We start from the raw sequence: 112,098 nt of genomic DNA on the forward strand, positions 1-112,098 counted from the left end.
GCCGCTGAATAATCGCCTCGGCGTTTTCGCCAGCGGATGGGACGGCCGCACGCTCACGAAAAGCGGCCCCGGCACGCTGATCGTCTCGGCGCCCGCCGGCTACTCGGGCAGCACGCTCATCAACGGCGGCACGCTGCGGGCTGGCGTCGGCAACGCAATCACGAGCAGCGGCGACGTGCAGATCGCGCGAGGCGCGACGTTCGACCTCAACAATCTGCCGCAGCTCGTCTCCAACCTTTCGGGCGCGGGCAACGTCACGCTCGGCAGCGCGACGCTCAGGCAAAACAGCACCGCCGATACCCGCTTCGATGGCCAGATCAGCGGCACGGGCGGACTCATCAAACTCGGCCCGGGCGCGTTCACGCTGGGCGGCGCGAACAGCTATACAGGCGATACGGTGATCGGCGCGGGCACGCTGGTCGCGGCGGCGAGCAACGCGCTCGGCGCGGGCAATGTCACGAACAACGCGACGTTGCAACTCGATATGGCGGGCGCGGGCGCGTTGCCGAACGTGTTGGGCGGACTGGGCGCGCTGGTCAAGACCGGCGCGGGGCTGGCGTTACTGAGTGGCACCGGGTCGTCGCAAGGGTCGGTCGCCGTCAATGCGGGCACGCTTGCGTTTGCCCAGAACGGCGCGTTCGCAACGACCGGCGATTTCACGACGGCCGCGGGCGCGGTCACGCTGCTGTCGTCGCAATCGCAATTGTCCGTGGGCAACAACTTCGCGATGAACGGCACGCTCGCCAACGTGGCGGGCGGCGCGTCGACCGCCATCACCGCGAGCACGGCTACGATCGCACCCGGCGCGTCCTTCGATCTCGCGGGATTCAAGGCGCCAGCGAATGCGACGCCGCAACAGTTGGCATCATCGGTGATTCCGGAGATCCGCACGACGAACGGCCTGAGCGGCACGTTCGATACGCTGAAAATCGGCGGCTCGCCATCCACCAACGTCGATTTCGCGACGGTGACGGCGGCCTACGGCCCGAACAGCTTCGATGTTGGCGTCGGCCTGACGTGGTACGCCGCTTACAGCACGACGCCCGAAAAGGCGAACGGCCTGTTCACGCTGCCCGATGCCGGCGATTCGTTCAATCTCGAAGCCCCGCTCGCCGACCAGGCCGCCAACCCCGCGACGAACTGGGACGGCAAGACGCTCACCAAGGCGGGCGCAGGGAGGCTGACGCTCTCACAGGTCAACACGTACACCGGCGCCACGCTCGTCAATGGCGGCACGCTCCAGGCGGGCGCGGCGAACGTGATCGCGGCGAGTTCGCAAGTCGCGCTGGCATTGGGTACGACCTTCGATCTGAACGGCTTCGATCAGCAGGCGAACAGCCTTTCCGGCGCGGGCAACGTCACGCTCGGCGGCGCGACGCTCACCGCGAACAACAACACCGATACGACCCTGAGCGGCGTCATCAGCGGCAATGGCAATTTGACCAAGACCGGCGCGAACACCCTGACGCTGAGCGGCGACAACACGTATCCCGGCGCGACGACCATCGAGGCGGGCACGCTGCGGCTGGGCGCGGGCGGCGCGTCGGGCGGCGTTGCGGGCAATATCGTCGATAACGGCACGCTCGTCTTCGATCGCAGCAACACGTACAACTACGGCGGCGCGATCAGCGGTAGCGGCAGCGTCGTGCAGCAAGGCAGCGGCAGCGTCGTACTGCAGGGCGTTCACACCTACGCCGGCACGACGCAGGTCAACGCCGGATCGCTCGTGCTCGCCAACGGCGCACAGCTCGCCAACACGCCGCAAGTGAACGTCGCGTCCGGCGCGACGTTCGGCGGGTACGGCGGCGTCGGCGGCTCAGTGGTCAACAACGGCGTGCTCGCGGTCGCTGACGCCGCGCCCGGCTTCACCAACGGTCCTGCGGGACAGTTCGTCATCGGCGGATCGTTGACGAACGCCGGCCAGATCCGCATGGCGAGCGTCACGCCCGCGAGCACGCTGACGGTCAACGGCAATTACACGGGCAACGGCGGACAACTCGCACTTTCCAGCGCGCTCGCCACGGACGATTCGCCGACCGACCGTCTCGTCGTGAAAGGCAACACGGCGGGCCAGACATCGGTCAGGGTCAGCAACGCGAACGGATCGGGCGGACTCACGAACAACGGCATCCAGATCGTTCAGGTCGATGGCCAGTCCGACGGCGTCTTCACGCTGAACGGCCGCGTGATCGCGGGGCTGAACGAATACACGCTCGCGAAGGGCGGCGTGAATACGCCCGACGACGGCGACTGGTACTTGCGCACGAGCGCGTTGCTGCCGCCCGAGCCCGGCGCGTATCTCGGCAATCAGGCAGCCGCGCAGAGCATGTTCGTGCAGACATATCACGATCGCGCGGGCTTTCCCGATCAGTTCTCCGCCAACGGCGCGGCATCGAACGATTCGACAGCGTGGGTCCGCGTGCGCGGCGGGCATACGGACAGCAACGCGCTCGGCGGGCGCATCGACGAATCGACGGATTCGGCGATGTTTCAGGCCGGCATCGATGTCTATCGTCGCGTGGTCGACAATCAGCGCTTTCAGGTCGGGCTGATGGCGGGCTATGGTTCATCGCGCACGGATGCCAGCGCGCAGAACAACAGCGCAACCGCGCGCGGCAATGTCAACGGTGCGAGCGGCGGCGTGTACGCGACGTGGCACGGCAACGCGGCGAGCGCCGCCGGACCGTACGTCGATACCTGGCTGCAGTACGCGCATTTCAACAACTCGATCGATAGTCAGGGTCTTCCCGGCGACACGTATTCGAGCCACATGTGGGCGTATTCCGTCGAAGGCGGATGGGCGCTGCCGGTCGCGAACACGTCCATCGGGCCGGTGTTCGCGGAGCCGCAGCTTCAGTTGGTTTACTCAAACTATTCGCAGGACGATCACTTTGCGAACGGCGTCGGCACGACGGTTCACAGCGAAAACGGCACGAATCTGACGACGCGCCTCGGCGTGCGCCTTTTCACGACGCCCGTCCCGGAAAAGTCACGCGCGTGGCTGCCCTTCGTCGAAGTGAACTGGCTGCACGATACGGGCGGCAACGCGGTTTCGTTGAACAACGTCGTCGCGTCGCAGGACGGGCCGAACAATCGCTACGAGATCAAGGTCGGCGCGCAGGGACAGCTCGGCAAACAATGGCGCGCGTGGGCCAACTTCGGCTATCAGGGTGGCAACGGCGGGTATCACAACTACGAAGGTCTGGTCGGCGCGCGCTACGTGTGGTGACGTTTCAACGCGTACCCGGCGACATACGCTCCGCGATCGCGCGCGACGCGTCCTTCAGCGGCTCGACGTAGGTTTCGAGCGGCGTCGCGCTCTTTCTGAACAGCGGAATGCTGATGCTCACGCAGCCGAGCGTCACGCCATTCGCGCCGACGATCGCGCTGCCGTAGCAGAAAATCTGCGCCTCGTTTTCCTCGCGGTCTTCCGAATAGCCGCGCGCGTGGGTTGCGTCGAGTTCGGCGTCGAGCGCGGCGCGATCGGTGATCGTGTTCGGTGTGAAGCGTTCGAACTTCAGGCCATGCAGCAATGCATCGCGTTCGGCGGGCGATTGCGTCGACAGATACGCCTTGCCGACGGAACTCGAATACAGCGTCACGCGCGTGCCGATGCGCGACGCCATGCGAACCGCATGCGGGCTTTCGAGCTTCTCGATGTACACCATCTCGGAGCCGCTGCGCACTGCCAGATGCACCGTCTCCTGCGTCGCGTCGCGCAGCGCCTGCAACGCGTCGGTGGCCGCGATGCGCAAATCGGAGCGCTCCCAGCTGCGGCTCGCGAGCGACATCAGCCGCGGGCCGGGCGCGTAACATCCGCCGCGCACGCTTTCGACGACCAGGCCTTCCGCGATTAGCGCGCCGACGATGCGATAGACCGTCGGACGCGGATAACCGCTCGCCGTGGTGAGACGCGCGATGGTCGGCGGTTCGCCGGCATCGGCAATGAGTTGCAGCACCGCCATGAACTTCGAGAAGGCGGCGGTGCCGGTGGCCTTGGCGGCGTCGAGGGAAGCGGTGTCTGAGGGCATGATGCGGGAATCATGCCACGAGATAGCCGCCATCGACGGGTACGATCGCGCCCGTCATGAACGACGCCGCCGGTGACGCGAGAAACGCCGTCACGCGCGCGACGTCTTCCGGCAAGCCCCAGCGCTTCATCGGCGTGCGGTCGAGGATCGCTTGCGAGCGGCCGTCGTCGTTCTGCAGCGCTTGCGTGAGCGGCGTCGCGATCCAGCCGGGCGCAACGGCATTCACGCGGATGCCCTCGCCGGCATAGGCGATCGCCAGCGATTTCGTCAGTTGCGCGACGCCGCCCTTGCTCGCGCTGTACGCGGGCACGAGTCCGCCGCCGAAGAACGTCAGCATCGACGCCGTGTTGATGATCGAACCCTTGCTGCGCGCGAGCAGTGGACGCGCGGCGGCGCACATGCGCATCGTGCCGTTGAGATTCACCGCGATCACGCGCTCGAATGTTTCGATGTCGTGCTCGTCGCCGCGCCGGATCATGCCCGCGCAGTTGACGAGCACGTCGAGCGAATCGATACGCGCAAAGAGCGCGGCGACGCTGGCGGCATCGGCGACATCGAGTTCGACGACTTCGATGCCGGGCGCGTCGGTCGGCGCTAGGCCGGCGGCGATCACGCGCGCGCCGAGCGCCGCGAATTGCTGCGCGATGCCCGCGCCGATGCCCTGCGTGCCGCCGGTCACGACGACGGTCTTGCCCTTGAAGAGATCAGCTTGAAAAGTCATATCGGTGCGATTCATACGGCGGGAACGGGTTCGGTCTGGCGCTCCGCGTCCTCGATCGGCGCGCGCACGACGAACATGTAGACGAGCGCAGCAGCGAACGCGACGCCCGCGCTGATCAGGAACGCGTTCACGAACGAATGCGTCTTGTCGACGACGAGGCCCGTGATGAACGGCGCAAACGAGCCGCCGAAGTAGCCGCCGAAGTTCTGGATACTGCCGAGCGACGCGACCATGTGGCGCGGCGCGGCAACGGAAACGAGCGCCCACGCGGCGCCGCTCGCCATGTTGACGAAGAACATCGCCGCCGACAGATAGGCGATCGCGAGCGTCAGGTTCGGCGTGAACGCGGCGGGCACGGTGAACAGCGCCGCGCCGATGAGTCCCGAGCAGATCGGCCACTTGCGGCTGCGGATCGGGGCGACGCCGCGCGCCATCAAACCATCGGCGATGAAGCCCGACGAGAGCATGCCGAGCGTGCCCGCGAGATACGGAATCGTCACGACCCAGCCGGTCTTCGCGATCGTCAGATGACGCTCGTGTTCGAGATACGCGGGCAGCCACGTGAGATACAGCCACACCATGTAGATCACGCCCATGAAGCCGAAGATCATGCCCCACGTCGTCGCCTTGCCGAAAAGGCCGCGCCATTCCGCGAACGTCATGTTGCGTTCCTTGCGCTGCGCCGGTTCGCCCTCGGTCAGATGCGCGAGTTCTTGCGATTCGAGCTTCACGTCCTTCCGGTTGCGATAGACGATGTACCAGCCGATCGACACCGCAATCCCGAGCGCGCCCATGATGATGAACATGTTGCGCCAGCCGAAGGACAGCAGGAGCACGGTGAGGATGGGCGGCGCGAGCGCGGGTCCGATGGTCGATGACGTGACGAAGATGCCCGTCGGCTTGCCGCGTTCGCGTTGCGCGAACCATTCGGACACGACCTTTGCGCCCGCCGGAAATTGCGGCGCCTCGCCGATGCCGAGCGCGATGCGCGCCGCGAGAAACTGATGCAGATTCGTGACGAGCCCGCCGAACAACTGCGCGACCGACCACACGAACATGCCGAGGCCGAGCATGATGCGCGCGCCAAAGCGGTCGAGCATCACGCCGATGGGCAACTGCGAGAACGCGTACGCGAACGAGAACGCGGAGAGCAGCAGGCCCATCTGCGAGGCGGAGAGGCCGAGCTCCTGCGTGACGGAGTGATTCGCGATCGAGAGCGTGCTGCGATCGAGATAATTCACGATGCCCGCGAGCGTCAGAAAAGTGAGCGCGACCCACTGAATGCGCTTCAGGCGCGGTGATTTTTCCAGCATGTTGTCTCCTCCGAATGCTCTGTCGAGTCTGTTAGAGGGTTGAGTTTGGGTGGATGCTAGCGAATGAATTGATCGACGAAGTCGGCACCGAGTCCGACCGATTCGTAATGCTTGCGGCACATGTCGACTTTGGTGAAGACGTCTTCGTAGCCGGTGTAGTTGCCGTACGGGTCGCAATAGAACATCACGCCGTTCACCTGGAAGTACGTGATCATTTCCTCGACGTCTTCGGGAACATAGAGCGTGTGCGTTTCGCCGGGCGGCTCGAAGACATAGCTGCCTTCGGTCGCTTCCCAGTCATGTTCGAGATAGCGCCAGCGGCCTTTGAGCACCATGCCGTGGACCGCCTGCGGATGACGATGACGCGACAGCACGCCGGATTTGCGCACGCGCAGGAGGTTCATCCAGTAGCCGGTCGACACGTTCAGACACAGCGGACGGAACCAGACGTTTTCGGCCTGCGGCACCCATTCGCGCTCGTCGGCGGGAATCGCGCTCGGCACGACGATTTCCTTTTGCGCTTCTTTAGGGAAGGGAAGTTGATACGGCGTCATGGCATCCGCCGCGGGTTTCGGCGCGGTCATCGCGTCTCCTTGTCCATATTGTGGATTCGTGAATCAAATTATGGACAGATATTCTTCCTCGTTCCGCGAATTGTCAAGATTCTTCAACGGATGATGAATTCGTGCAGATACCGCCTTTTCGACGGACGAAAAAAAAGGCGGACCGGCAGGTCCGCCTTAGATCACGCGATGAAGCCGAGCGATTAGCGCGCCATCATCAGCATGTGCACGTTATGCATCACCCAAACCGTGCCGACGATAAGAATCAGCGACATGAGAATGGTGTAGGCAAACGAGATCGCATGCCAGCGCTGTCCCTTCGACGAATTGACGTGCAGGAAGAACACCACATGCACGATCACCTGCACCGCGGCCAGCACGGCGAGCGCGACGATCGCGCTTTCGCCCTTGAACGCGCCCGAGGTCGCGGCCCAGAACGACGCCACAGTTAGCACGACAGCCAGCACGAAGCCGATGAGATAACCGCGCACGGTGACGTGCGGGAAATCGCTTGTTTCGGTATGAGCATGTGCCATCAGACGACGCTCCCAAGGTAGACGAAGGAAAACACGCAAATCCAGACGATGTCGAGGAAGTGCCAGAAAAGGCTCAGGCAAGCGAGACGGCGCAATTCGCGTTCGTTCATTTGCGGATTGCGTGCGATCTGCACGGCCAACACGACCAGCCAGATCATGCCGATGGACACGTGCAAACCGTGCGTGCCGACGAGCGTGAAGAACGCCGACCAGAATGCGCTGCGTTGCGGACCCGCGCCTTCAGCGATCAGATGCGCGAACTCCTGCATTTCCAGAAAGAGGAAGCCCGCACCCAGCAGGAACGTGACGAACAGCCACGCGAGCACCGCGCCCGACTTGCGGCGCGTCGCCGAGATCATCGCGAGACCGAAGGTCAGGCTGCTCGTGAGAAGCAGGCCCGTTTCGTACGCGACGTCCTTCAGGTTGAAGAGATCCTTGGGCGTCGGGCCGCCTGCGGTCTGCATCGCGAACATCGCGAAGGTTGCAAAGAGCGACGCGAACAGCACGCAGTCGGTCATCAGATAGGCCCAGAAGCCGAACACCGAATGCGACTGGTGCTCGTGCTCATGGCCATGCGCGTGTTGCGCGGATAGCGTCGATTGCGACATTACATTGCCTCCAGTTCGAGTTCGCGAGCCGAGCCGGCCTTCGCAGGCGTCTTCGGCGGACGATTGCGCTCTTCGGTCGACTTCACGGTCGCGGCCGGGATGATGAAGCCGGCGTTATCGCGGAAGCTGTAACCGATAGCCGTCGCGAAGATGCCGACCATGCTTGCAGCAGCGAGCCACCAGATGTGCCAGATAGCCGCGAAACCGAAGGCCAGCGCGAACAGGCCGATGACCAGACCCGCGCTCGTATTCGACGGCATGTGGATGTCGCGGTACGGACGCGTATCGATGCGGCCGTGTTCCTTGGCATCGGCGAAGTCGTCGAGTTCGCGCACAGCGGGAATATTCGCGAAGTTATAGACCGGCGGCGGCGAGCTGATGGACCACTCGAGCGTGCGCGCACCCCACGGATCGCCGGTGACATCGCGATACGCAGGCTGATTGCGGCGGATGATACTGACCACGATCTGCGCGACCTGGAACACGACGCCCAGCGCGATGATGCCCACGCCCACGGCAGCGGCGATGAAGAACGGCTGCCACGACGGGTCGTCGTAGTGATTCAGGCGGCGCGTCGCACCCATGAAGCCGAGGATGTAGATCGGCACGAACGCGACGAAGAAGCCCACGAACCAGCACACGAACGCACTCTTGCCGAGCTTTTCGTCGAGCTTGAAGCCGAACACCTTCGGCCACCAGTACGAAATGCCGGCGAAGTAACCGAACACCACGCCGCCGATGATCGCGTTATGGAAGTGCGCGATCAGGAACAGGCTGTTGTGAAGCACGAAGTCCGCGCCGGGAATCGCGAGCATCACGCCCGTCATGCCGCCCAGCGTGAAGGTGATGACGAAGCCGATGGTCCAGAGGATTTGCGAAGTCATCTGCACGCGGCCTCGGTACATCGTGAAGAGCCAGTTGAAGATCTTCACGCCGGTCGGGATGGAAATGACCATCGTCATAATGCCGAAGAAGGCATTGACGTTAGCGCCCGAGCCCATCGTGAAGAAGTGGTGCAGCCACACGAGGAACGACAGCACCATGATGCAGCACGTGGCCCAGACCATCGTCTTGTAGCCGAACAACGGCTTTTTCGAGAACGTCGCGACCACTTCCGAGTAAATGCCGAAGGCGGGCAGAACCAGGATGTAGACCTCAGGATGACCCCAGGCCCAGATCAGGTTCAGGTAGACCATCGGGTTGCCGCCGCCGTCGTTCGTGAAGAAGTGCATGCCGAGGTAACGGTCCAGCGCAAGCAGCGCGAGCGCGACGGTCAGGATCGGGAACGTCGCCATGATCAGCACGTTCGAGCAGAACGCCGTCCACGTGAAGACCGGCATCTTCATCCACGTCATGCCGGGCGCGCGCATCTTCACGATCGTCACGAAGAAGTTCACCGCGGTGAGCAGCGTGCCGACGCCGGACAACTGCAACGCCCAGATGTAGTAGTCGACCCCGACGCCCGGATTGAACTGCGTCTCGGAGAGCGGCGGATACGCGAGCCAGCCCGTCGTCGAGAACTCGCCGATGAACAGCGACAGGTTGATCAGAATGGCGGCGACGGCCGTCATCCAGAACGACAGCGAGTTGATGAACGGGAACGCCACGTCACGCGCGCCGATCTGCAAGGGCACGACGAGGTTGAAGAACGCGACCAGCAGCGCCATGGCCATGAAGAAGATCATGATCGTGCCGTGGGCCGTGAAGATCTGGTCGAAGTGATGCGGCGGCAGATAGCCGGGCCCATCGAGCGCGATGGCCTGTTGCACGCGCATCATGACGGCGTCGGCGAAGCCGCGCACGAGCATCAGCCCGGCGACGACCAGATACATGACGCCGATGCGCTTGTGATCGACCGAAGTCAGATACTCGCGCCAGAGCCAGCCCCATTTGCCGAGTTTAGTGATAAGGCCGACCGTACCGAGCGCGAGGACCGCCATGAAGACGGTCGCCCCCATGATGATTGGCTCGTGGTACGGGATCGCCTCAAGCGTTAGTTTGCCGAACATGGCTTACCCCTTGGTTACACAATTTGCGCCTACGACCGAGTTGCCGTAGTTGTACTTCGCGACGATGTTGTTGAAGAGCTTCGGATCGACGGTCGAGAAGTAGCGCACCGCGACCTTTTCGCTCGGACGCGCGACGCCGGCGTAGACGTCCATGCTCAGATTCTCGGGCGCGTTCTTGACCTGCTTCAGCCACGCGTCGAAGTCTTCGTTGGACATGGCCAGTGCACGGAACTTCATGTCGGAGAAGCCCTTGCCGCTGTAGTTCGCCGAGATGCCTGCGTAGTCGCCTGCGTGATCGGCCATCAGGTGCAGCTTCGTCTGCATGCCCGCCATCGCGTAGATCTGGCTGCCGAGTTGCGGGATGAAGAACGAATTCATCACCGAATCGGACGTGATGCGGAAGTTCACCGGCGTGCCGACCGGGAACGCGAGCTGGTTCACCGACGCGACGCCAAGATCCGGATAGATGAACAGCCACTTCCAGTCGAGCGCCACGACTTCGACGTTGATCGGCTTGACTTCGGATTGCAGCGGCTTGTACGGATCGAGCTCGTGCGTGGTTTTCCACGTGAGGATGCCGAGGTACAGGATGATGGCTGCGGGAATCGCCCAGACCACGACTTCGATGGCCGTGGAATGCGCCCATTTCGGCGCATACGTGGCCTTCGTGTTGGACGCGCGATAGCGCCATGCGATGAACAGGGTGAGCAGGATCACCGGGACTACGACGAGAAGCATGGCGTAAGTCGCGGTGGCGATCAGCGACGATTCCGCTGCGCCAATCACGCCTTTCGAGTCCAACACCTCCAGCTTGCATCCCGAAAGACAAAGACTGGCTATCAACCCCGATAACAATGGCACTGCTAAACGTTGGGTATTTTCATTCATTGCATTCGCTGGTTTCGATGATCGAAGCGTCCCGGGAAGAACGCCGTTGCACGGCTTTGCGCCGCGTCAAGATCATGCCACGCGCGATTTTTCGCGATGACGCGAATGGTTGAAATTTTGTTTCAGATCAAGTTGATGCGACGGAGTGTCGCGCGAAGGCGGAACTTTTTGCCTACTCCGAAAGGAGCAGGCGAGTCTACAACGAAGGGATGGAATTGCGAGTGTGATAAAGCGACGTCAAAGCGTGTTCGAGCCGCGCGATGGATCGCCGCGATAACTTCGCCGGGTTCGATCGTCTCACGTGGTGGAGCCGAGCCGCGTGCCTAGGTGAAGCCACGGCTCAGGAGCCTTCTCCGGTTCTTATCGCTAAAGCCCGGCGAGAGGCCGGGATTCCCGAATGGCATTCGATCGCTCGATTTCATCGCGCCGTCGCTGGTTCGCATCGGCAACGGCTTCGCGGTTCGAAGCGCTCCATGCGGACATGGTCGCCTGCATCACGTCGATCGGACTCCCCTTGGTGTCCATCGCAGCCAGGACGCAACCCAGAAGGTAGGTCAGCACGAACAGGAAGATGCAAGACCGGCGCGTCATGAGTTGCGGTGCATAGGCGGCAATGGCAGGAGCATTGCCTTGGTGAGCGGGAGGCGGGGGGACGCTGCCCGCTTGTGTGAGAGTCGAGACATGGGAGCGGCAGTCTACGACGGAGTATGGAAACCGGAATCGGTCGATAATTCGACTTGGGCCGAACCACGCCGGACAATGCCCAGCGCAGCGGCTGCCCCGTATGACAGATCAATGATTCTGTTGCGTGAAACCGGACCGCGATCGTTGATTCGGACGAGGACGGACGGGCTCCCTCCCGGAAGCGTGACGCGGATCCACGATCCGAGCGGTAGCGTGCGATGTGCCGCTGTCATGGCATACATGTCGAAGCGCTCGCCGCTGGCGGTGCGTCGACCGTGAAACGTTCGCCCGTACCAGGATGCAATCCCGGCTTGATGGTACGCGCGCGCGGTCGGTGTCTCGTCCGGCCGGTCGGATGAAGTGATTTCGGTCGAAACGCAATCGTCGTTTGCGGATTGAACCGGAAGGCTCGATGCGCTCGCCGGTTGGTTTGTCGAAGCGCCCTCATTGCCTTGCTCCGACAGAGAGGCTGCACATCCGGCGATCAACAGGATGCAGGCGAAGGCGCTGAGGATGCGCGGCTGAAGCATGTTCATTCGGTGCATATCGCTTTGTTCGAGAGCAAGTAACCTGACCTGACGTTCGACGGATCACGAAGCGCAGTCGGAAAGGTAGGGCAGGGGATCGACTGGCTGACGATCCCGTCTCACCTCGAAAAGCAGCGATGGCTGACCATTCGTTTGAGCGCCCATCGTCGCGATGGCTTGCCCCTTCGTTACGTCGGCCCCTTCCTTGGTCAGAACGTTTTGGATATGGCCATAGGCAGTCAGGTAGCGACTGTCATGTTTCAGTATTACGAGGCTGCCGTAGCCCGCGATCTCGTTACCCGCATACACCACGCGTCCTCCTTTCGCCGCACGGATCGTGTCTCCCGCTGCGCCACCGATGACAACGCCCCGGACCCCGTCCACACCGAAGCGCTTCAGGATTGGGCCCTTTATCGGCCAGGACAAGGAATCGGATCGGCAGCGTGTTGCGTTCACACTCCGCTGCGTGGAATCGTCCGAGCCGGCAACCGATGCCGATGGCGGACCGACCCGCAGCAGTTGGCCGTTCGTCAGTGGAGTGCTGGCGGAAAGCCCGTTCCAGGCGGCAATCGCGTTCGGGTCGCGACCGTAGGCGGCTGCGATCGAAGCGAGGGTGTCCGCGCCTGTGACGCGGTAGAAGCCGGCAGGTGCCGCCGGGGCAGCGGCAGCGTCGGTTTGCGAAGCTGGCTTGGTCGCGGTCTGCTCGAGCGTTCGACTGGCGCATCCGCCAAGAACGAAGCTGAAGACGACGGCAAGACATGCTGCGCACGACAGGCGGCGCGATTGGACAGAGCTAATCATTTGGACTTCTTTGAGCTTCGGTGCCGGCAAAAAGGCGAAGTGGCGCACTTTTGCCATGCCGCGCTGGTGGTGTTGATCGGAGTGTTTGGCGGATGCGACGCCGGCAAAAGCCAGCGGCGGCGGAAGCAGCGAGTTCGAATCTGCTGAACATCGCTCTATCTCAAATTGCACGAGGCGAAGCGGCAATTCGTCATTGCGGATAACGGTGTTTTGCGTCCGGCGTTGACCGTTACACCGTCGGTTGACACTCTTTGACGATGCGGTGGTTAAAAAAAGGCGCGCTCGCCGGGCGCCACGCTTGGAACTGACATTCGACGCGATGAAAGCAGCCATATCGCGTTCCACGCGGCTCGGCCCGAGCGGTTGCGGCAAGACGACGCTGCGCTCCATTGCCGGGCTGGAACGTCCGGTCGGCGGATCGATTTCGGTGAACGGCGTGACCGTTTTCTCGGCGCGCGACGAGACCTTCGTACCGCCGAATCGCCGCAAGTCCGGCATGGTGTTCGAACCGCTCTCGAACCTCGACGCAAAGCTACGCGACAGGATGCGTTTCGAGCTTCGGCACGACCGATTTCATGATCGGCGGAGAGATCGTGCTCGTGCGTGTGCATCCATCGCACAAAACGCCGGTCCGGGAGACCATCCATTTTTCGATCGATCCGGCGAGTTGCATCGCGCTGGCATCGCAGAACGCGTGACGCGACAGGCACTACTCCGTCCGGACTACGCCGCATGAGCTAGCGGCACAGCGCCGCCGCATCCGCACGGCGGATAGGCGTCTCGCGCGACGCTCCTTACCCTTGTCGGGAAAGTTACAACGACAAGGAAAGGACGATGAGCGTCGTCGACTCAACCCTCGCTACAAAAGCATCGACCGACACGCGCGCCTGGCGCGTGCTCGGCGCAAGCACCTTCGCATTCACGATCTGCTTCGCCATCTGGATGGTCTTCGCCATTCTCGGCATCCCTCTCAAAAAGCAGCTTCATCTCACCGATACCGAGTTCGGCCTCATCGCCGCGACGCCGGTGCTCACGGGTTCGTTGCTGCGCGTGCCGCTCGGCATCTGGACCGACCGTTTCGGCGGCCGCATCGTCTTTTTCTGCACGATGGCGGTCACTATCGTGCCGATCTGGCTGATCGGCTATGCCACCGAACTGTGGCAATTCCTCGTGCTCGGCTTGTTCGTCGGCGTCGCGGGCGCGTCGTTTTCAGTCGGCACGCCGTATGTCGCGCGCTGGTTCCCGAAGTCGCGTCAAGGCCTCGCGATGGGCATCTTCGGCGCGGGCAATTCGGGTGCGGCGCTGACCAAGTTCGTCGCGCCCGTGCTGATTCTCGCGGCGGGCACATGGACGATCGTGCCGAAGGTCTATTCCGTCGCGATGCTCTTCACCGCGATCGTCTTCTGGTTCGTGTCGGCATCCAATCCCGCGCATCGCAGCGCCAGCACGCAGAGTTTCGCCGCGCAGATGACCGTGCTGAAAGACCGGCGCGTGCTCCGTTACGCGCAGTACTACTCGGTCGTGTTCGGCGGCTACGTCGGCCTCGCATTGTGGATGCCGCAGTACTACGTGAATCAGTACGGCTTCGGCATCGAACAGGCCGCGTTTCTCGCCGCTTGCTTCTCGTTGCCGGGCGGCGTGCTGCGCGCGCTCGGCGGCTGGATGTCGGACCGCTTCGGCGCGTATCGCACGACCTGGATCGTCATGTGGGTCGCGCTCGCGTGCTTCTTCCTGCTGAGCTATCCGGTGACGGATTTCGTCGTCCACGCGAAAGACGGCCCGCGCACGTTCCACATCGAAATGGGACCGGTCGCCTATACGGTGCTCATGTTTGTCGTCGGCGTTGCGATGGCGGTCGGCAAGGCGTCGGTGTTCAAGTTCGTGTCGGACGAGTTCTCGACGAACATCGGCGCCGTGTCGGGCATCGTCGGCCTCGCGGGCGGACTTGCCGGCTTCCTGTTGCCGATTCTCTTTGGTTTGCTCGTCGACCTCACCGGCGTGCGTACCACCTGTTTCATGCTGATGTTCGGCGCGACCGCGGTCAGTCTCATCTGCATGCACTTCACGTTTCAACCCAAGCACTAACCATGTCTTCACGCTATCTGCTCACTCGCTGGGATCCCGAGAACGCCGCCTTCTGGCGCGCAACGGGCGAATCGGTCGCCCGCCGCAACCTCTGGATCTCGATTCCCGCGCTCGCGCTGGCGTTCGCCGTGTGGTCGCTATGGAGCGTCGTCGTTGTCAATCTCGATAAGGGTGGTTTTCACTTCACGAAGGACCAGTTGTTCTGGCTCACCGCGTTGCCTCCGCTTTCTGGCGCGACGCTGCGCATCTTCTACTCGTTTCTCGTGCCGATATTCGGCGGACGCCGCTTTACAGCGTTCTCCACCGCGAGTCTTCTGATTCCAGCGCTCGGCATGGGCTTGGCGCTGCGCGATCCGTCGACGGGCTATCCGACGCTGCTCGTTCTGGCGTTGCTGTGCGGCCTCGGCGGCGCGAATTTCAGTTCGTCGATGGCGAACATCAGCTTCTTTTTCCCGAAGGCGAAGAAGGGTTTCGCGACGGGCATGAACGCGGGCATCGGCAATCTGGGCGTGTCGATCGTTCAGTTCGTGACGCCGCTCGTGATCTCGGCGAGCGTGTTCGGCGCATTCGCGGGCGCAGGCCAGTCCTACGACGTGAACGGCGTCGAGCACAGCATCTGGCTGCAGAATGCGGGCTTCATCTGGGTGCCGTTCATCGTCATCTCGGCGCTCGCGGCCTGGTTCGGGATGAACGACATCGCCGATGCAAAAGCCTCGTTCGCCGAACAGGCCGTCATATTCCGGCGCAAGCACAACTGGCTCATGTGCCTGTTGTACATCGGCACGTTCGGTTCGTTCATCGGCTTTTCGGCGGGCCTCGCGTTGCTGACGAAGGCTGAGTTCCCATCGGTCAATCCCACTGCTTACGCGTTCCTCGGGCCGCTCGCTGGCGCGCTCACGCGGCCGGTCGGCGGCTGGATCTCGGATCGCCTCGGCGGCGCGCGCGTGACGCTGTGGACCTTCATCGCGATGATCGCGGCGGTGTTCGGCGTGATGGCGTTTCTGCCGCACGACGGCGCGAGCGGCAACTTCGCCGGCTTCCTCGCGATGTTCATCGCACTGTTCGCGCTGACGGGCATCGGCAACGGCTCGACCTTCCGCATGATCCCCGTGATCTTTCTGACGCAGAAGCAGCGCGAAGCCGAAGGCGACTCCGACTCGGCGAAAAAGCAGGCGCTGCACGAAGCGGGAAAGGAATCGGCGGCGGTGCTCGGCTTTGCCGGTGCAATCGGCGCGTACGGCGGCTTCTTCATTCCGCGCAGCTTTGGCACGTCGATGAGCATGACCGGCTCGCCCGACACCGCGCTCTGGTGCTTCATCGCCTTCTATGCGCTGTGCGCGGCGGTGACGTGGTTCTGCTACGCACGCCGCAATGCGGACATGCCTTGCTGAACCCTCCGGCACGCGGGGCGCGTAGTCGGGCCTCAAGTTCGTCCGCGTGCGCGGAGATAGACCTAGTCCGAAAGGAGTACGCGCACTAGTCCGTCTGATGCGCGTCGACGCCTCCTTTCGGGGAATGGGCGCGCGGCGATCGCGTCCCTACACTCGAATCAACGTATTCATGGCGGCGCATGGCCGCCACGCCCGGAGAAACGGATGAGTCACTTTCTGGATCGGCTGAAGTTCATGTCGCGCATCAAGTCCACGTTCTCGAATGGACATGGCGCGGTCGTGAACGAAGACCGCAAATGGGAAAACGGCTATCGCAGCCGCTGGCAGCACGACAAGATCGTGCGCTCCACGCATGGCGTGAACTGCACGGGCTCGTGCTCGTGGAAGGTCTACGTGAAGAACGGCTTGATCACGTGGGAAACGCAGCAGACGGATTATCCGCGCACGCGCCCCGATTTGCCGAATCACGAACCGCGCGGGTGTCCGCGCGGCGCGTCGTATAGCTGGTACGTGTATTCCGCGCAGCGCGTGAAGCATCCGATGGTTCGCGGCCGTCTCATCGAAATGTGGCGCGAAGCGCGCAAGACGCTCGATCCGGTCGCGGCGTGGGCGTCCATTTGCGAAGACCCCGTGAAGGCAAAGCGCTACAAGAGCGTGCGCGGCCTCGGCGGTTTCGTGCGCGCCGACTGGGACACCGCGAGCGAGATCATCGCGGCGGCGAATGCGTACACCATTGGCAAGTACGGGCCTGACCGCGTGATCGGTTTCTCGCCGATTCCAGCGATGTCGATGGTTTCCTATGCGGCCGGCGCGCGCTATCTGAGCCTGATCGGCGGCGCATGCCTGTCGTTCTACGACTGGTACTGTGATCTGCCGCCCGCATCGCCGCAAATCTGGGGCGAGCAGACCGACGTGCCCGAATCCGCCGACTGGTACAACTCCACGTACCTGATGGTTTGGGGCTCGAACGTGCCGCAGACGCGCACGCCCGACGCGCACTTCTACACCGAAGTGCGCTACAAGGGCACGAAGACGGTCGCGGTGTCGTCGGATTACGGCGAAATGGTGAAGTTCGGCGACATCTGGCTCGCGCCGAAGCAGGGCACGGACGCCGCGCTCGCCATGGCGATGGGCCACGTCGTGCTGAAGGAATTCCACGCGAGCGGCAAGTCAGCGTACTTCCGTGACTACGTGAAGCGCTATACCGACATGCCGATGCTCGTCGTGCTGCGCGAACACGAAGGCACGCTCGTGCCCGATCATTTCCTGCGCGCATCGCAACTGCAGAACGATCTCGACGAAGCGAACAATCCGCAATGGAAGACGCTCGTCATCGACGAGACGAGCGGCAAGATCGTCGCGCCGAACGGCACGATCGGGTTCCGCTGGGGCGAGGCGAATCACAACGACGGCGCGAAAGTCGGCCGTTGGAACCTCGAACAGAAGGACGGCGGTTCGGGTCGCGACATCGATCCGTGCCTGTCGCTGATCGACGCTCATGACGAGATTGCAGAGGTGAGCTTCCCATACTTCGGCGCGGAGCATGACGCACTGCTCGCGCGTCGCGTGCCGGTGAAGCGCATCACGCTCGCAGACGGCACGGGCGCGCGCGTTGCGACCGTGTACGACTTGCAGATGGCGAACTACGGCGTGGATCAGGGCCTCGGTGGCGCGAACGTTGCGACGTCCTATGACGACGACACCCCGTACACGCCCGCATGGCAGGAAAAGCACACGACCGTGCCACGCCATCTCGTGATCCAGGTGGCGCGTGAGTTCGCCGACAATGCGGACCGTACGCAAGGCAAGAGCATGGTGATCGTCGGCGCAGCGCTGAATCACTGGTATCACAACGACATGATTTATCGCGGCATCATCAACCTTCTGATGATGTGCGGCTGTGTCGGCAAGAGCGGTGGCGGCTGGGCGCATTACGTCGGCCAGGAAAAGCTCCGTCCGCAATTCGGCTGGGCGCCGCTCGCGTTCGCACTCGACTGGTCGCGTCCGCCGCGCCAGATGAACGGCACGTCGTTCTTCTATAACCATACGAGCCAATGGCGTCACGAGAAAGTCGCCGTCGACGAAATTCTCGGGCCGACCGCCGACAAGTCGCGTTACGAGAATCTCTCGATGCTTGACATGAACGCGAAGTCCGAGCGCATGGGCTGGTTGCCCTCGGCGCCGCAACTCGGTGCGAATCCGCTCGATATCGTCGACGCCGCGAAGCGCGCGGGTCGCGATCCGATTGAATACACGGTGGAGCAACTCAAGTCGGGCAAGCTCGATTTCGCATGCGACGACCCCGACAATCCGGCGAACTTCCCGCGCAACATGTTCGTGTGGCGCTCGAATATTCTGGGCAGCTCCGGCAAGGGACACGAATACTTCCTGAAGTATCTTCTCGGCACGCAGAACGCGCTCTTCGGCGATGAGGCCGACGCGATCAAACCCGGCGAAGTGAACGTGCGCGACGCGGCGGAAGGCAAACTCGATCTGCTGACCGTGCTCGATTTCCGTATGAGCACGACTTGCCTCTATGGCGACATCGTGCTGCCGAGCGCGACGTTCTATGAGAAGAACGACCTCAACACGTCGGACATGCATCCGTTCATCCATCCGTTGTCAGAAGCGGTGCAACCGTTATGGGAAAGCAAGAGCGACTGGGAAATTTATAAGACCATCGCGAAGAAGTTTGCGGAAATCGGCGGAAAGCATCTCGGCACGCGCACGGACCTCGTCTGCACGCCGCTCATGCACGACACGCCGGGCGAACTTGGCCAGGCGTTCGAGCCGAAGGACTGGCGTCGCGGCGAATGTGACCTGATCCCGGGCAAGACCGCGCCCTCGATGACGGTCGTCGAGCGCGACTACACCGCGATCTACGAGAAGTTCACGTCGGTCGGTCCGCTGCTGGAGAAACTAGGGAACGGCGGCAAGGGCATCAACTGGAATACGGCGTACGAAGTCGAAGAGCTCGGGAATCTATCCGGTCAGAGCAAGGGACGTCCGCGTCTTGAGACGGCCATCGACGCCGCCGAGATGATTCTCACGTTTGCGCCTGAAACGAACGGCCACGTCGCGGTGAAGGCGTGGGAAGCGCTCTCGAAGATCACGGGACGCGATCATTCGCACCTCGCGCTCGGTCGCGAGCACGACAAGATCCGTTTCCGCGACGTTCAGGCGCAACCGCGCAAGATCATTTCCGCGCCCACATGGTCCGGGCTCGAGTCGGAAGAAGTCAGCTACAACGCGGGCTACACGAACGTTCACGAACTGATTCCATGGCGCACGCTCACGGGGCGTCAGCAGTTCTATCAGGATCACCGCTGGATGCTCGATTTCGGCGAGGGCTCGTGCGTCTACAAGCCCGCGATCGACACGAAAACCATTGCGCCGATGCTCGGTGCAAAGCCTAACGGCGAGCACGAACTGGTGCTGAACTGGATCACGCCGCACCAGAAATGGGGCATTCACTCGACGTACACGGACAACCTGCGCATGCTCACGCTGTCGCGCGGTGGCCCGCATGTGTGGGTCTCGGAAGCGGAAGCAAAGGAAGCCGGTCTCAGGGACAACGACTGGGTCGAAGTGTTCAACGTGAACGGCACGCTGACGGCGCGCGTCGTCGTCAGTCAGCGGGTGCCGCGCGGAATGTGCCTCATGTATCACGCGCAGGAAAAGATCATCAATGTGCCGGGCGCGGAGACGAGCGGCATGCGCGGCGGTATCCATAACTCGGTCACGCGCACAGTGCTCAAGCCGACGCACATGATCGGCGGATATGCGCAACAGGCTTACGGTTTCAACTATTACGGCACCGTGGGCAGCAACCGCGACGAATACGTGATCGTGCGCAAGATGAAGAAAGTCGACTGGCTCGAAGGCCCGCTGAAGGAAGGAGCAGCATCATGAAGATCCGCGCCCAGGTGGCGATGGTCCTGAATCTGGACAAGTGCATCGGCTGCCATACGTGTTCGGTGACGTGCAAGAACGTGTGGACATCGCGCGATGGCGTCGAGTACGCGTCGTTCAACAACGTCGAGACGAAGCCGGGCATCGGCTATCCGAAGCAGTGGGAGAACCAGGAGAAGTGGAACGGCGGCTGGATTCGCAAAAGCGACGGACGCATCGAGCCGCGCCAAGGGCCCAAGCTGAAAGTGCTCGCGAATCTTTTCGCGAATCCGAATCTGCCTGCCATCGACGACTACTACGAGCCGTTCACATACGACTACGAGCGCCTGCAGAACGCGCCGCTTTCGGAAACGCCGCCCACGGCGCGCCCGGTGTCCGCGATCACGGGCAGGAAGATGGACAAGATCCATTGGGGTCCGAACTGGGAAGACGATCTCGGTGGCGAATTCGATTCGCGCGGACGCGACGCGCTCTTCGAAAACGTGCAGAAGGAGATGTACTCGACATTCGAGAACACCTTCATGATGTATCTGCCGCGACTGTGCGAGCACTGCCTGAATCCGGCATGCGTGGCGTCGTGCCCGTCGGGCTCGGTGTACAAGCGCGAAGACGATGGCATCGTGCTCGTCGATCAGGACAAGTGCCGCGGATGGCGCATGTGCGTGTCCGGTTGCCCGTACAAGAAGATGTATTTCAACTGGAAGTCGGGCAAGGCCGAGAAGTGCGTGTTCTGTTATCCGCGTATCGAAGCGGGTGAGCCGACGGTGTGCTCGGAAACCTGCGTAGGCCGTATCCGCTATCTCGGCGTGATGCTGTACGACGCGGACCGCATTGCCGAGGCTGCGTCGGTCGAAGCGACGACGGATCTCTATCAGTCGCAACTCGATCTGTTCCTCGATCCGCACGACCCGCAAGTTCAGGCGGAAGCGCTCCGTCAGGGCATCGCGCAAAGCTGGCTCGACGCGGCGAAGCGCTCGCCGGTGTATCGCATGGCGTGCGAGTGGAAGGTCGCGTTCCCGTTGCATCCGGAATACCGCACGCTGCCTATGGTCTGGTACGTGCCGCCGCTCTCGCCGATCCAGTCGGCCGCGGATGCCGGTCACATGGGCATGAACGGCGTGATCCCGGACGTGAAGAGCTTGCGCATTCCCATGCGCTATCTCGCGAACCTGCTCACCGCCGGCGATGAGGCGCCGATCGTCTCCGCGCTGAACCGCATGCTCGCGATGCGCGCGTTCAAGCGTGCGCAGAACGTGAACAACGTGAACGATGACGCCGTGCTGAACGATGTCGGCCTCACCGCGTCGCAAGTGGAAGAGATGTATCAATTGATGGCGATCGCCAACTACGAAGACCGTTTCGTCGTGCCGTCGTCGCACAAGGAAATGGCGCAGGACAGCTTTGACGAAAAGGGCAGTTGCGGTTTCTCGTTCGGCAATTGCGGATCATCGGGGGTATCGGACGGATCGCTTTTCGGATCGCGAACGCACGGCGAAGTAAGTTACGCGGCGTTGCCGAAGTCGCGCAAGAAGGCACTGCAGGAAGGCTGACCGAGGATCACACATGTCGCTCTATTCCATACTTTCCGCGCTGCTCGATTATCCCGAGCCCGCGCTTCTTGACGCGCTGCCAGAAATCGAAGCCGCGTTGCACGACTGGCCGCAGGCCCAAACGCGCCTTGCACCGCTCATCGCGTCGCTGAAGCGTCCGCTGATCGAAGTGCAACTTACATACGTGGCCACGTTCGACCGCAATCCGTCGCATTCGCTGCATCTGTTCGAACACGTTCATGGCGAAAGCCGCGATCGCGGTCAGGCGATGGTCGATCTGCTCGACGAGTATCGCGGTCTCGGCCTCGATATCGAATCGAACGAATTGCCCGACTATGTGCCGCTTTTTCTCGAAGCGCTGGGCGCGATCGAGCCGGCCCGCGCGCAGTCGCTGCTCAATGACGCCATTCATGTGCTCGATGCCATCGGTGAACGTCTCGCGCGCAACGAGAGCCCGTATGCCACGGTTTTCGCGGTGTTGCGCGAGCTCGCGACGGTCGACCCGCGTCCGCTCGCGCAGCCGCCCGTGCGCGACATGGACGAAATGCTCGAAACCTTCGGTCCGGGCGCGGACGGCGTCGAGCCGCTGCTCGCACCGCACATGCGCCAGGATACGCAGACCATTCGCTTTCATCCGCGCGGCGCAATGACTGCCGGCGCGGCCGCTCTTGCCGCAAAGGACGCACGATGAACATGCTCAACTCCTTCTTTTTCGGTATCTATCCGTATATCGCCGCCAGCATCTTTCTCTTCGGCAGCTTCGTGCGTTTCGAACGCGAGCAATATTCGTGGAAGGCGGATAGCACCCAACTCGTCGATCGCGGCAATCTCAGACTTGGCAACATCTTGTTTCACGTCGGGATTCTCGGGCTGTTCTTCGGGCATCTCGTCGGCCTGCTCACGCCGGTCGCCGTATGGGACGCGCTCGGCGTCGAGCATAGCGTCAAGCAGGTATTCGCAATGATCGCTGGGGGTGTAATGGGCACGTTATGCCTCGCAGGATTGCTGATCTTGCTGCATCGACGCTTGACTAGCGCGCGCCTGTCCGCCGTGACGAAAGTCGGCGACCGCGTGTTGTTGCTGTGGATCTTGATCACGCTGCTCCTGGGTCTATCGACGATTGGCGTATCGGCCGGTCACATGGACGGCTCGATGATGGTGCGGCTCATGACCTGGGCCCAGCACATCTTCACGTTCAGAGCCGATGCCGCGCACTATGTCGCAGATGCGCCGCTGCTCTTCCGTATACATTTGTTCATGGGCATGAGTCTCTTCGTGATATTCCCGTTCACGCGTCTCGTGCATGTGTGGAGCGGCTTCGCTTCGCTCGGCTATCTTGGGCGGGCCTGGCAATTGGTCCGCAGCCGCTGATTCCCTTGATCGAGAAGCATGTTCCTGTCGTCGTTTCGCGAACGTCTGACCACACGCATCGTCACGCTGTCGATGGTGTCGCTGGTTCTCGTGCTCGCGATGATCGGCGGGACACTCTGGCTCTCATGGCAACTGCAGGGTGCAGGCGCCGCGATCAACGACGCAGGCAGCCTGCGCATGCGCGCGAACGCAGTCGCAATTGCGCTATTGAAGGGTGAAAAGGCGCCATCGCCGTTGCTGCAACTGCAGATCGAGCAGATGAACGCAACGCTCGACCGCCTGCGTAAAGGCGATCCAGCGCGCCCGCTCTTCCTTCCAGACGATGTCGATGTGCGCCGACAGTTCGATCACGTCGCGAACGCGTGGCATTCGCGACTCGAACCCGATGTTCGCGAGGGCATGGCGAGCGCAGACCCACAGGCGGTGGCGCGCTATCTGCTGCAATTGCGCACTTTCGTCACTGGCGCCGACGACCTCGTCGGCTTGATCGAGCGGGAGAACGCACGCAAGACCGCGTGGCTGCGCACGTCGCAGATGGCGCTTGCGGCGATGGCGTGTATCGGCACCGCGGCGATCGTCTATTTGCTCTTCTTGTGGATCGTCGTGCCCGTTCAGCGCTTGCAGGACGGGCTTGCGCGCATCGAGGCACGCGAGTTCGATGCGCGTCTGCCCGTCGAAACGCAGGACGAGTTCGGACATCTTGCCGCGGGCTTCAATCGCATGGCCGCGGAATTGCAGACGCTCTATCGCGCCCTTGCGGGCCGGGTCGAAGCGAAGACCGCCGAGCTGGCCGCGCAGAACCGCGAACTGACGGCCCTTTATGAAATGGCGGCGTTCGTGAATCAGCCGAATGACGTCGATGCGCTGTGCCGAGGCTTTCTTGCACGCCTCATGCGTCAATTCGACGCGGACGGCGCGGCGGTTCGTCTCTTCACCGAAGATGGTCAAGTGCGTCTGATCGGCTCGGAAGGATTGCCGGCCGCGCTGCTTCAGGACGAAAGTTGCTTCGCCGCAGACGCCTGCGCATGCGCGCAGCGTTCATGCCAACGCGCGGGTTTCGCGAGCGTCGCGGCGTTCAGCATCGTTTCGCAAGGCGAGAAGCTCGGCGCGTTCTCGCTGCACTTCGGCGGCGAGCGGACTATTCCCGCAACCGAAGCGCACTTGCTCGAAACACTCGGCACGCACTTCGGCACAGCGCTCAAGAACCGACGGCTTGCGGCATTGGCGCGGCAGCTTGCGGTGTCGGAGGAGCGAAATCTCGTTGCGCAGGGCTTGCATGACAGCATCGCGCAAAGCCTGAACTTCATGAAGATGCAGGTACATCTTCTGGATGCGGCCACGCGCGAAGAACGCATGGACGAAATCCGCGAAATCGTGCCTATGCTTACGGGCGGATTGGCGGAAAGCTACGACGACGTTCGGGAACTCCTGATGAATTTCCGCACTAGGCTCGGCACCGGCGATCTGAGGCGGGCGGTAAACGAATCCGTCGAACGCTTTGGCATGCAAACGGGCATTGCGCCATCGCTCGATTATCGGGAGGAAGGCGGCTTGCCTTTGCCGCCGGATCAGCAGTTGCAAGTGCTTTTCATTTTGCAGGAGGCGCTGTCGAACATTCGCAAACACGCGGAAGCTCAGCGCGTTTTCGTGACGATCGTCAATGGTCGTGACTTTAGCCTCCTTGTCGAAGATGATGGTCAGGGCTACGATCCAAAGGAGATGGCCGTCCTTGGCGAGACGCATGTCGGCTTTCATATCATGCGCGAGCGCGCGCAAAGGCTCGGCGCAATTCTGCGGCTGACCGGAGCGCCAGCATGCGGGGCGCGCGTCGAACTCGTCTTGCCCGCCCCGGCGCGTCAGGCTGTCTGAATATGGTCACGCGCGCTCGCTTCGAGAGCTGCTTCGAGTTGTGTCATGACCATCCGCATTCTGTTGATCGACGACCACGCGTTATTTCGCTCAGGCGTTCACGCGCTCCTGCAACGGCAGTCAGACTTCGAAGTCGTCGGCGAAGCGTCCGACGGGCTCGAAGGTCTCAAGCGCGCCAAGCAATTTCGCCCGGACGTGATTTTGCTCGATCTCAACATGCCCGGACTATCCGGCCTCGAAACGCTCAAGTTGCTCGTGCAGGACGTACCGGAAACGGCGGTCGTCATGCTGACCGTATCCGAAGATCTCGACGAACTTTCATTGGCATTGCGCGATGGCGCGTGCGGCTATCTGCTCAAGAGCATCGAAACGGAGACGCTCGCAAGCGCGATCCGCAAGGCGGCGGGGGGCCAGCCCGTCATCGCGGACGACATGACGGCGAAGCTCATCGCAAGCATGCGTGCACCGAAGGCAGCGCCGGTTCCCGCTCCAGCGGTCGCCGCCGATCCACTCACTACGCGCGAGCGCGACATCATGCGCGAACTGTCGCACGGTGCAAGCAACAAGGAAATCGCGCGCTCGCTGATGCTCGCGGAAAGCACGGTGAAGATCCACGTGCGCAACATTTTGCGCAAGCTCAATCTCACGAGCCGCGTGCAGGTCGCGATCTACGCGGTCGGGCACGATGCGGTGCAGGCAACGGAAGCCGTTTGAACGGTCGTCGCGCTGCATCGAAGCTCGGATCACATCAAGCTGTACACCATGAATTCACATCAAACTGATTTGCCCATGACCTCTCACGATCATTCTTTCGCGCCGCTCACGATTCGCGGCCGCAATGTGCTGCCGATCGTGCAGGGCGGCATGGGCGTCGGCATTTCCGCGCATCGGCTCGCGGGCAGCGTCGCGCGAGAAGGCGCGGTCGGCACCATCGCGAGCATCGACTTGCGTCATCATCACGAAGACTTGCTCGCCATGTGCCGCGAAGACCACTCGCGGCCGACGCTCGAGCGCGCCAACCTCATCGCGCTCGCGCGCGAGATCAAGTCGGCGCGCGAGTTGTCGCAAGGACGCGGCATGATCGCCGTGAACGTGATGAAAGCCGTGAGCGCGCACGCCGATTACGTGCGCGTGGCGTGCGAAGAGGGCGCCGATGCCATCGTGATGGGCGCGGGCCTGCCGCTCGACTTGCCCGATCTCACGCAAGGTTGCGATATCGCGCTCATTCCGATTCTCTCCGATAGCCGCGGCGTCACGCTCGTCCTCAAGAAATGGATGAAGAAAGGCCGCTTGCCCGACGCCATCGTGATCGAGCATCCCGGACACGCGGGTGGCCATCTCGGCGTCGCGGACGTCGCCGATATGAACGACGAGCGCTTCGGCTTCGAGCGCGTTCTGAAGGAACTCGATGCATCGTTTGCGGCGCTCGGACTCAAGCGCGAAGATGTGCCGGTGATCGTCGCGGGCGGCATCAACAGCCATGAAGCCGTGCGCAAGTGGCTCACGGCCGGCGCCAACGGCGTGCAGGTCGGCACGCCGTTCGCCGTCACCGAGGAAGGCGACGCGCATCCGGAGTTCAAGCGCGTGCTGGTCGAGGCGGAGCCCGAAGATATCGTCGAGTTCATCAGCGTGACCGGCCTGCCCGCGCGCGCCGTCAAGACGCCGTGGCTCATGCGCTATCTGCGCAACGAAGAACGCATTCGAACGAAAATCGGCGCGCGCAAACAGACGTGTCCGTCGGCGCTCGAATGCCTGAGCGCGTGCGGCTTGCGCGATGGCATCGAGAAATTCGGGCATTTCTGCATCGATACGCGGCTTGCCGCGGCATTGCGGGGCGACGTCGGCAATGGACTGTTCTTCCGCGGGCGCGAAAAACTGCCGTTCGGCGCAGCGATCCGCAACGTGCGCGATCTGATCGAACTCCTGTTGACGGGCGCGACAAAATCGTCCCCGGCGGCGTGCTGAGAAGCGGAAACATCGTGTTTCGCTGCGAGCCGTGACCGATCGTCCCGTTCCTATTGGCTCGGAACGGGGCCGATCTTAGGCTTGATGCCGATTGGCTCGCACGCCGCAATCCACGGAGTACCGCACGATGTCGAAGCGCTTTCCCCTGAACCCAAAGCATCCCGAGCGCAATTGCTGGGGCTGCGATCACTATTGCGCGACGGACGCCATGCGTTGCGGAAACGGTTCGAGCCGGACGCAGCATCCGGCCGAGTTGCTTGGCGAAGACTGGTACGAGCAAGGCGATTGGGGCCTCGAAATCGCCGACAACGCCAAGTCGATTCAACCGTCCGTCGCCAAAGCGCGCTGAATCGCGACTTCAGCGCACGATTTCGCCGATCGTCAGTTCAATCACGCCCGCATCTTTCGTCGATACCCGTCCGCTCGATCCGCTCAGATCGCCGGGCGATGGCCGCGCTTTCCCGGACGCCGACACGCGCGCAGCGATGTCGATGCGCTCGAAATCCGAGAGGCGGCGGTTCGGCGTCATCGACATTGAATCGTTGAGATAAACCGTCGCAGGAAGCTGGTTCGCGCTCAGGCGCTGGACCGCGATCGGCATGCGTGAGCCATCGTCGGCGAGCGCGTAGACGAAGACCGTATCCGTTGGACGGACGCGCGACGCGAACTCAGGGCTCAACTGCACGCGGACTTCGATCGACGCCGAACCGGTGCCGTCCGCGATCGCCCGCACTTCGTCGATATTCTTCTGCGCCTGCTGCGCGACCTGCGGCGCGAGATCCGGCACCTGCCTCAAACGCTCCCAGTATCCGATGGCTTGCGTGTATTCGCGCCGGTCGAATGCCGCTGATGCAGCCAGCGCCAGCGCCTTCGGCTGCGTCGCGTCGAGCGCGAGCGCCGAGTGGATGACCTTCAGCGCCGCGTCGTTGAGATCGCCGCCGTTCGCGCTCGCGATGGCATCGGCGTAATCGGCAAGCAATTCGGCATCGCGCGGATTCAGCGCAACCGCCCGCCGATACGCCTGCGCGGCATCGTCGGCGCGCGTCAGCACCATGTACGAACGCGCGAGCATCGTCCAGCCTTGGGCGTCGTCGGGATTGCGCCGCAACCGCGCGGCCAGAAGACTGACGGCCGCTTCCATCGACCGGGGCGTGTCCGCGTGTTCGCTCACCGATGAACCCGCCGCCGCTTGAATCGCGAGCGCCGCCGGATCGCCGACACGCATGTAAAGCGTCAGCGCGGACGCCGGCACGAGCGCGATCAGCAAGCCGGCGAGCGCGGCTTGCGTCGTTCGCTGATTCGCGACGCGCGCGCGCAACAGCGGCGGCACGACGCATGCGAGCGCGGCGAAGAGCATCGCGGCAACGATCAGCCAGAACGGGATCATCGGCTCATGCTCCTTTTTCTTCGGGTCTGATGCGCGCGCCGGATATGCAGCGCCATCGCAACCGCGCCCGCCGCGAGCACGGCGAACGGCCCGAACCACAGCGCCCACGTGACGGGCTTCACGGGCGGCCGATACAGCACGAAGTCGCCGTATCGGCGCACCATGTACGCCTGAATCTGCTCGTCGCTCGCGCCTTGCCCGACTTGCTCGCGAATGCGCGCGCGCAGATCGGCGGCGAGATCGGCGGTCGAATCGGCGAGGCTCTGGTTCTGGCACACCACGCAGCGGAAATGCTCCGCGAGATGGCGCGCGCGTTCGTCATCGGGCGATTGCTGCGCCTGAGCGCACCCGATGCACGCAGCGATCATCCACGCAAGCCGCCTAATCACGCGCGTTCTCCTTTTGCAGCTTGCCGACGAGCGGACCAATCACGCCATCGATCGACGCGCGCGTGAGCGGTCCCGCCTGCCGATAGCGCACGACGCCCGCGCGATCGATCACGAACGTCTCCGGCACGCCGTACACGCCATAGTCGATGCCGGTGCGCCCGTCGCGATCGACGAACGACGTCACGTACGGATTGCCCGCCGCCTTCAGCCATTGCAGCGCGGGCGCACGTTCGTCGCGGTAGTTCAGGCCGTACACCGGCGCCGCGCCGCTCGCCGCGAAATCCATCAGGACAGCATGCTCATCGCGGCACGCTTCGCACCACGACGCCCACACGTTCAGAATCCACACCTGTCCGCGCAGCGCGTGCGACGACATCGTCCGGTTCGCGGCATCGAGACGCGGCAGATCGAACTCCGGCGCGGGTTTGCCGATGAGCGCGGAAGGCAGGCGACGCGGATCGTGGCGCAAACCGGCCGCGAGCACCGCGACGAGCAGACCGAACACGGCGAGCGGAATCAGAAAGCGCTTCATCGTCCTGTCTCGCCGATGCTTCGCGGCGGTTCCACGGCAATCGCAACGGCGGCGGCTCGCTGCGGCGCGCGCAGCTTTGCGTAACGCCGATCCGCCGCCGCGAGCAGGCCGCCGAGCGCCATCAACACGCAGCCGCCCCAGATCCAGCGCACGAACGGCTTGATCTGGATGCGCACGGTCCACGCGCCGCCGCCCGCCGGCTGATCGAGCGCGACGTACAGATCGCGCAGCACGCCGCGATCGATGGCGGCTTCGGTCGTCGGCGTGTTGGAGACGAGGAATTCGCGTTTCTCCGGATGCAGTGTCGCGATAGCTTTGCCGTCGCGCGTCACCGCGATCGTCGCACGCGTCGCGCGATAGTTCGGTCCGTCGATCGCGCGCACGTCGTCGAGCCGGAAGCGATATCCGCCCGCATCGACGCTCTCGCCGGGCGCGAGCCGCGCGTCGCGTTCGACGGGAAAGCCCTTCACCATCGTCACGCCGACGACGAACACGCCGACGCCCGCGTGTGCGAGCCACATGCCGACGGTCGCGAGCCGCACGCGCTGCCGTCCCTTGATGATGCGCTCGATCACGCTCGTCGCGATCGTCGCGAACGTCCACGCGGCGAGCAGCAAGCCGAGGCTCACGAACGGACGCGACACGCCGGGCACGAACGCGCTCGCCACGCTCACGAGCGCGGCCCAGCGCAGCCGCACGGCAAGCTGCGGCAGACGCGCGGCCTTCCAGCGCGCGAGCGGCCCGACGCCCATCAGAAAGATCGCGGGTGTCATCAGCGGGACGAACACGCTGTCGAAGTACGGCGCGCCGACGGAAATCTTGTCGAGATCGAGCGCGTCGAGGACCATCGGATAGAGCGTGCCGAGCATCACCGATGCAGCGGCGACGAGCATCAGCAGATTGTTCGACAGCAGCAACGCCTCGCGAGATACGGGCTCGAAACCGACCGCCGACACGGCTCGCGGCGCGCGCCACGCGAACAGCGCGAGACCGCCGCCCGAAAACAGCGCGAGCAACGCGAGGATGAACACGCCGCGCGCCGGATCGGACGCGAAGCCGTGCACCGATGTCACGACGCCCGAGCGCACGAGAAACGTGCCGAGCAACGAGAGCGAGAACGCGCAGATCGCGAGCAGCGCGCTCCACGCGCGAAACGCGCCGCGCTTGGCGGTCGCGGCGAGCGAATGGATCAGCGCGGTGCCGACGAGCCACGGCATGAACGACGCGTTTTCGACCGGATCCCAGAACCACCATCCGCCCCAGCCGAGTTCGTAGTATGCCCACGCGCTGCCGAGCATGATGCCGAGCGTCAGGAACGTCCATGAGGCGAGCGTCCACGCGCGCGAGGCGCGCGCCCAGGCGGAGTCGAGCTTGCCATCGAGCAGCGCGGCGATGGCGAACGCGAACGCCACCGAAAAGCCGACGTAGCCCATGTACAGCAGCGGCGGATGAATCACCATGCCGGGATCCTGCAACAGCGGATTGAGATCGCGGCCGTTCATCGCGGGCGGCATGATGCGCGTGAACGGATTCGACGTCAGCAGCATGAAAAGCAGAAAGCCCGCGTCGATCCAGCTCATCACGCCGAGCACGCGCGCCGCGAACGGCAACGGCAGGCGCTTGCCGAAGCACACGACCGCGCTCATCCAGAGTGTGAGCAGCAGCGCCCACAGCAGCAGCGAGCCTTCGTGACCGCCCCAGACCGCGGTGAACCGATAAATGGCCGGCAGCGCCGAGTTCGAATTGCCGACGACGTAGATCACGGAAAAATCGTCGTCGAGAAACGACGCCGCGAGACAGCCGAACGCGATCGCGACGAAGCCGAATTGCCCGCACGCGGCGGGCGCGGCGACGCGCATCCATCCTTCGATGGCAAGTCGCGCGCCGAGCATCGGCACGATGCCCGCGACGAGCGCGAGCAGCATCGCGAGGATGAGCGCGAAATGGCCGATCTCGGGGATCATCGGCGCGCTCCCGCGTTCCCGTCCGCCGATGCGCGCGCTTCACGCAGCGCGCGTTCGAGTGGCGGCGGCGTGTACTTTTCGTCGTGCTTGGCCAGGACTTCGTCGGCGTGAAAACGTCCGTCGGCGCCGAGCGTGCCTTGCGCGACGACGCCGCTGCCTTCGCGAAAGAGATCGGGCAGCGCGCCCGTGTAGACGACAGGAATCGACGCGCGCCCGTCCGTGACGACGAAGCTCACCGTGCGGCTGTCGGCGTGCTTCAAGAGCGATCCGCGTTCGACGAGTCCGCCGAGCCGGAAGCGCTGCGTGCGCGTTTCCTCGTGCGACGCGATCTCGCTCGGGCTGACGAAGAACATCACGTTGGCGCGGAACGCGTTGAGCACGAACGCGCACGCGAGCGCGGCGCTCGCGAGGCCGAGCGCGATGAACGCGAAGCGGCGATGGCGCGCTTTCATCGGCGCAGCGCGCGGTGGACGAGCCACGCTTCCGCGCCCATCAGCAGAAAAGTGATCGCGAACGCGGCGCAAAGCAGCGGATTTGCGGCGAGCATCGTCGGGACGGATGCGAGCGTGTTCATGCGGCACGCTCCTCGATTCGCGAAGGACGCTCGTCGCTCGCGCGCACGCGTTCGGCCGCGCGCAGGATGACGCGCGCGCGCGCCAACGCCACGGCGATCGCATACGACCAGAATCCCGCCGTCATCAGGACGATGCCCCAAGCCATCGACGTTTCCATCGCGACGCCGCTGCCGAATCCGAGCGACGGTCCTTGATGCAGCGTGTACCACCATTGCACGGAAAAATAGATGATCGGGACATTCACGACGCCGATCAGCGCGAGCACCGAGCACGCGCGATCGGCGCGGCGGGTGCCGTCGATGGCCGCGTGCAGCGCGAGATAGCCGACGTACAGGAAGAACAGGATCAACTCCGACGTGAGCCGCGCGTCCCAGACCCACCATGTGCCCCACGTCGGCTTGCCCCACAACGCGCCCGAAATCAGCGCGATCGCCGTGAACGACGCGCCGGTCGGGGCGAGCGCGCGGGCCATCATCGCGCAAAGGCGCGCGTTCATCGCGAGATGCAGCGCGCTGTACGCGGCCATCACGAGGTAGATGAGCATCGACATCCACGCGGCGGGCACATGCACGAACATGATGCGGTAGATGTCGCGTTGCAGCGCATCGGCGGGCGCGACGCCGAGGCCGATCACGAGTCCCATCGCGATGAACACGACCGACGCGAACGCGAACCACGGCGTCGCGCGCGCGGCGAAGCGTTCGAAGTTGCGGGCGGACGCGTAGCGGAACCAGTTCATAGGCGCTATTCCATCGATATGCGCAGGGCCGCCGCGCTCGCGAACGGACACAGCCATAGCGCGATGCACAACGCCGCCGCGAGCAGCGAGAAATTCGCGTTCGCCCATGCGGCGCTCGCGGCGGGATCGGCCGCGCCGACGCCGAATACGAGCACCGGCACGTAGAGCGGAAGAATCAGCAATGCGAGCACGACGCTGCCGCCGCGCACGCCGAGCGTGAGCGCCGCGCCCATCGAACCGATCAGCGAAAGCAGCGGCGTGCCGATCAGGAGCGACGCCATCAGCATGAGGATCGTGCGCGCATCGAGCCCGTATTCGAGCGCGACGACGGGCGCGAGCACGACGAGCGCGAGACCGGTCGTGATCCAGTGCGCGGCGATCTTGCCGAGCACGATGCCCGCGAGCGGCTGCGGCGAAAGCAGCATCTGTTCGAGCGCGCCACTCGCGAAATCGTTGCTGAAGAGCTGGCCAGCCGAAAGCAGCGCCGCGAACAGCGCCGTGACCCACAGCACGCCCGGCGCGATTGCGTGCAGCAGCTTCGGATCGGGACCGACGCCGAGCGGAAACAGACTCGACGCCAGCACGAAGAACAGCAGCACGGAAAGCGTCACGGTGCGCGAGCGCCAGTTCAAGAGCAGCTCGCGCCGGATCACCCGAAGCGTCAGCGCGATCATGCCGCGCTCCGTTCGAGATGCAGATGACGTGCGCGCGCGGCATCGACGGCAAGCGGGCGATGCGTCGTCGCGACGAGCGCGCCGCCTTCGCGCAGATGATCGTCGATGCATGCGGCGAACCAGAGCGCGCCCGCGTCATCGACGGCTTCGGTGGGTTCGTCGAGCAGCCACAGCGGCTTGGCCGCGAGCATGAGCCGCGCGAGCGCCACGCGCCGCCGCTGACCTTCCGACAGCCGGTTCAGGCGCGCGTGCATCAGCGGCTGCAAACCGGCGCGCTCGAGCACGTCGCGCTCGTTCGCGCGCAAGGCGTTCGCGCCGAGCAACGCCGCGAAGCGCAGGTTTTCCGCGACCGTCAGTTCGCCGTTGAAGCCGTCGGCGTGGCCGAGATACGCGAGGTCGCGTCTGAAGCGCGCCGGATCGTCGCGCACGTTCACGCCGCGCCACGACACCTTCCCCGCGGCGGGCGGCAACAGACCCGCGAGCGCGGCGATCAGCGAGCTCTTGCCGCTGCCGTTCGCGCCGTGGATGAGCAACGCCGCGCCGCCATCGACGCACAGATTCACGCCGGCGACGATCGTGCGGCTGCCGCGCATCACGTCGAGTTGCCGGGCGCTGAGCATGAATGTTTCCTCTCTTGGCGTTGTTTACTGCTTCTTTCTGTCGTCGATTTCCTGCGCCTTCGCCATGTTCGGCAGTTCATGCGCGATGCCCTTGTGGCAATCGATGCACGTCTTCTCGCCAGTCTCCAGAAAGCGCTGATGCGCCTGCTGCGCGCGCGGGCTTTGCCGCGTGAAGTCCATGTACTGGAATGAGTGGCAATTGCGGCATTCGAGCGAGTCGTTCGCCTTGAAGCGCGCCCATTCGTGCTCGGCCAGTTCGAGCCGCTTGTCGAGGAACTTTTCGCGCGTGTTCACCGCGCCGAAAATCTTCGCCCACACTTCCTTCGACGCCTGCATCTTTCGGGCGATCTTGTCGGTCCAGTTGTGGGGAACATGGCAGTCCGAGCACTTCGCGTGCACGCCCGTGCGGTTGCTGAAGTGGATCGTGTTCTTCAGTTCGGCGTAGGTGTTGTCGCGCATCTCGTGACAGCCGGTGCAGAAGACTTCGGTGTTGGTCAGCTCCATCGCCGTGTTGAAGGCGCCCCAGAACACCACGCCGGCGACGAAGCCGCCCAGCGTCAGAAAGCCGAGGCTGTAATAGAGGCTCGGCCGGCGAATGGTGATCCAGTAGCGCTTGATCAGTGCCCACATGATGGTCGCTTGTTTATCGTCTATCGCTTCTTGGTTTTGTCCGGCTGCTGCCTGACGTCTTCGACGGCGACGAACGTATTGCCGACGAGCGGTTTCGTATCGGCCTGCGGGACGTGGCATTGCGTGCAGAAGTAGCGTCGCGGCGACAGATGCCCGGACACGCCGCCCTCGCGATCCATGTAATGCGACACCGCCACCGGCACCGCGCCGCTTTCCTCGGCGCGGCTGCGCGCGTGACACCCGAGACAGCGGTTGGCGTTCTTGTCGAGCTGATAGTTGTCGATCTTGTGCGGGATCGTCGGCGGCTGCTGTGCGTAGTTGAGTCCGCGTATCACGCCCTTGTTTTCGGTCGGCGCGATGAGCGGGGCTTTCGGTTCCTCATCGAGCGGCGCCGTGCCGCGCAGCGAATCGTGGAACGGCAGACTGGGCACCGTGGGCTGCGCGATCGCGAGCACGGCCAGCGCAAGAAGCGATGCAATGCCGATGGCTGTCAACGTACGCATGGCGTCGGCTCCCGGACCCTAGACCCGCACGATCTTGACCGCGCACTTCTTGTAGTCGGTCTGAAACGAGATCGGATCGGTGGCGTCGAGCGTCACCTTGTTGATGAGCTGGCTTGAATCGAACCACGGCACGAAGACGAGCCCGCGCGGCGGCTTGTCGCGGCCGCGCGTCTCGACGCGCGTACGCATCTCGCCGCGCCGCGATATCACGCGCACCTCGACGCCGCGTCGCAGGCCAAGCGCTTTGGCGTCGTCGGGATGCATGAAGCACACCGCGTTCGGAAACGCGCGATACAGCTCGGGCACGCGGCGCGTCATCGATCCCGAATGCCAGTGCTCCAGCACGCGGCCCGTCGCGAGCCAGAACGGATAGTCCTTGTCCGGCGATTCGGCGGGCGGCTCGTAAGGCAGCGCGTAGATCACCGCGCGGCCGTCCGGATTGCCGTAGAACTGCCAGTCGGCGCCGGCCTTCACATACGGATCGGAACCCTCCTTGTAACGCCAGCGCGTTTCCTTGGCATCGACGACCGGCCAGCGGATGCCGCGCGCCTGGTGATACATGTCGAACGGCGCGAGATCGTGGCCGTGGCCGCGTCCGAAGCTCGCGTATTCCTCGAACAATCCTTTCTGGATATAGAAGCCGAACGCCGCAGCCTCGTTGTTGCGATATTTCGGATCGACTTGCGAAGCGGGAAACTTGTCGACCTGGCCGTTGCGATACAGGATGTCGTAGAGCGTCTTGCCCTTGTATTCGGGCTTTTTCGCGAGCAGTTCGGCGGGCCAGACTTCCTCGACCTTGAAGCGCTTGGAGAATTCCACGATCTGCCAGAGATCCGAATGCGCGCCGCCTGGCGCCTGTACGAGCTGATGCCAGAACTGCGTGCGCCGTTCCGCGTTGCCGTAGGCGCCTTCCTTCTCGACCCACATCGCGGATGGCAGGATCAGATCGGCGGCGACGGCCGTGACCGTCGGATACACATCCGACACGACGACGAAATTCGAATCCTTGCGATACCCCGGCAGCGCTTCGTTGTTGATATTCGCGGCAGCCTGCATGTTGTTGTTGACCATCACCCAATAAGCGTTGATCTTGCCGTCCTTGAGCATGCGGTTTTGCAGCACGGCATGAAAGCCCGGCTTGTCGGGGATGGTGCCCGCGGGCAGCTTCCAGATATGCTCCGCTTCCTCGCGATGCTTCGGGTTGGTCACGACCATATCGGCGGGCAGCCGATGCGAGAACGTGCCGACTTCGCGCGCCGTGCCGCACGCGGACGGCTGGCCCGTCAGCGAGAACGGGCTGTTGCCCGGCGTCGATATTTTTCCCGTCAGCAGATGCAGGTTGTAGACCATGTTGTTGGCCCAGGTTCCGCGCGTGTGCTGATTGAAGCCCATCGTCCAGAAGGACACGACTTTCGTCTTCGGGTCCGCGTACAACTGCGCGAGCTGGTCGAGCTTGTTCTTCGGCACGCCGGAAATTTTCGTCACGTAGGCAGCGTCGTAGCGCGAGACGAACTGCGCGAATTCGTCGAAGGTGATCGGCTGCGAGCCGTTCGGATCGCCCGCGTTCTTCGCCGCCTTTTGCAGCGGATGGTCGGGCCGCAGCCCGTAACCGATGTCCGCGTTGCCCTTCTTGAAGTTCGTGTGCTTGTCGACGAAATCGCGGTTCACCTTGCCGTTCTTGATGATGTAGTTCGCGATGTAATTCATGATCGCGAGATCGGATTGCGGCGTGAAGACGATGGTTTGATCGGCGAGATCGAACGAACGATGCTCGAACGTCGACAGCGTGACGACGCGCACGTCCTGATTCGAAAGCCGCCGCGCCGTCACGCGCGACCACAGCACCGGATGCATCTCGGCCATATTGGAGCCCCACAGCACGAAGGCGTCGGTGGCTTCGATGTCGTCGTAGCAGCCCATCGGCTCGTCCATGCCGAAGGTCCGCATGAAGCCCGTCACGGCCGATGCCATGCAATGCCGCGCGTTCGGATCGATATTGTTGCTGCGAAATCCCGCCTTCATCAGCTTGACGCCTGCGTAGCCTTCCCAGACGGTCCATTGCCCCGAACCGAACATGCCGACGGCCGTCGGCCCTTTCTCCTTCAGCACGCGCTTGAACTGCTCGGCCATCACGTTGAACGCGACATCCCACGACACGGGCAGGAATTCGCCGTTCTTGTCGTATTTGCCGTCTTTCATCCGCATGAGCGGCGTCGTCAGACGGTCCTGGCCGTACATGATCTTCGAGAGGAAGTAGCCCTTCACGCAGTTGAGTCCGCGGTTGACTTCCGCCTGCGGGTCGGCCTGTGTCGCGACGACCTGATTGGCCTTCACGCCGACGAGCACGCCGCATCCCGTTCCGCAGAAGCGGCAGGGCGCTTTCGACCAGGCGATGTCGTCGCTCTGCGCGACGGCGTGCATGTCGGGCAGCGTGATGCCCGCGGATGCGGCCGCCGTGGTGGCGGCCGTCTGCTTAATGAACGCGCGACGAGTCAGTTTCATCGTCGATGTCCTCGGTGAGCGGATCGGCGGCTTCGTGATGCTGATAGACGAGCGCGGTGCTGATGACATCGGGAATGGATTGCACCGCCTGCAATTGTTCGGCGACGCAAGCGGAGCGATCGCTTTCGAGCGTGAGAACGATCTTGCCGTCGGCGCTCGATCCGTGAACTTGCGCGCCAGGCAAAGCCGCGAGCGCGCGCGTAATTCGTTGCAGCGCTTCTATACGGCCGAATACAACGACGCCGGCTATGTGAAACTCGCAAGACTCGTCGGTCTTGTCGGCGTAACGATCGTTGATATCGACGAGTTTGAGCTCCATTTAATTCAAATAGTCGCGACGCTCGTTAATGATGTGGCGGTCCGCCGATCAGCATCTGATAGAACCAGACCGCGAATCCGTAAGTGGCGATGATCATGACCGTGAGCACGGGAACCATGACGACGGTCAGAAACAGAAAGCTGCGCAACTCTTCGGATTTGCGTATTTCGTCTTTCTCATCCATGGGGCGCGTCAGATCTCGGTTGGCGAAGTGGGGTGGCCAGCGCGAAAGATGGATCCATTGTTGGTTTAAGAAATGCATCTTTTCAAGTTGAAAATCGCACGGCGTCGAGGGCGGGTTTTGCAACTGTCGATAAATTTCCATCGCGCCAAATGTGGCGCAATTCGAATTAATCGCCGTGCATCGTTTCGCGCGCTCGAACGAATCGCAATGACGTTAATGCTCCTTTTCACGCGCGCGATATGGCTTTCATCTTGTTCTGAATGTCGCTTTATGCGCGGCTTTCTAGAATCCGGTCACTTCTTCGATTACGGACATCCACGCATCATGCCGATCAAGCTCGAATTCGCCACGCCCGAAGGCCGCATCTCGCTTTCAATCGACGATGCCCAGTTCATGGCTTACGACGCCGGTGAACTCGCAATGCATTCGACGCGCGATTTCGTCGAACGCATGGAATCGATGGGGCTCGGCGAACTCGCGCAAACCTATGCGCGTCTTCAGGCACAGACCGAAGTCTCGGTGATGGAACTGCGCGAAGCGCGCGAAGACGCCGAAGCGTGGCTCGGGAAGAAAGAAGAAAGCAGCGTGATCGCGGAACAGATCATGCCGCGGGTCGAAGCGCTGCGTGAAACGATTGCGCGCACGCAGGCCGACTTGCGCGAGAACATCGAGCGGCTGGCGGCGCTCTCCGCAGCGTGCGATTGCGCGCTGCATCAGGTTCCGGGCTATCAGCCGCCCGCGCGCAGTCAGAGATGATCCGCTAAAGATTCGGATCGCGAATCGAATACGCGTTGCGCGCTGGAAGTCTCGCCCCGATACGCCTTCATGCCGAAGCGCTGCAGGATAAAGCTCTCGACGACGAGACGCATATCCGCTTCCAGCGGCCGCGTGCCCCAGCGGCTGTTTCCCGCCACCGACGCCACCGTGAACCACGATTGCGGCGGAAACAATTCGACGCGCAGCATGCCGCGCTCGAAGATCCTGAGCCGCCCCGTATCGATATGAAACTCGGCGCTGACCGCGCCGCCCGGCATGCCGATGCTGGCCGTAATGGCTTTCGCTTTCATCGTTCTGGTCTCTCGAAATGCTTCCGCCGCGAGGTCGATCCTCACGGCGCCGATTGTCAAATTCTCCGGCGACGCGCCTGGCGCGCGGTCGTTTCGGCAGATAATCCCCGATAGGCATACAGTACTGACGTTGCGCGTCTCCGCCTAACTACCGGCGCGATCGGCAAGTCGCTCGCAACGCGTGGCGGAGCATGATGGCGAACGTTCGCTGCCGCACACAAAGACCATCCAGCACGTCTGATTCAATAGCCGCGCTTCTCCGGCAGGAGCAAGCGCCGGTCCTGTTCACAGATGCAAATCAAAGAGGGAAGCAAACCATGCTGAAAGCGTATTCCTATGCAGCATCCGCAGCCGACAAGCCGCTCGGTCCGCTCGAAATTCAACGCCGCGATGTCGGTCCGAACGATGTCCGCATCGACATTCTGTTCTGCGGCGTCTGTCATTCCGACCTGCATATGGCGCGCAACGAATGGGGCGGCACGAACTATCCGGTCGTGCCGGGCCATGAGATCGTCGGTCGCGTCGCGGCAGTCGGTTCCGACGTGTCGAAGTTCAAGGTCGGGCAACTGGCGGGCGTCGGCTGCATGGTCGATTCATGCCGCGTCTGCAATGCGTGCAAGGAAGGACTCGAACAATATTGCGAGAGCCCGGAAAGCTTTACGCAAACCTACAACTCGCCGGATAAGAAGTCGGGCGGCGTGACCTTCGGCGGCTATTCGACGAACATCGTCGTCGACGAGGCGTTCGTGCTGAGCATCCCCGAGAACCTCGAACTCGCGGCCGTTGCACCGTTGCTGTGCGCGGGCATCACCACGTACTCGCCGCTGCGCCACTGGAACGTGCAGAAGGGGCACAAGGTGGGCATCGTCGGTCTCGGCGGTCTCGGTCACATGGGCGTGAAGATCGCCGCCGCAATGGGCGCGCATGTCGTGCTCTTCACCACGTCGCCGGGCAAGATCGAGGATGCGAAGCGTCTGGGCGCGCATGAAGTCGTCGTGTCGAAAGATCCGGATCAGATGGCCGCGCACGCGAACAGCTTCGATTTCATCTTGAACACGGTCGCCGCGTCGCACGATCTCGATCAGTTCATGTCGCTGCTCAAGCGTGACGGCACCATGACGCTCGTCGGCGCGCCGGAGCATCCGCATCCGTCGCCTTCGGTGATGAACATGATCTTCAAGCGCCGCTCGCTCGCGGGCTCGCTGATCGGCGGCATCGCGGAAACGCAGGAAATGCTCGATTTCTGCGGCAAGCACGGCATCACGTCCGACATCGAGATGATTCGCATGGACGAAGTCAACAAGGCTTACGAGCGCATGTTGAAGAGCGACGTGAAGTATCGCTTCGTGATCGACATGGCGACGATGGAAAAGTAAGCCTGTGTATCAGCGGGGCGATGTCATCGCCTCGCGCATGCTTTCGACGAAGCGTTCCGTCACTGCCGGCAGCGTCCTGCCGCGCTTCTTCACGATGGCGATCGGCCGCACGAACGCCGGATGGTCGATCGGTTTCGCGACGAGCCCCGGTTCCGCGCGCACCTCGCGCGCGGTTTCCGGCAAAATCGTCACGCCGAGGCCGCCGCGCACCATCGCGACGGCGGTCATCATGTAAGTCGGCTCGCACGCTATCTCGAGCGTTTCGCGCGTCTCGCTGAGCGCGGCGTCGACGACCGCGCGCACGCTCGTGCCTGGCGCGGTGAGCACGAGCGGCGAACGCGCGAGCTCGTCGAGCGCGATGCGGCGTTTCTTCGCGAGCGCATGCGCCTTCGGACACACCGCGACGAGCCGGTCCACGCCCGCATGCAGCACTTCAAGCAACGGATCGGCCACATCGCCGCCGGTCAGCCCGATATCGGCTTCCTCGCTGCGCACGAGCGCATTCACGGTGCTCGCCACGACGTCGCGAATCTGAAATGCGACGCGCGGCACCTCGCGCTTCATGCCGATGATCAACTCAGGCAACACGCTCGCCGCGAACGTCGGCAGGCACGCGATGCGGATCGTGCCGCTTTCGCCGATGCCCATCGCGCGGGCATCGCGCAGCACGTTCTCCATGTCGCGCAACGACTTGCGCAGGAGCGGCAGCAGTTCCCGTCCGGTCGGCGTCAGCGCGACGTTGCGGCTGTTGCGGTCGAAAAGCCGCGCGCCGACGGCTTCCTCCAAGCGGCGTATCTGCACGGTCAGCGCGGGTTGCGACAAATGCAGGCGTTCGGCGGCGCGCGTGAAACTGCCCGCCTCGGCCACGGCGACGAGCGCGCGGATATCGCGAAGATTCAGATCCATTATGGTCCGTGATAGCTGCGATCAAATCATTTCAATTGTGTAATTGCCGCTCCGAACTTACTCTGGACCGCATCAAAAGACAATATTCGGAGACACGTTCATGCTGCCGATGCTCGGCCTCGCCACCATCGTCGTCCTGCTCGGGGCGATCCTTTCCAAACGGATGTCGCCGCTCGTCGCGCTCATCATCGTGCCGATCGTGGCGTCGCTGATCGGCGGCTTCGGGCTTTCGACGAGCAGGTTCGTCATCGACGGATTGAAGAGCCTCGCGCCGGTCGTCGGCATGTTCGTGTTCGCGATCCTTTACTTCGGCACGATCACGGACGCGGGCACGCTCGATCCGATCATCGATCGCATCCTGCGCGCGGTCGGCACGAAACCGACGCGCATCGTGATGGGCACGACGCTGCTCGCGCTGCTGATTCATCTGGACGGCTCGGGCGCCGTCTGCTTTCTCGTCACGATTCCCGCGATGCTGCCGCTCTACGATCGCCTGAACATGGACAAGCGCGTGCTCGCCGCGGCCGTTTCGATGGCGGCGGGCATCAACTTTCTGCCGTGGACCGGGCCGATGATCCGCGCATCGGCGTCGCTGCATCTGCCGATTTCATCGCTGTTCAATCCGCTGATTCCGGTGCAGGCCGTCGGGCTCGTGTTCGTGTTCGGCATGGCGTGGTGGCTCGGCCGCCGCGAGGAAAAGCGTCTCGGCTATTCGAGCGCGAACGGCGCGATTCCGCTTCCGAAGCGCGAACTGACGCCCGAAGAACAGTCGCTGCGCCGCCCGAAGAATTTCTGGTTCAACATCGTGCTGACGGTCGTCGTGCTCGGCACGATGGTCGCGATGGGCGAAAAGATTCCGCCCGCCATCATGTTCATGGTCGGGCTGTGCATTGCGCTGATGGTGAATTATCCGAACGTCGACATGCAGCGAAAGCGCATCGACGCGCACGCTCGCGCCGCGTTGATGATGGCCGGCATTCTGCTCGCGGCCGGCGTGTTCACCGGCATCATGCAGGGCAGCGGCATGTTGAAGGCGATGGCGCAGGCGGCGGTCGGTTTCGTGCCGCCCGCTTTTGCCGGCCACATTCCGGTCGTGCTCGGCCTGCTGTCGATGCCGCTCTCGATGCTCTTCGATCCCGATTCGTTCTATTTCGGCGTGTTGCCGGTGATCGCCGAAGTGGCGTCGCAACTCGGCGTGCCGGCGGTGCATGTCGGCCAGGCGGCGCTCCTCGGTCAGATGACGACCGGCTTTCCCGTGAGCCCGCTCACGCCCGCGACGTTTCTCGTCGTCGGCTTGTGCGGCATCGATCTCGCGGATCATCAGAAGTTCACGTTCCCGCTGCTGTTCGGCGCGTCGGTCGTCATGACGATCGCGTGCGTCGTGCTGGGCGTGTTCCCGCTGTAAAGGAAAAGCACCATGAAAGACATCATCAGAATCGGCGCGGGCGCGGGTTATTCGGGCGATCGCATCGAACCTGCCGTCGAACTCGCGGAGCACGGCGCGCTCGACTATCTCGTGTTCGAATGCCTTGCCGAACGCACGATCGCGATCGCGCAGCAGTCGCGCCGCAACGATCCCGAACTCGGTTACGACCCGTTGCTCGAAACGCGCATGCGCGCCGTGCTGCCCGTCGCGGCGAAAAATGGCGTGCGGATCATCTCGAACATGGGCGCGGCGAATCCGCGTGCGGCGGCGAAGAAGACCGCGAGGATCGCGCGCGAGCTCGGCCTTGACGGATTGAAAATCGCAGCCGTCACCGGCGACGACGTGCTCGATGTCGTTTTGCGTTCGCGCCTGCGCTTCGAGGAATCCGGCGACGATGTGAGCGCGTACGCGGACCGCATCGTGTCGGCGAATGCGTATCTCGGCGCGGCGCCGATCGTCGCTGCGCTCGCGGCCGGCGCGGACATCGTGCTGACCGGCCGCGTTGCGGATCCGTCGCTATTCACCGCGCCGCTCATCCACGAATTCGGCTGGAAGATGGACGACTGGACGACGCTCGGACAGGCGACCGTCGTCGGCCATTTGCTCGAATGCGCGGGTCAGGTGACGGGCGGCTATTTCGCCGATCCCGGTTACAAGGACGTGAACGATCTCGCGCGTCTCGGCTTCCCGATCGGCGAAGTGAGCGCGGATGGTTCTGTCATCGTGACGAAGGTGCCGCACGCAGGCGGCTGCGTGACCGAAGCGACGTGCAAGGAACAACTGCTCTATGAGATTCACGATCCGGCGCGTTATTTTCAGCCGGACGTCGTCGCGGATTTCACGCAAGTTCGCGTCGCGCAGGAAGCGCGCGACCGCGTGCGCGTGACCGGCGGACGCGGCCACGCGCGCACGGATACGCTGAAGACATCGGTCGCTTATGTCGATGGCTATATCGGCGAAGGTCAGATTTCCTACGGCGGTCCGGGCGCGGTCGCACGCGCGCGGCTCGCGCTCGATATCGCGCGCGAACGGCTGTCGATCATGTGCATCGATACGAGCGAACTGCGCTTCGACCTCATCGGCGTCAATTCGCTTTACGGCGACGCGCTTGCAGCGAACGCCGAAGAGCCGTATGAAGTGCGCGTGCGCGTCGCGGGACGCACGTCGAGCGCGAAGGAGGCGGCGCGCATCGGCAACGAGATCGAAACGCTCTATACCAACGGCCCGGCGGGCGGCGGCGGCGTGACGAAGGCGACGCGGGAAGTCATCGCGGTGCAGTCCGTGCTGCTCGCGCGCGAACACGTGAAGCCCGTTTTCGAATTCGTGGAGGCAAGCGATGAAACTGCGTGAACTCGCGCACGGCCGCACCGGCGACAAAGGCAACACGTTGAACGTGTCGGTGATCTGCTTCGACGCGAAGCACTACGCGCATCTGCGCGCGCAACTGACGCCCGAGCGCGTGAAAGCGCATCTCGCCGATGTCGTGAAGGGCGATGTCGTGCGTTACGAACTGCCGCTCTTGCACGCGTTCAATTTCGTTTTGCGCGATGCGCTCGGCGGCGGCGTCACGCGTTCGCTCGCGCTCGACGCGCACGGCAAGTCGATGAGCTCGGCTTTGCTCGATATCGAAATCGATGCGGTTTCCAGCCCAACGCCTATCTGACCGATACCGTGTCGATCTTGCGCGCGGAATCCGCGGGCAACACCGACGTCAACACGTTCGCCGGCACATGCTGCGCCTCTTCCTGCGAGACCGCGCCGACGAACTTCCAGCCCGACGGCATTTTCACGAACGTGAAGCCGGTGGGTTGATCGACGAACACCGAATACGGCGCAGGCGATGCAGCCGTTTCCGTGGCTTGCGCAAACGACACCAGCGGGCTTGCCAGCAGCAAAGCGGCTGCGAGCGCGGACAAAGTCGATTTCATGGCGACACTCCTGAGATGGTTCCGATGTTTATGTGACGATCGATACAGATATTTAAGCATCGGCGCGCGACAGCGTCCAGTTATTTTGTTACGATCGACACATAATTCAGAATTTCGATGGACGCACTAATCGCCGGCATCGAAAAGGAGCGAGACATGTCGTCGGAAATGCACGAGACGCAGCACAGGGCGCGCGGCCGGCCGCGCGCATTCGACCGCGAAGCGGCGTTGCGAAACGCGATGGAACTGTTCTGGGCGAAAGGCTACGACACCTGTTCGATGGCCGATCTCGTCGAAGCAATGGGCATCAATTCGCCGAGCCTTTATGCCGCGTTCGGCAGCAAGGAAGATCTGTATCGGGAGGCGGTCGAGCTGTACACGGAAGCCGAAGGCGGCGCGGCGCTCAGGCAGTTGCAGGCGCACGAATCCGTGCGCGACGGCCTGCGCGCGATGTTCCGCGCGAGCGTCGAATTGTTCACCGGCAGGAAGACTCCGCGTGGCTGCATGATCTTTCTGGGCGCGATGTCCGTCGGCGGCGAGCACGCGCAATTGCGCGCCGAGATGCAGAAGCGCCGGCGCAAGGTCGCGTCGATCGTCGCGGCGCGGCTCGCGCAGGGCGTCGAAAATGGCGAGCTCGACGCTCGCACCGATGTTCAGGCGCTCGCCGCGCTGTGCATGACATTGTTCGCGGGTCTGTCGATTCAGGCGCAGGACGGCGTGCGGCGTGCGGCGCTTTTCGCGGCGGTCGATCAGTTCATCGCGACGCTGCCGCTGCGCGCGAAGCGCTGAGCGAAACGTTCGCAGCCGTCACAATCGACGACGAAACAAAGTGTCCTTGCGCTTGCCCGCGCGCCGATGACGGGACCAAAATCCCCGACACCCGGCATTTTGGAGCATCGCCATGACGACTCACGTCATCAGTTTTTTTGCCGACGACACCGCGCGCGCGTCGTTCGAAAATCATCGCCGCTATTGCGCGCGTCTTGCTTATCCGCACGAGTATGTCGATACGGCCGCGATCGGCTGGGCACATCTGCGAATGCTGTTGAAGTATCAAGTGTTGTTGCGCAAGCTGCGCGCGTGTGCCGAGGGCGATCTCGTGTTGCTGATCACGCAGGATTGCCTGCTGTTACGCGACATTCCGTGCGAGACGCTCATGCGCGGGGAAAACCGCGATTGGATCGTCTCGTATCGTGACGAGGACCCCGGCGACGTCATGGCGGCGTTTCAGCTTTGGCGCAACACGGCGGCCGCGCGCGAGCAGGTTCAACGCATCTGCGAGGGTGCCAGGTTCGGCAGGGCGCTCGCGAGCGAAGCGCAGTTGCTGAGTGCGCTAGGACCTCGGCCGTTCACTGAGGCGATCGAAGGCCATCATCCCGTTGTGCTCGCGGCGCTGAACGTGTCGCCGATATGGGCGGAATGGCCCGCGTTCTCTCTTGCGCTCGCCGATATGCCCGATGCGCCGAAGAATCAGCCGGTCTTCGCCGACTTGCGCGATCTGTTCGCGGAGCACATCAACGAGTGTCAGGCGCGCGGCCTGCCGTATCTCGCCTTGCCGCAGCCGGAAGCCGATGAAACACGCTACGAAGCGTCGAACCGAAGCGCGTCCATCGCGCTCGCGATGCTTCATACGCCGAATATCCGCGAATACGGCGCGATCGCCGAGCGCAACGTGCGCCGCTATTGCGAGCGTCACGGCTACGCGCTGCATCTCTATCGCGACGTGCCGGCCGAAGCGGGCGCGGGCGCGAGCGGCAACTGGATCAAGCCCTGGGTGTTGCTGCGCCATTTGCCGGAACACGAATGGGTCTTCTGGATCGATGCCGACGTGCTCGTCGCCGATCAGAGCCGGCGGCTCGAACCGCTATGCGAGAAGCGGGATCGCGTGCTCGCGACGGACGTAAGCTGGCAGTTCAACTCGGGCATCATGGGTTTTCGCAACACGCCGCAAAATCTCGACGTGCTGACGGAAATCGAGCAGAGCATCGGCGCGATCGCGGATAAATCGTCGACCTATGCAAGCGGCGGCGACCAGGACGTGTTCATCAAGGTGCTCGCACGGCATGGCCTTGCCGACTCGCGCCATCTGCTCGATTGCGCGACCATCAACACGCCGTATCAGCTTCAGTCGCGCGACAGCTTCATGGTGCATTACATGCATATGTGGCCGTCGCTGCGCGCGCTCATCATGCATCACGGCGACCTGACGAGCCAGATGCGCGGCGCGCGCCGTCCCTGACTGTCTATTCCTTGACTTTCCAAAGCTTTACGCGCAAGCATGAGCGATCGCGCGAGCCGCCGCGCGTGCATCGATTTTTTAGGTAGTCCCTACTTACACATCGTTCCGATGATGCCGCGCCCGTCCACGCCTCGGCAGCATATCCGCCTTTGCACGGCGAGCGACGGCGTGCGCATCGCGTACGCGACGTGCGGCTCTGGCCCGCCGCTCATCAAGGCGGCGAACTGGCTCAGTCATCTGGAGCTCGATTTCACGAGCCCGGTCTGGAACCATCTGATGCTCGAACTGTGCGGCCGTCACACGCTGATTCGCTACGATCAGCGCGGCTGCGGTCTCTCCGATCGCGACGTCGGCGAAATTTCCTTCGACGCCTGGCTGCGCGATCTCGAAACCGTCGCCGATGCGAGCGGCCTCGAACGCTTTCCGCTGCTGGGAATTTCGCAGGGCGCGTCGATTGCCATCGCGTATGCGGTCGCGCATCCGGAGCGGGTCACGCATCTCGTGCTGCATGGCGGGTACGCGCGCGGCCGTTTGAAACGCTCGTGCGATCCGGCGTTGCACGAGGAAGCCGAAATGCTCGTGAAGCTCGCCGAACTCGGTTGGGGCAAGCAGAATCCGGCGTTTCGCCAGTTCTTCACGACGCAGTTCATTCCCGGCGGCACGCCGGAGCAGCATCACTGGTTCAACGAACTCGAACGTCTGACGACCACGCCGCGCAACGCCGCGCGCATCATGCGCGTGTTCAACGAGATCGACGTGGTGGCGCTGCTGCCGCGCGTGCAATGTCCGACGCTCGTGCTGCACGCGAGCGGCGATGCGCGCGTGCCGTTCGACGAAAGCCGCCTGCTCGCCGGGCAGATTGCCGGCGCGCGCTTCGTGCCGCTCGATAGCGAAAATCACATCACGCTCGAATCCGAGCCTGCGTGGCAACGCTGGCGCGAGGAAGTGCGGGGGTTTCTGCCGTCATCGAACGTGAGCGATCCGGCGTTCTCCGCGCTGACGCCGCGTGAGCGCGATATCGTCGAATTGCTCGCGGGCGGGCGCGACAACGCGCAGATCGCCGCGCGACTCGCGTTGAGCGAGAAGACCGTGCGCAATCACATCACCAGCATTTTCGCGAAGCTCGAAGTCGAAAACCGCGCGCAGGCCATCGTGCTCGCGCGCCGCGCGGGCTTCGACGCGCCCGCCGCCTGAGCGCTTCGGGACCTGCGTCCCCCTTCATTGCCGCCAAATGCCGTGTCCCGGTGCGCAGCCGGGACATGCGCCTCATGTGCGAGAGCGGGCCGTTGCAGAGAATGATTCGCAGAACGGTGACGCGGCGCACAACCCTACGCAGACCTGTTCGACGCAGCGCGCGGATTGCAGGGCGCGCATTCATCAGAGTCATCGACGCAGAGTCGTTCCGGAGTTCGCACATGGAAGCCGTTCAGCACGAGTCTCAATCCAGGAAAATCACCCCGCAGCAACGTTATGCGAAGTGCATCGAAGTGTCCCGCCGCATCCGCTGGGACATCGATCGCGACGTATTGCGCGGCCGTCATTTCGATCCCGCGCACAAGTTCATGCCCGACGGACTATCCGAAGTGCATCGTCTGCCGTTCCTCGACGCGCGCGAACGCCGTCTGATGTCGCAGGTTCAGGGCCGCACGTACGCCAACATGTTCGGCATGATCGAGCGTTTCGTCGGCGCGAAGATGCTGGAGGTCGGCCGCGATCATGCGCTCGGCGATCAGACCGCGCTCGAAGCGATCGTGCGGTTCACCGACGAAGAGCTGAAGCATCAGGAATTGTTTCGCCGCGTGGAAGCGCTCGCCGCGCAAACGCTGCCGCCGGGCTATCGCTTCATCGCGCAGGCCGACGAGGTTGCCGCGTTCGTGCTCGGCAAATCGACGTGGTCGATTCTCGCGCTGACGTGTTGCGTCGAAATCGTCACGCAGGTGCATTACCGGCAGAGCATGGAAAGCGACGCGAGCTTGTCGCCGCTATTCAAGGACATCTTCCTGTTCCACTGGAAGGAGGAGTCGCAGCACGCGATCATCGACGAACTCGAGTGGATGCGCGAAGACGCGCGGCTCGACGACGACGCGCGCGATGCCGCGATCGGCGATCTGATCGAGCTAGTCGCGGCCATCGACGGGATGATGCAGGCGCAAGCCGCCGCCGACGCGCATTACTTCGTATCGCAACTCGACCGCGCGCTTTCCGCCGACGAAGAGGCGCGCGTGCATGCGGGACTGGTCGATGCGTATCGGTGGCAGTACATCATCTCGGGCGTGGACGAACCGCGCTTCGGCGAAATCCTGATGAGCCTCATCAGCGAGGCGCAGGGCGAACGCATGGGCGCTGCGCTCGCGCCTATCCGACGCCGCGCGCTCGCAAGCGAACTCGATACGCTCGCGTGACGCGTGTCGCATGAAGCGCGAGAAGGCCGGGTGTTCGCGCCCGGCCTTCTCATTTTTAGAACGTTATCCGTAAGACAAATGGTTTGCTGCTCTGCAAAACGCTGAATTGCCGTGAAAATCTAGTCGTTACCGATGTACTGAAGCCGTTTTTTTTCGGGCAACATAAGGCAAAGCAGGTAGTCGTCGCTCGCTGTCCCAAACTGATAACTAGATTGGACCATCATGCTCGCCGAACCGTTGCCGCAAACGACAGACATCGAAAAATTCGCGGAAGATCATGAGCGCTTCGCGCGACACACGCCATCCGAAATATCGATCGTTCTGCGAACGCTCGTGCAGCGGGGCGACATGCTCACCGTGACGAGCGGGCGCGGACAGATCGTTACGCAACTGCTGAAAACCGACGCGCGCGAAGCGTGCATCGTGTTCGACTGGGGCGGCGTCGAGGCGGACAATCGTGTGCTGCTCGAAGCGCGGCAGTTGTATTTCAAGGGTGCGCCGGACGGCGTGCGCGTCGAATTCACGACGCTCGCCGCGCGCGCCGTGACCCACGAAGGACGTCAGGCGTTCGAAGTGCCGTTCCCCGAGAAGCTCTATCAGTTCCAGCGTCGCGAATACTTCCGCGTGCCGACGCCGGTTCTCGAACCCTTCTACGCGAAAGGTGCATTCGCCGACGGCGAAGCGTTCCGCCACGAAGTGCACGACCTGTCGCTCGGTGGCATCGCGCTGCGCATGGACACGCCGCGTCTCGCGGAAACGGAGCGCGGCACCGTGTTCCGCGATGTCGTGCTTCATCTCGGTCCGGGCGCGGCCTTGCCCGTCGATCTCGAACTCGTGTCGCCGCGCTCCGTGACGACGCCGCGCGGCGATGTGCGTTACGTCGTCGGCTTTCGCTTCGTGCGGCTTTCGGCCGCCGCGGAGAACGTGCTGCAGCGGCTCATCACGCGCATGGAAGCGAAACGGCGCAGCCTGTCGGCCTGAAGGCGCGGAAAGGGCGCGCAACGCGTGGAGTAAAATGCGTGCCTCTTTCCACTCACGACGACGCATGTTGCGCAAGGCCTGGCGCGGAGAAGAACGCTTCTGGAAAGTCTGGTGGCTGTTGGGCGTGCCGATCCACCTCGCGTGGTGGTTCGTCTATCTCGACCTCTGGACGAGCGGCGTCACTCCCGAAACATTTCTGCTGATCACCGTCTGGTTCTGGCCCGGCATGCTCGGCGTATTCGCCGTGTGCTCGGCGCTGTATCTGCTGTGGTGCACGCTCGCGTGGCGCTGCGCGGGCAATGTCGATCGGCGCGTATGGACGATCGTCGCGCGCGTGCTGATCGGCGTCGGGATCGGCTCGTTTCTCACCGAATGCACGCTGATTCTCACCGCACCGTTCGTCTGATCGGACCGTCATTGCGCGCACGCGCGCCGGCTTAGCGTGCACAATGTCCGGGCTTGCAGCACGCCAACGAACGACGGACAACGACGCGCATGCTCAACGAATTCGCCAAGACGGTCCTTGTGATCGTCGCCGGATTGTTCCCGATCATCAATCCTCCCGCGACGGCGCTCGTCGTGCTGAGCATGCTGCCGCATATCGGCGACGCCGATCGCGCCGAGCTCGCGCGGCGCATCTGCATCAACAGTTTCGTGATCTTGCTGGCGTCGCTTTTGATCGGCGCTTATGTGCTGACGTTTTTCGGGATCTCGATTCCGGTGTTGCGCGTGGCGGGCGGTTTCGTCGTCGCGATGGCGGGCTGGAGCCTGCTTCAGACGCCCGATGACGACGACGGCGCCGAACCCGCGCCCACGCCGCGCGGCGGCGCGTCGCTGCGTGCGAAGGCGTTCTATCCGCTGACGCTGCCGATCACCGTCGGGCCGGGTGCGATCGCGGTCGCCATCGCGCTCGGCACGGGCTCGCCGCGTCATGGGCTGCAGCCGGTGCATCTCGCCGGCGTGGGCGTCGGGCTTGTCGTTCTGTGCGCGAGCATCTATGTGTGCGTGCGATTCGCGGGGCATTTGGAGCGCCTGCTTGGCGCCGTCGGAACGCAGATTGCCATGCGCCTTTTCGCGTTCATCATCTTTTGTATCGGCGTGCAGATTCTCTGGCTCGGTTTGTCGGAACTGATCGCATCGGTTCAGCTCAACGTCAAGTAGAGCGGGAGACGGGGTTTTGATGGCGGATCGCAGGAACTTCGCAGGCACCGTTGGTATGGGCTTTTTGCTGATGATGGTTTTTATGGTTCTTCGCCGGATCCCGTGTTGGTGTCGGTCTATTGGCGTTGCCCCTGTCCTAATGCACCGACACGAAAACGGGATCCGGCGAAAGAAAAGGCCGACACGATCACGGGACCTATCGCAAAAAACATCAAAAAGGCAAGAGATTCCACTTAACAATGGCGCGGACGTCGCGCTCAAACCCGAGCACACTCATCGCGGCGGTATCCATCGCGAGATGCGCCCCAAGAGCCGGCGATCCCGTCGCCCACTGCGCCCCGAACACGCGCGAAAAATGCGCGTGCGAAAAAAGTGCGATGTTCATCGCATTCGTCGCGAGCAGCTTGTCGATCAGCGCCTGCGCGCGCGTGCCGACATCCGCGAGATTTTCGCCCTCCGGAATCGGCGATGACCATACCGACCAGTCCGGCGCCTCTTCACGGATTTCCGGCGTGGTGCGGCCTTCGTAGATGCCGTAATTCCACTCGTGAAGCTCGGACTCCACCGTCGCGCGATCGCCCAGACCCGCGAGCCGGCAGGTTTCGATCGCGCGGCCCATCGGGCTCGTCAAAACTAAGTCGAAAGACTGCGACGCGAGCACCGGCGCGAGCGCCCGCGCCTGTCTGCGTCCTTCGTCGGTGAGCGGAATGTCGGTCGTGCCGGTGTGCTGGCCCGACTTGCTCCACTCGGTCTCACCATGCCGGATCAGCCAAATATGCATGCCGCCTTTCATGTTCATGTCGTTCACCCGATGTCTGATGAATGCTCTCGCCGCGCCCCGCGCAACACAGGTTCGGATTCTGCACCGATCGCCGAAGCCGCGCCGCGAAGCTGCCCACTCAGTCCACCTCGCGCGTCGCGAACGCCTTCAGCAGATGATGCGCGATCGCGAAGGGCTTCGGCGCGGAAAGTCCCTGTTCGTGCGTGCCGTCGAGCATCGCGCGGATCTCCTCGCGCGTGAACCAGCGCGCATCTTCGAGCTCGTTCCTGTCGATGGTGATATCGGTCGTGACGGCGCGCGCGAAGCATCCGATCATCAACGATGAAGGAAACGGCCACGGCTGCGACGCGAAATAGCGCACGTCCGTGCAGCGGATGCCCGCTTCCTCCAGCACTTCGCGATACACCGCGTGCTCGAAAGTCTCGCCCGGCTCGACGAAGCCCGCAAGCGACGAATACATCCCCGGCAGAAATTGCGGCTGACGGCCGAGCAGGCAGCGTTCGCCATCCGTGACGAGCATGATGACCACGGGGTCGACACGCGGAAAATGCTGCGCCTTGCAGTTCGGACAGATGCGCCGCCAGCCCGCGCCCGCCGAATCGGTCGGATGGCCGCAGTTCGCGCAGAAGCGATGCCGGCGATGCCAGTCGAGCATCGATCGCGCTTCGCCGAGCGCGCTGACGAGCGGCGGCGACACGAGACCCTGCATCGCGATGGGGCGCAGTTCGACCGCTTCGACATCGGCGAGGCTCGGCGTTTCTGCATCGAAGGAATGGGCGAACAGCGCGCGGCGGTCGGCGTCGCGGCCGAGAAGAACCGTCTGCGCGGGCGCGCCGAGCGCCGCGATTTCCTGCGCGACGAAAAGGGGATCGTGACCGTCCGCGCGCTTGAACAGCGGCACGTTGTTCACGAACAGCAGAAAGCGCGTGGCGGGATCGTCGCGCAGGCCGGCGACGTAGGTTTCATCGTCGCGCTTCTCCGATACGCGATCGAGCGGATCGAGTGTAAAACCGATGGCATGAGGCGGCGTGGGCATAGTATTTTTCGTGTGTGGCGGCGCGCGGAAGCGGCGCGACGCGTGACGGGAAGATGCAAGGCCAACCGGGAATCGTAACGAACTTGGCGCGTCCTTGCTGGAGGACGCACGGAGACGTCGATGATCACGCTCTATTCGTATCCTCAGTTGTTCGGCCTCGAAGACAACAATCCGTTCGGATTGAAGGTGTTCGCGTTCCTGAAGCTCGCGGCCCTGCCATTCGAGCATCGTCACGTGCTGGACACGAGCGCCGCGCCGCGCGGGCAGTTGCCGTATCTCGTCGACGGCGATGAAACCATCGGCGACAGCGATGCGATCATCGCGCATCTGAAGAGCAAGCACGCGATCGAACTGGACGACGCGCTGGGCGCCGCGCAGCGCGATCTCGATCTGCTGGTCCGCCGCACGCTCGACGATCTTTACTGGGTGATGTCGTACTCGCGCTGGCGCGACGACCGCTACTGGCCGCAGTTTCGCGATGCGCTCCTGACGCAGCATCCGGACATCGGCGCCGACGCGCTCGAAGGCGCGCGCAAATACAACTTCGAACGCTATCGATATCAGGGCATCGGCAGATACGAGCCGGACGCCGTGTATGCGCGCGGCATCGCGAGTCTCCAGGCAATAGCGAATCTGCTCGGCGACGGTCCGTTCATGTTCGGCGACGCGCCCGCGAGCATCGATGCCGCGCTGTACGGGTTCGTCGCGAACATCTGGTTCTACGACATCGATACGCCGCTCAAACGATTCGTCGCCACGCGCGGCAAGCTCGTCGAACATTGCGGCGCGGTGCGCGAACGCATGGGCCAGGGAGCGGTGGCGTGACATTTACGAAGCGGATCGTCGACAAGGAGACGTCATGGACTGCGCTGAGATCTACACCGACGCCGACGGGCACTCGGCATTCAGGACCATTCGCGTGTTCGAAACCGTCGCCGTGCCGTTCAACGGCATTTCGGTGACGCTATCGCCGCCGCAGCCGTGCGAGAGCGTGCTGGTGCATGAGTTCGACGAAGGCTATTTTCTCGATCGTCATAATCCGCCGTCGCGCCAGTATGTCGTCGTCCTCGAAGGCGAGCTTGAAATCGCGGTGCAGGACGGGGACATCGCGCGGCGCTTCGCGGAAGGCTCGGTGTTCGTCGCAGGCGATCTGAAAGGCTCGGGGCATTCGACGCGCGCGGTTCGCTCGGGTCGCGCCCTCGTCATCAACCTGCAAGGATGAAACGATGCTGCTCGATAAAAAACTGGCGGTCGTGACCGGCGCAAGCTCGGGCATCGGGTTCGCCACCGCGCAACGGTTCGTGTCGGAGGGCGCCCGCGTCGTGATCAGCGGACGCAACCAAGAGAAGCTGCGTCAGGCCGCGCAAACGCTCGGCGAGAATGCGCTGTGCGTCGTGGCCGACGCCGCCAGTCCGGCCGACATGCAGCGTCTCTATAAAGCCGCAGTCGAGCATTTTCAGCGCGAGATCGACGTTCTGGTCGCCAACGCCGGCATTTCCCGGCAGACGCCCGTGCGCGAAACCTCGCTGGAACAATTCACCGATGTCTTGAACATCAACGTCGGCGGCGTGTATGCGACGGTGCGCGAAGCGCTGCCTTCGCTCGCGCGGCCGGCATCGATCGTTCTCGTGGCATCGCTCGCGGCCAATCAGGGCACGAAAAATTTCTCCGCATATTGCGCGTCGAAGGCGGCTGTCGTTTCTCTGGCCAAAAGCTTCGCCGCCGAATTCGTCGAGCTCGGCATACGCGTCAACAGTATTTCGCCGGGCGTCGCGAACACGCCGATCTTCGACAGCTTGGGCATGTCGGAGACGCAATTGCTGGAGTGGGCGAAAGTCATCCCGATGAAGCGCCCGGCCGACCCCGCCGAGATCGCATCGGCGATCCTTTTCCTTGCGACGGATGCATCGCAATACATGACCGGCGCCGATCTTGCCGTCGATGGCGGCATGTCGGGGATCAGTCCGTTTTGATCGCCGCCGACGCCAACGGCTCGCTCGGCGGCTCGATGCGCCGCACGCTGACGCTGACGTCCATCCCGGCGAAGTCCTCGGCGGCGCCGAACCACGATCCAGACACCGGCGCCGCCTGTTCGGGCTTGCGCGTGTACGCGACGCGGATCAGATCGGTGCCGCCGACGAGCGAGTTCGTCGGATCGTAGGGCACCCAGCCCGCGCCCGGCAAAAAGACGTGCAGCCACGCGTGCGTCGCGCCCGCGCCGACGACGAGCGGCTCGTCGCGGCTCTCGATCTGTCGCGCGCCCTGCTGCAGCCCCGTGTTGCGGACGGCCGGCGCAGCGGGCGTGTCGAGCGCCTGATCGTACAAATACCCGGACACGAAGCGCGCGGCCAGTCCGAGTCCGCGCACGACTTCCATCATCAGCAGCGCGAAATCGCGACAGGTGCCGCTGCGCCGATTCAGTGTCTCCGACGGACGCTGCGTGCCCATCGCGTCGCGCGACTGATACTGAAAGTCGCTGCGAATGGCGGCGTTGATGTTCCCCAGAATGTCGCGCGTGTGCGTGACGCCGCGCCGGGGCAGAAACTGCGCGACCCAGTCGCGCAGCATCGGCTGATCGTCGGGATACTGCGGCGGCAGGAAAGACGCCAGATCGAGCCGGTCCTCGTCGGCGTACTGAAACGGATAATTCTCGGCTTCGGGCGCGACCGGCAACTCCAGATTCCTGATGCCGAAATGCTCGATGACGAAACGCGCGCGCAGTTCGAGCGTGTCGGCGGGCACGCGCGGCTCGACGACCGCGACCGAATTGGAAAACACGTCGTGCATCCAGTACTGCGTGCTGTGCGGAGCGGCCGCGAGCGTCGCCGACAGCACGCGGATATCGTGCGCGGCGCGCGGCCGGAACATCACGCGATGCGGCGAGAATTCCACCGGCGTGTTGTAGCGATAGGTCGTGACGTGCTCGACTTCGAGAAAGACGGACATGTGCCACCTCCGGGCCAGCGCTGCACGATCGGGTCGACCCGACAATCATGCCACTGGCGCGCCGCCTTGAACATCAACGCGTCACGAGCACGAACGGAGCGACGCCGCCATACGCCGAACCGCTGCTGAACGATCGCAGGCCGAGATCGACGTCTCTGTATTTTCCGTCCGCGCGCTGCCTCAACTGATTGACGGACCAGACGCCGTCTTGCTCCAGAAGAATGGATTTCGTTTTCGGTTCGTATTGGAGATACGCCATCGACTTCGACGAACTCAGCGCGGTCGTCTTGCTTCTGCTCGTCACGTCGTAGAGGATGACCGAGCTCGGGCTGTTGGCATTGTCATCGGCGAAGAGAATTTGCTGATTGTTGATCGCCGCGATGAACTTCGGATTCTTCTCCGGCAGATCGGTCAGCACGCGCGTGAAGCCGCTCTCCAGGTCCATCTCCGTGAGATTGCCCTGTGCGTTCGGCGACGCGAATCCGACGAAATACGCTTTCTTCGCATCCGGCGTGACGGTGAACTCATCGCGCGGCGCCGCCGGCGCCGAACCGGCCGGATAGCCGCCCCTGATGAAGCCGCTCGCCGATTCGATGCGCAGCACCTCCAGCCTCGTTCCCCGCTCGTTCGCGAGCGCGAAGATGTGCTCGCTGTCATTGGCGGCCGTCGCGATCTTGATGACGCTGAATTCTTTCGGCAGCACGAGCATTCTGACGAGCGTTCCCGAATCCGTATCGACGACGTGGATGATATTTTTGTTCCACAGATAGACCTGATTTCCGGTCAACGCGGGCTGAAAACCATAGCCGGTGAACGTCGTCAACATCGGACCGATGGGCGTGACGCGCACGACCTTGTTGCTCGCGGTGTCGATGGTGGCGAGATCGACGGACGTCGAATTTCGCTCCATCAGCACGTGCAGCCGCTTGCCGTCGGCGCTTGCGAACATCTGATCGACGCGCTGATAGTCGCCGCCCAGCGAAAGATCGATCGACGCCTTCACAGCGCGCGAAGGAAACTCGTAGGCGGTAATCCGCGCCGGCGCCTGCGCACGCGTCAGCGTGTACACCGTCTGAGTGGAAGGCGGCGGCCCATAGTATTTCTGCACCATGTCGATGTCGGTGGCGCTCAGCTTGCCGTCACCGTTCCATTCGGGCTTGCAGTAATTCATGATCGAAGCGACATCCCACGCGCCGATCGTCGTGTCGCCGTTCGTGCCCTGCGCGGGCTCGTTGCAGGTCGAAGGCGTGTCGGGCCGGTTCTGCTCGTGCGCGAAGCCCAGCGCGTGACCGAATTCGTGCGCGGCGATGCGGCGTATGCAGTATTCTTCGCGTCCCTGGCAACTTTGACTCCAGTTCCTGAACGTGAAGTTGAGCGCCATTCCGCCGACCGCGTTGTTCAGCATCGCGCCGAGGCCGAAAGTATGCGGCCCGCTCTGCGCGCTGTCATCGACGCTGATTCGGATCCCGAAGTAATTGGGGTCATTCGTGCATTGCTGCCAGCCTGTGAAACGCACGCCCGAATGCTGTTCCCAGGTCTCCTGAACTGCGAGGCGGCTCCAGTTTCGTGCCGACGCGAAGCGCGCGAAATCCGCGTTGTTCATGTCCCAGCACACGCCGATGGGAACGCGGCTCCAGATGACGGTCGACAACGCGTAGCCCTTGGTCGTCGATTCGGTCTGTGAAGCCGGCTGTCCTGCGATGCTTTTCGTGCTCTGGCCTGAGACATCGGAGCCGGCGTCGCCGCCGCATGCACTGATCAATACTCCTGATGAAATAGCCAGGACCATCCCTCGTATCCTTCTCATTTTGTTCTCCATGTATAGAGACCACGTCAACGCATGGCGGAAGGAAATCTGTTCTCAGCGTGTCGCGCCGCTGAAATACTTATTAGGATTGTTTCCGAGAGATTCTGCCTTTCAGCAGCAGTACGTCAATAATTAATTTTCCTTATTGCCGGATAGGGAACCCTTACTGGATCAGGAGTCCAGCCGATTCCAAGTTCGCCGCGACGCCAGGCCCGTGCGGCTCAGCGTCCTTTCCACGGCACGAGCCGCTGCTCCAGCGCGCGCATGCCGAAGTCGAAAATCCACGCGATCGCGCCGATCAGCACGATGCCCATCACCACCACGTCGGTGCGCAGAAAGCTCGACGCGTTGAGCACCATCTGGCCCAGGCCGGCGGTCGCGGCGACCATTTCGGCGGCGACGAGCGTGGTCCAGCCGAAGCCCACGGCGATGCGCAGGCCCGTCAGTATTTCGGGCAGCGCGGCGGGCAGCACGACGAACCGCACGACTTGCCCGAAGTTCGCGCCGAGCGACCACGCGGCGTTCACCTGCTCGGCAGTCGCGCTCCTGACGCCGGCGCGCGCGGCCATCGCGATCGGCGCGAAGCAGGCGAGCCAGATGACGACGATCTTCGCGGTTTCATCGATACCAAAGTAGATGACGACGAGCGGTAGATACGCGAGCGGCGGCAGCGGCCGATAGAACTCGAGCGGCGGATCGAGCACGCCGCGCGCGATGCGGCTCACGCCCATCAGAATTCCGACCGGCACCGCCGTGACAACCGCGAGCGCGAACGCGCCGAACACGCGGATCACGCTCCACAAGAGATGCTCCGAGAGCGGCAATCCGCCCTGAAGCCGTCCGTGCAACGCGTCGATGAACGCCTGCCAGACCGCCTCGGGCGAAGGCAGAAAGAGCGGCGGCAGCCAGTGGAAATGCGTGGCCGCCCACCACAATGCCGCGAGCGTCGCGACGCACAGCGCGCTGGGCAGCGCGGTCGGCCCCGCGCCCGGCATCCCGCGATAGCGCGCGCGATGCTTCGTGCGGGTGACGCGTCGCGTGGCTGGCGATGCGCTTGGGGCGTTCGGCAGCGGGACATCGCGAGCGGGCCGGTTCACGCCGCCTCCGTCTCGGTGCGATGCAGGCGGCGCGTCAGCCGCTCCCGCCATTCGATGAACGCGGGCGACGATTTGACGGCGCGCGCATCGCGGCTGCGAACGTAGTCCCGCGAGAAGGGCAGTTCGTGCACCTCTTCGATGCGGCCCGGACCTGGCGTCATCAGCACGAGGCGCGTCGCCAGAAAGAGTGCCTCTTCCACGCTGTGCGTGATGAAGAACACCGTCTTTCCGGTGCGCGCCCAAACGTCGAGCACGAGTTCCTGCACGGTTTCGCGCGTGAGGGCGTCGAGCGCGCCCATCGGTTCGTCCATCAGCAATACTTCGGGATCGCTCGCGAGCGCGCGCGCAATTCCGACGCGCTGCTGCATCCCGCCCGACAGCGCGTAGACCTTCGCGTGTTCATGTTGCGCGAGGCCGACGAGCGCGAGCGTGCGACGCGCGATCTCGCGGCGCTCGTCGCGCTTCACGCCGCGAAAACGCAAGCCAAGCGCGACGTTGTCGATGACGTTCAGCCACGGCATCAGCGCATGCTTCTGGAACACGACGCCACGCTCGGCGCCGGGCCCGTCGATCGGTTCGCCATTCAATGACGCTTCGCCTTCGGTCGGCTCCAGGAAACCCGCGAGACAATTCAGCAGCGTGGTCTTGCCGCATCCCGATGCACCCAGCGCCACGACGAACTCGCCGCTGCCGATCTGCAAGTCGACGCCTTGCAACGCGGGCGTGCTCGCGCCTTCATACGTGACGCCGAGGTTGCGGATGGAAAGCGATGTCATTTCGCGGCCTGCTGCACGAAGCGCGGATCGACGCCCGTGGAGTAATCCGCGAGCACGTTCTGAATCGTGCCCTGCTGTTTGAGGAACTGAGCGGTTGCCGCGAGCGACTTTGCCGCCCCGGATTGCGCTCCGCCGCCGAGCCAGGTCGGCGACGCCTGCTCGCCCGCGCTCGGGAAGGCGTAGAGCGCGAGACTCGCGGGCACGTCGGCGGGATTCGCGCCGGATTCCTGCGCGACGGCCTGCACCTGTTTCGACGCGGCGGTCCAGTCGGCTTTGTGATCGCGGTATTGCGCGTCGGTATCGGCGAGCACTTTGACGAAACCGTTCAGGAACGCCGAATTGTCCTGCGCGAACTTGCGCGACGCGACGAAGCCGTCGAAGGTCGCCTTGCCCGATTCCTTCGCCACTTCGCCCGACGTGATCAGCACTTTGCCGTTCTGCTTGGCTTTGGCGAGCACCGGGTCCCAGATATACGTCGCGTCGATATTGCCGCGTTCCCACGCCGCCGCGACCTCCGGCGGACGCAGATTGACGATCTTCACCGTCGACGGATCGACGCCTGCCTGTTGCAAGGCGACGAGCGCATGAAAATGCGACGTCGACACATACGGCACGCCGAGCGTCTTGCCTTTCAGATCCGCGAGCTTGCTTACGCCCGAGCCGTTGCGCGCGACGAGCGCCTCGGCGTCGTTGATGTTGTCGAGAATCCAGAACAGCGAAAGGTCGACGCCTTGCGACAAGCCCGCCGCGATCGGGCTGGAGCCGGCTTCGCCCAACTGAATGGAGCCCGATGCGAGCGCGCGAATGACATCCGCGCCGCTGCCGAGCTTGCGATACGTGACCTTGTATCCGGTGGCTTTCTCGACGGCGCCGCTCGCCTGCGCATAACGCCAGGGCACGACCATGTCCTGATAGCCGATGACCACTTCGCGCGTTTCGGCGTTTGCGTGAACGGGCGCCATAGCAGCGAGAACGATGGATGCGATGCCGGCGATCAGCGCGCGGCGATGGATCGAAGGTTTCATGGAACGGACGAAATGATGTGGTGAAGCCTTCGACTATAGGCACTTTGCGTGCCGCGGCTACGAAGCAATCGTGCGTAGTAAATGACGCGGCGCGTGCTTCGCATATTCGCCATGCGCCGTCATAGGGTTATCGGAAGAACTGCGCTCAGGAAGACAGTTTCCCGAGTCTTCAAATGCCAAATGGATAATTCCTTATCGATAGAAATTGGATCGCCGCGGGCGGGCCCGGCGTTAGCATGAGCATCCTCTCCAACCTGTCCTTCGGTTCATTCAAGCGATGTCCAATCTTCCCCGCTTCGGCGTCTGGGCGCTCGTGCATGGCAGTCGCGCGGCGTTGCAGGATCCCGCCGAGCCCTACGATGCCTCGTGGGCGCGCAACAAGGCGCTCGTGCTAGAGGCCGAGCGCCTCGGTTACGACTCCGTGCTCGTCGCCCAGCACACGATCAATCCGCACGATCCTTCGCTCGATCAGCTCGAAGCGTGGACGGCATCGGCGGCATTGGCTGCCCTTACGTCGCGCATCGAGATCATCGCGGCTATCAAGCCTTATCTCTATCATCCGGTCGTGCTCGCGAAGATGGCGCAGCAGATCGAGCACATCAGCGGCGGACGCTTCGCGATCAACCTCGTCAATGCGTGGAATCGTCCGGAACTGGAGCGCGCGGGCATCGGCTTCGCGGAGCATGACGAGCGCTATGCGTACGGACGCGAGTGGATCTCGGTCGTCGATGCGTTGCTGCGCGGAGAAGCCGTGAAGCATCGCGGCGACAACTTCCGGATCGACGACTATCAGTTACGGCCCGCCGATCCGTTTCGCGCGCGTCCGCGCATCTATGTCGGCGGCGAGTCGGAGCCGGCGCGCTCGCTCGTCGCGGCGCATGGCGATGTGTGGTTCATCAACGGCCAGCCGCACGACGACGTTGCGGCCCTGATCGCCGATGTCTCCGCCCGCGCGCGCCCGGCGGGGCACGAGCCTTTGCGCTTCGGCCTGTCGGCGTTCGTGATCGCGCGCGAGACGCAGGACGAAGCGCAGGCTCATCTCGAACATCTGTTCGCGCTGGCGGAACTCGACAAGCCGCTGCGCGAACGGCAAAAGGCCAATACCGATCCGAACGCGGTGATGCACCAGACCTTCGCGCGATCGGCGCGCGTCGGGTCGAACGGCGGCACGGCCGCGGACCTCGTCGGCGATTACGACACGGTCGCGCGGCGCATCGTCGACTTTCATCGCGCGGGCATCGAACTCTTCATGCTGCAATTCCAGCCCTTCGAGGCCGACATGGCCCGCTTCGCGCACGAAGTCGTGCCGCGCGTGCGACGTCTGCTCGACTAAGAAAGCGCGCCGTCCCGTCCGCTTTCGACAAGGGACGGCGCGCGCGATCAGAAGAACGCGCCCGTGGGCGGCAATTGCCCGGTCAGCAGGTTCTGTCCGAGAAAGCGTTCCTTGTAGACGCGCGGATTGTGCGACGCGATCACCTTGATGTTGCGCCAGTGCCGGTCCAGCGCGCCGACGCGCGACACCACGGAGCCCGAGCCGAGATCGATCAGCCAACTTGCGATCTGCGGGGCGAGATCGTCGATCACGACCTTGGCTTCCGATGCCGCGAGCGTGGCCGCGAGCGTCGCCTCGTATTCGTCGCGTGTGCCGTGTCGATCCCATGCGCGCTGCAATGCGCCGGCCGCGCGATCCGCGATCGCTTCGACGCTCGCCGCATACGCGCGGATACGGCCGAGCAGCGATTGCAGCACGGGTTCATCGACGGGATGCGCGGCTTCACCGTGATAGAAGTTGCGTCCGCGCGTGCGCAGCACGTCGACGGCGTCCAGCGCCACGCGCCGCACGATGCCCGCGATGCAGTTGGTGAGATAAACCTGATGAAACGTGAAGCCCCATGGCGCGGCTTCATCGGACTTCGGCGGATCGGGCGGATAAAGCTGCGCGGCTGGAACCGTCACATCGCGAAACCGCGCCGTTCCCGAACCTGTGAGGCGCTGGCCGAAGCCTTGCCAGTCATCGTCGTCGTCGACGCCCGCGCCGCGTTCCAGCACGTACTGCACGGTGCGGCCCGCGCGGCTTTCCACGGCGAGGCCGGTGAACGCGTCGTTATACAGATTACCCGTCGCGTAGATCTTGTCGCCGGAGCCGACGTACACGTCGCGCGACGCATCCCATTCGAGCCGACTGAGGACTTTGGTCGGGCGCGCGCCGGCGGCGACCACGTCGCTGTCGACGAAGCTCAGGCCGATGGTCTTCTTCTGCGCGGTCAGCTCCAGCACGCGCGTATGGAACGGTTGCTCGCGTCTCCGGAGCGCGGCTTCCACTTGCCACAGATGATTGCGAAACGCGTGGGCGATGTTCGAATCCGCCGCGGCGAGATCGCGTGCGACGATGAAAAGCCCGTTCAGCGAAACGCCGCTTCCGCCTGCATCGACGGGAAGACGCAGCGCGCCGAAGCCGAGCGCCTTGAGCTTTGCAATCTCTTCGTGCGGCAGCCGGTGCCCGCGTTCGCGCTCGGCGGCAGTCGCGGCGATGTCACCGATGATCTCCGAAAAGCCGAGCGCGGCGGACAGCGGGGAGACGAGCGTCGGTCCGGCGCTCGTCGGATAGTTGACGTCAGACATTCGTGCGCTCCTCGATTCACACCTTGATGCTGTAATCCGCGACCTTGATGCGCGAGTTGATGATCTTGCGCTCGGCCAGCCAGTCGGCGGCGCGCTGAAATTGCGCGATGAAAGCGGCATCGTCGGGCTCGTGAAACTGATTGACGCGCTTGAGGCTTGCGAGATAGTCGCGCACCTGATCCGGATATTTGCCCTCGCGCTGCACGAGCAATTCGGCTTCGGCGGAATGCGCCGACTGCCACGCGCCTTCCACGTAATACGCATCGATCACCGCGCGGATCAGTTCGGAATTCTCCTCGGTGAACTTGCGGCGCGTGACGAGCGAGCTGTAATCGATCAGAAAATCCAGATCGCGGCCTTCGTTGAAGATGTCTTTCGCGTCGTTCGAGAAGCGCGAGATGTCGACGCCGGGCGACCACATCGACCAAGCGTCGACTTTGCCTTGCGCGAAGGCGGGCGCCGCGTCGGGCGGATTCAGATAGACGAACTGGACCTTGTCGCGATCGACGCGATGCTTCTCCAGCGCGGCGATCAACAGGAATTCGCCAAGCCCCGACCGGTTGACGGCGACCTTGCGGCCCGCGAGATCGGCGACGGATTCGATGCCGCTCGACTTCTTCGCGATGATGGCCGTCGAGCGCGGCGAATAGATGTCGAACGCGGTGAAGACGATCGGCGAGCCGGCGAGCATCGCGGCGAGTGCGGGAGTCGTCGATCCCCAGAATCCGAAGTCGGCGCTGCCGCCGACCACGGCCTGTATCGAAGGCGCATGGTTCGGGAAAGGGCCGACCCATTCGACCTTGATGCCTTTCGCGGCGAGCGTCTTCTCGAACACGCCGCGCTGTTTCGCGATGTCGGGCAGGCTGCCGTAACCCCAGCCGATGCGGACCGTATCGGTGTTGCGCGTCAGCTTGCGCGGCTCGGCCGCGCGTGCCGGGAACAATCCGCCGGTCGCGGCGCCGGCCAGGAGGCCTCCCGCCGCGCGCAGCAACCGGCGGCGGCTCAGCGATGAGTCGTTCATGCTCGTCCTTCTTGTCTTATGGAAAAGTGATCAGTGAGACCGGACGCCGAGTTCCGCGAGCAGGGCGGGGCGCAGTGCCTGCGGCGCGTGTTCGCCGGGTTCGAATGACGCCGCGATGCGTCCGGCGCGCATGACGAGAATCCTGTCGGCGAGCGTGAGCGCTTCGTCGACGTCATGCGTGACGATCAGCACGCCTGGCCGATGCAGCGCGACGAGTTCCTTGACGAGACCGTGCATGCGGATGCGCGTGAGCGCATCGAGCGCGGCGAACGGCTCGTCGAGCAGCAGCAGCGCGGGATCGTGGATGAGCGCCCGCGCCAGCGCCACGCGCTGCGCCTGACCGCCAGACAGATTGCGCGGCCAGTCGTCCTCGCGGCCGGCGAGTCCGACTTCGGCCAGCGCGCGCGCCGCGCCCGTCCGGCCGATCGTATTCTCGTAGCCGAGCGCGACGTTCTGCCATAACGTCGACCAGGGCAGCAGGCGATGCTCCTGAAACACGACGGACGGACGTTCCGGCGCGCGGATCGACCCGGCGTCGGGGGAATCGAGCCCCGCGAGCGCGCGTAGCAGCGTTGTCTTGCCGCATCCGCTTTCGCCGAGCAGCGCGACGAATTCGCCTTTGCGAATATCGAGGTCCAGTGCATCGATGACGACGCGGCTGCCATAGCGTCTTTGCAGTCCGCGCACGGACACCGCCAGCGCCGGCGAACCGACGCGCGCGTCGCGGCGCGTAACGATGGCCGTCATGTGCGCGCCCCTTTCGCGTAGTTCGCGTGCCACGAGAGATAGCGGGCTTCGAGCAGGCGCACGAGCGCATCCGCGACGACGCCGATGATCGCGTAGATGATGATGGTGAGCAGAATGACGTTGGTGTTCAGGAATTCGCGGGCGTCCATCGCGAGGAACCCGATGCCTTTCGTCGTGGCCAGCGTCTCGGCGATGACGAGCGCGAGCCACGCGTGGGCGAGCGCGTAACGCACGCCGGTGAGGATCGACGGCATCGCGCCGGGAAGGATGATTCGTCGCACGATCGCCGTTCGGTTCAGGCCGATCACGCGGGCGAGTTCCATCAGTTTCGAATCGATCTGGCGAATGCCGAGCATCGTGTTGATGTAGATCGGGAAGAGCACCGCGAGCGCGACCAGAAAGATCTTGGCGACTTCGCCGACGCCGAACCAGACGATGACGAGCGGCAGCATCGCCAGGAAAGGAATGGCGCGCACCATCTGGATCGAGCGGTCGAGGAGCGCTTGCGCGAGCGGCGAGAATCCGACGGCGATGCCGAGCGCGAGCCCGATCGTTCCGCCGATGACGAAGCCTCCCGCGGCGCGCAGCAGCGACACGCCCAGGTGCACGAAGAGTTCGCCGTTTTGCGCCATGTGGACGGCCGTTTCGAAGACGCTGCTCGGTGCCGGGAGGACCTGCGGCGCGATCAGTCCGAGGCGCGCCGCGATTTCCCATAGCAGCACCACGATTGCGGGGATGGTCCAGGAGAGCCATCGGTAGAGCACGTCTTTGGAAATCAGCGCGCGAGACGCGTGTCCCGAGCGATAGGTGTCGCGCGTGGATGTCAGGTCAGCCATCTTGTCGGCTCGTCGTGAATTCGAGCCTGTAATTAGAAAGCTTCGGAATGCACGCAACAAACGTTTTATTGTGCTTTGCTTTTCACGCTTCACCGCGTTAGGGCATACGCATTGCTTACTACGAGAGACGCGCTTGCAAACCTCTTTCGCTTATGCCCGCCGCATGAATCAATATGACCTCGTCAGCGCCATTCAATGTCTGCAACAAGAGCTCGACACGTCGCTTTTTTGAGCGACAAACAGTGCGCGGTTCGGATTTACACGCTGATTAAACAGATCGAAGCCGCCTCGATAATGGACGATCGCCTGAAACACGATCTGATGATGGTCGAATCTCTTCTGGTATTGAAACGGCGGCAGCAAGCACTCGATCGGCTCACGAGCGCGGTGGTAGCCACGTATCTGCGCGCATGATCGGAATTGTCTAGTGGTCCGTGGCAGGGGGAGGCGTCTAAGCGGCGATGCGCGCCCAGACGATCCCTCTCGCGCCGGAAAGCACGCGCTTGCATACGCGTTCGAACTCGCCCGCGCCCTCGTGCATGCTCACGAGGCCCGCCGCGCCCGCGCGCTGCGTCTCGGCAAGCGTGTGAGCGTGGGTTGCGTCGGTGAAAACGACGACCGGCGTATCCGGACACGCCAGGCGCATCTCCCGCAAAAACGCGAAGTCGTCGGCGGGTGAGCCTTCCATGCCGCAGCTCAGCACGATTACGTCATAGCTCGTCGTCTTCAGCCTCGCGAGCAATCTATCGACGTTCCTGACGCACGCCGACACCCGAAACCGGTCACTCGACTCGAACCAGCTTTGCAGCCTATGTAAAACGACCGCGATCGTCGGCAAAGGTCGATCTGTGGCGTTGCCCTTCGTCGTGCAAGTAACCGGCGCCGCAAGCGTCGCGCTCGCTGCGCCGCGTCCACAATCCGCTCGACTATCTGGAGACAGCCCGATGAGCCTGTAACTCTACGCACATCCGTTTTACTCTTACTGTCAGAAAGTTTTGGTGGCGTTCTCCTCTCGACGTGCTTGACCTGTTTGCGTTGCATTTGCCGGAGCTGTCAACGCGGATGGCAGCCCCGGCGGTGGCCCGCTATCTGCAAGGTTGAACGTTGGCAGAGCGCTCGGGCAGTGAAATCCGGTGAGCACGTCGCTCGTGAGCGGATTTGCGACGCTCCCCGCGCTGGAGATATCGAGCGCGGCCTTACGGCCGTCGAAGTCGATCACCGCGCGCGTGCGGCCGAGCGTGGCGGTCTGCACGATCTGCCCGCGGCGCATCAGACGCATAAGGGCCCAAGGGCCGTCTGCGGCAATCGTCGATGTGTCCGCGCCGACCCGCGGGTTTGCCGTCAGTTCTACATGCACGCCGCCGCGCGGCCCCGGCCAGGAGAACTTCAGCGGCGTCACCGGACCGTGTTGATATTGTGTGCTTTGCCCGTCGATGTCGATGAGCAGGCCCAATATCGTCGGATCCAGTTCCGGGACGCGCAATTCGGCCTTCCACGCAAGCTGCTTGCCCTGATCGCCGAAAAAGACCTGACGGATGGCCTGTGCCTGCTGGAACGGTTCAAGGCTCGGTCCCTGCACCGGCTCGGTTGAACCCGGCAAGGTTCTGTAGCGCCATGGCTGGGAAGATGTGTCGACGAAGGGAGCGAGGTTCTTCGTGAAGAAATCGTCGATCAGGCCGCCTTGCGCAAATACGCGCGTGAAATCCTCGATGCTGATGTCGCGTTTGCTATCGGGCGCAAATGGATAGTTGCCTTCCACAGCGAGGCGGCATGCATCGCCGACCACCGCTTGCGTCTGACGCGACAGCAATTGACCGACACCGCCATTCACGTCGCGCGAGCCTTGGGCAGCAAGCTTCAACAAGACCTCGCGAAACGGCGCGGGCATCGTCGCCGCGGCCATCTTCAGCTTGGCCGAGGCATCGCTCGGCGGCGGAAGGCCGTTATTGACTAGCGCATTGTCGGCGATCGTGAGCGCCGTATAAGTCTCGCTGAGCAGGGTCGCCACGTTATCGAGGCCGACCTTGCCGGCGGATGCAGCGGCCGTTTGTCCTTCCTGCGCCGCTTGCGTGTTGCCCGTGACGATTTCACGCAGCGGAGAAAAGCGGTTATCGACCAGTTCGCGTTCGACGCGTTCTTGCGCGCGAATACCGAGCAACTTTGCTTTCTCGTCGAGCTTGCTCGCCGCCTTGTCGATGAGCGTACCGCTGGTGCCAGTGATCTTTTGTGTCAGCGTGGTTTCGCGTGCCGCTGCGCGGGCGAGACGCGCCAGCGGCGAATCGGGAGCCGCGAACGCGCGCAGGACCTGCAGATTGAACGCAAGGGTCGACCCCGTGATCGGCCGGATATCGGCAAGGAAGGCGTCCCACTGCAGCGCGTACTCGGTCAGATATAGCCGCCGGATGGCGTCGGTCAAAGCGTCGTCCACGTCTGCGGCGGCACGCGCGATCTCAAGCGTTTTTTTTTGAGCTGTTTCGAGTCCGCCATCCGGCCAGCTCGAAAGATAGGCGCGGCCCATGACCCATGCGTCGTCATCGCGCGCTGCGCGTACGAATTCCGTCAGACGCTTATCGAACACGTTGCGATAACCGTCGAAGGTAAAAAGCCCGGGCACGCCGCGCGAGAGCGGATCACCGCTTGCGCGGGTGAACACTGTTCCGGCTTGCGGGCCGACCGCGCGCAAGAGCGTGAAATCGTCGGGCGCGTCCTGCCGCATCGCGGCTTTCGCGCGCTCGTAAAGCCGCTGGGTGCCGTTGCTCGTATCGAGAAACGCGCGCGCGCGCTCGATAAGCGCATCGTTGCGAATGAGCGGCGACTGAACGATGCGCTCGCCCGAGAAGAGTTGCTCCACATGGCCAAGCATCGACGCACGTCCGCCGAAAATCGATGCGCTATCGGTGCGCGACCAGTCGTCGAACACCCAGGTCTTGATCTCCTCAGCGTTGTATTTCGAGCGATCGTGCAGCATCAGGTAGACGCGTAGCGCCGCATACGTCGTGTGTGCATCCTTGCCGTCGATGGCCTCGGTGATGACCGCCTCCATACGACGCACGATCTGGGGGAGCAGGAGATTGTCCTGAAGTGCGCGGTAGGTTTGCTCGCTCGCGTTGACGACACTGGGCGCGGCATAAAGACCATAGCGGAATCCGGTGTCCGGATCGCCCAGATCGAGGCCGGTCCAGGCGGGCAGATAGCGAGCTTCGGTCAGCGTGTCGGGAATGAGCGCTGGTTTGGGCTCGCGATAAAGTTGCGTGACCTTGGCCGTGAGCGCCTGCGCTTTTCGCGCGATGACTTGCAGATAATCACCGTTGTTGCCGAAACTCACCCGCAGTGCAAGGGCCAGCCACACGAAGAGCGACACTACAACGGCGTGCCCCAGCAAACGCAGCGCCCGTGAGCGATATTCCCAGCGCAGATTCGGCCGCACCAGATGCGATTCGGGGAGAATCACCTTCGAAAAGACATCGCGCAAGAAGTGGCTGTGAGTGCTCGTTGACGTGGCGCTGCGGATTGGCGGCGGCAAATCGAATCCGGCGGCGAGACGCTGCATGATGGTCAACCGCTCGGGCTCCGCAGGAACTCCGCCCTGAGCCGCACTTGTGAAGTACACGCCGCGCAACATCGTGTGATGCTGAGTGTTGTCGTAGCGAGAGTCGAGGAACGTTTGCGCGAGCAGGCCCGAGAGCGGCGCAATGAGCGCAGAAAACGCTTCGGGCAAAGCGGCCAACTGACGGCGGCACTTCATGTCGTACTCGTCTTCGAGGCGCGTGTTGACACCTGCGGTCAGGCGCCCCGCCAATGCCGTGAGTTCATCCGCATAGCGCATTTCGAACGACGCATCTTCGAACGGCAGAGTGAAGCCCCAGATTTGGGCGCGGGTTTCCTCGGTTAGCGAGGAGAAATATTCGCCGAAACCCGGCAATCGATCCATTTGCGTGACGATGAAATACACGGGAAAGCGAATACCGAGCGTTGCGCGCAGATCCGTGAGACGTGCGCGCAATGCCTGGGCTTCGACTTCGCGCAGGGATGCATCAGGATGGGTGATCAGATCGAGCTTGACGGTCAGCAATGCGCCATTGATCGGCGTGCGCGGACGGCAACGGCGCAGCAAGCGCAAGAAGCCAAACCATTCGTCGGTGTCGGCCTGACGGCGATAACCGGTCTGGTCGAATTCGGCCGAGCGCTTCTCTGACGATGGTTGCACGCCAGACAGTCTTTGGCTGAAAGTGTCGTCGAAGTCATGCGTCGGCGCTGTGGGGGGTGGCAGCGAATACCCGGAGCTGCCCGGATGCACGAAGTGCCCGGCAGTATCGATGAAGACTGCATCGTTGGTCAGCCACCAGTCCACCAATGCGTCCGACGACGAACGCTTCAAACTTGCGGGCAACCGTGCATTTCCTGTGAGCACCGCAAGCCCCGAGTTGCAAACCACGCGTGTTTTGCCTGATTCGGCCGAACCCAGTGCGATGAACCAAGGCAACTGATAGAGATGGCGTGTTCCCTGGAAGAGCCGCGCGACGCCTCGTGCGCCTGTATGCATCGTCTTGAGCCGATCGAGCGCGACATTCATGCGGGCCTCGATTTCCCGCAGTCGTGGGCTGGCCGCTGACGGGCCTTTGTCGCGATCGACCGCAAGCGTCATGCGCAAGAAGTCCGGGTCGCGGCGCATCCGTTGCCAGAGCCGATAGAGGACCGACATCACGAAAAGCGCGATCACGACTGCAATCGCGATTACGCGCGCTTCGATCGGCGCGAACGGTGTCGTCTCGCCGAAGCTCAAGAGCGGTGCGGCATACCAGATGAGCAGGCAAAGCAGCGCAACGAAGACGGCGCCCATCGACCAGCGTTTGATCCAGAGCACGACGGCGCAAAACAGCAACGCAACGATCAGGACGCGCAGTGCGATGCTTTCGAGCGGCTTCAATCCGCCGAATGCGATGTACGGTCCAAGAAACCAGACGCCGAGCGCGAGCAATACCAGTACAAGCGATGCCAGGAACCCGCGCGAACTCAGAAACGATAGCAACTTCTTCATCTTTCAGTATCCGTTGTGATGCGGCGAGGGCGCGCTATGGCGTCACGTTGATGGAGACGCGCCGGTTCAGCGCTCGGCCTTGAGCGGTGGCGTTGTCGCCGACAGGATCGGCGGCGCCTCGGCCGACGGCCTCCAGACGGTTCGCCGGTATGCCCGATGCCTGCAACATCTGCATGACCTGCGTGGCGCGCTCGAGCGAGAGCGCATCGTTGGAAGTAAACTGGCGGCTCGTTACCGGCACGCTATCGGTATAGCCCGTTACGGTGACCTTGCCCGGCACCTTGACCACTTCGCGTGCGATCTTCGCGATCAACGGGGCCATCGAGCTATGCACCGTGATGCCGCCCGGAGCGAACATCGCGTCGCCGCGGAACGTCACGCCGCTGTGACTCGCGTCTTCATCTACGCTGACCGTGCCCGCGGTAATTTCTTCTTTCAGCAGTTCGCGCAGACGAGGCAGACGTGGCGCGGGCGGCGGCGTCATCTTCCCGATATCGACGATCAGCTTTTCGACCGACGCGCCATCGGAGAGCAATTGATATTTGAACCAGCCGAAGAGCCCGAGCAGAACGACGCCCAACAGCGTGAAGCTGATCCAGACAGGAAAGTCATACACCGATACGCGCTTCATCCAGGCGATGCTCGGGCACGCGTCATTGGCGACGACGCAGATTTACACGATGGTGTCGGTGGAGAAGCTCAAGCACATTCATGCGGTGACGCATCCGGCGCGCGCCGATGGCGTGATGCGTGAGCCGGAATACGACGAGGATGAGCAAACGGGCGCAGTTGCTTCTCTGTTAGCTGCCATCGAGGCGGAAGCGGATGAGGACGGGCAGCCAGAAAGTGAATGACGAAGAACAAGCGTCGTCGACGCGGCTGTGATGAACGATGCGCGACAAAATCCAGAAGAACGCTAAAAGCAGAGCAGTCCAGAGGAACGAAGAACCGGGTGTTGCGGCTCGCGTCATCGTGTGTGATGTGTAGTAAGGAAGTGCGGCCCTTGCGGGCCGGTAGCGCACGAAGGGCCGGGGGTAAATGCGTTGCGCGCATTTAACATAACGCAACGGCATATTATCGAATTCCGGCGCGCGGCCCAGCGCGGCGAGGAACGGCTCGCCACGGGTCCGCGCGCCGGAATTCGATAATAAGCGCTATGTCTTGCGCCCCCGGCCCAAGGGTGTGCTTCGCAAGGTGAGTCCAGTGGCCGCGCCGCGGCCATGAATGAGAAGAACGAGAAAGACATGGCCAGTTGCGCTGCGCGCAAAAGAGTGAACGGCCCCGCCCGCCCGGTGCGTCTGCTGCGCTCGGGCTTCAGCCCTGCGGGCTTACGCGCCGTGCTCGCAGCCGCGCCTCCCGTCCGCCCCCAAGGGGCTCCCCAATGTGCGCCGCTGCGCGGCGAAATCAACAGCAACGAAAAGGCGCGGTTTGGCATGCGGTGCAAGCCGAAAACCCGTCTTGCACCGCATGTCCGAGCGTGGAGAACCGCTGGCCGTCAAGGCCAAGCCCTGGCGGGCGCTGCGCGGCCTTGACGGGTTTGGCGTGGCTGGACTGCATGTGCTCGGGGTTCCGCCGCGTCTGCCGTCTTCCTTCGGTCGTCGGCCTGCGGCCGCCGTCAGCCACGGCGGCTTGATGAGGCACAGGAATCGGATGAATCGTGTGGATCGTCTGGTTGATGGGCAGCTAAACTCGCGTCTGGGAAAAATTCCCCTGATCAGCGGGATTGAATGGCTGAAAGCCTTGCAGGCTAAGGGAGAGCGGCCCGCGCGGGAGGAGCGCATGTCAGGGTAAAAAGTTTATCAATATGCGCCTAACCCGGTTAGCTGGATTGATCCGCTGGGGTTGACTGAGACTTTCCCGCTTGGCAGCAATCAAATTCCACGACCTGGTTTGCCAGCTTATGATGGAAAAACAAGCGGCGTATTTTATTACCTAGATGGAGATGGCGGTATGCAGTCTAAGGTCTTCACGTCAGGCGGTGTAACTGAGTTTCCCAACTACGCTAATGCGGGTCATGTTGAAGGGCAATCTGCTTTGTTTATGAGATCAAATGGAGTGGGCGAAGGGGTGGTTTTCCATAATAATCCGGAAGGAACTTGTGGATTTTGTGTCAGCATGACCGAGACTTTGTTGCCTGAAAATGCAAAATTAACTGTTGTGCCACCCGAGGGTGCTGTGCCAGTGAAGCGCGGTGCCACAGGAGACGTGAGAGTTTTTACGGGAAATAAGAATTCTCCAAAATCACCATCCAGCGGAGGAGCTTGTTAAATGTATGCTACTGACTTTGATGGTGAGGTTTTAATTAGTGATGAAGAAGCGCTAGATAAATTTATTGCAAAAAGGCCGGCATTCAATGCGAATAGTTTTTCATTTACCTTTGCGGAAGAAGGGTTTCCGCAATTAAATATTTTTGTTAGGGATGAGCGTTGTGTGATTTATTATATGGCAGTAGATGGAAATTACGTATCTAAAGGAATGGGAGAAGGCGTGGAGAAATTCTACGATAATAAGTTGGGCGAAGAAGTTCCGTTATCGGGGAATTGTGTTGTGAATGACGAGATGTTGGCGGCAGCGTCAAGGGCGTTTTTTAAAACGCGGGTTCGGCCGAACTGCGTAGAGTGGGAAGTTCTCTAATTTATAGAGCCAAGGGCCGCGAATTAAGCGGCCCTTGGTTTATTCGGCAGTAATGGTCAGCCGCCCGTGCTCAACGTTGATTCTCACGCGCTGTCCTGACTCATGTCCGCTCTCACGGATCACGCCCACCGACTGCAAGCGCGACCGGATCGCTTCGCCTGCCTCGCGGTTCTTCTCCGGCAACCGAAGCCCCAGCGTGCGATTCGCAAAGCCCAGCTTGAAGTGCTCCACCGCGCCCGCAATCCCGCGCTTCTCCAGGTACGCCAGCGCCTCGGATTCGGCCATGGTGATGAATTGCACCTTATTAGATTAAACGATGGCCGCATTATTGGGTACTCGGCGGAATTTGATAGCTGCACCACTAATATAGCTGATGCATGCTCCATCGAAAATGCCAGTCATGCAAAATGGTTTGGCTGGAATGACGAATGGGAATGGCGACCGGCGACCTTGGAAGAAATCAAGAGCTTGGGTTTGGAAAGATATTTGATAGGTTTCAAAAAGGACATGAAACTGAGCACGCCGATCGAGCCGTTATAGGAACGATCGGCCGCTGACGCGGCCCTTCGCTTATTCTGCGGTGGTCGTCAGCCGCCCATGCACAACGTTGGTCCGCACCCGCTGTCCCGCCTGAAATCCGGCATGTTCAATCCATCTCCCGGCGAGCTTGCGCCACCGATAAAGGGGCGGCTCGGTACGCAGATGTGAGGGCGTGGTCCAGTTCTCTGGAAGCGCTGGGTCTGCTGAATGGGTCACGAATCCTTTCGTGCCGTATCGGCATGCGTTAAGACTATCAGCCATGTTCAACTCCTAGTCCAAGTTGGTGAAAGTCAGTGCGCCGTTTGGATCGCCGCTGATGCGGCTCGCGCTCTTTTCCGCTTTGCTGTCTCACCATAAGCCACTACGCGCATAAGCCGATCCATCAAAGACCCGGTCGATAAGAAAGAGCGGCGCTCCCGCACGAATCCGAATTCTCTAGTGTCCGCATCGGGCGGACGCGTCTAAAGTGTGGCTTTCACTGCGCTCAACGAGCAAGAACGCTGCGCGCAATGGCGCAAGTCGTCAGCCATGCAAAAGAAACCGAGGACAGCGCCGCGCTCGTCAAGCCGCTCATGGAACTGATCCGCATGCACGTCGACGAAATCGAGCCGCTATTCAAGTCGCTCGATCAGCGCGCATACGAAAAGGGATTCGAAGACGGGCGAGACGTCGGATTCCCGAAGAGCAAGAATCCGCTCGAAATCGCCAAAGTACCGGCGGATAACGTCGCCGCAGTCAGACCCGCACGGTCAACTGCGTGACGCTCATGCTTTCGCCGCAATAGTCGGGCGCGGCATCGGAAGAAACGGCGGCGTCGCGATAAGCGGCGATGCGCGCCGAGACGATCCCTGTCGCGCCGGAAAGCACGCGCTCGCATACGCGTTCGAACTCGCCCGCGCCCTCGCGCATGCTCACGAGGCCCGCCGCGCCTGCGCGCTGCGTCTCGGCGAGCGCGTGGGCGTTGGTTCCGTCGGTGAAAACGACGACCGGCGTATCCGGACACGCCGCGCGCATCTCCCGTAAAAACGCGAAGTCGTCAGCCGGCGAGCCTTCCATGCCGCAACTCAGCACGATTACGTCGTAGCTCGTCGTCTTCAGCCTCGCGAGCAATTTATCGGCGTTCCTGACGCACGCCGACACCCGAAACCGGTCACTCGACTCGAACCAGCTTTGCAGCCCATATAAAACGACGGGGCGATCGTCGGCAAAGACGATCTCGATTTTGCTTTTGCGCTTCATTCTTTTAGACCGGCCTCGACGGACAATGCACACGATGTCCGTTGGAATTTCTTCGAGCGCGCACGTTAGCAAATCGGCAGCGTTCACGCTGCGACGCACAACAAAATTTCTCGATTCATGGTCGATCCGTAGCGCTGCCGTTCGTCGTGGAAGTAGCCGGCGCTGCAAATGTCGCGATCGCTGCGCCGCGTCCGCAATCCGCTCGACTATCTGGAGACAGCCCGATGAGCCTGCAACTCTATGCACATCCGTTTTCGTCTTACTGTCAGAAAGTTCTGGTGGCACTGTATGAGAACGGGACGCCGTTCGAATGGCGCGCGCTGACACCCGAAACGCCGCATTCGATGGCCGAACTCGCCGAAATCTGGCCGATGAAGCGCTTTCCTGTGCTCGTCGACGACGGCAGCCCGGTGATCGAATCGACGGTCATCATCGAATATCTCGGGCTGTATCACGCCGGCCCGGTGCGCCTCGTTCCCGACGATCCGCGCGCCGCGCTCGAAACGCGCTGGATGGATCGTTTCTTCGACAACTACGTGTCCACGCCGCAGCAGAAGATCGTTTTCGACGCGATGCGCGATCCGCACGAGCGCGACGCGCGCGGCGTCGCCGATGCCCGCGCGATGCTCGACACGTCGTACGCGTTTCTCGATCGCAAGATGTCCGCGCGCGAATGGGCGGCGGGCGACGCGTTCAGCCTCGCGGATTGCGGCGCCGCGCCGTTCCTGTTCTATGCGGACTGGTGTCATCGCATCGCGGAGCGGTATTCGAACGTGATCGCGTATCGCAAGCGGCTGCTCGCGCGGCCGTCGTTCGCGCGCGCCGTCGACGAAGCGCGGCCTTACCGGTCGCTGTTTCCGCTCGGCGCGCCGGACCGCGACTGAATCGCCCATTCTGAAAGGAGATCGGATATGAGCACGACCACGAACTACATTCCCGCCGATGAACTCGCGCAGCGCGCGACGATGAGATTTCCCAACGAAAGCGCCGAATATCGCCGGGCGCGCACCGCGTTGCTGGCCGAGGAAATCGACTTGCGCCGGCATATCGAGCGCGTCGCGCAGATGCGTCGCGCGTTGCCGCCCGGCGGCGAAGTGACGGGCGATTATCGATTCGACGGCGAGCGTGGCGCGGTTGATTTCGCCGGGCTCTTCGGCGACAAGGACACGCTCGTCACGTATAGCTACATGTTCGGGCCGCAGCGCGAGCGGCCGTGTCCGATGTGCACGTCGCTCTTGTCGGCGTGGGACGGCGAGGCGCGCGATATCGAGCAGCGCGTGGCGCTCGCGGTGATCGCGCGTTCGCCGCTCGCGAAACTCGTCGCGTTCAAGAAGGAGCGCGGCTGGCGCGACCTGCGGCTTTTCTCCGATACGAACGGCAATTTCAGCCGCGACTATCACGCGATATCGAAGGAAGGCGGCGACGATCCCGCGCTCAACGTCTTCACGCGGCGTGACGGCGTGATCCGTCATTTCTGGAGCGGCGAGATGGATTTTTCGACCGCCGATCCGAACGAGGATCCGCGCGGCGCGCCCGATCTGATGCCGCTCTGGACCGTGCTCGACATGACGCCCGAGGGACGCGGGACGAACTGGTATCCGAAGCTGGATTACGGGCCGCGTGACTGAGCCGGTCGCTGCCGGAGGAAATCGACGAGGACGGATACAATGCCGCGGCGCGCTTTCCAACGCGCTTCCGGCCGAGTCATCCGATCCAAGTCATGAACAATTCGCCCCGGGCCTTCCTGCTGGGCCCGCTTCTCAAGAGCGTGTCGCGGTCGTTTTATCTCACGCTGCGCATTTTGCCGGCGGGCATGCGCGACCCCATCGGGCTCGCGTATCTGCTTGCGCGCGCCGCCGATACGATCGCGGATACATCGCTGATTTCGCCGCAGCGTCGGCTGGAATTGCTGCTCTCGCTGCGCGCGCAAATCAACGGTGCGCCCGACGACGGCGCGCTCGCGCGCATCGCGGGTGAGGTCGCGGGGCAGCAGGCGCAGCCGGACGAACGCGCGCTGCTCGAATCGCTCGATGCGGCGCTCGCGATCCTGCCGCAATTGAACGCCGACGACCGGGCCGCCGTGCGCGACATCGTCACGACGCTTTCCACCGGCATGGAGTTCGATCTGCGCACGTTTCCCGACGAAACATCGGGCGAGATCGTCGCGTTGCGGGAATTCGGCGAACTGGATCGCTATACGTATCTCGTCGCGGGTTGCGTCGGCGAATTCTGGACGAAGATGACGTACGCGCATATGCCCGGCACGCTGAAAGCCGCGCCCGACACGATGCTCGCGCTCGGCGTGCGCTTCGGCAAGGCGCTGCAGATGACCAACGTGCTGCGCGACTGCGCGAAGGATTTGCGCATCGGCCGATGCTATCTGCCCGAATCGATGCTCGCGCGGCATGGCCTCACGCCGCAAAATGTGTTGCGGCCCGAAACGTCGGCGCGCGCGCGGCCCGTGCTTTTCGAATTGCTGCGCACGTCGCTCGCGCTGTTTGAAGACGCCGTCGATTACACGCTCGCGATTCCGGCGAGCGCGATCCGTCTGCGTCTCGCGTGTCTCTGGCCGATCATGATCGGCCTCGATACGCTCGTCCTGCTCGCGCGCAACGAAGCGTGGCTCGATCCGCGGAAGGTCTCGAAGGTGCGCCGCAACGACGTGTACCGGATCATGGCGGCGTCGTTGCCGATGGTCGTATCGAACGGCATGTTGCGCGCGTGGACCGCGCGCCGCGTTCAGGCGATAGAAGCCGAAATCAGCGCCGCAACTCGGCCATGATGCGTTCGGCGAGAAAGTCGCACGGCGGCCGTTTCGACGCCGCGCTGCGCGCCAGAACCACTTCGAGCGTGCCAATATCGGGCAGGCCTTGCGCCGGCCCGAGCAGCGTGAAATGCGCCGGCACCGCGCATTTCGCGAGCGGTGTCACGGCGAGACCGGCTTCGGCCATCGTCAGCAGACCGAGCAGGCTTGGACTTTCATACGACGTCCGATAGCCGATGCGCGCGCGCTCCAGGCTGCGGATCGCGTTTTCGCGCGCGACGCTGCCCGGCAAAAACACGGCGATGGGCAAGGGCCGCTCCTTCCAGATCTCGGTGCCGGGCGCGGCGGCCCAGACCATCGGCTCGTGGCGGAGAAATTCGCCCGACAAACCCTTCACGCGCGTCGCGCAGACAAGATCGACCGAGCCGTCTTTCACCATCGGCGCGAGCGCGACGCTCGGCAGGCCGACCACCTGAATCTCGACTTTCGGATACGTCGCCGAGAATTTCTTGAGGATCGGCGGAAAAAGCGACGACGCGTAATCGTCCGGCACGCCGATCACCACGCGTCCCGTCACGTCCGGCCGCACGACCGCCGCCCATGCCTCGTCGCGCAGCGCGATCATGCGCCGCGCGTAGGTGAGGAGCACTTCGCCGTCCTGCGTCGGCACCACGCTGCGCGGCTTGCGCACGAACAGCGCCTTGCCCAGCGCGGTTTCCAGCGTCTTGATCTGCATGCTGACCGCCGACTGCGAGCGATGCACGAGCTCCGCCGCGCGGCTGATGTTGCCGGTATCCGCGACCGCGATGATCATCGAAAGGACGTCCAGATCGAGCGCTTTCATGGTGAGCGACCGGTTGCTATCAGAAATTCTGAACGATTCTATCAAAATTATGCGTTTTTCTTTTGCTTCGCCGCGGCGCATAGTCGCATCCAAGGAGCTAACTCATGAACGCGCGAACCGATCTCTCCGTCCTCACTGCCGTGCAAGGTCTGCCTGAACCGTCGTTTGCCACGACGAAATCGGGCATTTCCGTGCCGTATATCGAGTGCGGCGAGGGGGAGCCGCTCGTTCTCGTGCATGGCTCGCTGTGCGATTACCGCTACTGGGACGCGCAGATTCTGTCGCTCGCGAAGCATTTCCGCGTGATCGCGCCGAGCCTGTCGCATTACTGGCCCGCCGTCGATGCTTTCGTGCAAGGCGAATTCGGCTGGGAAGCGCATGTCGCGGAAATGGCGGAGTTCATCGAGGCGCTCGATCTCGCGCCTGTGCATCTCGTCGGGCATTCGCGCGGCGGCTGCGTCGCGTTTCATCTGGCGCGCGAGTATCCACGGCTCGTGAAGACGCTCACGCTCGCCGATCCGGGCGGTCCGCTGCAAACCTCGCCGCAGGCCACGCCCGCCACGCTGCCGCCCGCGACCAACGCGCTGCGCACGCGCGTGGCCGAGCTGATCGAACAGGGCGAATTCGACCGCGGCCTCGAAATGTTCGTGGATTCGGTCAGCATGCCGGGCTTTTGGAAGAAGAGCACGGAGAGCTTCCGTCGCATGGCGCTGGATAACGCGCTCACGCTGCCGAAGCAATTCCGCGATCCGCTGCCCGCATACACGCGCGAAGCGGCGCGCGACATCAAGTGCCGCACGCTGCTGATCGACGGCGAGAAAAGCCCGCGCATGTTCCGCAACAACGTCGAGAAGCTCGAAGAGTGGATCGAGTTCGCGGAGCGTCAGACGATCGCGCGCGCATCGCACGGCATGAACGTCGCGAGTCCCGGCGCGTTCAATCGCGCGGTGCTGGCGTTCGCCGGCGCATGGTGAGCCGAAAGCGGCTCACTGCAGCTTCCAGATGTTCGCTGCGATCGTGCCTTCGTCGTTGAACACGTTGATGATGTCGGGCACGTCGCTGATCGGCACGTTGTTCACGATCAGCGCGAACGCGAGCCTTCGTCCGCTTTTCGCGTCGATATAACCCGCGAGCGCCTGACCTTTGAGCGTGGTCGTCGCGGTGCCGTCGGGGTTTTCGGTGCCGGTCACGTACGTTCCCGTCTTCGCGTAGACCTTGCCTTTCGCGCCCGCGAGCGTCGGATCGGCTTCGAAGTCGGTCGTGCTCGCGAGCGAGCCGTCGACGCCGAGAAAAGGCATCGAATCCAGATACGCCGGGAACGCCGGACGGCCGTTCATCGCGCGCAACATCGCGATGACCGCGACCGGCGTCGCCGTCGTTTCGCCGCCACCGCTGCCGTCGATGAAATGCGTCTGGCTCATCGGCACGTTGAACGGCGCGGCGGATAGCTTCGCGTTCTCCGCCGCGAGCGCCGACTGAAGCGTGGTCGAACCGTTGTTCGCGACGCCGAAGAGCATGAGGCTCGTGTCCGCGCCGATGTTGTAGCTGACCTTCAGAATCCACTTCGAATATTCGCTGTACGGCTGCGATGTGAGCTGCGCGACGCGCGTATCGGCGGAATATGAATTCTTCGCGGGCAGAAGTTGCGTCGGGTTGTTTTCGACAGCCGGCGCCGTGACCCTCACGCCGGCGCGCGCGAGCGCCTCGATGAGCACCGTGCGCGCATAGTTCTGCGGCGCGGTGATGCGGAACGTGCGGATGACCGGGAAATTCGGCACGATCGGCGGCACGTAATTCGCCGGAATCGAACCGCCGATCGTGCCGGTGCAGGCAAGCGAGCCGAAGCAGGTCGGGTCCGTCGGCGTGACGGTGATTTTCGCCTCGGTGCCCGCCGCCGCTGTCATCAACGTGGATTGCACCGTGAACGCCGATGATTTCGGCCGATAGTCCACCGGCGTCGCCGAGCCGGCGCTGCCCTGCGAGATGATCGTATCGACGACATCGTCATTCACGAAGATCGACCGCAATTGAAATTCGCCGCGAAAGTCGAAGGGTTCGAAAAGCCGATCGTCGATGACGACTTCGCCGTTGACCTGCTTGATGCCCGCTGCCGCCACCTGCGCCGCGAGCGCGTCGTAGCCCGCGAGCGGATCGGGCGCGGTGATCTGCGCGTTGCCGAGATTGTTCGCTTCGTTGTGGTCGAAGTTGGTCCAGGCGAGCGTGCCGTCGGCGTTCGTGCGGCCGCCCATCGAGAGATCGCCGCTCGCGACGAGCACGAGATTGCCGTTGAGCGTGCCGGCCGCATCGACGGTTCCCGTGCGATACACCGGCGTCTGAAACTGATGCTGCGCGCCGTATTGATCGAGCGCCGCGCCGAGCGAAAACACCTTGCGCACCGACGCCACATACACCTGCGCGTTCGAATTCATGTCGTAGACGAGATCGCCCGAGTTCAGATCGACGACGCGCAATGCCCACGTCGCGCCCTGATACATGGGCTTTTTCATGATCTGCGTGATGGCGTCGGGGACGGACGTATCGGTGGAATCGGAGCCGCCGCAACCGGTTACGGACGTGACGAGCGCGCAGCCGAGAGCGAGAGCGGCCACGCGTGCCGGACTTCCTGAAAGCGGGTTCATGACGCGGCTCCGATAAAGGCACATCGCGCTCCGCACCGGAGCGAACATCCATACGTCGGGACTGCTTCACAGCGCAGACAGGACATGTCGGCGGCCGCCCATCATTTCGCAGCGAGGCGGGTGAGTGAATTAAATACCTTACACGAGCCTTGTCAAGCGAGGACTATCGCGAATCCAGTGCTTCAGGCAAGCGCTTTTTGTTTGAAATCGTGAATGCTTTTCGTCTGCTTGTTGTGACGCGACAACGGAAAAAAGTTTGGCGCGGGCTAACATCTTCGGCACCTCATCGCGAAGAAGAGGACACCTTGAGCACGGCCCACGACGATCTCGATGCATGGAAACGCCGGCGCACGCTCGAACTGGCGTACGAGCTGGCCGATAGCGGCCGCTACGAAGATTTCACCGATATCGCCTATGCGCTGCAATTCGAGCGCGGCATGGCGACCGCGCAAGCGCTGATCGACGACCCCGACATGCGCCGCGTGCTGAACCAGCGTTGCGGCGACGCGCGCGAAAAGCTCGCGCCGGTTCCGGAGCCCGTTCCCGAACCGGAGGCGATCGAAGCTGCATCGGAAGCATCGAACGATCATGCGCAACTGCCGCAAGCCGGCGACTTCACGCGCGCGCCATCGCTCTTCAAGCGCGCCCTCGGCATCGTCTGGCGATCCGGCAACGCGGGCGGCCTCAATTCCGCTCCTTCCTGAAGTTTTCTTGTCGCGGGCCGTGCGCCAGCGCACGACATCACCCCATTTGCGCGCAAATGGCGGATTTGCACGACTTGAGCGCCCGTCAAAACCTTTACACTTGCAGAAGCTGAACCATAAGCCCGGACTGTGCGCGCACAAGTCCGGTGTTTGAACTTCGAGGAGGAAATGTTCGTGGCTAACGAAAAGATGCTCGCGCAAATGGCTGAGAAGGATGGTTTCATCGCTGCTCTGGATCAGAGCGGCGGATCGACGCCCGGCGCGCTGCGGCAATACGGAATTCCGGACGACGCCTACAACGGCGACGCCGAAATGTTCAAGCTGATGCATGAAATGCGCGTGCGTATCATCACGGCGCCTTCGTTCACGGGCAAGAAGGTGATCGGCGCGATTCTGTTCGAGCGCACGATGGACGGCGAAGCGGAAGGCAAGCCCGTTCCCACGTTCCTGTGGGAAGACCGCGGCGTCGTGCCGTTCCTGAAGGTCGACAAGGGTCTCGAAGCCGAAGCCGACGGCGTGCAGATCATGAAGCCGATCCCCGGTCTCGACGATCTTCTGGCGCGCGCCGTGAAGCTCGGCATCTTCGGCACGAAGATGCGCTCGGTGATCCATCAAGCCGACGAAAAGGGCATCGCCGCCGTGGCGAAGCAGCAGTTCGAAGTGGGCGCGCAGATCATCAAGCACGGTCTCGTGCCGATTCTCGAACCCGAAGTCTCGATCAAGAGCCCGGACAAGAAAGGCGCGGAAAAGATTCTGCGCGACGAATTGCTGAAGGGCCTCGACGCGCTGCCGGAATCGAGCAACGTGATGATCAAGCTGACCATCCCCGACGAGGCGGATTTCTATCGTCCGCTGATCGAGCATCCGCGTGTCGTGCGTGTCGTCGCGCTGTCGGGCGGCTATACGCGCAGCGACGCGTGCAAGAAGCTCGCGCAGAACCACGGCATGATCGCGAGCTTCTCGCGCGCGCTCATCAACGAGCTGAAGAAGGACATGAGCGACAGCGAGTTCGACAAGACGCTCGAGCAGTCGATCGACGAGATCTACGAAGCGTCCGTGAAGAAGGTCTGACGCTTCGTTACTTGTTGGCGCGTTCGGTAGGCGGCGGCGTTTGCAGGACGGGCGCCGCCGCCCGAAAAATGTCCTCGCGCGTGCCGCTTTTCGGCGGATAGATGCGCTCGCCGTTGATCGTGCGCTTCGTCGCCTTCGCCGTCTCTCCTTCCGAGACGAGCTTTCTGTCCCATCCTTCCGTATACACCGCGCCCCACGGCCCGAGATCGCAGATGGTCGTGTACCAGTCGATCGACAGCGGCAGCATCTCCAGCCCGAATAGATCGCAGACGGCGTTGTTGCCCGCGTAACGTCCCATCGGCCGGCCATGCTGGCACGACATCACCGATGGCCGCGTGCCGTCGATCAATATGCGCGCGCAATCGCCCGCCGCGAACACGCCCGGCACGCCTTCCGCGCGCAGAAACGTATCGACGGGCACGCGTCCGAGCGGGTCCAGCGTGACCGGCAATTGCGCCGCGAGCGCGTTCGCGTGCATGCCGCCGCACCAGACGACCGTCGCCGCTTCGATGCGCTCGCTCGCCGCGCCATCGTGGAGCGTGAGACCTTGGCCATCGACCGATTCGAGCGTCACGCCTGGCCGCATCTCGACTTCGAGCGTCTGCAACGCGCCTTCGATGACATGCTGCGCGCCGCCCATCGATTGCGCGATCCGCGCCGAACGATCCGCGAGCACGACGCGCACCTTGCCGCGATCCTTTTCCGCGACGATCTCGCGCAGGCGCGCGGGCAATTCCGCCGCCAACTCGATGCCCGTCAGTCCCGCGCCGACCACGACCGCCGTATAGCGGCCGGGCGTGTCGGGCAGCGCGGGCAAGGTCAGCAGATGCGCCTGCAGCTTGCACGCGCCCGCGTAGGTGTCGACATCGAATGAATAGCGATCGAGGCCCGGAATCGGCGGACGCACGAGCACGCTGCCTGCCGCGAGGATCATCCGGTCGTAGTCGAGCGTCTCCGATGCTCCGTCGCGTTCGATCGTCACACGGCGATTCGCGCTGTCGAGGCTCGTCGCCTTCGCCTGAATCAGGTGCACGCCCGCGGGCCCGAGCACGGTATCGAGTTGCACGAGCGTCGGGTCGAGCGGCTGTTCGTAGTTGCGCACCCGCACGCTATGAAAAGGCACCGGATTGACGATGGCGACTTCCGCTTCGTCGGCGTGCCCGAGTTCGTCCAGCTTGCGCGCCGCCGACAGCGCGCTCCACAGACCGGCGAAACCCGCGCCAATCACAAGGATTCGTTTCAAGGCCATTCCCCTGATTAAACGATCGTTCGTGCTATGCGTCGCGTAGAGCGGCGCTCCGTTCTTGGTTATAGGCGATTCGCAAGGCGTTGGTTCTCATCGCGCGTGCCCGTATTAGTCGGGTTTTCGCCAAAAGTGATTTCGCCGTTTAGGTATTTACCCTAGGGCGTGCGATACCTAAACTCTGTTCAACGGTCGCGCACGAAGCAAACAAGGCAGCGTGAGCGGCAACTCAAAACTTATGGATGGAGGAAAGCATCATGAACAAGTTCATCGGTATCGCAGCGGTCGCTCTTGCTTTTGCCGCGCCGGTCGCATCGTTCGCGCAGTCGAATCAGCCTTTGACGCGCGCCGAAGTCCGCGAGCAAATCGTGCAATTGGAAAAGGCCGGTTATAACCCGAACGTCATCAGCGATTCGAAGTATCCCGCCGACGTTCAAGCTGCCGAAGCGCGCGTCGCCGCGCAAAACGGATATGGAGGTGTGGCGGATGGTTCAGCGCAATCGGGCGCTCGCGTCAACGCGGTTCAAGCCGACGTTTTCCCGACGTTCGCGCATCACTGAGCAGCAAGCCGCAAGCCGCATCACGAAACGCGCTGGTCTCGGACCGGCGCGTTTTTTCGTTCTAGAGCGGAAAGCCGCCTGCGAACGTCTCGCGCAAATATCCGATGAAAAGCGCGACCGCGCGTGGCACATGCGGCGCATAAGGCCGCACCACGAATAGCTGATCCGCGAACGCGCCGACCGGACGCCACTCCGGCAACAGCACGACGAGCTTTCCCGCTTGCACGGCGGCCTGCGCGGTGAAATCCGGCAAGAGCGCGATGCCGAGATCGTCGAGCGCTGCATCGCGCAGCACTTCGCTGTTGTTCGCCGCGAAAGGACCGCTCACCGCGAGCGTATGAGGCCCGGTCGAAGTCTTGCGCCCGCCTTTCCTTTCGAACGACCAGATGCTCGATGCCTGCGGCCGCGGATAGACGAGGCAATCGTGCGTGACGAGATCGTTGGGCGTCGCCGGCGTGCCGCGCCGCTTCAGATAGGCGCGTGTCGCGACGATCACCGAACGGGTATCGCACAGCTTCCACGCGACGTGCGTATCCGGCACCTGCGCGCTGTGCCGCAGCGCGAGATCGAAGCCTTCGGTCGCGATCGAACTCAACCGGTCCGATGCCTCCAGTTGCACCCGCACATCGGGGTGCGCGTGCAGAAATCCGGCCATGCGCGGCACGAGCTGCTGCCGCGAAAAGGCCATCGGCGCGGTTACGCGGATGAGCCCGCGCGCGACGCCCGCCATCTCCTTGACGCTCATGAAGCTCGATGCGATGCGCTCGTACTGCTCGCGCGTATCGTCGACGAGCCTGCGGCCCGCTTCGGTGAAACGCACGCTGCGCGTCGTGCGCGTGACGAGCGGCACGCCCGCCGCACGCTCCAGTTCGGCGATGCGCTGGCTCATCGCCGCTTTCGATACGTTCAGCCGCGCGGCGGCGGCCGTGTAGCTGCCTTGTTCCGCAAGCACGGTGAGCCAGTGCAAATGGGTCCACAGACCTTCGATCTTTTGCTCGTCCATCAACCGATTGTTTGCCAATATAAACAATGAGTTCAATCATAGCGTCTTTGCAAAGGGCGCATCGCTTCCTACACTGTGTCAATTGCCAAACCAGTCCGTGAGAGGAGACAGCATGCAAGCGTTCAACGACACCGCCGACGTCGTTCATTACATTCACGGCGAGCGCACGCATGGCTCGGCCACGCGCACGCAGCCGGTGTTCAATCCCGCGACGGGCGAGCGTCCGCGCAAGCTCGTGCTCGGTGAAGCCGCCGATGTCGATGCAGCCGTCGCGAGCGCGAAAGCCGCGTTCCCGGCCTGGCGCGACACGCCGCCGATCCGCCGCGCGCGCGTCATGCTGAAGTTCCTCGAACTGATGAACAAGCATCGCGACGAACTCGCCGCGATCATCACCGCCGAGCACGGCAAGGTCTTCTCGGATGCGCAGGGTGAAGTCTCGCGCGGCATCGACGTGATCGAATTCGCATGCGGCATTCCGCAACTGCTGAAGGGCGACTACACCGAACAGGTCTCGACGGGCATGGACAACTGGACGACGCGCCAGCCGCTCGGCATCGTCGCGGGCATCACGCCGTTCAACTTTCCGTGCATGGTGCCGTGCTGGATGTTCCCGGTCGCGATCGCGGCGGGCAACGCGTTCATTCTGAAGCCGAGCGAGCGCGATCCGTCGGCGTCGCTGTTCATGGCCGATCTGCTCAAGGAAGCCGGTTTGCCCGATGGCATCTTCAACGTCGTGCAGGGCGACAAGGTCGTCGTCGATGCGCTGCTCGCGCATCCGCAAGTGAAGGCGATCAGCTTCGTCGGCTCCACGCCGATCGCGAACTACATCTACGAGACCGGCGCGAAGCACGGCAAACGCGTGCAGGCGCTCGGCGGCGCGAAGAATCACATGGTCGTGATGCCCGATGCGAACATCGATCAGGCCGTCGATGCGTTGATCGGCGCGGGCTACGGCTCGGCCGGCGAGCGCTGCATGGCGATCTCGGTCGCGGTGCTCGTGGGCGATGTCGCCGACAAGATCGTGCCGCGTCTCGCAGAGCGCGCGCAGCAACTCAAGATCAAGAACGGCATGGAAGACGACGCGGAAATGGGTCCGATCGTCACGCGCCAGGCACTCGAACGCATCGAAGGTTATATCGCGCTGGGCGTGGAAGAAGGCGCCAAACTCGTCGTCGATGGCCGCGGCTTCAAGGTGCCGGGCCACGAAGACGGCTTCTTCACGGGCGGCACGCTGTTCGATCATGTCACGCCGGACATGCGCATCTACAAGGAAGAGATCTTCGGCCCGGTACTCGCGTGCGTGCGCGTGAAGGACTTCAGCGAAGCGGTCGATCTCGTCAACGAGCACGAATTCGGCAACGGCGTCGCCTGCTATACGAGCGATGGTCATATCGCGCGCGAATTCGGCCGTCGCATCGAAGTGGGCATGGTCGGCATCAACGTGCCGATTCCGGTGCCGATGGCGTGGCACGGATTCGGCGGCTGGAAGCGCAGCCTTTTCGGCGACATGCACGCGTATGGCGAAGAAGGCGTGCGCTTCTACACGAAGCAGAAGTCGATCATGCAGCGCTGGCCCGAGAGCACGGAGAAGGGCGCGGAATTCGTGATGCCGACCGCGAAGTAATCGATCGTTACGCGTGCAACTAATCGCCCGTTTTTTCCGTGTGGAAGAAGCGGGCGTTCGTTTTTGTGCCCCGGCGCGCCGATCCGTATGGAACGCCGTCGGTTGACCGTTCATGTGCAAGCGGCGAAGATTCAGCAAGAACGACAGCGACGCGAAGCCAATCGACATGCAGCGGCAATTCGACGACCTTCTTCTCGGCAGCATCGAACTCTTCTGCCTTGCAGCCGAACTCGGCAGCTTCACGCTCGCGGCGACCGCTGCGAGCGTCACGCCGGCGGCCGTGAGCCGCTCGGTCGCGCGACTCGAAAAGCGCCTCGCCGTGCGGCTTTTCGTGCGTACGACGCGCCAGATTCGACTGACCGATGCAGGCCGTCGCTACTTCGAGCAATGTCGCGATGCGCTCAATCGTCTCGCGGAAGCGGAGCGCGAAGCCACCGGCCAGCAGACGACGCCGAAGGGCGTGTTGCGCATCAGCATGCCGACGCCTTACGGGCATTACCGCATGCTGCCGTTGCTTGCGGAGTTCAGAAAGCGTTATCCCGATGTCACGGTCGAAGCGCATCTGAGCAACCGCAACATCGACTTCGCCGATGAAGGTTTCGACCTGGCGATACGCGGACGCGCACCCCGCGATTCCGGTCTGATCGCGCGCAAGCTCGAAGATGCGGAGTTGGTCACGGTGGCGTCGCCGGCTTATCTGAAGCGCGCGGGCGTGCCGAAAGCAATCGAAGATCTGCTCGCGCACGAATGCATCCAGTTCGAGATGCCAAGTACCGGACGGCCCGTGCCGTGGCTCTTCATGCAGAACGGCGAACTCGTGGAAATCACGACGCAAGGCGGCTACGGCACGTCCGGCGATGCGCTCGCGGGCATTCCGCTCGCGCGTCACGGCGCGGGTCTGTTCCAGATTTATCGCTTCACCGTCGAGGAAGAATTGCGCGCGGGCACGCTTGTCGAGGTGCTGCGCGATTACGGCGGATGCAGCAGGCCGTTCATCCTGCTGTATCCGCACGGCAGACATTTGTCGTCGCGCGTGCGGGCTTTTGTCGACTTCGTCGTCGAGAAGCTCGGCACGCGTTGAATCAACGTTCAGAGGATGCACATTCATGAGCAAGAACGCATTGACATCGCTACTCGGCATCGACGTGCCGATCATTCAGGCGCCGATGGCCGGCGTCAGCACGCCCGCGCTCGCGGCGGCCGTATCGAATGCGGGCGGGCTCGGCTCGCTCGGCGTCGGCGCGATGAACGCGGAAGGCGCGCGCAAGGTGATTCGCGAGACGCGCGAGCTGACGAGCAAGCCGTTCAACATCAACGTGTTCTGTCATGAGCCGGCCCGCGCCGACGCCGCTATCGAGCAGGCATGGACGAACTGGCTCGCGCCGGTGTTCGCGCAATACGGCGCGACGCCGCCCGCGAAGCTGAGCGAGATTTATACGAGCTTCGTCGTCGATGATGCCATGCTCCGGGTCTTCGTCGAAGAGAAGCCCGCGATCGTGAGTTTTCACTTCGGCTTGCCGTCGAAGGAATACATCGATGCGTTGCGCAACGCGGGCATCAAACTGATTGCGTCCGCAACCAATTTGCGTGAGGCGGAGCAGGTCGTCGCGGCGGGCATGGATGCGATCGTCGCGCAGGGCATCGAAGCGGGCGGACATCGCGGCATCTTCGATCCGCAAGCCGACGACGACAACCTCGGCACGTTCGCGCTGACGCGTCTTCTCGCCAGCAAGTTCGATCTGCCCGTGATCGCGGCGGGCGGCATCATGGACGGCGCGGGCATTGCGGCGGCGCTTGCGCTGGGCGCACAGGCCGCGCAATTGGGCACGGCGTTCGTGCCTTGCACGGAGACGTCGATCGATGCGGGCTACCGTCGCGCGATCTTGACCGATGCGGCCGAACGCACGACGTTCACATCGGCGATTTCGGGGCGCAAGGCGCGCGGCCTCGTCAACAAGTTCACCGAACTCGGGCGCGCCGAAGGAGCGCCTGCCATTCCCGCGTATCCGATTACCTACGATGCAGGCAAGGCATTGCACGCAGCGGCGAAAGCAAAGAGCGAATTCGGCTACGGCGCGCAATGGGCAGGGCAAGCCGCCGCGCTCGCGCGCGAGTTGCCCGCCGCCGAATTGATGGCGCGGCTGCAAGACGAACTGCGGGAAAGCATCGCGGGATTGCAGCGATATGCATCGCGTTGAATGCGCTAGTTGTATTCGGTGACGACGGTCACGAGCGTCGTCGATTCGGCGCGCGCGTTTTCGGATCGCCGTATCAGAAGCGCGCCGCCTGCCGGGCCTACGTGATATGAGCGGCCCAGGGACGGCCCGACGCGCTGTCCCGCGCCGTCGATGAAATGCGAACTCACCGCAGCGGCACGATCGCCCACTACGACCAACGAAACCTCCGCGCTCGGCGCATTGTGCGGTGGCGCGTAATAGGTGACAACGGCGGAGGAACGTACGCCTTTCACATCAGCGGAATCGTTCTGGAATCCACTGGTTCCGAGCATGGAAGCAGATCTGGCAGCGATGTCAAACGGCGGCGCAACCAATGCACCTCTGAACGTGATCGTGCCGCCCGGAACGAGCGTCGCGAAAGCCGGCACGCAAAGCCCGGCAAGGGAACTCACGACGGCGCAGCGCAGCGCGTGCCGGGCAATATTCAACCACTTCGCTTTTCTCATCTCGGCCCCTGTAATGAAACTTCTTGTGCTCTGGATTCCTTATCTGCGCGCTGCGCGAACATAATCAGCTTAAGAACATAATAAGACGCATCCTATTTTTGGAGCAAATCTTTTTTGAGATTTGATAGATGCCTGCGAGACGGCATGCAAATAACTCATGTCGATCCTTTCAGGCAACAAAAAACGCGCAATGGGAAATTCCCGATGCGCGTTTCAAGCGTATTAGAGCGAACTGCTCTGGCAAAGCCAGAAGGGTTATGCAAACGAACTCAAGGTATTCGGCACGTCAATGCACTCTTGCACAGTCAGCGTAAAGATGGTCCGTTGTCCGATGTTTTCGCGCAGCACAACAGCGTGTTTGCGTAGGAAATATCGTCGATGGTCAGGGACGCAACGTTCGCCTTCAATTGCAACGAGGAAACGATAACCTCGTATCGAGAACGCATGAGATCGCGGCGAACCGTAAAGTACGAGTCGAGCGCACGCAGAACGTCGACCTGCGTCCGGCTGCCGACCTTGAAGCCCGTTTCGGTTGCGGCCAATGCTTCCTTTGATGTCTGCATTAGCTGTTCGAGTGAGATACTCCGAACGCGCGCCTTTAGATATGCAGCGTAGTTTTCACGCGCATCCTTCTCGGCCGTGAAGGACGCGGATTCGATCGCGTCCTGCGCTTTGTCCTGCTGCGCCAGGCTTTGCTTCAATCGCGCCTGTATCTCTCCGCCGGAGAAGAGCGGCATCATCACCTGGAGCATGGCTGTGGTCGTGGTGGTCGGGCGCGCATAGCCCGACGCTGCGCCAGCCGGCGTGTAGGTGCCGGTAAGCGAGACGACCGGATAGTGCGCCGCACGCGCCTTTTTCGAATCCATCTTCGCGATTTCGAGGTCGAGCTGTTTCGATTGCACATCGTAGCCGCTCGAACTCGCCTGACCGGCCCAGACATCCGGATCTTCCGGCTCGATACGCGGCAGCTTCGTGCCCGCTGCAAGACCCGAAAGCGGCGAGAATGGCTTGCCGCTCATCTGCTGTAGAACGCGACGCTTCACCTCCATGTCCTGACGCGCGTCGGCGTTTTGAATCCGCGCCTGGGCGAGAGCGACATCGATATCGCGCTCGTCTATGACAGTCGCTTCGCCGGCGGCGCGCTTACGGCGCGTTTGCCTGTGCTGTTCATCGATGGCGGCGAGATATTCGCTCGTACGTTCGAGTTCGTCCTCCGCCGCGAGCGCATCGAAATAGGCGCGAACCGCCTTGAGCATCGCCGCTTGCTGCGCGGCCGCGAATTGCACCGCGCCTTGAGCGACGACCAGATCGGCCTGCTGATAGGTCGTCCATTTGGCCCAGTCGAAGAGGGGCTGCGCGGCCTGGAAAGTCCATCCGTTTTGCCAATAGCTCTGACGCGGAAAACCGTCCGTTTTGATTTCGTTATACGCACGGCCCCAGCCGATCAAGTCCGGCGAGCGACGCAATCTTGCTCTTGTTGGTCGTCCGAATTCGAAGCCGTAATGCGCCGCGCACCTGCGCATGAGCGGGATCGGCCCGCTTGGCCCGGGCGACGAACTCGGCAGGGAAGACATGAACATGGCCGCGGCGCCGGAAATTCTCGCGCTCTTCGCGCCCCCGGAATATGAACTCGATGACGCTTTGCGCCGGCGCTTTGTGCCGCCTGCGCTTGCACGCCGCGAACATCACACACTTGCGATAGATAGTCCGTTGCCTGAATTCAACGCCGGCTCGCTTCATCTCGATGGAATCGAACATGAAGATTGAACAGAAGAGCGACATTGCTTCGCCCGCACCGCTCGCTCGCGCGCCGCTAAGCGAACAGATGGGCGAGATCGAAGCGCGCGTGCGCGCGAAACCGGGCGTCGCTGCAAATCGCTGGGCGTTGTTCCAGTACCTGTGCGTCATTGGTGAGTGGGAGCGCGCGATGCAGCAACTGCAGACCTACGCGCAACTCGATAGCTCCCAGACGAACCATGCACACACGTATCGGGATCTGGTGCGTGCCGAACGTGCGCGTGAAAAGGTCCTGTCCGGATTTCTGGAGCCGGACTACGTCTTCGACGATGTACCCGATTGGATGCGCGGCCTGCTTGCGGCTTTGGGCTTGTTCGCGCAAGGAGAGATGCAAGCCGCGGACGACGCGCGTGAGAAGGCGCTGAATCTGGCACCGCTTGTGGCAGGGGCGGGCGCGGCGCACTCGTTCGCCTGGATCTCCGATAGCGACACACGCCTGGGCCCGGTGTGCGAATTCTTTGCGGCAGGCCGCTACCGTTGGCTCGGCTCCCATGAACGCAGGGGGTTGTAGTCGCGAACGCGGATCGACTGCGCGACGGTCACACTCTGCTGCTGCAATGACAAGACCGCTTCGTGGCCCGTTTCCAGCCCTGAAGTCTCGCGATAGAGCACGTTGGCGCGCAGCGAATAGTCGTATCCATCGATGTCATCGGCGAAGATGACCTGATCGCCGAAATCGCCGGGGCGCGTGTAACAGAACAGCCCCGCCTGACGCATCAACAGATGGATGAACGCCCAGTCCGATAGCTGGTGCTGCATGTGAAAGACGAGCTTCGGAAACTTGCGCCGCAGCTTGAACGCGAACTGATGCGTGACGAAATCGTGATCGCGCAAGATCGTCTCGATGATCTCGGGCACGGTCTTGTTCTGATAGATGCGCGATCGCTTGGTGATGCGCAGTCGAGCCAGCGGCGATTCGACCACGACGCGATACGCGCAGAAGTCGCGCGTCTTGCGAGTTCGCGTGAAGCGCGTGATGTTGCCGTTCCACTCGCGCGGCGTGCCGTCGCCGGGTAACGGCTCGATGCTGAACGTCGCGTTGTGCCCGAGATAGTCGGCGCGCGCCAGTTCCACATTGGCGGTCAGTTCAAGCGTGATGTGATACGGACTGCCTAGCCGTTCGATCGCCTTGACGGAGATGATCGAGAGGCCATCGCTCGGCGGTGCGCCTCGCACCTTGAGATAGTAGTTCTGCCTGCCCGTGATCCAGCGCGCGAGGGCGGTGGATCGCTTTGATTGTGCTTCCATTGCGTGATCCGTGCGAAATCGGGGATGTCAGGCGGAATGCCTGACGATCGGCCGAGAGTTGACACTGACCACGACTTTTAGATGGACATCACAGTGAGCGCAAGGAGACTTATCTGAATAAAAGTAAGGACTCCGTCGACCAAGCGGTCCATCGACCGTCGTTACTCGCTCGACTGCGCAAGCCCACCCCTCACCACCGCGCCTGCGCCGTCCCCGGCGGCGCCGATTCCCTCGCATACCCCGCCGGCGTCCGCGCAAGTTGCGCGCTCGGCCGCACCGCCATCAACGCACCGAATCCCGATTCATACCGCTCCATATACGGCGCGAGATCCGGCTTTGCGATAGCGAACCCGCCGTCCACACGTCCGAGCCCGCGCAACCAATGTCCCGTCTGCGCGAGCGAAACCTCCACATGCCAGCTTCCGCCCTCACGCTGCTGCTTCCACAGCGCCGCCGCCGCGCCGAACGCCATCAAAAATCCGCTCGCCATGTCGAGCATCTGCATCGGCAAGACGCGCGGCTTGCTCTCGCCGGCTGCTTCTCCCTCCGCCGCGTTGAAGCCCATCGCGGTCTGCACGAGCGAATCGAAACCGCGTCGCGCGGCCCACGGTCCCTCGGCGCCATACGCGCTCAACGACGTATAAACGATGCCCGGCCGATGCCGCGCCACTTCATCCGGCCCGAATCCCAGCGACGCGATCCCGCCCGGCCGATACCCCTGCGCGAACACATGCGCGTCATCGATGAGATGCCAGAGCGTCTCGCGATCCGAAGGCGACCGAAGATCGAGCAGCGCCGATCGTTTTCCGCGGCTCGTATCCGCGATAGCCGGAATATTCGGCAGATGCGGCCCGTTCACGAGCATCACGTCCGCGCCGAACGCGGCGAGCGCGCGCCCGCCGACCGGCCCCGCGAGAATGCGCGTGAAATCGAGCACGCGCAGGCCATCGAGCGGACGCGCATCCGCCGATAAAGAAGGCAACGCAAGCGCGGGCGCATCGCCGATGCGCGTGATCGTCATCAACGGCTGCGCGGCGATAGCCTGGCCCTGCGGCGTCGCATCCCATTCGTCGAACGTCCGCAGCATCGTCACGACGAGACCGCGCTCCGCCGCCGCGTTCTCGTAGTCGCCCGCGCGCCACGAAAGCAGCGCGCGTTCGGCGTCCTCACGCGTCGCGGTGCGCGGATCGAGCCCGAGCAGAAGCAGCGCGCCATCCTGATGATGTTCGAAGTTCGCATGAATCCGCACGTAGCCATCGGCGCATCGATAGAGACCGGAGAAGCGTCCCCATGTCTCCGGCTCCTTGCCGTCCACCGTGAACGCGCCGGTGCATTCGACCGCCGCGTGCGTCATGTCGACGGACACGCGCTGCCGCTCCACGCCGCGCGCGAAACCAAGCTCGCACGCCGCGAGCGCCGCCGCGCCGATGGTCGCCTGCGCCGCCGTGCCGACAGCGAAACTGGAAGGGAAAACCGGATCGCGACCCGGAAGGTCGATGAAAGAAAGCGCATCGTCGGGCAAGCCGGCGATGCGCCATAGGCTGCGCAGCGTATCGAGAGAGGAAGTCATGTCGGGCGCTCCTGAGTCGATGGAGCGCCCATTATCACGCCATATGCGTCATTGACGCCGCGTCGCCAGCTCCGCGCCCTGACGCAGCGCTTCGAGCATGCTGCCTTCATCGGCGATGCCCTTGCCCGCGATATCGAACGCCGTGCCGTGATCGACCGACGTGCGGATCACATCGAGACCAACGGTCACGTTCACGCCCGCTTCGAGACCGAGCACCTTCACCGGACCGTGACCCTGATCGTGATACATCGCGACGACGAGATCGAAGTCGCCACGCCCCGCGCGATAGAACAGCGTATCGGCGGGCAGCGGGCCAGTCACATCGAGGCCGCGTTCCTGCAAGAGCTTCACCGCGGGAATGATCTTTTCCTCTTCCTCGCCGTAACCGAACAGACCGTTCTCGCCCGCGTGCGGATTGATCCCGCACACGCCGATGCGCGGCTTCGCGATGCCCGCCTTCACGAGCGTCGCGTTGCCGCGCTCGATCGTGCGTTGCACGAGACCCGGCTCGATCTTGCGGATCGCATCGATGATGCCGATATGCGTCGTCACGTGAATCACGCGCAATTGCGGCGCGACGAGCATCATCGACACTTCTTCCACGCCCGTCAGATGCGCGAGCATTTCCGTATGGCCCGGAAACTTGTGGCCGCCCGCGTGCAGCGCTTCCTTGTTGAGCGGCGCGGTGCAGATCGCGTCGATCTGATTCGCCTGCGCCAGTTCCACGGCGCGCGCGATGTACTGGTAAGCCGCATCGCCCGCAACGGCCGACAGTTCGCCGAAGGGCAGGTCGTCGGGAATGAGACCGAGGTCGATGCAGTCGATCACGCCCGGCTCGTAGCGCGCTTCGGTCGCGTCCTTGATGCGCCGCACCGTCGCCTTGCCGCCGACGATTTCGTTGGCGCGTTCGAGACGCCGCGCATCGCCGATCACGAGCGGACGGCACTGCTTGTAGACCGCGTCGTGCGCGAGGCTCTTGACGACGACTTCCGGTCCGACGCCGCTTGCGTCGCCCATCGTGATGCCGATTACGGGGAGATAGTTGCTCATGATTTTCGTCTGGTGATGTCTGTTTTCAACGCGCTTCAACGCGTGATGGGAATATCCGCGCCGCGCAAATGCAGGTACGCGCCGAGCAGCGCGTGCTCGCTGCCGAACGCGCCGGCCTTGGTGACGACCGACGGCCCTTTGCCGTTCGATGGCCGTCCGAGCGCGACGCCCGCTTCGATTTCGCGCACGAGTTCGAGGCTGCCGACGTTCGCGGCGGCGAGCATCGCGCGCGCCGTTTCGCCGCCGGTCGCGATCAGCCCGCCGAGCGCATCGAAATGCGGCGCGACGAGCGCGGCGAGCGCGTTCGACAAGCGCGCGCCCTCGGCGGGATCGAACGCGTCGTCGCGGCCGATTCGCACGATCGCGTCTTCCTGGCCGCGCACCGCGTCGCCGATGCGCGCGCTCCACGTTTGCCATTGCGGATGACGCGCGCCGTCGCGCAACACGGCGGGCGGCACGATCATTTCGCACACGCCGGCTTCGGCGCACAGCAGCGCGCATTGACGTTCGGAGATGGCCGACAGGCTGCCGACGAGCGCGAGAATCGGGCCTTGCGCCGGCTCGATAATGCTCGCCGACTGCGTGGAAGCGTCGGTATCGAAGAGATCGGGCAGCGCGGCGAGTTCGCGGGCGAGTCCGCCGGAGCCGACCCAGAAGAACGGCTCATCGACGGAAGCGCTCACGCGTGCGAGCGATGCGAGATCGTCGCTGGTTTCGGCATCGACGATGATCGCGTCGATGCCATTGCCCGACGCCGCCGCCGACGCGATCATCAGCGCGACTTCCTGCGGCGCGGCGCGGAACGCATCGAGCGGAACATGCGCGGCGCGCAGGCCGACCGCGTCCAGCAACTCGCGCAAGCCGGCATGCTGCCCGGCGTGTTCGAGCTGCCACGTTTCCGTGTCTTCGAGCGGCACGCCGCGCACGAACACGCGCGCATCGCGCACCGTGCGGCCCGTCGCGGGAAACGCGGGCGTGACGATCGCCGGACCGGCGACGCGCGTCAGCGCCGCGACTTCGGCGGCCCAGTTGCCGCGCAACGTCGAATCGATCTTCTTGTAGAGACGCCGGCCCGGCGCGCGCAACGCGTGCCACGCGTCGGCCGTGCGCTTCGCGGCGTCGGCGGGCGCGAGGCGGCGCGTGTCGGTGTCGGCGGCGACGACGGTCGCGTTCGCGTCCGATGCGCCCGCGTCGAGCGACACGACCGTCTTGCGGCCCGCCGCCGCGAACGCGATCGCGCAATCGGCCGCGCCCGACAGATCGTCGGCGAGGATCAGCAAACTCTTCATTGCGTGGCCCCCCGAGCCTTCGCGGACGAACCCGCATCGCGCCGCGCGTTCACGCGTTTCGCGATGGATGCGGTCAATATCGGCGACACGATCGCCGTCACGACGACGCACGCCGCGACGAGCAGCGTCGCCGACTTGGCCGCTTCGTTGTACACCGGATTCGCCGCCGCGATCAGCGCCGGAACGGCCGCCGCGTTGCCCGCGGTGTTCGCTGCCGCCGCGCCCGCCACGCCCGTGCCGCCCGTCAGACGATCCGCGAAATAGAGCGGAATGCCCGTCACGATGACGACCGCGAAACCCAGTCCGATGCCGAGCAAACCGGCTTGCCAGACCTTGTGCAGGTCGAGGCTCGCGCCGAGCGCCAGCGCGAAGAACGGAATCATCACCGGGACGGCGCGGCCGAGAAACTCGCGCATCTCGCGATCGAGATTGCCGAGCAGCATGCCGACCGCGAGCGGCAGAATGCTGCCGACGAGCGTCGGCCACGGAAACGCGGACAAACCGGCGACGCCGAGCGTGACCATCGTCAGGAACGGGCCGGATTCGAGCGACATGATCGTGTACGCGCCCACGTCTTCCGAGCGGCCGTACTGACCCATCAGCGCCATGTAGAGGCCGCCGTTGGTGTCGTTCATCGCGGCGACGACGGCGAGCGTCGAAATGCCCGCGAACAGTCCCGATGAAATCGGCTGCTCGCCCAGGAAATGCCCGAGCACGATGCCCGCGATGATTGCCGTGCCGACCTTCGTCACGAACAGCGCGCCGCCTTTCTTCAGCAGATAAGGCGTCGCCTTCACGTCGATGCTGGCGCCCATGCATACGTAGAACACCGCGAGAATCGGCAGCGCGCCGGTGAAGAGCGCGTTCGTGAACGAGCCGAAGAACTTCGGCATGCCCGGCATGAACGTCGCGATCAGCGAGCCGATGAGCAACGGGACGATCATCATCCCGCCAGGAACGCGCTCGACGGCGCGCTTGATGTGAAGTTGAGCCATGAAGTCTCCTGAGTGGTCTTTGTCCGATTCGATCATCGATTGATCGAACCGATCAAATTGCAGTGTAGTCCTCCCGTCTGTTTTGCGCAATTTGGTCGTTCTAGGCGTTTACTCTGATCGATGTCGATCATTCCGACTGCTCGAATGACCAAATCGATCAAAATATCGGCCGTGCGCTCGACACGAACCGCGAGCATTCGACGGACCCGGCCGGTTCGCTACACTGTGCGTCGCCGCCAGAACCGTCAAAAGAAAGGAACAGGATGAAAGTCGAGAAACGCCGCGAAGCCATGTTGAAGGCCGTGCTCTCCGGCATGAACGATGTCGCCGCGCTGTGCGAGCACTTCGGCATGTCGGAGGCGACGGTGCGCCGCGACCTGCGCGCGCTCGCCGACGAACGGCGCATCGTGCGCACGTATGGCGGCGCGGCGTCGGTCGGGATGCACGAGCCGGAAGAATCGCTCGATACGCGGCGCGAGAGCTATCGCGAGCAGAAGGAAGCGATCGCGCGCGCGGCGGCGCGTCACGTTCAGGACGGCGACACGATCTTTCTCGACGGCGGCACGACGACCGCCGCGCTCGCGCGCTGCCTCGCCGGGCGCACCGAGATTCACGTCGTGACGAACAATCTGCTGGCGGTGAACACGCTCGCGGCGGCGGATGTGCGCGTGACGCTGATCGGCGGCGACGTGCGGCCATCGAGCATGAGCACGCTCGGACCGATCGCGCAGGTGGCGCTCACGCGCGTCACGTTCGACAAGGCGTTTCTCGGCGCGGATGGTGTCGTCGCGGGCCGCGGGCTGTGCGAGGCGACGGCGGAGCAGGCGTTTCTGAAGGAATGCATCGCGGGCCAGGCGGCGGGCGTGTTCGTGCTCGTCGCGTCGAACAAGCTGGAGCGCGCGAATCAGCAGCACTGGACGCCGCTGGAACGCAACTGGACGCTCGTCACCGATGCATGGGCCGAAGCGCCGGTGCTCGCGCGCTTCGAAGAGCGGGGGAATGTGACGGTGGAGACGGCGCAGGTTACGTCGAAAGAATCGTGACCAGCGCGACGGCGGAATCGCCTGCGAGCTGACCGCCGTTATGCTCGGCGAGCGCGACTTTCGCGCCTGGCCGTTGCCGCGCGCCCGCCCGGCCGCGCAACTGCTGCGTCAACTCGACGATCTGCGCGAGCCCGGTCGCGCTGACCGGATGACCGCGCGAAAGCAATCCGCCGTTCGGCCGAAAGCGACGGCGGCGAGGGCAATCGCGGGCGCCGCGCCGGCCATGCGCGTCGACGAATTTCTCGACGACAGCGATTTCCTCGCCGACGTGCTCTCGTCCGCGCGCGATGCGAACGGCAGGTTCTGGCCTGTGCTGAAGCAGCCATATCCGCTGACGAAAACGCCCGCGCGCGTGCGCGCCGTGCCGGGCGCGCCGCAACGCGTCAGACGCGCCCCGCCAGCGCCAGCACGCGCTCCAGCTCCGGAAGATCTACCGGCTTGACGAGATGCGCGTCGAAACCGGCGGCGCGCGTGCGGGCCATGTCCTCGTCGGAGCCGAGGCCCGTCATCGCCGCGACGATGACGTGCTTGCCATCGTCACGCATGCGGCGGATCACGTCGAAACCCGTCAGGCCGGGCATCGACAGATCGAGCAGCACGACCTGCGGCCGCGCCGCTTCGAACGATTCGAGCGCGTGCGACCCGTCGTAGGCGGCGCGCGCGTTGTGGCCGAGCATGTCGACGAGCAGCGTCATGCTGTCGGCGGAATCGCGATTGTCGTCGACGACGAGCACATCGAGCTGACGTCCCGCCGTAGCGGCCGGCGTGCCGCTCGCAGGCGTGCCGCGCGCGGGCGGCTCGGCGAGCGGCAGCCACAGCGAGAACGCGCTGCCTCGTCCGGCGCCGCCGCTTTTCGCCTCGACGTGGCCGCCGTGCAGTTCCGCGATCGCGCGCACGAGCGTGAGGCCGATGCCGAGCCCGCCTTCGTCGGCATGCGCGCCCGGCGGATGCTCCTGCACGAACAGATCGAACACCGTGCCGAGCGCTTCGGGCGAGATGCCGCGGCCTTCGTCGATGACGCGCACCAGCACCGTGCCCCCGCGCGGGCCGACTTCGAGCGTGATGGTCGAGCCGTGCGGGCTGAATTTCGACGCGTTGTTGAGCAGATTGTTGAGCGCCTGCACGAGCCGCGTCGGATCGCCGTTGACGAAAAGCGGCTGGCCGCTGTCCTGAATGTCGATGCGCTGTCCGCGCTCGTCGAACGATGGCTGGCTCGCCTCGACGCTCAGGTGCACGACATCCGCGATATCGACGATGTCCGTCGAGAGACGGATCTTGCCCGAGCTGACGCGCCCCGCTTCGAGCAGATCGTCGACGAGCTTCGTCAGATGCGCGAGCTGGCGGTCGACGATCTGACGGCTGCGGATCACGTCGGCGTCGTCGGACGATTTCAGCTTGAGGATGCTGACCGCGTTGCGGATCGGCGCGAGCGGATTGCGCAACTCGTGGCCGAGCAGCGCGAGGAACTCGTTCATGCGCCGGCTCGACGCTTCGAGTTCTTCGAGACGCCGCCGCGCGGTCATGTCGCGCGTGATCTTGACGAAGCCCTGAGCGCCGCCGTTCTTGTTGGGCAGCGCGCTCAGCATGACGTGCGCCCAGAACTCGGTGCCGTCCTTGCGAACGTGCCAGTCCTCGTGTTCGACGCGGCCGCGCTTCGCGGCGAGCGCGAGATCGTCGGTCGGACGGTCGCGGCCGTGTTCGTCCGAGGTGTAGAAAAGCGCGAAATGCCGGCCGATCGCTTCGGCCGCCGTGAAGCCGTAGATCTCGCGCGCGCCTTCGTTCCACGAGCGCACGTAGCCGTTCTGGTCGAGCATGCAGATCGCGTAGTCGCTCACCGAATCGATGAGCAGGCGCAGCCGTTCGTTCGCCTCGTTCGCGACGTGCCGGTCGGTGATGTCGTGCACGAAGCACGCGAACTGGCGCTGGCCTTCGTACCAGACTTCGCTGATCGTCAGCTCGGCGGCGAACTCGGTGCCGTCGCGGCGCAGCGCGGGCAACTCGACGCGCGTGTTGATGATGCGCGCCTCGCCCGTCGCGAGATAGCGCGTGAGGCCCGTGCGGTGTGCGTCGCGAAAGCGTTCCGGCACGATGAACGACGCGAGTTCCCGGCCCGCGACTTCGCGATGTTTCCAGCCGAAAAGCACGCTCGCGGCCTCGTTCCATTCGACGACCATGCCGGCTTCGTCCATCGATACGAATGCGACGTGCGCGTTGTCGAGCACGGTCTGACGGCGGCGCAGGGCGTCGGCGAGCTTCTTCTCGTATTCGATGCGCAGCGACGACTCGACGGAGAGATCCGCGGCGACGCTGGCTTTCTCCCGCAGCAGCGCGCGATTTTCCTGCGCGATCTCCTCGCGCGCGATGGTTTCCGCGATGCACGCGCAAAACGCATCGAGGATGCTGATGTCCGAATGTCCGAAATAGTCGACTTCGCCGGAGATGAGCTTCAGCACGGCGACCGAGCGGCCTTCGTAGACGACGGGCGCGACGACCATCGACACGGCGCCGACGGCTTTGCACGCCGCGCGGTCGACGCGATGATCCGTCGCCGAATTGCGGCAGATGAGCGCTTGCTGGCGCGTGATGCAAAGCCCGGACAGACTGCCGGCCGTGGGCAGCCGCACGCCGATGTGCGCCGCCGCCTTGCCGCTTGCCGCGCGGTAGTGGAGCGTGTCGCCCTCGATCCATTCCACGACGGCGGACGCGACGCCCGCGACTTCTCTCAGCGTGTCAGTGACTTTCTGGAGATAAGCGTTAAGCGGGAGCCGCGAATGGGCGAGGCTGGCGAACGTGGCGAACCATCGCTGGAAATGCGCCTGACGCGTATGTTCCGCCTTGATTTTCTTTTCCGGTGTCGACGCCTCGTATTGAGTCCGCATAGGGTATTTCCAATCGATGGATTCGCGATCTTCGAGTCGCGGAGATATCGGGTTTTTTGCGACGGATTAATCGCTCAATTGGAACACAAATACGGCCGCAATCGTTTGCTGTTCGAGAAGATTTTTAGAGGCTTGGGCCGCCGATGAAGCGCGTCGGGGCGGCATGCCGGGGATTATTGACTGGATCGTAAGCCGTTATGGGCATAAGTACGACAAATGACCGGTTGTGCATTCGCGGATTTATTGCGTGAGTATTAATTCCGTGCCGATGGGCGGATGGCGGTAAATTCGGCTTGCTTGCTTTCTTTCGCGCGTTCGGATTTGCGATGCGGGAAAGGACCCCTCGCGGCGGATGGTTTATTTCGTTATCCGGAAAATGCGGTTCGCCGAATTGGTTTATTGGGCGATTATTACGCTATTGCTTTTGCGGTTGCTTCAGATTCAATACGCATACCTCGCCACGACTTCCGCGACGCGCCCCAACGCGTCGCCCAACGTCGCCACATCCACCGATCCCAGCGCCAGCCGCAGCGCATGCGGCACCTGCGCCGCCGTGCAAAACGGCTCGGCCATCGATACCGAAATCCGCTCTTCCATCAGCGCCGCCGCGATGCGATCCGCGCGCACTTCCTCGGGCATCGGCAGCCACAGAAAGTACGACGCCGGATGCGTCACGCGCTTCAAACGCCCCAACGCACGCGCCGCGATGAGTTGGCGCATCGACGCATCCGCGCGCTTTTCCGCTTCGAGTCTCTCGACCGTGCCGTCCGCGAGCCAGCCGCACGCGATGGCCGTCATGACGCCCGGCGTGTTCCACGTCGTCACGCGGATGGCGCGCTCGATCTTCGGCACCCATTCGGATGGCGCGACGACATAGCCGACACGCAGTCCCGTCGCCACGTTCTTCGAAAAGCCGGATACGTACACCGTCAGTTCCGGCGCGATCGCGGCGAGCGGCGGCGGAGCGTCATCGGCGAGAAAGGCATAGGCCGCATCCTCGACGATGAAAAAGCCATGCCTGCGCGCAAGCGCTGCCAGTTGCCTGCGCCGCGTCGCCGTCATCACCCAGCCGAGCGGATTGTGCAGCGTCGGCATCGTGTAGACCGCGCGCACGCGGCGCCGCTTGCACAACGCCTCGAGCGCGTCGGGATCGGGGCCCGTGCCCGATGCGCGTATCGGCGCGAGTTCGATCCGGTGCGCGTCGGCGAGCAGCTTGAAGCCGGAATAGGTCAGCGTATCGACCGCGACCACATCGCCGGGTTTCAAGAGCGCCATGACCGTCGTGGCGAGGCCGTGCTGCGCGCCATCGACGAGCATCACGCGATCCGCGCTCACATCGAGACCACGGCGCGCGAGATGACGCGCGACCGTCGCCCGATCGCGTGCGCGTCCGCCATGCGGCTGATAGCGCAACAGCGCTTCCAGATCGCCCGCCGATGACAACTGCCGCAACGCACTGCGCAACAGTTCCGCCTGGCCGGCGAGCGCGGGGTAGTTGAAGTTGAGGTCGACCATGTCCGCGGCGATCGCGACCTGATCGATGCCGAGCGCTCGCGAAAGCGTCGTTTCCTTCACGAACGTACCGCGTCCCGTTTCGCCGCTGACGAGTCCCATCGCGTTCAGTTCGGCATACACGCGCGTCGCGGTCACGATGCCGAGTCGCTCGCGCGCGGCCAGCTCGCGATGCGTCGGCAGACGCGTGCCGGGCTTGAGGCGGCCGGAACGAATGTCATCGACGAACCTGTCGACGATCTGCTTGAAGCGCGGTGGTTTCGGCATGAGCGCCCATTCCCGATGTATCCATGACAATTGTTTGATTGTATTCGTCTCGCGCCGTAGCATGCACTCATGCGTTCCATGCGATGAAAGGAGAACATCATGCATATCGCCATTCTCACGTTCGACGGCTTCAACGAACTCGACTCACTGATCGCGCTCGGCATTCTCAATCGCGTAAAAAAGCCTGGCTGGAAGGTGTCGATTGCATGTCCGTCGGACGAAGCGCGTTCGATGAACGGCGTCGTGCTCAAAGCGCAAGCCACGCTCGAAGACGCCGCGCAGGCCGATGCCGTGATCGTCGGCAGCGGCATGCTCACGCGCGAAGTCGTCGCGGATCAATCGCTGATGGCGCGCATCAGGCTCGATCCCGCGCGTCAGTTGCTGGCGGCGCAATGCTCGGGCACGCTCGTCCTCGCGAAGCTCGGACTTCTTCGGGACGTCCCCGCCTGCACCGATCTGACGACCAAGCCGTGGGTCGAGGAAGCGGGCGTGCGCACGCTCGATCAGCCGTTCGTCGCAAACGGCAATGTCGCGACGGCGGGTGGGTGCCTCGCATCGCAATATCTCGCGGCGTGGGTGATCGCGCGGGTCGAAGGCGTCGCAGCGGCGCGCAGTGCAATGCATTACGTCGCGCCCGTCGGCGAAAAGGAAGCCTACGTCGAGCGCGCGATGAAAAACATCGCGCCTTACATCGACGTCGCCGCGCTCGCCTGAGTGGCGAAAAATCGTGCACCGCAAAGCCCGTCGCATTGCGCGCGACGGGCTTTTTCATGCTGCACGTGCGCAAATAAAACCGCCTGTATAAAGCAGTAAGCGCTTCGGGAAAGTCCCTACGGAAACATCAGACGTCTGATGTATATTTCATGGACTGTCATCCGAGAGAGCCTCATGCGACTGAGCGTCGAGCGATCGATGAGCGACAAGATCCAGGAGTCGCTCCTCACCATGATCCGCGAGCGCAAGCTCAAGCCCGGCGACCAGATTCCCACTGAAATAGAGCTTTGCGAGCTGCTCGGCGTCGGACGGTCGAGCTTGCGCGAAGCGGTCGCGCAGATGATCTCGCATGGCTTGCTGTCGCGTCAGCAAGGCAAGGGCACCTTCATCAGACAAATTTCGCTGAAGCTGCACGGCGGACTCGATGATCTGATGTCGGTGACGGACATGATTCGCAGCGTGGGCGCAGTGCCATCGACGAGTCGCATCCACACGGACACAGTCGCCGCATCGGAAAGTCTCGCGGAAAAGCTCGCGATCAGGCCCGGCGATCCATGCGTGCGAATCGAGCGCGTGCGGCGCGCGGACGACGCCATCGCCGCGTATTGCATCGACACGATCCCGAAGCGCGTGTTCGATGCGGCCGAAGGCGATCTGGGCGAATCGCTTTTCGGCATGTTCGAGCGCACGGGACGGCGGCTGTCGCATACACATACGTCGATACAGCCGACCATTCTCACGCCGCGCGATCTGCCCGAACTGGGCGACGGTTTCGGTCTGTTTCTGCTGCTGGACGAAGTGGATTTCGATCAGAGCGGCGAGCCGCTTTGCTATAGCAACGACTACTACAACACGAGCATCTTCAAGTTCGATCTGGTGCGCAAGCGTCGCTGACTGGGATGCGCGCACGGGCAACATCGGAGGAGACACCGATGGAGTTTGAAGCTTTCACCGCGCAGGAACTCGCTGCCTATCTCGGCGGCGTGCCCGACGTGCGCGCGTTGCTGGGCGAGCCCGACGATCTCGAAGTCGTCGAAGTCGGCGATGGCAATCTGAACTATGTGTACTTCGTGACCAACGCGAAGACGCCGCAGCGCAGTGTCGTCGTCAAGCAGGCGCCGCCGTTCCTGCGGCTCGTCGGCAAGACGTGGCCGCTTTCATGTCAGCGCATGGAGCATGAAGTCGCGGCGTTGCGGCGCTTCGGCGCGCTGTGTCCGCAGCATGTGCCGAAGGTTTATCACGCCGACAGCAAGCGCTTTCTGATGGTGATGCAGCATCTCGCGTCGCATCGCATTCTGCGTCAAGGTCTGATGGATGGCACGACGTATCCGCGTCTCGCGAATCATCTGTCGAGCTATCTCGCGCATACGCTGTTCCACGGCTCCGATCTCTTTCTCGCGCCCGATATCAAGAAGCAGGCCGCGAGCGCCGCGGTCAACTCGGAGCTATGCAAGATCACCGAGGATCTCGTCTTCACGTATCCGTTCGAGGATCATCCGTCGAACATGTATAGCCCCGCCTTGCCGAAGGCCGCGATCGAAAGGTTGCGAACGCACGAGCCTTTGCGCATCGCGGCCGCCGACATGAAGTGGGCGTTCATGAATCACGCCGAGACCTTGCTGCATGGCGATCTGCATACCGGCTCGATCATGGTCAACGAAGACGAAACCTTCGTGATCGATCCGGAGTTCGCGTTCTATGGACCGATGGGCTTCGACGTCGGCGCGCTCATCGCGAATCTGCTGCTCGCATATTTCTCGCGCGACTGGCACGGCCGCATCGACGGACGCGATCCCGTTGCGTATCAGGAATGGCTGCTCGAACAGATGACGCGCATCTGGACCGGCTTCAGCGCGCAGTTTCTCGAACTGTGGCGCGATCACGAGAGCCGCAGCAAGCGGCGCTTCATCGGCGGCGAAGCGGAAAGCCGCGCGCTCAGCGCGTATCGCGCGCATTTCATGCGGCGTTTGCTGGCGGATACGCTGGGCTTCGCGGGCTGCAAGATGATTCGCCGCATCGTCGGCATGGCGAAGGTGGCGGAGATCACGCGCATTCCGGATGCCGAGGCGCGCGCGCGTATCGAAGTGCGTTGCCTGCGTTGCGCGGAAGCGTTGCTCGTTGGACGCGCGACGTTTGGCGATATCGAACAGGTTGCGGTGCTCGCGCGCGAAATTCAACGCGACACCGCGACGATGTGACAGGAGACTTCATGGCTTCGCAGCCCTTGTTCAGCACGCTTCCCCCGACGATCGAATGGCGCGACGGCGATCTGCTGCTGCTCGATCAGACGCGTCTGCCGCATGAGATCGTCGTGGAGAACATCGCCGACGTGAAAGCGGTATGGCGCGCCATCCGCGAGTTGCGCGTGCGCGGGGCGCCGGCTATCGGCGTGGCGGCGGCGTACGGGCTTTGCATCGCGATGCGTGATTCGACGACGCTTCCGGTTGCGCTGTATCGCGCGGAGCTGGAACGTCATGCGAACTGGCTCGAAACGGCGCGGCCTACCGCGGTGAACCTGAGCTGGGGCGTGCGGCGCATGCTGCGTCACGCACGCGATATCGACGCGAAAGATAGCGCGACGCTTCACGCGGCGCTCGTCGAAGAAGCGAAGCGAATCCACGATGAAGATCGCGCGCTGTGCGAAGGCATCGGCGAGCATGGCATGCCGTTGATACGCGAAGGCATCGGCGTGCTCACGCACTGCAATGCGGGCGCGCTCGCGACGACGGGCATCGGCACGGCCACCGCGCCGATCTATGCGGCGCGTCGCGCGGGCCTCGCGTTCAAGGTCTACGCCGATGAAACGCGTCCGCTTCTGCAAGGCGCGCGGCTTACCGCGTTCGAACTGCAGCAGGCGGGCGTCGACGTCACGCTCATCATGGATAGCGCGGCCGCATCGATCATGTCGCAAGGGCTCGTCGATCTCGTGATCGTCGGGACGGATCGCGTCGCGGCGAACGGCGATTTCGCCAACAAGATCGGCACGCTCGGACTTGCCATCGCTGCGAATCACTACGGCATTCCGTTCTATGTCGCGTGTCCTTCATCGACGCTCGATCTGCAAACGGCAAGCGGATCGCGCATCGAAATCGAAGAGCGCGACGCCGAGGAAATCACGCATCTCGCCGGACGACGCATCGCGCCCGATGCGATGCAGGCGCGCAATCCCGCGTTCGACGTGACGCCGCATGCGCTCGTCAGCGGCTTCATCACGGAACGCGGCATCGTGCGCGCGCCGTTCGAGCGCTCGTTGCGCACGCTGTTCGACGCAGAGGGGACCGCCGCATGATCGCGGCCGATGAAAGCGCGTTGCGCCGCGCGATCGTCGATACGTCGCTCGAAATGGAGCGGCTCGGCATCAATCAGGGCACATCGGGCAATGTGAGCGCGCGGTATCGCGATGGCTTTCTTGTCACGCCGAGCGGCGTGTCGGCGCGCGAGCTCGACGAGCAGCAGATCGTGTGGCTGCCGCTCGACGTTACCGACGATGCCGACATTCTTCGCATCGCACAGCCGTCGTCGGAATGGCGCATTCATCGCGACATCCTGCGCGCGCGTGACGATATTCATGCGGTCGTGCATACGCATTCGATCGCCGCGACCGCGCTCGCCATTCATGGCCGCGACATTCCCGCGCTGCATTACATGGTCGCGGCGGCGGGCGGCAAGTCGATACGTTGCGCGCCTTATGCGATCTTCGGCAGCCAGGCATTGTCGGATCACGCGCTTGCCGCGCTGGACGAGCGTCGCGCATGTCTGCTCGCGCATCATGGCGTGATCGCGCTCGGCACCGATCTCTCGCGCGCCGTGTGGCTCGCGCATGAAGTGGAAGTGCTCGCGAAGCAATATCTGCTGGCGTTGCAGATCGGCGCACCGCCTTTGCTTTCCGATCAACAGATGGAAGAAGTGCTGGAGAAGTTCAAGACATACGGCAAGCGCAATACGGAGGATCGCTGATACGCGCGTGACGGGAAGCGATGCCTCATCGCAAGAACAAATCGCATTGAACAACTCGTACAACGGAGACAGTCATGGCCTGGAGCTCGGCAAGATTCGACAGTTGGGGAACGTTCGGCAAATCCACGGGCGCGGCGTTGCTCTGCGCGGCGGCCGCGTTGAGCGGATGCTCGAAGAGCGACAACTCGTCGTCGACAAGCAGCACCAACGCGGCATCGGGCGCGAACGCGGCGGCTAGCGCGCCGGCGAGTGCGCCGGCCGCAACCTCGGCGGGCGGCAAGACGAAGATCGGCTTTTCGATCGCGACTTTGAACAACGCGTTCTTCGTCGGATTGAAGGCGGGCGTGGAGCGCGGCGCGAAGGATCAGAGCTTCGAGCTCGTGCAGACCAACGCGAACGGCGACGCGCAGCAGCAGGTCAACGATGCGATCAATCTGCTGAGTCAGGGCGTGACGGCGCTCGTGCTGAATCCGATCGATTCGAAGGCGATCATTCCCGCTGTCGAGAAAGCCAACTCGATGAACATCCCCGTCTTCACGCTCGATCGCGGCTCGGATGGCGGCAAGGTCACGTCCTTCGTTGCATCGGATAACGTCGCGCTCGGGCAGACGGGAGCGAAGTGGATCGCCGAGCAACTGAAGAAGCGCTATGGCGAAGAGAAGGGCAACGTGGTCGACCTGATCGGTCTTGTCGGCACGACCGCCGCGACGGATCGCGAAAAGGGCTTCAGCGAAGAGATCGCGAAGTATCCGAACATCAAGGTCGTCGCGCGTCAGGAAGGCGCGTTCGACCAGGAGAAGTCGCTCAACGCGATGACGAGCATCCTGCAGAAATTCCCGCAGATCGATGCGGTGTTCGGCGCCAACGATGACAACACGGTGGGCGCGGAAAAGGCCATCGACAATGCGGGCCGCTACAAGCCGCTGGGCGACAAGGAGCACATTCTCGTGATCGGCGCGGACGGCACCGCGCAGGCGCTGTCCGCGATTCGCGCGGGCAAGCAGGATGCGACGATCTCGCAGAACCCGATCCAGATGGCGGCGAAGTCGCTGCAGTTCATCGCGGATTACAACGCGAAGAAGGACGTGCCCGCGAACTATGCGTGGCCGACGATGCTCATTGACAAGTCGAACATCGATTCGGACGAAGTGAAGAAGTACGGCCTGTGGTCCGAGGAAGTGAAGCAGTAAGGCCAACCGGAACGCGCGACATGACAGTCGAAACGGCAGCACTCGCGCACACGGCTTCGCACGCGGCGAAGCCGTTGTTGCACATGCAGGGCATCGTCAAGAGCTTCCCCGGCGTGAAGGCGCTGCGTGGCGTGAGCCTGGAGTTGCAGGCGGGTCACGTGATGGCGATCGTCGGCGAGAACGGGGCGGGCAAGTCGTCGCTCGTGAAGGTGTTGTCGGGCGCATATGAACCCGACGAAGGCACGATCGAGATCGACGGCATGCCGCTCGCGCGTGGCACGAATGCGGCAATCGATGCGGGCGTGGCCGTCATTTATCAGGAGCTTTCGCTCATCAACGACATGACGGTCGCGGAAAATCTGTTCCTCGGCCGCATGCCTTCGCGCAACGGCTTCGTGATGATGCGCGAGGCGAACACGATGGCGCGCGAAGCGCTCGCGCGCGTCGGCCTCGACAACGTGCCGCCGTGGATGCGGCTCGGCGATATGCCGTTGAACAAGCGGCAACTCGTCGAAGTAGCGAAGGCGATTGCACGCGATGCGCGCATCCTCGTGATGGACGAACCGACTGCCGCGCTGCAAAGCCACGACATCGAGAATCTGTATGCGGTCGTGCGCCGCTTGCGCGCGGAAGGCATGGGCATCATCTTCATCTCGCATCATCTGGAGGAGGTGTTCGAGCTTGCGGATTCCGCTGTCGTGATGCGCGATGGCGCGACCGTCGGCGCGCGCCCGATGTCCGCATGGACCGAAGCCGATCTCGTGCAGGCGATGGTCGCGCGCAATCTCGAATCGTTCTATCCGTGGGAGCCGCGCGAGTATGGTCCGGTCGTGCTCGAAGTGCGCAATCTCGCGAGCGCGCCGCTTCTGCGCAATGCGAGCTTCACGGTGCGCGCGGGCGAGATCGTCGGCATTGCGGGCATCGCGGGTGCGGGGCGCACCGAGCTGCTGAAGACGATCTTCGGCGCGTTGCCGGTGACGAGCGGCGAGATCCTCGTCAAGGGGAAGAAGGTCAGCAATCATTCGCCGACGCAAGGCGTGCGTCATGGGCTTGTCTATACGTCGGAGGATCGCAAGCTCGAAGGGCTGGTGCTGGAGGCGAATATCGAAGAGAACGTCGCGCTGTCGAGCCTCAAGGCGCTGGCGAGCGGCGGCTTCGTGAGCCGCGTGAAGAAGCGCAGGCTCGCGCAGGAAGCGAGTGCGCGCTTCGGCGTGCGTGCGTCTTCGGTGTTGCAGATCACGGGAACGCTTTCGGGCGGCAATCAGCAGAAGGTGATTCTTGGCCGCGCGACGGCGACGAGTCCGGTCGTCATCATGCTCGATGAACCGACGCGCGGCATCGACGTGGGCGCGAAGTCGGAGATCTACGCGCACATGGTGACGATGGCGCGCGCGGGCGCGGCGGTCGTCATGGTGAGTTCGGAGTTGCCGGAGTTGCTGGGCATGTCGGATCGCGTGCTGGTGATGTATCGCGGCAGCATCGTGACCGAGATCGCGCGCGACAAGGCGGATTCGGAAACGGTCATTCAGTGGGCAACGACAGGAGCAGGCGCATGACCTCCACGGCAGCCGATCGTTCGGATACGGAGGCGCTGTCGCGCCGTGTGATCCGTCAGTTGAGGAGCGGCATCGGACCTTTGTTCGCGGCGCTCGTCATCATCTGTATTGCGTTGTCGATTGCATCGCCCGAGTTTCTTACGACGAGCACGCTGACCAACATCATGGTGCAGGTGTCTGTCGTCGGCATCGCGGCGGTGGGCGGGACGTTCGTCATCATCACGTCCGGCATCGATCTTTCTGTCGGATCGCTGGTTGCGTTGAGCGGGATGGTCGCGGCGACCGTCATGGCGGGGTCGAGTCCGGGCGCGGTCGGATTGGGCGTTGCGGGGTTGTGCGTGGCGCTCGCGGTGGGCGCGTTCGCGGGCGCGCTGAATGGGCTCGTGATTTCGTGGCTGAGGCTCGTGCCGTTCATCGTCACGC

General features: G+C 63.3%; 111 protein-coding genes and 2 pseudogenes (2 of these 113 running past the window's edge). 55 read left to right on the forward strand and 58 right to left on the reverse strand.

Features of this window, described 5'->3' with window-relative positions; all coding sequences use genetic code 11:
- Positions 1-3,229, forward strand: the 3' portion of a protein-coding gene (locus NCS00_RS24620) for an autotransporter outer membrane beta-barrel domain-containing protein (protein ID WP_250441230.1). Its footprint begins 1,820 nt before the window's first position; only the last 3,229 of its 5,049 coding nucleotides appear in the window; the start codon falls outside the window, past its left edge; it ends in the stop codon at positions 3,227-3,229.
- Positions 3,230-3,233: 4 nt separating this feature from the next.
- Here NCS00_RS24620 and NCS00_RS24625 read toward each other — a convergent pair whose 3' ends face one another.
- The 10 genes from NCS00_RS24625 to NCS00_RS33545 all read right to left on the reverse strand — a co-directional run bounded on the left by NCS00_RS24625 (position 3,234) and on the right by NCS00_RS33545 (position 13,179).
- On the reverse strand, positions 3,234-4,031 hold the full coding sequence (locus NCS00_RS24625) for an IclR family transcriptional regulator (protein WP_175982662.1): 798 nt from the start codon (positions 4,029-4,031) through the stop codon (positions 3,234-3,236).
- Between the two features lie 10 nt (positions 4,032-4,041).
- Entirely contained in the window at positions 4,042-4,752 is a 711-nt protein-coding gene (locus NCS00_RS24630; protein WP_250441231.1) for an SDR family NAD(P)-dependent oxidoreductase, read from the reverse strand.
- 11 nt (positions 4,753-4,763) lie between these two features.
- Entirely contained in the window at positions 4,764-6,065 is a 1,302-nt protein-coding gene (locus tag NCS00_RS24635; RefSeq protein ID WP_008349109.1) for an MFS transporter, read from the reverse strand.
- A gap of 56 nt (positions 6,066-6,121) precedes the next feature.
- Positions 6,122-6,649 carry a 2,4'-dihydroxyacetophenone dioxygenase family protein gene (locus NCS00_RS24640; protein WP_008349107.1) on the reverse strand — a complete coding sequence of 176 codons (528 nt, stop codon included), beginning with the start codon at positions 6,647-6,649 and terminating at the stop codon, positions 6,122-6,124.
- A gap of 182 nt (positions 6,650-6,831) precedes the next feature.
- Entirely contained in the window at positions 6,832-7,164 is a 333-nt protein-coding gene (cyoD, locus tag NCS00_RS24645) for a cytochrome o ubiquinol oxidase subunit IV (RefSeq protein ID WP_008349105.1), read from the reverse strand.
- Positions 7,164-7,772: a cytochrome o ubiquinol oxidase subunit III gene (gene cyoC / locus NCS00_RS24650; RefSeq protein WP_008349103.1), complete on the reverse strand. Its 609-nt coding sequence runs from the start codon at positions 7,770-7,772 to the stop codon at positions 7,164-7,166. Before cyoC ends, cyoD begins: the two co-directional genes overlap by 1 nt.
- Positions 7,772-9,781, reverse strand: coding sequence for a cytochrome o ubiquinol oxidase subunit I (gene cyoB / locus NCS00_RS24655; RefSeq protein ID WP_175982659.1), 2,010 nt, complete (start codon positions 9,779-9,781; stop codon positions 7,772-7,774). Before cyoB ends, cyoC begins: the two co-directional genes overlap by 1 nt.
- 3 nt (positions 9,782-9,784) lie before the next feature.
- Positions 9,785-10,669: a ubiquinol oxidase subunit II gene (cyoA, locus tag NCS00_RS24660; protein ID WP_008349099.1), complete on the reverse strand. Its 885-nt coding sequence runs from the start codon at positions 10,667-10,669 to the stop codon at positions 9,785-9,787.
- A 695-nt stretch (positions 10,670-11,364) separates the two neighbouring features.
- Positions 11,365-11,889 (reverse strand): septal ring lytic transglycosylase RlpA family protein, encoded by a 525-nt coding sequence (locus NCS00_RS24665; protein ID WP_372492540.1) that lies wholly within the window; start codon positions 11,887-11,889, stop codon positions 11,365-11,367.
- A gap of 54 nt (positions 11,890-11,943) precedes the next feature.
- On the reverse strand, positions 11,944-13,179 hold the full coding sequence (locus NCS00_RS33545; protein ID WP_350029731.1) for a peptidoglycan DD-metalloendopeptidase family protein: 1,236 nt from the start codon (positions 13,177-13,179) through the stop codon (positions 11,944-11,946).
- On the opposite strand from NCS00_RS33545, the gene NCS00_RS33550 reads away from it, so the two are divergent.
- From NCS00_RS33550 to NCS00_RS24725, 11 genes are all read left to right on the forward strand, one after another.
- Complete coding sequence (locus NCS00_RS33550) at positions 13,079-13,417, forward strand: P-loop NTPase family protein (RefSeq protein WP_350029734.1); 339 nt, start codon at positions 13,079-13,081, stop codon at positions 13,415-13,417. The genes NCS00_RS33545 and NCS00_RS33550 overlap by 101 nt on opposite strands.
- A gap of 98 nt (positions 13,418-13,515) precedes the next feature.
- A complete protein-coding gene (locus NCS00_RS24680) occupies positions 13,516-14,766 on the forward strand; it encodes an MFS transporter (protein ID WP_250441232.1) in 1,251 nt (416 codons plus the stop codon).
- 2 nt (positions 14,767-14,768) lie between these two features.
- Entirely contained in the window at positions 14,769-16,157 is a 1,389-nt protein-coding gene (locus NCS00_RS24685; RefSeq protein ID WP_250441233.1) for a NarK family nitrate/nitrite MFS transporter, read from the forward strand.
- 204 nt (positions 16,158-16,361) lie between these two features.
- Positions 16,362-20,069, forward strand: a complete 3,708-nt coding sequence (locus NCS00_RS24690) for a nitrate reductase subunit alpha (protein WP_250436897.1) — start codon at positions 16,362-16,364, stop codon at positions 20,067-20,069.
- Positions 20,066-21,619 (forward strand): nitrate reductase subunit beta, encoded by a 1,554-nt coding sequence (gene narH / locus NCS00_RS24695; RefSeq protein ID WP_250441234.1) that lies wholly within the window; start codon positions 20,066-20,068, stop codon positions 21,617-21,619. Before NCS00_RS24690 ends, narH begins: the two co-directional genes overlap by 4 nt.
- Before the next feature lie 13 nt (positions 21,620-21,632).
- Positions 21,633-22,310 (forward strand): nitrate reductase molybdenum cofactor assembly chaperone, encoded by a 678-nt coding sequence (gene narJ / locus NCS00_RS24700; protein ID WP_250441235.1) that lies wholly within the window; start codon positions 21,633-21,635, stop codon positions 22,308-22,310.
- Positions 22,307-22,990: a respiratory nitrate reductase subunit gamma gene (gene narI / locus NCS00_RS24705; RefSeq protein WP_008349085.1), complete on the forward strand. Its 684-nt coding sequence runs from the start codon at positions 22,307-22,309 to the stop codon at positions 22,988-22,990. The genes narJ and narI overlap by 4 nt, the downstream gene beginning before the upstream one ends.
- 18 nt (positions 22,991-23,008) lie before the next feature.
- Positions 23,009-24,859 (forward strand): type IV pili methyl-accepting chemotaxis transducer N-terminal domain-containing protein, encoded by a 1,851-nt coding sequence (locus tag NCS00_RS24710; protein ID WP_250441236.1) that lies wholly within the window; start codon positions 23,009-23,011, stop codon positions 24,857-24,859.
- A 45-nt stretch (positions 24,860-24,904) separates the two neighbouring features.
- The gene (locus NCS00_RS24715; RefSeq protein ID WP_175982649.1) at positions 24,905-25,573 is read left to right on the forward strand and encodes a response regulator; all 669 of its coding nucleotides are present in this window, start codon (positions 24,905-24,907) and stop codon (positions 25,571-25,573) included.
- 75 nt (positions 25,574-25,648) lie between these two features.
- On the forward strand, positions 25,649-26,824 hold the full coding sequence (locus tag NCS00_RS24720; protein ID WP_250441237.1) for an NAD(P)H-dependent flavin oxidoreductase: 1,176 nt from the start codon (positions 25,649-25,651) through the stop codon (positions 26,822-26,824).
- 127 nt (positions 26,825-26,951) lie between these two features.
- A complete protein-coding gene (locus tag NCS00_RS24725) occupies positions 26,952-27,173 on the forward strand; it encodes a DUF3079 domain-containing protein (protein ID WP_008349074.1) in 222 nt (73 codons plus the stop codon).
- A 9-nt stretch (positions 27,174-27,182) separates the two neighbouring features.
- Here the strand turns inward: NCS00_RS24725 and NCS00_RS24730 are convergent, their stop codons facing one another.
- From NCS00_RS24730 to napE, 14 genes are read right to left on the reverse strand one after another with little or no spacing between them, the layout of a single operon-like run.
- Positions 27,183-28,211, reverse strand: coding sequence for a tetratricopeptide repeat protein (locus NCS00_RS24730; RefSeq protein WP_250441238.1), 1,029 nt, complete (start codon positions 28,209-28,211; stop codon positions 27,183-27,185).
- Positions 28,208-28,600, reverse strand: coding sequence for a cytochrome c-type biogenesis protein (locus NCS00_RS24735; RefSeq protein WP_008349071.1), 393 nt, complete (start codon positions 28,598-28,600; stop codon positions 28,208-28,210). The genes NCS00_RS24730 and NCS00_RS24735 overlap by 4 nt, the downstream gene beginning before the upstream one ends.
- A complete protein-coding gene (locus NCS00_RS24740) occupies positions 28,593-29,132 on the reverse strand; it encodes a DsbE family thiol:disulfide interchange protein (protein WP_250441239.1) in 540 nt (179 codons plus the stop codon). The genes NCS00_RS24735 and NCS00_RS24740 overlap by 8 nt, the downstream gene beginning before the upstream one ends.
- Entirely contained in the window at positions 29,129-31,096 is a 1,968-nt protein-coding gene (locus NCS00_RS24745) for a heme lyase CcmF/NrfE family subunit (protein WP_250441240.1), read from the reverse strand. The genes NCS00_RS24740 and NCS00_RS24745 overlap by 4 nt, the downstream gene beginning before the upstream one ends.
- Positions 31,093-31,548: a cytochrome c maturation protein CcmE gene (gene ccmE / locus NCS00_RS24750; RefSeq protein WP_175982644.1), complete on the reverse strand. Its 456-nt coding sequence runs from the start codon at positions 31,546-31,548 to the stop codon at positions 31,093-31,095. Before ccmE ends, NCS00_RS24745 begins: the two co-directional genes overlap by 4 nt.
- Complete coding sequence (locus tag NCS00_RS33395) at positions 31,545-31,670, reverse strand: hypothetical protein (protein ID WP_268811663.1); 126 nt, start codon at positions 31,668-31,670, stop codon at positions 31,545-31,547. Before NCS00_RS33395 ends, ccmE begins: the two co-directional genes overlap by 4 nt.
- Positions 31,667-32,410 carry a heme ABC transporter permease CcmC gene (gene ccmC / locus NCS00_RS24755; RefSeq protein ID WP_250441241.1) on the reverse strand — a complete coding sequence of 248 codons (744 nt, stop codon included), beginning with the start codon at positions 32,408-32,410 and terminating at the stop codon, positions 31,667-31,669. The genes NCS00_RS33395 and ccmC overlap by 4 nt, the downstream gene beginning before the upstream one ends.
- A gap of 5 nt (positions 32,411-32,415) precedes the next feature.
- Positions 32,416-33,084 (reverse strand): heme exporter protein CcmB, encoded by a 669-nt coding sequence (ccmB, locus tag NCS00_RS24760; RefSeq protein WP_008349060.1) that lies wholly within the window; start codon positions 33,082-33,084, stop codon positions 32,416-32,418.
- Positions 33,081-33,704, reverse strand: a complete 624-nt coding sequence (gene ccmA / locus NCS00_RS24765) for a cytochrome c biogenesis heme-transporting ATPase CcmA (RefSeq protein ID WP_250441242.1) — start codon at positions 33,702-33,704, stop codon at positions 33,081-33,083. The genes ccmB and ccmA overlap by 4 nt, the downstream gene beginning before the upstream one ends.
- 24 nt (positions 33,705-33,728) lie before the next feature.
- Positions 33,729-34,334 carry a NapC/NirT family cytochrome c gene (locus NCS00_RS24770; RefSeq protein ID WP_008349056.1) on the reverse strand — a complete coding sequence of 202 codons (606 nt, stop codon included), beginning with the start codon at positions 34,332-34,334 and terminating at the stop codon, positions 33,729-33,731.
- Positions 34,335-34,354: 20 nt separating this feature from the next.
- On the reverse strand, positions 34,355-34,837 hold the full coding sequence (locus NCS00_RS24775; RefSeq protein WP_250441243.1) for a nitrate reductase cytochrome c-type subunit: 483 nt from the start codon (positions 34,835-34,837) through the stop codon (positions 34,355-34,357).
- Between the two features lie 18 nt (positions 34,838-34,855).
- Complete coding sequence (napA, locus tag NCS00_RS24780) at positions 34,856-37,339, reverse strand: periplasmic nitrate reductase subunit alpha (protein ID WP_250441244.1); 2,484 nt, start codon at positions 37,337-37,339, stop codon at positions 34,856-34,858.
- Entirely contained in the window at positions 37,311-37,658 is a 348-nt protein-coding gene (locus tag NCS00_RS24785; protein ID WP_250441245.1) for a chaperone NapD, read from the reverse strand. The genes napA and NCS00_RS24785 overlap by 29 nt, the downstream gene beginning before the upstream one ends.
- Before the next feature lie 25 nt (positions 37,659-37,683).
- The gene (gene napE / locus NCS00_RS24790; RefSeq protein WP_008349047.1) at positions 37,684-37,842 is read right to left on the reverse strand and encodes a periplasmic nitrate reductase, NapE protein; all 159 of its coding nucleotides are present in this window, start codon (positions 37,840-37,842) and stop codon (positions 37,684-37,686) included.
- A 270-nt stretch (positions 37,843-38,112) separates the two neighbouring features.
- Between napE and NCS00_RS24795 the strand changes: the two genes are divergently transcribed.
- Positions 38,113-38,598 carry a hypothetical protein gene (locus tag NCS00_RS24795; RefSeq protein ID WP_235366259.1) on the forward strand — a complete coding sequence of 162 codons (486 nt, stop codon included), beginning with the start codon at positions 38,113-38,115 and terminating at the stop codon, positions 38,596-38,598.
- On the opposite strand, the gene NCS00_RS24800 is transcribed toward NCS00_RS24795, so the two are convergent.
- Positions 38,589-38,909, reverse strand: coding sequence for a hypothetical protein (locus NCS00_RS24800; protein ID WP_008349044.1), 321 nt, complete (start codon positions 38,907-38,909; stop codon positions 38,589-38,591). The two genes, NCS00_RS24795 and NCS00_RS24800, sit on opposite strands and share 10 nt — an antisense overlap.
- A gap of 317 nt (positions 38,910-39,226) precedes the next feature.
- Between NCS00_RS24800 and NCS00_RS24805 the strand changes: the two genes are divergently transcribed.
- Complete coding sequence (locus NCS00_RS24805) at positions 39,227-40,285, forward strand: NAD(P)-dependent alcohol dehydrogenase (RefSeq protein ID WP_008349042.1); 1,059 nt, start codon at positions 39,227-39,229, stop codon at positions 40,283-40,285.
- A 9-nt stretch (positions 40,286-40,294) separates the two neighbouring features.
- Here the strand turns inward: NCS00_RS24805 and NCS00_RS24810 are convergent, their stop codons facing one another.
- On the reverse strand, positions 40,295-41,191 hold the full coding sequence (locus NCS00_RS24810) for a LysR family transcriptional regulator (RefSeq protein ID WP_250441246.1): 897 nt from the start codon (positions 41,189-41,191) through the stop codon (positions 40,295-40,297).
- Between the two features lie 100 nt (positions 41,192-41,291).
- On the opposite strand from NCS00_RS24810, the gene NCS00_RS24815 reads away from it, so the two are divergent.
- Genes NCS00_RS24815 through NCS00_RS24825 form a run of 3 tightly spaced genes read left to right on the forward strand, consistent with a single transcriptional unit; the run spans position 41,292 to position 44,280 of the window.
- On the forward strand, positions 41,292-42,596 hold the full coding sequence (locus tag NCS00_RS24815) for a CitMHS family transporter (RefSeq protein ID WP_175982638.1): 1,305 nt from the start codon (positions 41,292-41,294) through the stop codon (positions 42,594-42,596).
- A 12-nt stretch (positions 42,597-42,608) separates the two neighbouring features.
- On the forward strand, positions 42,609-43,967 hold the full coding sequence (locus NCS00_RS24820; RefSeq protein ID WP_250441247.1) for an acyclic terpene utilization AtuA family protein: 1,359 nt from the start codon (positions 42,609-42,611) through the stop codon (positions 43,965-43,967).
- Positions 43,954-44,280, forward strand: a complete 327-nt coding sequence (locus NCS00_RS24825) for an AtuA-related protein (RefSeq protein ID WP_008349032.1) — start codon at positions 43,954-43,956, stop codon at positions 44,278-44,280. The genes NCS00_RS24820 and NCS00_RS24825 overlap by 14 nt, the downstream gene beginning before the upstream one ends.
- Here NCS00_RS24825 and NCS00_RS24830 read toward each other — a convergent pair.
- Entirely contained in the window at positions 44,273-44,545 is a 273-nt protein-coding gene (locus NCS00_RS24830) for a hypothetical protein (protein WP_008349031.1), read from the reverse strand. The two genes, NCS00_RS24825 and NCS00_RS24830, sit on opposite strands and share 8 nt — an antisense overlap.
- A 156-nt stretch (positions 44,546-44,701) precedes the next feature.
- On the opposite strand from NCS00_RS24830, the gene NCS00_RS24835 reads away from it, so the two are divergent.
- From NCS00_RS24835 to NCS00_RS24865, 7 genes are all read left to right on the forward strand, one after another.
- Positions 44,702-45,334, forward strand: a complete 633-nt coding sequence (locus NCS00_RS24835) for a TetR/AcrR family transcriptional regulator (protein WP_250441248.1) — start codon at positions 44,702-44,704, stop codon at positions 45,332-45,334.
- A 112-nt stretch (positions 45,335-45,446) separates the two neighbouring features.
- On the forward strand, positions 45,447-46,784 hold the full coding sequence (locus NCS00_RS24840) for a glycosyltransferase family protein (RefSeq protein ID WP_250441249.1): 1,338 nt from the start codon (positions 45,447-45,449) through the stop codon (positions 46,782-46,784).
- Positions 46,785-46,892: 108 nt separating this feature from the next.
- Entirely contained in the window at positions 46,893-47,978 is a 1,086-nt protein-coding gene (locus NCS00_RS24845) for an alpha/beta fold hydrolase (protein WP_033536494.1), read from the forward strand.
- Between the two features lie 221 nt (positions 47,979-48,199).
- Positions 48,200-49,186 (forward strand): hypothetical protein, encoded by a 987-nt coding sequence (locus NCS00_RS24850; protein WP_175982634.1) that lies wholly within the window; start codon positions 48,200-48,202, stop codon positions 49,184-49,186.
- Positions 49,187-49,408: 222 nt separating this feature from the next.
- Positions 49,409-50,167: a flagellar brake protein gene (locus NCS00_RS24855; protein WP_250441250.1), complete on the forward strand. Its 759-nt coding sequence runs from the start codon at positions 49,409-49,411 to the stop codon at positions 50,165-50,167.
- Between the two features lie 64 nt (positions 50,168-50,231).
- Positions 50,232-50,573 (forward strand): hypothetical protein, encoded by a 342-nt coding sequence (locus tag NCS00_RS24860; protein ID WP_008349022.1) that lies wholly within the window; start codon positions 50,232-50,234, stop codon positions 50,571-50,573.
- An 89-nt stretch (positions 50,574-50,662) separates the two neighbouring features.
- Positions 50,663-51,328 carry a MarC family protein gene (locus NCS00_RS24865; RefSeq protein ID WP_008349021.1) on the forward strand — a complete coding sequence of 222 codons (666 nt, stop codon included), beginning with the start codon at positions 50,663-50,665 and terminating at the stop codon, positions 51,326-51,328.
- 211 nt (positions 51,329-51,539) lie between these two features.
- Here NCS00_RS24865 and NCS00_RS24870 read toward each other — a convergent pair whose 3' ends face one another.
- Positions 51,540-52,127, reverse strand: coding sequence for a histidine phosphatase family protein (locus tag NCS00_RS24870; protein ID WP_250441251.1), 588 nt, complete (start codon positions 52,125-52,127; stop codon positions 51,540-51,542).
- A gap of 100 nt (positions 52,128-52,227) precedes the next feature.
- Positions 52,228-53,145, reverse strand: coding sequence for an NAD(+) diphosphatase (nudC, locus tag NCS00_RS24875; protein WP_250436879.1), 918 nt, complete (start codon positions 53,143-53,145; stop codon positions 52,228-52,230).
- A 120-nt stretch (positions 53,146-53,265) separates the two neighbouring features.
- On the opposite strand from nudC, the gene NCS00_RS24880 reads away from it, so the two are divergent.
- The 3 genes from NCS00_RS24880 to NCS00_RS24890 are packed head-to-tail and all read left to right on the forward strand — an operon-like array spanning position 53,266 to position 55,118.
- Positions 53,266-53,970, forward strand: a complete 705-nt coding sequence (locus NCS00_RS24880) for a glutathione S-transferase family protein (protein WP_175982630.1) — start codon at positions 53,266-53,268, stop codon at positions 53,968-53,970.
- Between the two features lie 34 nt (positions 53,971-54,004).
- Complete coding sequence (locus NCS00_RS24885; protein WP_250441252.1) at positions 54,005-54,367, forward strand: cupin domain-containing protein; 363 nt, start codon at positions 54,005-54,007, stop codon at positions 54,365-54,367.
- Positions 54,368-54,371: 4 nt separating this feature from the next.
- Entirely contained in the window at positions 54,372-55,118 is a 747-nt protein-coding gene (locus tag NCS00_RS24890) for an SDR family NAD(P)-dependent oxidoreductase (protein WP_250441253.1), read from the forward strand.
- Here the strand turns inward: NCS00_RS24890 and NCS00_RS24895 are convergent.
- The 5 genes from NCS00_RS24895 to tauA form a co-directional block, all read right to left on the reverse strand.
- Positions 55,105-56,091, reverse strand: a complete 987-nt coding sequence (locus NCS00_RS24895; protein WP_008349015.1) for a transglutaminase family protein — start codon at positions 56,089-56,091, stop codon at positions 55,105-55,107. The genes NCS00_RS24890 and NCS00_RS24895 overlap by 14 nt on opposite strands.
- Before the next feature lie 73 nt (positions 56,092-56,164).
- Positions 56,165-57,853, reverse strand: a complete 1,689-nt coding sequence (locus NCS00_RS24900; RefSeq protein ID WP_250441254.1) for an ATPase — start codon at positions 57,851-57,853, stop codon at positions 56,165-56,167.
- 266 nt (positions 57,854-58,119) lie between these two features.
- Positions 58,120-58,995 (reverse strand): ABC transporter permease subunit, encoded by an 876-nt coding sequence (locus tag NCS00_RS24905; RefSeq protein ID WP_502801598.1) that lies wholly within the window; start codon positions 58,993-58,995, stop codon positions 58,120-58,122.
- On the reverse strand, positions 58,992-59,771 hold the full coding sequence (locus NCS00_RS24910) for a taurine ABC transporter ATP-binding protein (RefSeq protein ID WP_008349010.1): 780 nt from the start codon (positions 59,769-59,771) through the stop codon (positions 58,992-58,994). The genes NCS00_RS24905 and NCS00_RS24910 overlap by 4 nt, the downstream gene beginning before the upstream one ends.
- On the reverse strand, positions 59,768-60,733 hold the full coding sequence (tauA, locus tag NCS00_RS24915) for a taurine ABC transporter substrate-binding protein (RefSeq protein WP_372492545.1): 966 nt from the start codon (positions 60,731-60,733) through the stop codon (positions 59,768-59,770). The genes NCS00_RS24910 and tauA overlap by 4 nt, the downstream gene beginning before the upstream one ends.
- Positions 60,734-61,073: 340 nt before the next feature.
- Here tauA and NCS00_RS24920 point away from each other — a divergent pair, with 340 nt between their 5' ends.
- Complete coding sequence (locus tag NCS00_RS24920) at positions 61,074-62,129, forward strand: LLM class flavin-dependent oxidoreductase (RefSeq protein ID WP_008349006.1); 1,056 nt, start codon at positions 61,074-61,076, stop codon at positions 62,127-62,129.
- A gap of 47 nt (positions 62,130-62,176) precedes the next feature.
- Here NCS00_RS24920 and NCS00_RS24925 read toward each other — a convergent pair whose 3' ends face one another.
- Genes NCS00_RS24925 through NCS00_RS24940 form a run of 4 tightly spaced genes read right to left on the reverse strand, consistent with a single transcriptional unit; the run spans position 62,177 to position 66,022 of the window.
- On the reverse strand, positions 62,177-63,418 hold the full coding sequence (locus NCS00_RS24925; RefSeq protein ID WP_250441255.1) for an acyl-CoA dehydrogenase family protein: 1,242 nt from the start codon (positions 63,416-63,418) through the stop codon (positions 62,177-62,179).
- A 16-nt stretch (positions 63,419-63,434) separates the two neighbouring features.
- The gene (locus NCS00_RS24930; protein WP_033536495.1) at positions 63,435-64,439 is read right to left on the reverse strand and encodes an NrtA/SsuA/CpmA family ABC transporter substrate-binding protein; all 1,005 of its coding nucleotides are present in this window, start codon (positions 64,437-64,439) and stop codon (positions 63,435-63,437) included.
- A gap of 30 nt (positions 64,440-64,469) precedes the next feature.
- On the reverse strand, positions 64,470-65,186 hold the full coding sequence (locus NCS00_RS24935; protein WP_008349001.1) for an ABC transporter ATP-binding protein: 717 nt from the start codon (positions 65,184-65,186) through the stop codon (positions 64,470-64,472).
- Positions 65,183-66,022, reverse strand: coding sequence for an ABC transporter permease subunit (locus tag NCS00_RS24940; protein ID WP_175982622.1), 840 nt, complete (start codon positions 66,020-66,022; stop codon positions 65,183-65,185). The genes NCS00_RS24935 and NCS00_RS24940 overlap by 4 nt, the downstream gene beginning before the upstream one ends.
- A gap of 228 nt (positions 66,023-66,250) precedes the next feature.
- On the opposite strand from NCS00_RS24940, the gene NCS00_RS24945 reads away from it, so the two are divergent.
- Positions 66,251-66,436 carry a hypothetical protein gene (locus NCS00_RS24945; RefSeq protein WP_250441256.1) on the forward strand — a complete coding sequence of 62 codons (186 nt, stop codon included), beginning with the start codon at positions 66,251-66,253 and terminating at the stop codon, positions 66,434-66,436.
- A 37-nt stretch (positions 66,437-66,473) separates the two neighbouring features.
- Here NCS00_RS24945 and NCS00_RS24950 read toward each other — a convergent pair whose 3' ends face one another.
- The 3 genes and pseudogenes from NCS00_RS24950 to tssL all read right to left on the reverse strand — a co-directional run.
- Positions 66,474-66,860, reverse strand: coding sequence for a response regulator (locus NCS00_RS24950; protein ID WP_284508176.1), 387 nt, complete (start codon positions 66,858-66,860; stop codon positions 66,474-66,476).
- Between the two features lie 147 nt (positions 66,861-67,007).
- A complete protein-coding gene (gene tssM, locus NCS00_RS24955) occupies positions 67,008-71,060 on the reverse strand; it encodes a type VI secretion system membrane subunit TssM (RefSeq protein WP_250441257.1) in 4,053 nt (1,350 codons plus the stop codon).
- A gap of 34 nt (positions 71,061-71,094) precedes the next feature.
- A pseudogene (gene tssL / locus NCS00_RS24960) lies at positions 71,095-71,688 on the reverse strand (type VI secretion system protein TssL, long form); the annotation flags it as partial.
- Between tssL and NCS00_RS24965 the strand changes: the two are divergent.
- The 3 genes from NCS00_RS24965 (at position 71,645) to NCS00_RS24975 (ending at position 73,694) form a co-directional block, all read left to right on the forward strand.
- Positions 71,645-71,914, forward strand: a complete 270-nt coding sequence (locus NCS00_RS24965) for a site-specific integrase (protein ID WP_250441258.1) — start codon at positions 71,645-71,647, stop codon at positions 71,912-71,914. The pseudogene tssL and the gene NCS00_RS24965 sit on opposite strands and share 44 nt — an antisense overlap.
- Positions 71,915-72,902: 988 nt before the next feature.
- Positions 72,903-73,328: a DddA-like double-stranded DNA deaminase toxin gene (locus NCS00_RS24970; RefSeq protein ID WP_250441259.1), complete on the forward strand. Its 426-nt coding sequence runs from the start codon at positions 72,903-72,905 to the stop codon at positions 73,326-73,328.
- Positions 73,329-73,694: a hypothetical protein gene (locus NCS00_RS24975; RefSeq protein ID WP_250441260.1), complete on the forward strand. Its 366-nt coding sequence runs from the start codon at positions 73,329-73,331 to the stop codon at positions 73,692-73,694.
- Between the two features lie 39 nt (positions 73,695-73,733).
- Here NCS00_RS24975 and NCS00_RS24980 read toward each other — a convergent pair whose 3' ends face one another.
- Both NCS00_RS24980 and NCS00_RS33555 read right to left on the reverse strand, forming a co-directional pair.
- Positions 73,734-73,979: a SymE family type I addiction module toxin gene (locus NCS00_RS24980; protein WP_250441261.1), complete on the reverse strand. Its 246-nt coding sequence runs from the start codon at positions 73,977-73,979 to the stop codon at positions 73,734-73,736.
- A gap of 285 nt (positions 73,980-74,264) precedes the next feature.
- The gene (locus tag NCS00_RS33555; RefSeq protein WP_350029732.1) at positions 74,265-74,495 is read right to left on the reverse strand and encodes a SymE family type I addiction module toxin; all 231 of its coding nucleotides are present in this window, start codon (positions 74,493-74,495) and stop codon (positions 74,265-74,267) included.
- 248 nt (positions 74,496-74,743) lie between these two features.
- Here NCS00_RS33555 and NCS00_RS24985 point away from each other — a divergent pair, with 248 nt between their 5' ends.
- Positions 74,744-74,995 (forward strand): hypothetical protein, encoded by a 252-nt coding sequence (locus NCS00_RS24985; RefSeq protein ID WP_250441262.1) that lies wholly within the window; start codon positions 74,744-74,746, stop codon positions 74,993-74,995.
- On the opposite strand, the gene NCS00_RS24990 is transcribed toward NCS00_RS24985, so the two are convergent.
- Complete coding sequence (locus NCS00_RS24990; protein WP_250436869.1) at positions 74,970-75,473, reverse strand: response regulator; 504 nt, start codon at positions 75,471-75,473, stop codon at positions 74,970-74,972. The two genes, NCS00_RS24985 and NCS00_RS24990, sit on opposite strands and share 26 nt — an antisense overlap.
- Before the next feature lie 224 nt (positions 75,474-75,697).
- Between NCS00_RS24990 and NCS00_RS24995 the strand changes: the two genes are divergently transcribed.
- The 3 genes from NCS00_RS24995 (at position 75,698) to NCS00_RS25005 (ending at position 78,255) form a co-directional block, all read left to right on the forward strand.
- A complete protein-coding gene (locus tag NCS00_RS24995; RefSeq protein ID WP_008348990.1) occupies positions 75,698-76,357 on the forward strand; it encodes a glutathione S-transferase family protein in 660 nt (219 codons plus the stop codon).
- Between the two features lie 27 nt (positions 76,358-76,384).
- Complete coding sequence (locus tag NCS00_RS25000) at positions 76,385-77,101, forward strand: DUF899 family protein (RefSeq protein WP_250436868.1); 717 nt, start codon at positions 76,385-76,387, stop codon at positions 77,099-77,101.
- 92 nt (positions 77,102-77,193) lie between these two features.
- On the forward strand, positions 77,194-78,255 hold the full coding sequence (locus NCS00_RS25005) for a phytoene/squalene synthase family protein (protein WP_250441263.1): 1,062 nt from the start codon (positions 77,194-77,196) through the stop codon (positions 78,253-78,255).
- Here NCS00_RS25005 and NCS00_RS25010 read toward each other — a convergent pair.
- On the reverse strand, positions 78,233-79,081 hold the full coding sequence (locus tag NCS00_RS25010; protein WP_008348983.1) for a LysR substrate-binding domain-containing protein: 849 nt from the start codon (positions 79,079-79,081) through the stop codon (positions 78,233-78,235). The genes NCS00_RS25005 and NCS00_RS25010 overlap by 23 nt on opposite strands.
- Before the next feature lie 104 nt (positions 79,082-79,185).
- Here NCS00_RS25010 and NCS00_RS25015 point away from each other — a divergent pair, with 104 nt between their 5' ends.
- Positions 79,186-80,055, forward strand: coding sequence for an alpha/beta fold hydrolase (locus NCS00_RS25015; RefSeq protein WP_250441264.1), 870 nt, complete (start codon positions 79,186-79,188; stop codon positions 80,053-80,055).
- A 12-nt stretch (positions 80,056-80,067) separates the two neighbouring features.
- Here NCS00_RS25015 and dacB read toward each other — a convergent pair whose 3' ends face one another.
- Entirely contained in the window at positions 80,068-81,720 is a 1,653-nt protein-coding gene (dacB, locus tag NCS00_RS25020) for a D-alanyl-D-alanine carboxypeptidase/D-alanyl-D-alanine endopeptidase (RefSeq protein ID WP_250441265.1), read from the reverse strand.
- A gap of 305 nt (positions 81,721-82,025) precedes the next feature.
- Here dacB and NCS00_RS25025 point away from each other — a divergent pair, with 305 nt between their 5' ends.
- The gene (locus tag NCS00_RS25025; RefSeq protein ID WP_250436863.1) at positions 82,026-82,424 is read left to right on the forward strand and encodes a hypothetical protein; all 399 of its coding nucleotides are present in this window, start codon (positions 82,026-82,028) and stop codon (positions 82,422-82,424) included.
- Positions 82,425-82,598: 174 nt separating this feature from the next.
- Positions 82,599-83,495 carry a fructose bisphosphate aldolase gene (locus tag NCS00_RS25030; RefSeq protein ID WP_008348976.1) on the forward strand — a complete coding sequence of 299 codons (897 nt, stop codon included), beginning with the start codon at positions 82,599-82,601 and terminating at the stop codon, positions 83,493-83,495.
- 7 nt (positions 83,496-83,502) lie between these two features.
- On the opposite strand, the gene NCS00_RS25035 is transcribed toward NCS00_RS25030, so the two are convergent.
- The gene (locus NCS00_RS25035) at positions 83,503-84,738 is read right to left on the reverse strand and encodes an NAD(P)/FAD-dependent oxidoreductase (RefSeq protein ID WP_250441266.1); all 1,236 of its coding nucleotides are present in this window, start codon (positions 84,736-84,738) and stop codon (positions 83,503-83,505) included.
- Between the two features lie 257 nt (positions 84,739-84,995).
- Here NCS00_RS25035 and NCS00_RS25040 point away from each other — a divergent pair, with 257 nt between their 5' ends.
- Entirely contained in the window at positions 84,996-85,298 is a 303-nt protein-coding gene (locus NCS00_RS25040) for a DUF4148 domain-containing protein (RefSeq protein ID WP_033536520.1), read from the forward strand.
- A gap of 61 nt (positions 85,299-85,359) precedes the next feature.
- Here NCS00_RS25040 and NCS00_RS25045 read toward each other — a convergent pair whose 3' ends face one another.
- On the reverse strand, positions 85,360-86,301 hold the full coding sequence (locus tag NCS00_RS25045; RefSeq protein WP_175982612.1) for a LysR family transcriptional regulator: 942 nt from the start codon (positions 86,299-86,301) through the stop codon (positions 85,360-85,362).
- 112 nt (positions 86,302-86,413) lie between these two features.
- Here NCS00_RS25045 and NCS00_RS25050 point away from each other — a divergent pair, with 112 nt between their 5' ends.
- From NCS00_RS25050 to NCS00_RS25060, 3 genes are all read left to right on the forward strand, one after another.
- Positions 86,414-87,925, forward strand: a complete 1,512-nt coding sequence (locus NCS00_RS25050) for a CoA-acylating methylmalonate-semialdehyde dehydrogenase (RefSeq protein ID WP_008348966.1) — start codon at positions 86,414-86,416, stop codon at positions 87,923-87,925.
- Positions 87,926-88,091: 166 nt separating this feature from the next.
- Positions 88,092-89,006: a LysR family transcriptional regulator gene (locus NCS00_RS25055; RefSeq protein WP_250441267.1), complete on the forward strand. Its 915-nt coding sequence runs from the start codon at positions 88,092-88,094 to the stop codon at positions 89,004-89,006.
- A gap of 25 nt (positions 89,007-89,031) precedes the next feature.
- Complete coding sequence (locus NCS00_RS25060; RefSeq protein WP_250441268.1) at positions 89,032-90,123, forward strand: NAD(P)H-dependent flavin oxidoreductase; 1,092 nt, start codon at positions 89,032-89,034, stop codon at positions 90,121-90,123.
- 5 nt (positions 90,124-90,128) lie between these two features.
- Here NCS00_RS25060 and NCS00_RS25065 read toward each other — a convergent pair whose 3' ends face one another.
- Positions 90,129-90,320, reverse strand: coding sequence for a hypothetical protein (locus NCS00_RS25065; protein WP_175982610.1), 192 nt, complete (start codon positions 90,318-90,320; stop codon positions 90,129-90,131).
- 112 nt (positions 90,321-90,432) lie between these two features.
- Here NCS00_RS25065 and NCS00_RS25070 point away from each other — a divergent pair, with 112 nt between their 5' ends.
- On the forward strand, positions 90,433-90,672 hold the full coding sequence (locus NCS00_RS25070) for a hypothetical protein (protein ID WP_250441269.1): 240 nt from the start codon (positions 90,433-90,435) through the stop codon (positions 90,670-90,672).
- A 241-nt stretch (positions 90,673-90,913) separates the two neighbouring features.
- On the opposite strand, the gene NCS00_RS25075 is transcribed toward NCS00_RS25070, so the two are convergent.
- Entirely contained in the window at positions 90,914-92,074 is a 1,161-nt protein-coding gene (locus tag NCS00_RS25075) for a TolC family protein (RefSeq protein WP_250441270.1), read from the reverse strand.
- A 112-nt stretch (positions 92,075-92,186) separates the two neighbouring features.
- Between NCS00_RS25075 and NCS00_RS25080 the strand changes: the two genes are divergently transcribed.
- Positions 92,187-92,375, forward strand: coding sequence for a TagK domain-containing protein (locus NCS00_RS25080; RefSeq protein ID WP_502801599.1), 189 nt, complete (start codon positions 92,187-92,189; stop codon positions 92,373-92,375).
- A complete protein-coding gene (locus tag NCS00_RS25085) occupies positions 92,365-92,916 on the forward strand; it encodes a type VI secretion system accessory protein TagJ (RefSeq protein WP_250441271.1) in 552 nt (183 codons plus the stop codon). Before NCS00_RS25080 ends, NCS00_RS25085 begins: the two co-directional genes overlap by 11 nt.
- On the opposite strand, the gene NCS00_RS25090 is transcribed toward NCS00_RS25085, so the two are convergent.
- The 5 genes from NCS00_RS25090 to NCS00_RS25110 all read right to left on the reverse strand — a co-directional run bounded on the left by NCS00_RS25090 (position 92,877) and on the right by NCS00_RS25110 (position 98,557).
- Complete coding sequence (locus tag NCS00_RS25090) at positions 92,877-93,653, reverse strand: phage late control D family protein (RefSeq protein WP_250441272.1); 777 nt, start codon at positions 93,651-93,653, stop codon at positions 92,877-92,879. The two genes, NCS00_RS25085 and NCS00_RS25090, sit on opposite strands and share 40 nt — an antisense overlap.
- A 190-nt stretch (positions 93,654-93,843) precedes the next feature.
- Positions 93,844-95,223: a CoA transferase gene (locus tag NCS00_RS25095; RefSeq protein WP_008347437.1), complete on the reverse strand. Its 1,380-nt coding sequence runs from the start codon at positions 95,221-95,223 to the stop codon at positions 93,844-93,846.
- A gap of 48 nt (positions 95,224-95,271) precedes the next feature.
- The gene (pdxA, locus tag NCS00_RS25100) at positions 95,272-96,273 is read right to left on the reverse strand and encodes a 4-hydroxythreonine-4-phosphate dehydrogenase PdxA (RefSeq protein WP_008347439.1); all 1,002 of its coding nucleotides are present in this window, start codon (positions 96,271-96,273) and stop codon (positions 95,272-95,274) included.
- 35 nt (positions 96,274-96,308) lie between these two features.
- Positions 96,309-97,562: a four-carbon acid sugar kinase family protein gene (locus NCS00_RS25105; RefSeq protein ID WP_250441273.1), complete on the reverse strand. Its 1,254-nt coding sequence runs from the start codon at positions 97,560-97,562 to the stop codon at positions 96,309-96,311.
- Entirely contained in the window at positions 97,559-98,557 is a 999-nt protein-coding gene (locus tag NCS00_RS25110) for a 2-keto-3-deoxygluconate permease (RefSeq protein ID WP_008347443.1), read from the reverse strand. The genes NCS00_RS25105 and NCS00_RS25110 overlap by 4 nt, the downstream gene beginning before the upstream one ends.
- A gap of 263 nt (positions 98,558-98,820) precedes the next feature.
- Between NCS00_RS25110 and NCS00_RS25115 the strand changes: the two genes are divergently transcribed.
- Positions 98,821-99,600, forward strand: coding sequence for a DeoR/GlpR family DNA-binding transcription regulator (locus tag NCS00_RS25115; RefSeq protein WP_250441274.1), 780 nt, complete (start codon positions 98,821-98,823; stop codon positions 99,598-99,600).
- Here the strand turns inward: NCS00_RS25115 and NCS00_RS25120 are convergent.
- The 3 genes and pseudogenes from NCS00_RS25120 to NCS00_RS25130 form a co-directional block, all read right to left on the reverse strand.
- Positions 99,581-99,778 (reverse strand): annotated as a pseudogene (locus tag NCS00_RS25120) (thiolase C-terminal domain-containing protein); the annotation flags it as partial. The gene NCS00_RS25115 and the pseudogene NCS00_RS25120 overlap by 20 nt on opposite strands.
- Before the next feature lie 205 nt (positions 99,779-99,983).
- Positions 99,984-102,479, reverse strand: a complete 2,496-nt coding sequence (locus tag NCS00_RS25125; protein WP_008347449.1) for a hybrid sensor histidine kinase/response regulator — start codon at positions 102,477-102,479, stop codon at positions 99,984-99,986.
- Between the two features lie 441 nt (positions 102,480-102,920).
- Entirely contained in the window at positions 102,921-104,258 is a 1,338-nt protein-coding gene (locus NCS00_RS25130; RefSeq protein ID WP_250441275.1) for an aminotransferase-like domain-containing protein, read from the reverse strand.
- Positions 104,259-104,357: 99 nt separating this feature from the next.
- Between NCS00_RS25130 and NCS00_RS25135 the strand changes: the two genes are divergently transcribed.
- From NCS00_RS25135 to NCS00_RS25170, 8 genes are all read left to right on the forward strand, one after another.
- Complete coding sequence (locus NCS00_RS25135; RefSeq protein ID WP_250441276.1) at positions 104,358-104,972, forward strand: DJ-1/PfpI family protein; 615 nt, start codon at positions 104,358-104,360, stop codon at positions 104,970-104,972.
- Positions 104,973-105,170: 198 nt separating this feature from the next.
- On the forward strand, positions 105,171-105,866 hold the full coding sequence (locus NCS00_RS25140; RefSeq protein ID WP_239295565.1) for a GntR family transcriptional regulator: 696 nt from the start codon (positions 105,171-105,173) through the stop codon (positions 105,864-105,866).
- Positions 105,867-105,904: 38 nt separating this feature from the next.
- On the forward strand, positions 105,905-107,170 hold the full coding sequence (gene mtnK, locus NCS00_RS25145; RefSeq protein ID WP_250441277.1) for an S-methyl-5-thioribose kinase: 1,266 nt from the start codon (positions 105,905-105,907) through the stop codon (positions 107,168-107,170).
- A gap of 11 nt (positions 107,171-107,181) precedes the next feature.
- Positions 107,182-108,261: an S-methyl-5-thioribose-1-phosphate isomerase gene (gene mtnA / locus NCS00_RS25150; protein ID WP_175983268.1), complete on the forward strand. Its 1,080-nt coding sequence runs from the start codon at positions 107,182-107,184 to the stop codon at positions 108,259-108,261.
- Positions 108,258-108,929 (forward strand): L-fuculose-phosphate aldolase, encoded by a 672-nt coding sequence (locus NCS00_RS25155; RefSeq protein ID WP_250441278.1) that lies wholly within the window; start codon positions 108,258-108,260, stop codon positions 108,927-108,929. Before mtnA ends, NCS00_RS25155 begins: the two co-directional genes overlap by 4 nt.
- A 74-nt stretch (positions 108,930-109,003) precedes the next feature.
- On the forward strand, positions 109,004-110,119 hold the full coding sequence (locus tag NCS00_RS25160) for a sugar ABC transporter substrate-binding protein (protein WP_250441279.1): 1,116 nt from the start codon (positions 109,004-109,006) through the stop codon (positions 110,117-110,119).
- A 20-nt stretch (positions 110,120-110,139) separates the two neighbouring features.
- Positions 110,140-111,675 (forward strand): sugar ABC transporter ATP-binding protein, encoded by a 1,536-nt coding sequence (locus NCS00_RS25165; RefSeq protein ID WP_250441280.1) that lies wholly within the window; start codon positions 110,140-110,142, stop codon positions 111,673-111,675.
- Positions 111,672-112,098, forward strand: the start of a protein-coding gene (locus tag NCS00_RS25170; RefSeq protein WP_175983266.1) for an ABC transporter permease. It continues 575 nt past the right edge of the window; 427 of the gene's 1,002 nt are visible here — the first part of the coding sequence; the start codon lies at positions 111,672-111,674; the stop codon falls past the right edge of the window. The genes NCS00_RS25165 and NCS00_RS25170 overlap by 4 nt, the downstream gene beginning before the upstream one ends.

The organism is Caballeronia sp. AZ1_KS37 (genome assembly GCF_023631165.1).
GTDB classification, from domain to species: domain Bacteria; phylum Pseudomonadota; class Gammaproteobacteria; order Burkholderiales; family Burkholderiaceae; genus Caballeronia; species Caballeronia zhejiangensis.

What these genes read in the sequence shown, in the direction of transcription:
- NCS00_RS24690 (WP_250436897.1), top strand. Translation starts at nt 16,362, where the DNA reads ATGAGTCACTTTCTGGATCGGCTGAAGTTCATGTCGCGCATCAAGTCC.
- NCS00_RS24930 (WP_033536495.1), bottom strand. Translation starts at nt 64,439, where the DNA reads ATGAACGACTCATCGCTGAGCCGCCGCCGGTTGCTGCGCGCGGCGGGA.
- NCS00_RS25080 (WP_502801599.1), top strand. Translation starts at nt 92,187, where the DNA reads ATGGCCGCGGCGCCGGAAATTCTCGCGCTCTTCGCGCCCCCGGAATAT.
- NCS00_RS25060 (WP_250441268.1), top strand. Translation starts at nt 89,032, where the DNA reads ATGAGCAAGAACGCATTGACATCGCTACTCGGCATCGACGTGCCGATC.
- cyoC (WP_008349103.1), bottom strand. Translation starts at nt 7,772, where the DNA reads ATGTCGCAATCGACGCTATCCGCGCAACACGCGCATGGCCATGAGCAC.
- NCS00_RS25090 (WP_250441272.1), bottom strand. Translation starts at nt 93,653, where the DNA reads ATGGAAGCACAATCAAAGCGATCCACCGCCCTCGCGCGCTGGATCACG.
- NCS00_RS25095 (WP_008347437.1), bottom strand. Translation starts at nt 95,223, where the DNA reads ATGACTTCCTCTCTCGATACGCTGCGCAGCCTATGGCGCATCGCCGGC.
- NCS00_RS24870 (WP_250441251.1), bottom strand. Translation starts at nt 52,127, where the DNA reads ATGAACATGAAAGGCGGCATGCATATTTGGCTGATCCGGCATGGTGAG.
- ccmA (WP_250441242.1), bottom strand. Translation starts at nt 33,704, where the DNA reads ATGCTCAGCGCCCGGCAACTCGACGTGATGCGCGGCAGCCGCACGATC.
- NCS00_RS24840 (WP_250441249.1), top strand. Translation starts at nt 45,447, where the DNA reads ATGACGACTCACGTCATCAGTTTTTTTGCCGACGACACCGCGCGCGCG.
- NCS00_RS24845 (WP_033536494.1), top strand. Translation starts at nt 46,893, where the DNA reads ATGATGCCGCGCCCGTCCACGCCTCGGCAGCATATCCGCCTTTGCACG.
- NCS00_RS24725 (WP_008349074.1), top strand. Translation starts at nt 26,952, where the DNA reads ATGTCGAAGCGCTTTCCCCTGAACCCAAAGCATCCCGAGCGCAATTGC.
- NCS00_RS24740 (WP_250441239.1), bottom strand. Translation starts at nt 29,132, where the DNA reads ATGAAGCGCTTTCTGATTCCGCTCGCCGTGTTCGGTCTGCTCGTCGCG.
- pdxA (WP_008347439.1), bottom strand. Translation starts at nt 96,273, where the DNA reads ATGAGCAACTATCTCCCCGTAATCGGCATCACGATGGGCGACGCAAGC.
- NCS00_RS25015 (WP_250441264.1), top strand. Translation starts at nt 79,186, where the DNA reads ATGAACGCGCGAACCGATCTCTCCGTCCTCACTGCCGTGCAAGGTCTG.
- narJ (WP_250441235.1), top strand. Translation starts at nt 21,633, where the DNA reads ATGTCGCTCTATTCCATACTTTCCGCGCTGCTCGATTATCCCGAGCCC.
- NCS00_RS33555 (WP_350029732.1), bottom strand. Translation starts at nt 74,495, where the DNA reads ATGGCTGATAGTCTTAACGCATGCCGATACGGCACGAAAGGATTCGTG.
- NCS00_RS24805 (WP_008349042.1), top strand. Translation starts at nt 39,227, where the DNA reads ATGCTGAAAGCGTATTCCTATGCAGCATCCGCAGCCGACAAGCCGCTC.
- NCS00_RS24885 (WP_250441252.1), top strand. Translation starts at nt 54,005, where the DNA reads ATGGACTGCGCTGAGATCTACACCGACGCCGACGGGCACTCGGCATTC.
- NCS00_RS24730 (WP_250441238.1), bottom strand. Translation starts at nt 28,211, where the DNA reads ATGATCCCGTTCTGGCTGATCGTTGCCGCGATGCTCTTCGCCGCGCTC.
- NCS00_RS24980 (WP_250441261.1), bottom strand. Translation starts at nt 73,979, where the DNA reads ATGGCCGAATCCGAGGCGCTGGCGTACCTGGAGAAGCGCGGGATTGCG.
- NCS00_RS24795 (WP_235366259.1), top strand. Translation starts at nt 38,113, where the DNA reads ATGCGCGGCTTTCTAGAATCCGGTCACTTCTTCGATTACGGACATCCA.
- NCS00_RS24825 (WP_008349032.1), top strand. Translation starts at nt 43,954, where the DNA reads ATGAAACTGCGTGAACTCGCGCACGGCCGCACCGGCGACAAAGGCAAC.
- NCS00_RS25045 (WP_175982612.1), bottom strand. Translation starts at nt 86,301, where the DNA reads ATGGACGAGCAAAAGATCGAAGGTCTGTGGACCCATTTGCACTGGCTC.
- NCS00_RS24770 (WP_008349056.1), bottom strand. Translation starts at nt 34,334, where the DNA reads ATGTGGGCACTGATCAAGCGCTACTGGATCACCATTCGCCGGCCGAGC.
- NCS00_RS24625 (WP_175982662.1), bottom strand. Translation starts at nt 4,031, where the DNA reads ATGCCCTCAGACACCGCTTCCCTCGACGCCGCCAAGGCCACCGGCACC.
- mtnK (WP_250441277.1), top strand. Translation starts at nt 105,905, where the DNA reads ATGGAGTTTGAAGCTTTCACCGCGCAGGAACTCGCTGCCTATCTCGGC.
- NCS00_RS24995 (WP_008348990.1), top strand. Translation starts at nt 75,698, where the DNA reads ATGAGCCTGCAACTCTATGCACATCCGTTTTCGTCTTACTGTCAGAAA.
- NCS00_RS24635 (WP_008349109.1), bottom strand. Translation starts at nt 6,065, where the DNA reads ATGCTGGAAAAATCACCGCGCCTGAAGCGCATTCAGTGGGTCGCGCTC.
- NCS00_RS24890 (WP_250441253.1), top strand. Translation starts at nt 54,372, where the DNA reads ATGCTGCTCGATAAAAAACTGGCGGTCGTGACCGGCGCAAGCTCGGGC.
- NCS00_RS24715 (WP_175982649.1), top strand. Translation starts at nt 24,905, where the DNA reads ATGACCATCCGCATTCTGTTGATCGACGACCACGCGTTATTTCGCTCA.
- NCS00_RS25050 (WP_008348966.1), top strand. Translation starts at nt 86,414, where the DNA reads ATGCAAGCGTTCAACGACACCGCCGACGTCGTTCATTACATTCACGGC.
- NCS00_RS24720 (WP_250441237.1), top strand. Translation starts at nt 25,649, where the DNA reads ATGACCTCTCACGATCATTCTTTCGCGCCGCTCACGATTCGCGGCCGC.
- NCS00_RS24665 (WP_372492540.1), bottom strand. Translation starts at nt 11,889, where the DNA reads ATGAACATGCTTCAGCCGCGCATCCTCAGCGCCTTCGCCTGCATCCTG.
- ccmC (WP_250441241.1), bottom strand. Translation starts at nt 32,410, where the DNA reads ATGAACTGGTTCCGCTACGCGTCCGCCCGCAACTTCGAACGCTTCGCC.
- NCS00_RS25125 (WP_008347449.1), bottom strand. Translation starts at nt 102,479, where the DNA reads ATGCGGACTCAATACGAGGCGTCGACACCGGAAAAGAAAATCAAGGCG.
- cyoD (WP_008349105.1), bottom strand. Translation starts at nt 7,164, where the DNA reads ATGGCACATGCTCATACCGAAACAAGCGATTTCCCGCACGTCACCGTG.
- NCS00_RS33395 (WP_268811663.1), bottom strand. Translation starts at nt 31,670, where the DNA reads ATGAACACGCTCGCATCCGTCCCGACGATGCTCGCCGCAAATCCGCTG.
- NCS00_RS24785 (WP_250441245.1), bottom strand. Translation starts at nt 37,658, where the DNA reads ATGGAGCTCAAACTCGTCGATATCAACGATCGTTACGCCGACAAGACC.
- NCS00_RS24860 (WP_008349022.1), top strand. Translation starts at nt 50,232, where the DNA reads ATGTTGCGCAAGGCCTGGCGCGGAGAAGAACGCTTCTGGAAAGTCTGG.
- NCS00_RS24850 (WP_175982634.1), top strand. Translation starts at nt 48,200, where the DNA reads ATGGAAGCCGTTCAGCACGAGTCTCAATCCAGGAAAATCACCCCGCAG.
- NCS00_RS25155 (WP_250441278.1), top strand. Translation starts at nt 108,258, where the DNA reads ATGATCGCGGCCGATGAAAGCGCGTTGCGCCGCGCGATCGTCGATACG.
- NCS00_RS25070 (WP_250441269.1), top strand. Translation starts at nt 90,433, where the DNA reads ATGGAAGCAGATCTGGCAGCGATGTCAAACGGCGGCGCAACCAATGCA.
- NCS00_RS24975 (WP_250441260.1), top strand. Translation starts at nt 73,329, where the DNA reads ATGTATGCTACTGACTTTGATGGTGAGGTTTTAATTAGTGATGAAGAA.
- cyoB (WP_175982659.1), bottom strand. Translation starts at nt 9,781, where the DNA reads ATGTTCGGCAAACTAACGCTTGAGGCGATCCCGTACCACGAGCCAATC.
- NCS00_RS25130 (WP_250441275.1), bottom strand. Translation starts at nt 104,258, where the DNA reads ATGCCGAAACCACCGCGCTTCAAGCAGATCGTCGACAGGTTCGTCGAT.
- NCS00_RS24745 (WP_250441240.1), bottom strand. Translation starts at nt 31,096, where the DNA reads ATGATCCCCGAGATCGGCCATTTCGCGCTCATCCTCGCGATGCTGCTC.
- NCS00_RS24880 (WP_175982630.1), top strand. Translation starts at nt 53,266, where the DNA reads ATGATCACGCTCTATTCGTATCCTCAGTTGTTCGGCCTCGAAGACAAC.
- NCS00_RS25010 (WP_008348983.1), bottom strand. Translation starts at nt 79,081, where the DNA reads ATGAAAGCGCTCGATCTGGACGTCCTTTCGATGATCATCGCGGTCGCG.
- NCS00_RS24680 (WP_250441232.1), top strand. Translation starts at nt 13,516, where the DNA reads ATGAGCGTCGTCGACTCAACCCTCGCTACAAAAGCATCGACCGACACG.
- NCS00_RS24935 (WP_008349001.1), bottom strand. Translation starts at nt 65,186, where the DNA reads ATGACGGCCATCGTTACGCGCCGCGACGCGCGCGTCGGTTCGCCGGCG.
- NCS00_RS25000 (WP_250436868.1), top strand. Translation starts at nt 76,385, where the DNA reads ATGAGCACGACCACGAACTACATTCCCGCCGATGAACTCGCGCAGCGC.
- cyoA (WP_008349099.1), bottom strand. Translation starts at nt 10,669, where the DNA reads ATGAATGAAAATACCCAACGTTTAGCAGTGCCATTGTTATCGGGGTTG.
- NCS00_RS24800 (WP_008349044.1), bottom strand. Translation starts at nt 38,909, where the DNA reads ATGAAAGCGAAAGCCATTACGGCCAGCATCGGCATGCCGGGCGGCGCG.
- NCS00_RS24925 (WP_250441255.1), bottom strand. Translation starts at nt 63,418, where the DNA reads ATGTCTGACGTCAACTATCCGACGAGCGCCGGACCGACGCTCGTCTCC.
- NCS00_RS24910 (WP_008349010.1), bottom strand. Translation starts at nt 59,771, where the DNA reads ATGACATCGCTTTCCATCCGCAACCTCGGCGTCACGTATGAAGGCGCG.
- tauA (WP_372492545.1), bottom strand. Translation starts at nt 60,733, where the DNA reads ATGGCGCCCGTTCACGCAAACGCCGAAACGCGCGAAGTGGTCATCGGC.
- NCS00_RS25115 (WP_250441274.1), top strand. Translation starts at nt 98,821, where the DNA reads ATGAAAGTCGAGAAACGCCGCGAAGCCATGTTGAAGGCCGTGCTCTCC.
- ccmE (WP_175982644.1), bottom strand. Translation starts at nt 31,548, where the DNA reads ATGAAAGCGCGCCATCGCCGCTTCGCGTTCATCGCGCTCGGCCTCGCG.
- NCS00_RS24810 (WP_250441246.1), bottom strand. Translation starts at nt 41,191, where the DNA reads ATGGATCTGAATCTTCGCGATATCCGCGCGCTCGTCGCCGTGGCCGAG.
- mtnA (WP_175983268.1), top strand. Translation starts at nt 107,182, where the DNA reads ATGGCTTCGCAGCCCTTGTTCAGCACGCTTCCCCCGACGATCGAATGG.
- narI (WP_008349085.1), top strand. Translation starts at nt 22,307, where the DNA reads ATGAACATGCTCAACTCCTTCTTTTTCGGTATCTATCCGTATATCGCC.
- nudC (WP_250436879.1), bottom strand. Translation starts at nt 53,145, where the DNA reads ATGCCCACGCCGCCTCATGCCATCGGTTTTACACTCGATCCGCTCGAT.
- NCS00_RS24630 (WP_250441231.1), bottom strand. Translation starts at nt 4,752, where the DNA reads ATGACTTTTCAAGCTGATCTCTTCAAGGGCAAGACCGTCGTCGTGACC.
- NCS00_RS25105 (WP_250441273.1), bottom strand. Translation starts at nt 97,562, where the DNA reads ATGAAGAGTTTGCTGATCCTCGCCGACGATCTGTCGGGCGCGGCCGAT.
- NCS00_RS24940 (WP_175982622.1), bottom strand. Translation starts at nt 66,022, where the DNA reads ATGGCTGACCTGACATCCACGCGCGACACCTATCGCTCGGGACACGCG.
- napE (WP_008349047.1), bottom strand. Translation starts at nt 37,842, where the DNA reads ATGGATGAGAAAGACGAAATACGCAAATCCGAAGAGTTGCGCAGCTTT.
- NCS00_RS24895 (WP_008349015.1), bottom strand. Translation starts at nt 56,091, where the DNA reads ATGTCCGTCTTTCTCGAAGTCGAGCACGTCACGACCTATCGCTACAAC.
- NCS00_RS24990 (WP_250436869.1), bottom strand. Translation starts at nt 75,473, where the DNA reads ATGAAGCGCAAAAGCAAAATCGAGATCGTCTTTGCCGACGATCGCCCC.
- narH (WP_250441234.1), top strand. Translation starts at nt 20,066, where the DNA reads ATGAAGATCCGCGCCCAGGTGGCGATGGTCCTGAATCTGGACAAGTGC.
- NCS00_RS24835 (WP_250441248.1), top strand. Translation starts at nt 44,702, where the DNA reads ATGTCGTCGGAAATGCACGAGACGCAGCACAGGGCGCGCGGCCGGCCG.
- dacB (WP_250441265.1), bottom strand. Translation starts at nt 81,720, where the DNA reads ATGAACCCGCTTTCAGGAAGTCCGGCACGCGTGGCCGCTCTCGCTCTC.
- NCS00_RS25110 (WP_008347443.1), bottom strand. Translation starts at nt 98,557, where the DNA reads ATGGCTCAACTTCACATCAAGCGCGCCGTCGAGCGCGTTCCTGGCGGG.
- NCS00_RS24855 (WP_250441250.1), top strand. Translation starts at nt 49,409, where the DNA reads ATGCTCGCCGAACCGTTGCCGCAAACGACAGACATCGAAAAATTCGCG.
- NCS00_RS24865 (WP_008349021.1), top strand. Translation starts at nt 50,663, where the DNA reads ATGCTCAACGAATTCGCCAAGACGGTCCTTGTGATCGTCGCCGGATTG.
- NCS00_RS25005 (WP_250441263.1), top strand. Translation starts at nt 77,194, where the DNA reads ATGAACAATTCGCCCCGGGCCTTCCTGCTGGGCCCGCTTCTCAAGAGC.
- NCS00_RS24830 (WP_008349031.1), bottom strand. Translation starts at nt 44,545, where the DNA reads ATGAAATCGACTTTGTCCGCGCTCGCAGCCGCTTTGCTGCTGGCAAGC.
- tssM (WP_250441257.1), bottom strand. Translation starts at nt 71,060, where the DNA reads ATGAAGAAGTTGCTATCGTTTCTGAGTTCGCGCGGGTTCCTGGCATCG.
- NCS00_RS25140 (WP_239295565.1), top strand. Translation starts at nt 105,171, where the DNA reads ATGAGCGACAAGATCCAGGAGTCGCTCCTCACCATGATCCGCGAGCGC.
- napA (WP_250441244.1), bottom strand. Translation starts at nt 37,339, where the DNA reads ATGAAACTGACTCGTCGCGCGTTCATTAAGCAGACGGCCGCCACCACG.
- NCS00_RS25165 (WP_250441280.1), top strand. Translation starts at nt 110,140, where the DNA reads ATGACAGTCGAAACGGCAGCACTCGCGCACACGGCTTCGCACGCGGCG.
- NCS00_RS24640 (WP_008349107.1), bottom strand. Translation starts at nt 6,649, where the DNA reads ATGACCGCGCCGAAACCCGCGGCGGATGCCATGACGCCGTATCAACTT.
- NCS00_RS24920 (WP_008349006.1), top strand. Translation starts at nt 61,074, where the DNA reads ATGTCCAATCTTCCCCGCTTCGGCGTCTGGGCGCTCGTGCATGGCAGT.
- NCS00_RS25160 (WP_250441279.1), top strand. Translation starts at nt 109,004, where the DNA reads ATGGCCTGGAGCTCGGCAAGATTCGACAGTTGGGGAACGTTCGGCAAA.
- NCS00_RS24775 (WP_250441243.1), bottom strand. Translation starts at nt 34,837, where the DNA reads ATGCGTACGTTGACAGCCATCGGCATTGCATCGCTTCTTGCGCTGGCC.
- NCS00_RS24685 (WP_250441233.1), top strand. Translation starts at nt 14,769, where the DNA reads ATGTCTTCACGCTATCTGCTCACTCGCTGGGATCCCGAGAACGCCGCC.
- NCS00_RS25135 (WP_250441276.1), top strand. Translation starts at nt 104,358, where the DNA reads ATGCATATCGCCATTCTCACGTTCGACGGCTTCAACGAACTCGACTCA.
- NCS00_RS24710 (WP_250441236.1), top strand. Translation starts at nt 23,009, where the DNA reads ATGTTCCTGTCGTCGTTTCGCGAACGTCTGACCACACGCATCGTCACG.
- NCS00_RS24815 (WP_175982638.1), top strand. Translation starts at nt 41,292, where the DNA reads ATGCTGCCGATGCTCGGCCTCGCCACCATCGTCGTCCTGCTCGGGGCG.
- NCS00_RS33545 (WP_350029731.1), bottom strand. Translation starts at nt 13,179, where the DNA reads ATGCCGGACTTGCGGCGATTCGGCGGTACGAAGGTCTCGTCGCGCGCC.
- NCS00_RS25055 (WP_250441267.1), top strand. Translation starts at nt 88,092, where the DNA reads ATGCAGCGGCAATTCGACGACCTTCTTCTCGGCAGCATCGAACTCTTC.
- ccmB (WP_008349060.1), bottom strand. Translation starts at nt 33,084, where the DNA reads ATGATCGCGCTGACGCTTCGGGTGATCCGGCGCGAGCTGCTCTTGAAC.
- NCS00_RS24820 (WP_250441247.1), top strand. Translation starts at nt 42,609, where the DNA reads ATGAAAGACATCATCAGAATCGGCGCGGGCGCGGGTTATTCGGGCGAT.
- NCS00_RS24985 (WP_250441262.1), top strand. Translation starts at nt 74,744, where the DNA reads ATGGCGCAAGTCGTCAGCCATGCAAAAGAAACCGAGGACAGCGCCGCG.
- NCS00_RS25085 (WP_250441271.1), top strand. Translation starts at nt 92,365, where the DNA reads ATGAAGATTGAACAGAAGAGCGACATTGCTTCGCCCGCACCGCTCGCT.
- NCS00_RS25040 (WP_033536520.1), top strand. Translation starts at nt 84,996, where the DNA reads ATGAACAAGTTCATCGGTATCGCAGCGGTCGCTCTTGCTTTTGCCGCG.